The sequence below is a fragment of the uncultured Clostridium sp. genome, from assembly GCF_963515715.1.
In the GTDB taxonomy this organism is placed as follows: Bacteria; Bacillota; Clostridia; order Clostridiales; family Clostridiaceae; genus Clostridium_AW.
Map to the genome: position 1 here is coordinate 172,670 of NZ_CAUPZS010000001.1, position 115,343 is coordinate 288,012.

The window sequence follows — 115,343 nt, forward strand, 5'->3', positions numbered from 1 at the left end:
GCATTTGATAAAGGAAAATAAACTTAACATATATAACATAAAGGTATCGGAAATTACAAATCAATATATACAATATATAAATTCAATGAAGGAGATGGATTTAGAAATAACATCAGAATTTATATTGATGGCTGCTACTTTAATAAATATAAAGTCAAAGGAATTACTACCTAAGGAATTAAATGATGAAACTGCTATGACATTAGAAGAAAAGGATCAGGAAAGAGATCTATTGGAAAAATTAATTCAATATAAAAAATTTAAGGCATCTGCTGCTTTTTTAAGAGATAAAATGACTTCAGAGGAAGTTATGTTTACTAAAAAGCCTGAAGTTATTGAAGAAGAAAAGCCCTTAGAAGAGGAAAATATTTTTAAAAATATAACAATGTTAGATTTATATAATTTATATAATGAACTCATAAGGATATATGCAAATAAAATAAATATAGATCTTATACCAAAAGAAATACCTATAGATAAATATAAGATAGAAGATAAGATGCTTATAATTAAGGATTTTATTATGAGAAATAAAAGAACTACATTTAATGAAATAGCAAAAGGATGTAGTTGTAAAATAGAAGTTGTTGTGTCTTTCTTAGCTTTATTAGAACTAATAAGACTTAAAACTGTACAAGTAGTACAAGAGGGAAATTTTCTAGAAATAATTGTAGAAAGGAGCAATGATGATGAATAATGTAAATTTAAATCAAATGGATGTGGAAGGGAACTGTTATAAAAGTAGATATATTTCTGTAATTGAGTCTTTGCTGTTTGCTAGTGGTGAACCTTTAAAAATACGAGAATTAAGTAATATATTAGATTGCAGTTTGAATTTTACAAGAGAATTAATAAATAATATGAAAGAAAATTACGAGGCTTTAGACAGGGGAATAAGACTCTTAGAATTGGATGATAGCATTCAATTATGCACGAAGAAAGAAAATTCCTCTTTTCTCCAAAAGTTATTAAAAACCAATATTAGACAATCTTTATCGCAGGCAGCATTAGAGACTTTGGCAATAATTGCCTATAGACAACCTATAACTAGAATAGATATTGATGAAATAAGAGGAGTAAAAAGTGATAGAGCTATACAAACTTTAGCAGAAAAAAAACTAATAAAAGAATGTGGAAGATTAGATGTGCCAGGTAGACCAATACTTTATAGTACCACTGAAGAATTTTTGAAAAACTTTGGACTTCAAAGCTTAGAGCAAATGCCTAATTTAGAGGATGTATTGAATATGTATGAAGAAGAATAAGGTTACTCAAAAGAGTAGCCTTATTCTTCTTTTATATTTGAGGAGGAATTTTGTTCACATTTATTTTTACCCATATATTCTTGAAACATTTCTACTAACTGTGGAACAGTATCAATTATTCTATCATAAGAACTGTTGGAGTCAAGCGGAAGTAGTCTTGCACTATTATTTTTTAACACTAAAAAGGCCACTGGTTTTAAAGTAACTCCTGCTCCTGAACCTCCACCGAATGGATACTTTTGGTTTTCTTTTGAAAGACATTGATTGAATTCACTGCCTCCAGAAGCAAATCCAAAGGAAACTCTTGATATTGGTATTATAAAAGAGCCGTCTTTAGTTTCTACCGGATCTCCAACTATAGTATTAACATCTATCATGTTTTTTAAGTTTTCCATGGTGCTTTTCATTAAGTTTTCTATTGGATGATTATCCATATACAATACCTCCTTCTACATCTTTTGTTTTCTTATTGTAATTTTTCCTAAACAATATGTATATATAGATAATTTTAACTAAACTTACATAAATTATTCCTTTTAGCTCTAAATTTAAAAAAAATTTATTAAATTCAGGAGTTAAATTAAAATCTATATCTTTAGTTTTAAACATTGATGTAATTGAGTGTTCTATAAAAGAATAAATAGAATGTATTAAACCAAAGAATATTGCAGTTATTGCGGCATCATCTAAACCATATATTAAATTAGTTTGTAATTTTAAAACGGGCTTTAATTTATTGTTTTTTAAAGTAAGCCAAATTATTTTAATGTCACTTGAGGTGATTTTTTTTTGTTCTGTTATCCCTTTTAGCTCTTTTCCTTTTTCACCTAATTCTTTTGAATCCATTTTAATATTTTTACCGAATATCTTTATTTTTAGAATATTTAAATCATAAAATAAATAAAATTTTATAGGAATTGGGATAATAGTAATAATGCATATAGATATAATAAACACCAATAGTTTAAACATGTTAACTCCTCCATTTAATCCCTTATAATTATAACCACAAGAGTAGAAACTATACAAAGATTATGGAAGCATTTACATGGGTAATAAAATAATTGTGTGAAAAAATAATAAACAGAGGAAGAGGTGGTAAAATGGACAATAGATTTAAAAAATTTATTGTTTCCTTCAGTTTAATGTTCTTTTTTTTACTTTCGGTAAATTGGAATAATGTATATGCTTATAGCGCTGTAGAACCCAAAAATAAAAATTTAAAGATAAATTCCTTGGCATATATAGCATTAGACTGTAATTCTAGAATTGTTTTAGCAGAAAAAAATTCAGAGATAATAGTACCTATGGCAAGTACCACAAAAATTATTACTGCATTAATAGCTTTAGATTATGGAGATTTAGATAAAGAAGTTGAGATATCTTCCAGAGCAGCAGGCATAAGAGGATCTACAGTAGGTTATAGAAAGGGTGAGAAAATTACAATTAAAGAGCTTACCTATGGATTGATGCTAAGGTCAGGAAACGATGCTGCTATAGCCATAGCAGAGGGAATAAGTGGAACGGTGGAGGATTTTGCTAAGCTAATGAATGAATATGCATCCAAAATAGGGTTGATAGATACTCACTTTCATTCACCACATGGTTTAGATGATCCAGAACATTATTCAACAGCTTATGATTTAGCCATATTAACTTCGGAGAGCAAGAAACATCCTCTTTTTGATAAGATAGTTAGTGCAAAGGATGTAGATGGTAAGGAGCATGGATTTACAAGAAGTTACCATAATATAAATAAGATACTTTGGCAAATCCCTGAAGCGAATGGCGTAAAGACAGGATATACAGGAGGAGCTGGAAAATGTCTTGTAACCTCTGTAAAATTTGATAGTAGTGATGTAGTAATCGTAGTATTAAATTCGCCAGATAGGTGGAACGATACAGCCAAAATAAATAAGTATGTTAAGGATAACTATGAGTATAAAAAGTTTTACTCCAAGGGAGATAAAGTTGGTGTAGCACCACAAGAAAGAGGTAAAGTAAACTTAGTATGTGACGATGATATTGTAATACCAATAAGAAAGGATAAGGATTACTCAACAGTTATTAAAGTGCCCCAATATATAAAACATAATATATATAAAGGTGATAAAGTAGGAAGTATTTATATATTTGAAGGAGATAAATTAATCTATAAAAAACCACTGGAGTCAGATAAATATTATAAAGTTGGTTTAATTGATAGAATTATGATGAGAAATAAAAAATGAATTTTAAGCAGAGGGCTTTGACTTCTGCTTTTTATTATTTTATTGTATATTTATATTGTAGAGTAAAATTGTATAGTTATCTGTGGTTTTACGGCGGTGCTTATGGTATTTATGGTACTTTTTAGTGATATAATAAATATAACAAGTGCTATTTTAATACAAAGGACTCTATTAAAATAATACTTAAGAGTAGTAAAGGTTTTATCCATTTATTATTTAGAATTAATAAAGAATTAAAAAGTATATAAAAATATGGAGGTATATAAATTATGAAAAATCTCATTTTAGGTGGAGAAGAAATTATAATAGGTGATGGATCAATTAAGTACTTGAGCAGATTTAAAAATTTAAAAGTATTCATAGTAACAGGAGGTAGCTCCATGTTTAATAATGGAGCAATTTGTAAAATTCAAAGCATATTAGAGGACAACAATTGTAGTTGTTATGTTCATAGCGGAGTTAAAAGTGATCCTAATTTAGAAGATGTATTAATTGGACTAGAAAGAATGAAAGAATTTCATCCAGAGATATTAATAGCGGTAGGTGGAGGATCAGCTATGGATGCAGCAAAGGTAATGGCCTTATTATTTGAATATCCAGATATTGATTTAATGCAGATATCATCTATAAAACTTCCTGAAAAGAGAAAGAAGTTAAAAATGATATTTATTCCTTCCACATCTGGTACGGCAAGTGAAGTTACAAAGGCGGCTGTACTTACATTTAAAGAAAAAAACAGAAAAATTGGATTGAAGACCAATGCCTTTATTCCAGATGTGGCAATATTAGATGGAAACTTAACATTATCTATGCCAAAACATATAGTCGCTGAAACGGGAATGGATGCTTTGACTCATGCAGTAGAATGCTATATTAATAAGGGCTTAGATCCATTTACTGAAGTCATATCAAAAGGTGCAGTGGAAGGAATATTTAAAAATCTCCTTGAATCATATGAGGTTGGAAGCAAAGAGAGTCGTGAAAATATGCATTATTATCAATGTATGGCGGGGCTTGCCTTTGCTAATGTAGGATTAGGCATGGCACATGGTATATCTCATGCCATAGGAGCAGAATTTAACTTAAGTCATGGGTTAATAAATGCTATAGCATTACCTTATGTATTAAAATTCAATAGCAGAGATAAAATAGTCAATGATAAGTTAAATAAACTTGCTCAAATTATTATGAAAAAAGATTTTATAGAGGAAGTTGTGAGGTTAAATGAAAAATTGAGCATACCAAAATCATTTAAAGAAGCAGGAATTACAGAAGAAGATTTTAATAGTAAACTACAAATATTAGTAGATAATTCAATGGAAGGTTCTACAAAGGTAAATCCTGTGAAACCAACTAAAGAGGAGATGTACCAAATACTTAGTAATGTCTTTAATGGTGAACTGTAAAACTTAGGAGGATACATGAAACTTCAAAGAAAAATAATTTTATATATAACAGTAATATTATTTATGGTAATGACACTAACAGGATATCTCTCTTTTAAAGAAATGAAGAATTTAATTAAAGAAGAAAGATCGAAAGAGGTAATTAAACTTGCTCAAACTGTGGCAACAATAGATGTGGTTAAGGATAATTTAGGTAAGAAAAATGGGCATGCTCCAATACAATACTATGTGGAAAGATTGAGATTGAAAACTAATGTGCAATTTATAGTAGTTTTTGATATGAATGGTATGAGATATTCACACCCTTATGAAGAGAATATAGGTAAAACTTTCGTAGGTGGAGATGAAGTCTTAGTATTGTCAGCTGGTGAAAGCTATGTTTCAGAAGCTGTGGGAACACTAGGACCTTCATTAAGAGGATTTGCGCCTGTATATAAAGATGGTGTTCAAGTTGGAGCGGTATCAGTGGGTATACTAATAGGAAATATAAATGAAGAAATCTATCAAAAACTATCAAAATTCATACCTTTTTTGATACTTGGATTAGCCATTGGAATCCTTGGTGCGTCATTATTAGCTTACAGTATTAAGCAAAGTATATTTGGCTTAGAACCAGAGCAAATAGCTATTTTATTAGGCCAAAAACAGGCCATGTTAGAAAGTATAAAGGAAGGAATAATCGCTGTTGATACAAAGGGGAATATAACTAGTTATAATAATGCAGCATCGGAATTATTGTCATTAAACAAGGAGGACTTAGGTAAAAATATATTAAACTATATAAATGACCATTTCATATTAGAGGTATTAGATAAGAAGATATCTTTAAAGAATGTTGAAAATAGAATAAATAGTCATATAAATATTATATGTAATTATAATACGCTTATGGATTATAATAAAGAATTTTTAGGAGTAGTTATTAATTTTAGAGATTTAACAGAAGTGAAAGAACTAGCAGAGGAGTTAACTGGTATAAAAAAAATACTATGGTCCCTAAGAGCTCAAAATCATGAGTTTATGAACAAGTTGCATACAATTTCAGGATTAATACAGTTAGAAGAATACGATACAGCAGTTGAATATATTTCAGAGATTAGCAATAAAAGAAGTGAAATTAGTGAAATATTAAATGAAGATATTAACAACTCACACTTACAGGGGTTATTATTGTCAAAATATAATAAAGCAGAAGAGGAAAAAGTTCAGTTCATAATATCTGATAAATCAAAGTTGGATTTTTTGCCTGAAGAATTAAGTTCTGATGATCTGTCATCAATTGTAGGAAACCTAATAGATAATGCCATAGAATCAGTAAAAATAGATGGTAGTGGCATGGTTAAGCTTAATATATATAATGATGATAAATTTTTGAACATTATAGTGGAAGACAATGGACCAGGTATAGAGGAGAACATTAAAGAAAAAATATTTGATAGAGGCACTTCTACAAAAGAAGGTCAGAGAGGATATGGAATGTATATAGTTAAGAATATTGTTGACAGAACAAATGGGACAATAAGCTACTATAATTGTGATGGAGCTGGATTTATAGTAAAAATACCAATGAAGGGGAGTAGAGATAATGATAAAAGTAATGATAGTAGAAGATGATCCTATGGTTAGGGACATAAATGCTAAATTTCTAAAAAAAATTCAAGGATTTACTTTAAGTAAAGCAGTTGGAAGTTTAAGAGAAGCATATGATTATATTAATAAAGATAAACCAGATTTAATATTATTAGATATTTATATTCCTAGGGAAAATGGGTTGGATTTTCTCAAATATTTAAGAAGAACTGAAATATATTGTGATGTAATACTTATAACTGCAGATAAAAGTAAAAAATCCGTTAGAGAAGCTTTTATGTATGGAGCAGTAGATTATCTAATCAAACCTTTTACTTTCCAAAGATTTGAAGAAGCAATGAAAGGTTATAGAGAAAGATATGAGAAATTAAAAAGTACTGAATTAATAGAACAAAGTACTATTGATGAATTTATTAACAATGTTGCTCAAGAAGAAGAGGAAAAAGAATATAGTGATTCTATAGAAGATTTAGATAAAGGATTAAATAGATTTACCTATTCTAAAATATGGAATCATATAAATACAATAGGAGATAAATATTTTACGGCGGATGAAATCGCAGGAGATCTTGGCATGGCAAGAATTACCCTTAGAAGATATTTGGAATGCATGTCAAAAGAAAACAAGTTAAGTATTAAATTAGAATATGGAAAGGTAGGAAGACCTAAACACATGTACAAGATAAATTTGTAAATTTCAGAACAAAATGAACAAAAACATTAATATGTATAAAATATTGATATGTTATTAATTTAACAATATAATAATCATATCAAGGAACTAGAGAGGAGCATATTAATGAAGTTTAAGAAATTAATGTCATTAGTAACAGCAGCATTGATAACTACTACAGTATTAGCAGGATGTGGAAGTAGCAACCCTACAACATCCAATTCTGAAAAAACAGACATAGTAATTATAGGTGCAGGTGGAGCAGGACTGGCTGCAGCTGTTGAAGCTAAAAATGAAGGGGCAAATGTAATAGTTTTAGAAAAGATGCCAATAGTTGGAGGAAATACTCTTAGAGCTACTGGTGGTATAAATGCATCAGGAACTAAATTCCAAAAGGAAAAGAACATAAATGATACAACTGAGAAATTTTATAATGATACTATGAAGGGTGGATACGATAAAGGCGAGCCCGAATTGGTTAAATTGCTTACTGATAAATCAGCTGAAGCGGTAGAATGGTTAGCAGGTTTAGGAGCAGATTTAACTGATGTAGGAAGATTAGGAGGAGCTAGTGAAGATAGAGCTCATAGGCCTACAGGTGGTGGAGAAGTTGGCTCTGAAATAGTTAAAACTTTAAAGAGTACAGCTGAGGAAAAGAAAATAGATATAAGAACAATGAATAAAGCCACAGAGATTTTAAAAGATGATGAAGGTAATATAAAAGGAGTTAAAGCTTTAGACAAAGAAGGTAAGGAATATACAATAGATGCTAAAGCAGTTATAATAGCAACTGGTGGATTTGGCGGTAGTGAAGAAATGTTTGTTAAATACGATGAAAAATTAAAAGGATTTGGAAGTACAAACCATGCAGGAGCTACTGGGGATGGAATTTTAATGGCTGAAAAATTAGGCGCTCAACTTACTCAAATGGAAGAGATTCAAACTCATCCAACGGTAGTGCCTAAAAATGGATTTATGATAACAGAAGCTGTTAGAGGTAATGGTGCAATATTAGTAAATCGTGATGGAAAAAGATTTGTAAATGAAATTGGAACAAGAGACGTAGTATCTAAGGCGATTTTAGAGCAAAAAGAAAAAACAGCTTACTTATTATTCGATGATAATGTAAGAAAAAGTTTAAAAGCTATAGAAAAATATATTGAAATGGAATTAGTAGTTGTTGGAGATTCACCAGAGGATTTAGCTGAAAAATTGAATATTGACCCAGCAGCATTGAAGAAAACTGTTTCAGATTATAATGGATATGTAAATAGCAAGAAAGATACTGATTTTAGTAGACCAGACATGCCAATAGATTTTGGAGATGGAAAATATTATGCAATAGAAATTGAACCAGCAGTACATCATACTATGGGCGGATTGAAGATAAATACAAACACAGAAGTATTAGATGAATCAGGTAAAGCTATAAAAGGTTTATATGCAGCAGGAGAAGCAGTAGGAGGAATACACGGCGGAAACAGACTAGGAGGAAATGCTTTAGCAGATCTAATAGTTTTTGGAAGAATTGCTGGAAAAAATGCTACAATAATGGTAAAATAGTTTAAGTATATATATTAGGAGGTAACAACATGAAAAAAAGATTTTTAGCTGGAGTTATGATAGCAGCTTTAGGATTAACATTAGTAGCTTGTGGTGGCGGAAGCAAAACGGCTTTTAAAGATGGAGATTACAAGGCAACTGCAAAAGGTCATAATGGAGATTTAACTGTAGATGTAAAAGTTGCTGATGGCAAAATTGAGGATATTAAAGTTACTGATCACAAAGAAACTGAAGGAATATTTGATGGAGTTGAGGAAAATTTAATACCTGAAATAATTAAGAAACAGTCAACAGAAGTTGATGCTATATCAGGAGCAACTGTATCAAGTAAGGCAGTTATAGACGCTGTTAACAAAGCTTTAGAAGAAGCAAAATAGACAAGCATAGGGAACCAAAATAATTTGGTTCCTTTTTATTTTATAAAAATTTGGTATAATATATTTAGTAATAATTGATAAAATCTTAAGATAGGAGAGATATACATGGAAGAGCAGAAGAATATTTCAATGGAAGAATTCATGGATAGTATAGATAAATCTATGAAAAAAATTAAAAAAGGAGATATTGTTAAAGGCACAATAATATCATTAAATGATGACGAAGCATTGGTAAACATAGGATATATGTCAGATGGAATAATATCTAAAGATGAATTAAGTTTTCAAGGAGAGATAAGTCCAAAGGAAGCTTTAAAAGTAGGAGAAGAAATTCTTGTATACATATTAGAAATAAACGATGGAGAAGGAAATGTATTGCTCTCAAAGAAAAAAGCAGATGTAGTAAGCAATTGGAATGAGTTAGAAGAGCATTATAAAAATAGAGATATAATCACTGTTAAGGTTAAAGAAAGTGTAAAAGGTGGAGCAGTGGCTTATATAAAAGGAATTAGGGCTTTTATCCCATTATCACAACTTTCTATTGAATTTGTAAAAGATACATCTGCATTTATAGGAGAAGAATTAAAGGTTAGAATAATTGAATTTGATAGGGAAAAAGAGAGAGTTGTACTATCTGCCAAAGAAATTCAAATGGAAGAAAAGGAAGAAATTAAAGAAAAGCTTTGGAGTACATTAAAAGTTGGAGAAAGAAGAAAAGGAAAAGTAACAAAATTAATGAGATATGGGGCTTTTGTTGATTTAGGTGGAGTTGAAGGATTAATACATTTAAATGATTTATCATGGAAAAGGGTAAATAAACCAGAAGAAGTTGTGTCAGCAGATGATGAGGTAGAGGTATTTATAATTAGTGTTGATAAGAGCAAAAATAGGATTTCTTTAGCGCTAAAAGATGTAAAAGATGACCCATGGGAAAATATAAATTTTAAGATAGGGGATATTTTAGAAGGAAAGGTAGTTAGGGTGTTAGATTTTGGAGTTATTGTGGAACTGACTACTGGAATAGAAGGACTAGTTCATGTAAGTGAGATATCCGATGAAAGAGTACTTAAGCCTGAGGAAGTATTAAACATTGGCGACAAAGTTAAGGTGAAGATATTAGATATAGATAGAAAAGCACAAAGGATGTCTCTTAGCATTAAGAGTGCAAGCAATCCATATGAGGAAGAATTAAAACAGTATAATGATACTGAAGAAGGCTTTACTATTGGAGAGATGTTTAAGGATTTATTTAAATAAAATAATAAATCATAGGAAATGCAACTTAAAAGCTTTAAAAGTAAGTTTAGACTTACTTTTAAAGCTTTTATTTATTTTAAAGTATAAACTACTTTACAACAGAACATATGTTCTGTATAATTATAGTATAATTTTATTGTAGGGTGATGATATGGATATTAAGGAAAAGATTAGAATACTTTCAGATGCAGCAAAATATGATGTGTCCTGTTCTTCTAGTGGAGGCAATAGAAAAAATAAAAAGGACGGTCTAGGAAATGCTAACCCATCAGGAATATGTCATAGTTTTACTCAGGATGGGAGATGTATATCCTTATTGAAAATTCTTTTAACAAACTATTGTTGTTATGATTGCGCTTATTGCGTAAATAGAATTTCAAATGATATTGAGAGAACTGCTTTTACACCAGAAGAAATTGTAAATATTACACTGAACTTTTATAGGAGAAATTTTATAGAAGGATTATTTTTAAGTTCAGCCATATATAGGAATCCTAATTATACTATGGAACTATTATTAAAGGTTGCCTATTTATTGAGAAAAGTTTATAGATTCAATGGATATATACATATGAAGGCAATACCAGGAGCAGATGAAATATTAATAAAAAAACTAGGGGAATTAGTTGATAGGGTAAGTGTTAATATTGAATTGCCAAGTAATAATAGTTTAAAATTATTAGCACCTCAAAAGGAGATTAGTAGTATAATCAAGCCCATGTCCTTCATTAACAAACATATTCACAATAACAAGGAAGAAAAAATTAAGTATAAAAATTCTCCTAATTTTGTTCCAGCAGGACAGAGTACTCAACTTATTGTAGGAGCAACCAAAGAAAGTGACAAGGATATATTAAACCTTTCGGAAAATCTATATAATAAATATGATTTAAAGAGGGTTTATTATTCTGCATTCGTTCCAGTAACAAAAGACAATAGATTAATAACAATTAAGAACCCTCCATTATTGAGGGAACATAGGCTTTATCAGGCCGATTGGCTATTAAGGTTTTATGGATTTTCAGCAGGAGAAATTTTAGATGACAAAGCCCCAAACTTAAGTTTAGACTTTGATCCTAAAACTCAATGGGTTTAAATCACTTAGAGTTTTTTCCTGTAGAAATAAATAAAGCTTCCCCTAGAGATTTATTGAGGATACCAGGAGTTGGTGTTACATCAGTTAATAAAATTACTAAAATTAGAAAGGTTCACTCTATAGATTTTGATGATTTAAAGAAAATAGGTGTGGTGCTAAAAAGAGCTAAATATTTCATAACTTGCAAAGGTAAGTATTTTGGTGAGATTAAGTTTGATGAAGAAAGTATAAAAAATTATATATTGAATGGAACACCAAAGGATACTTATCATCAAATATCATTATTTGAGTTAGAAAAACATAGGATACTATTAGGGGATGTATGAGGTGATGAAATGGTAGTATATACTTATGATGGTAGTTTCCAAGGGCTTTTAACAGTTATTTATGAAGCTTATTATAATAGATATAAACCAGAAAAAATAATAAAAGAAAGAGATTATACATATAATTTTCTTTATCATATTATTAGAATTGAGAATAGTAAAGAAAAATACGAAAAGGTTTATGGAGCTATGAAAAGTAAATTAGCTAGTTCCTTTATAAATAATATATTTCTAATTTATATGTCAGAAGTGGAGGGGGCGGAAAATTTAATATTAGATTATACTAAATTAGCATTTAAAGTAGGCAAAGATATAGACATCCATTTACATAATCCAATAGTTAGTGATGTACATAATATAGTTAGAAAAGTTGAAATTGAAAAACATAGAATGTTGGGCTTTGTTAGATTTCAAAATTTAGGGAAGGAATTGTACTATAGTGCAATTGAGCCCGATTATAATATATTAGAACTGATAATGCCACATTTTAAAGAAAGATTTAAGTGTCAAGATTTTATTATACATGATGTAAAAAGAAATATTGGAGGAATATATTCTAAATTAAAAGGAGAATGGATTTTTTGCAATATAAATTTAGAAGACATTCCTCAAATAGGCAAAGATGATTTATATAATGAACTGTGGCAAGAATATTTTTTAAGCGTTTCTATTGAAGAAAGAACTAATTTAAAACTTCAAAAAAGAATGATGCCTAAAAGATATTGGAAGCATATAACGGAAGTCAACATTTAGGTAATTAAATTAAGAACATGGCCAGTATTGTGGTTATTACCAATCCAATAGCTACAGGTTTAAAATTACGTCGTGCTAATTCAAATGGATCAACATTGCATATAGCTGCTACAGGAATAAGAGCCCATGGGATTATGGTTCCACCTCCAACCCAAATACCAGCTACTTGGCCTAAAGCTGTTAAGGTTGCAGTACCTTTGCCTAAGGCAATACCAAATATTTTAGCCACTGATCCCGCTAAGGAAATTCCTGAGAATCCTGATCCATCAAGGCCAGTTATTATTCCAACGGTAGTTAGAGTAGTGGCACCTATTGGAGCATTTAATGGAACAGAGTTTGCAAGATATATTCCTAAGTCATTAACTAATCCTGTGGAACCATTAGGTAAAACATCGCCAAACACTTTAATAAATCCAGAGTCACCAAGATAAAAAAATGCAGCTATGGGTATAACGGGGCCGAAAACTTTAAATCCAAAGGTAAAGCCTTCTACAATATAGTTAATAACAAGAGAGGATGCATCTTTTTTTCTAACAAAAATGGTTATTAATATTAAAATAAATAGAGCGGTGCCTCCTATTAAAGCAGTAGCATCTCCACCTTGAAGATTTAATTTATACATGAGAAAAATATCAAAGGCAAACATTAGCATTATTGTCACAGCAAAGATTTTTTTTAGTTTTGGACTGATTAAGTTATAGAATTCAAGATCAGAATCATTAAGGGCGTAATCATTTTTATCTAAAGATAAACTTCCATTTTTCATATCTCTTTTTATCATAAAAAATGCAATCGAGGTGGTAACAATACCCATTACTACAACTAAAGGTATGGAAGCTGATAAAACCTCACCAACTGCAATACCAGCACCATCAGCCGTAAGATTTGGAGCCCCTTGAATTACAAAGTCTCCTGATAGAGCTATACCATGACCAAATAAATTCATAGCAACTGCAGCTCCAAGAGCAGGAAGTCCAGCTTTAATAGCTGCAGGAACCAACATAGCTCCTATTAAAGCTACAGCTGGTGAAGGCCAGAAAAATAAGGATATAATCATCATAAATATGCCTATTATCCAGTATGCTAATGTTGGGGTTCGCATCAGTTTAGTAAAAGGATGTACAATGGTTTCATTTATGCCAGTCTTATTTAGAATAACGCCCATCGCGGTAATTAAAGATATAATTAAAATAGTACCTAATAGTTCCGTTATTGCCAAAGCAAAGCTATTAAATACTCCGGTTATTGCAGCAGGTAAAGAGCTTGTAGCGAAGATACCTAATGTAAAAATACCTATAACACATAAAATAGTGATATCTTTTTTAAATACCATAAATAGAAATATAGCAATAATGAACAACAAATAAATATAGTGTAAGGAGTTTAAATTTATAGCCATAATTGAGCCTCCTATAATATAATATCTGATATTAAAAAATATGAAATTAACTTACAATGTGTTACAAATAATTTGTTATATGGAAAGGAAGTGGTAAAATAAATATAGAGTTCAAAATGGGGGGATAAATTTGGATAAGATAATATACACATTATTAATTGCATTGCTTGGGGGTTATATTGGGATTAAGGCTAAGATACCAGCAGGAGCTTTAGTTGGAGCTATGGTCTCCGTAGCTATTTATAATATATATACTGGAAAAGGAGATATACCATATAACTTTAAGTTGTTAAGCCAAATAGTGGTAGGCGGCATGATTGGGTTAAATTTCACCATGGATAGTGTGAAGCAATTAAAAAGTTTAATATTACCAGCAGTAATATTGGTATTAGGATTAACCGTATTTAGCCTTATATTAGGTTTTATAATACATAAGGTTACAGGTGTTGATTTAATAACCTCATTGTTTAGTAGTGCACCAGGAGGTATTACGGATATGACTTTAATTTCAGAAGCATATGGAGCAGATATATCTAAAGTTGCGTTATTACATTTAATGAGATTGGTTACTGTAATTACTGTAATGCCTATTGCTATAAAAATATTTTCTAGAATTGTAGTGAAAAAATAAAAGTGACTTAGAAATCTAAGTCACTTTTATTTTTTATATTATTATCAAATATATTTACTACATAGACGCAGTTTGCTTACTACTAGCATTACCATCAATTGTATCTACTATCATAGCTACAGCTTGGTCGCCTGTAACATTACATGCTGTTCCAAAGCTATCTTGAGCTATATATAAAGCTATCATTAAAGCCAACATGCCTTCATTAAATCCTAATATACTTTGTAAAACCCCTAAGGAAGCCATAACTGCTCCACCAGGTACCCCAGGAGCGGCAACTATTGATACTCCTAGCATAGCTACAAAACCAAAGAAACTATTAAATTCAACTGGCATATTGTTTAACATCATAACTGACATAGCGCATATTGATAATGTAATTGTACTTCCTGACATATGTGTAGTAGCACAAAGAGGAATAGCAAATTCTCTTATACCTTTAGAAATACCCATATTTTCAGCACATTTAACGTTTACAGGTATTGTGGCAGCTGATGATTGAGTTCCTAAAGCAGTAAGATATCCAGGTACTTGTAATTTTAAACAAGTAAATAAATTCTTTTTACTTATGCCTGTACCTATTGCAAATTGGAATACTATAATTGCTATATGTGCACAAATTACAATTATAAACACTTTGCCGAACACTGCAAATACAGCTGAAACTTGTCCGGTTTTAGTCATGTTAGCAAATATACCTAAAATATGCAATGGTAATAAAGGTATTATAATGTTTTCAATCACTTTTGTAATTATAGCTTGAAAATCAAAAGCTATTTTTTTAAGTGGCTCACTTTTAATTGCTGAAATACCTAGCCCTAAAACAAAAGCTAGAATTAAAGCTGTAGTTACGCTCATTATTGGAGGCATTTCCATTTTGAAGAATGGTGCCAAATCCTTACCAGCCTCACCGATTGCAGCAGTAGTGCTAGCAGTAATTATTTTTGGTAATAGTGTTTTTCCTAATAAATAGGCAAATAAACCTGAAATGAGTGTAAATCCATAAGAAATTCCAACAGTTATTCCAAGTAATTTTCCAGCATCAGTGCCTAGCTCAGCAATACCAGAGGTAACAAAGCCAAGAATTAACAATGGAATTATAAATCCAAGGAAGCTACCAAAAATTGAACTAAGAGTAACAAAAATACGGATAATTGCTTCTGGGAAGAATTTACCGAAAATTACACCTAAGGCAATACCGATTATAATTTTTGGAATCAAACCCAATTTAAATTGTTTGCTCATACATTTTCCCCCTATCAATATTAAATTTTTTGAATTTTAGAAAATCTTTGCTAACAAAATGAGTATATCATATTTAAAAAATGTCCGCAACATGCGAATTCAGTGGCTAAAACAGCATTCATCAAATAAATTAACATCTGATAAAAACTTCAACTTAAATATTAAAAGAAAATAAAATATACAAGAAAATAGAATTTAAAACTCCTTTAAATATATATTATTCGACTTTTATGGAGAAGAAGTTGTAGGTATAAGTGAAAAATTGTCAATAATATTTTTATTAAAAATATAAAAGAAAGCTGAAATATGTGAACTGTATCCAGAAATAGAGAGGGAATTGTCCGCTCAAAGAAAAAACTTAAATTACTATTTTTTAGTAACAAAATAGTAAATATAAAATAAATTAGTATTATAAGTTTAGCAATTGCCAGGAGGATTATTAATGAACTATGAGGTAAGAGACTGTATAGATGCAGGAAGTGAATACTGTCCTTGCCATTTAGCAGAAAGTGGAGAATGCCTTTTATGTTCGCAATTAAGAGGGAAAGATTTTTGTGATTGTATTAATTGGAAAGGAGTATGTATTTATCAAGAGTTTGTTTGGAATGGAGAAAAGGCTAAGGATGGAAGAGATGAAATTCAGTGTATTTTGCTAAATAAAAAATATATTTATGAAGATTTAGCTCTTTATACAATATCCGTTCCACATAAATTAGCTAAAGAATTAAATAGTCCCGGAGCTTTCGTATTTTTAAGAAAGCCAGATAGTGAATATTTCTTTTCCACTCCAATTTCTGTCATGGAAGTAAATATAGAAGAGAATAGAGTAGTTTTAGCTATTGAAGTTAAAGGGGTAAAAACTAAAAATCTGGATCTTTTAAAAGAAGGGGAGAAAATTTTATTAAAGGGCCCCTACTGGAATGGAGTATTAGGATTAAAAAATTTAGATAAAAGTAAAGATGGGACCGCTATTGTAATAAGTAGGGGTATAGGTCAAGCACCTATAGTACCAGTACTAAAAAAACTATATGCAAATAATAATAAAATATATGTATTAATTGATAGAGAACCTTATGAAAACATATTTATTGAAAAATATATTGAACAATATAACTGTGAAGTAATATACACTACAGTTATAAATGAAAAAGGAGAGATACCTTCTGAGTTTAAAAATATACTAATATCTATATTAAAGAATGAAAAGATTAATATAGTACATTCATCCGCAGCAGATATAGTTAATTATAATGTATTAAATTTAATAGGAGAGACTGTTGAATTTTCTTGCTGTAATAATGGTAAAATGTGCTGCGGAGAAGGAGTATGTGGAAGTTGTAGTGTAAAAAATAAGTATTTTAATATTGAGAGATCTTGTAAACTTCAAATAGATCCAAGAAATATTTTGGAGGGAAGAAAATTACTATGAAGGTTATTGTAATTGGTGGAGGATGGGCAGGATGTGCTGCAGCTATAGCAGCTCAAAAGGCTGGAGCAAAAGTTGTTTTATACGAAAAGACTGATATGTTAATTGGATTAGGTAACGTGGGAGGAATAATGAGAAACAATGGAAGATACACTGCGGCTGAAGAATTGATTAACTTAGGTGCAGGAGACTTAATCAATATAACAGATAGAAATACTAGACATAAAAATATAGAATTTCCAGGACATGGGCATGCCTGGCTGTACGATGTAAACAAAATAGAACCAGATGTAAGAAATCATTTAGCAAACTTGGGGATAGAGCTAAACTTTATGACCAGAGTTGTAGATGTAGAAAAGGATGGAAATAAGATAATAGGAATATATCTTTCAGATGGTACCTATGTAAAAGGCGATGTATTTATAGAAGCCACCGGATCCACAGGACCTATGGGTAATTGCTTAAGATATGGAAATGGATGCTCCATGTGTGTGCTTAGGTGTCCAGCATTTGGACCAAGGGTAAGTATTAGTGCTAGAGCAGGAGTGGAAGATCTTCAAGGTGAAAGAGAAGAAGATGTTTATGGAGCTTTTAGTGGTTCTTGTAAGCTTTGTAAAGAAAGCATAGGAGAAGAGCTATTAAAAGAAATTGAAGAGAAAGGATCCGTAGTATTAAAAGTACCGCCAGAAGATATAAATATTGATAAATTAAAACTTAAAGTATGCCAACAATATGCTTTAAGAGAGTTCGCAGAGAATATAGTACTCTTAGATACAGGCCATATAAAATTAATGACACCTTTTTATCCTTTAGATAAACTAAGAAAAATAAAAGGGCTAGAAAAAGCGAAGTACATTGATCCATATGCAGGAGGTAAAGCAAATTCCATAAGATATCTTTCAGTAGCACAAAGATCTGATGATATGAGAGTCAAAGGCTTAGATAATTTATTCTGTGCAGGTGAAAAATCAGGCTTGTTTGTAGGTCATACGGAAGCTATGTGCACTGGTTCTTTAGCAGGACACAATGCAGTAAGATACCATTTAGGAATGCCTTTATTAATCCTTCCAAAAGCTACTGCTATAGGAGATATAATATCTTATGCAAATAGTCAAATGGAAACAAAGGAAGGAAGAAGGAAAAGATACACCTTCGCAGGAGCTGAATATTTTAAGAGACTGAAAGAAATAGGACTGTATTCCATAGACAACGCAGACATAGCGAAAAGAATTGAAAAGTTAAATCTTACAGGAATAATGGCGGAGAAGCTAGTTTAAATTAAAGAACAAATAATAAAGTACAGATAGGGAAAATATAAGAAACCTCCTTTGTTAAACTCAAATTAGGTTCGCCAACCAAAATGAAAACAAAGGAGGTTATACAAACGAATACACAAAGTTTAGCACATAGTGAGTGGAATTGTAAGTATCTTGCAGTGAATTAGTATAAGAAGCATTGCATAGCATTTTTATGATATAATATGAATATTCTAGTAAACTAATTTATGGGAGTGAGTAATATGAGAATTAAAATACTTGATAAATTAGATCCCATTTATGAAATGTTTGGATTGATTTATATGAGTCATAACTATGAAGAAATTATTGATGCGGCAATACAAGAACTTAACAATGATGGAGTTAATGGAGAATTAATTATAAAGAAAAATTTTAAGATAATTGATAAATATATAAAAACTTTTGATAAATATAAGATTATTAATGAAAATGAAGTATTCTTTTTTGATGAAGATGATGCATCTATTTTTATGTTAATTGCCTTTGTTTTAATTAACAATGAAGATTTAATATATTCCTTAGATAATATAACAGATGAACAGTTTAAATCTATAATTTTAGATGTTTATAATGAGATATTTGAGGATGAAAAGACTATAGATTGTATTAGTACATTAAATAATATAATGGAGTTTTTGAAAGGACTAGATCTTAAAGAGAATACTAAATGGAAGTTAATGATTATTTTAAATGATCCTAAGAAGTATTATAAATCTCTAATTAAGATAATAGAAGATAATAGAAATGCATATAATGAAGCTTATAAAGTTATTGAGAAACCATTATCTAAATTGTTAAGTAATTATATTAAATATGTTAATTCAGATAAATGCGAGATATTAAATAATATTATAAAAAATAATGATAATGAGATTAGTGTAATTCCTACATTAGCATTTGGTGCTTCATTAGTTGAGTTTAAAAATACATATTTTATGGGAGTATTATATGAGCTTATATCCCAAGAGTGCATTAATTGCATGGGGATCAAGGGAGAACTTGTTTTAAAATTAAAAGCCTTAAGTGATAAAAGCAAATTAGAAATAATATCACTTTTAAAAGCTGGTCCTAAATATAGTTTGGAAATAGCTGAAGCTTTAAAGCTTACTCCAGCTACAGTTTCATATCATATGTCATCCTTAGTGGAATATAGCATGGTTGTTGTAGAAAAGAAACAAGGTAGGGTATACTACCATTTAAATAAAATTCAATTAAAAAATTTTATAGATGAACTTAATAGTATATTATTATAAAAAAATCTCTCAGTATAGCTGAGAGATTTTTTTATCAAAATAAATACATATCATAAATGCATCTAATTTATTTGACAAGTATCTAATTTTATAATATGATAAAAATATTAATTAGATAATCATCTAATTAATTATATGATTATCTAAATTGTGGTTATATTAATTTAAGTCAGGAGAATTATTATGAAAGAATGTATTAGAAAAAATAAACTGTTATTAGTATTAACGGTTATATTCAGCGTAGTATCATCAGTAGCTATGGTAGGACTATCATTATTTATTCAAATCACTATAGATTATGTTACTAGTAGAAACATGGTGGGGTTTAAAAGAATATTAATATATTCGGTAGGATATGGTATTCTTATAGGATTACTATATTTTATATATGATATTTTAAGTAAAATGTTCATTAGAAATTTATTGAAAATGCTAAGAAATAAATTGTTTTTTGGGATACTTAGAAGAAACTATAAGGATTTTAATTCAAAAAATACAGCTGATTATATTTCAGTATTAACAAATGATATGAAATTAATAGAAGAGAACTATGTTGTTCCATTACTTTTAATTCTTCAATATAGTGTTATGTTTGTGGTAACAGTTATTCTCTTACTATATCTAAGTCCGTTGGTTACATTAGGAATATTCATAAGCATGTTATTAATTTTTATAGTACCAAGTATATTTGGAAAAGCTTTAGAAAGTAAGCAATTAGAACTTTCAAACAGATTATCATTTTTTACTTCTAAAATTAAGGATATATTTTCTGGATACGACGTTATTAGGTCATATAATTTAAGAAACAATATAACTGAAGAGTTTCAAGAGGAGAATAATAATTTAGCTAATGCAAAATTCGAAGCTGATAAGATATTTGTGATAAATGAATCACTATCTCAAATGTTAGGACTGGGAACACAATTTGTAGCTATATTTTTATCAGGGTATTTAGTTATAAAAGGTAACTTAACCATGGGAATGCTTATTGCCATTGTTCAACTTTCAGGTACTTTCGTACATCCAGTAATAATGATAATGAGTAATGTTCCTAAGCTTAATAGTGTTAAACCTATAATTAAAAGAATTGATGAGTTTTCTACTTATAAGGATAATGATTTTATAGGTAAAGATAAACCTTATTTTAATAATGAATTGGAGGTATCAAATTTATCTTTTAATTATGGCAATGAAAGACCTGTTATTGATAATATAAGTTTAAGGATAGATAAAAACAAAAAATATGCAATAGTAGGGGAAAGTGGATGTGGTAAATCTACTCTAATAAAGCTAATGCTTGGATATTACTCTGATTTTAGCGGAAATATAAAATTTGATGGAAATAATATTAAGAATTTAAATATAGAACAGTTAAACGAAATGATTTCCATTATACATCAAAATGTATATATGTTTGATAAAACTATAAAAGATAATATATGTTTATATAAGGAATTCTCAGAGGAACAGATAAATAATGTTTTAAATTTAAGTGGTGCAAATAAATTTATAGGGGAGGAAACTAATGGGTTAAATTATTTAGTTGGTGAAAATGGTAGTAATCTTTCAGGGGGACAAAGGCAAAGAATTGCAATCGCTAGAGCACTAATTCAAAAAACACCAATACTTGTACTAGATGAAGGTACTTCAGCTATAGATATGCAAACAGCTTATGATATAGAAAGTAAGCTTTTAAATATAGAAAATCTAACACTAATTACAATTACTCATAAAATGAGTGAGGAATTATTAAGTTCATATGATGAGATAATATATATGGAAAATGGACATATAGTTGAAAGAGGAAGTCTCAAAGAGTTATTAGAAAAGAAAGATAAGTTCTTTAAGTTCTATACGGTATAAAGGAGTTAAGATTTAAAAGTTAAAAGTGAAGATTAATTGTAAAAGTTCCTATAGGAATTTTATCCATGTGCAAAACTTAAAAATGCTATGTAATGTGGCCTATGCATTTAAGCAAAATCTAGAAATTCTTAATTTATTTTAGAAAGATATCGTTAATATGCTGTACATGTTTGACCGAAGGGAGCTTGCCAGCATTAGGGAGTTTTATAAAATAAATTTTAGAAGTTCTTATTGAAGCGAGATAGCATAAGAAGCATTATAGAGCATTTTTTATTTGTTGCACATCTAAATTGATTTCTTAATTACAAATTTCTACTTTCTACAAAGATAATTTAGTTTCTCAAACAGAAAGCTAAACATATAGTGAAGCCGCTACGAAAAAAGTCGCTATTTCACTACATACTTAGCTCTTTTGTGTTTTACAAATAGATTTAATAGAGCTTAGATGAATAGATACATAATCTAAAAAACTATGAATCTAAACATCTAACTAAATTATTTTTCCAATATATTAAATCTCTTTAATATTATTTATCACCTTGGTAAAAATAATATTAAAAATAATAAAGGATTGAGTATGTAATGGAAGAAAAAATAATAAAATATCTCTTAATAATAAATTTAGGTTTTATAAGCTTAATTCTTTTTACAAAGGTGACTATTCTATATAAATTAATAAGAATTTTAATAAAGTCAGTTATTGCTCCTTTAATGATTTCTTTGTTTTTTTATTATTTAATTAGACCATTAAATGAAGTGTTTAAAAAGAAAGGACTAAAATCATCTGTAGCTTCAGTGCTTACTCTGACAATTTGGATATTTATTTTATCAGGAATCTTTTTTTATTTTAGCCAATCAATTATTCCTGAATTAAATGGATTAATAAATCAATTTAAAAACATTGGAGAAAAAAATAGTGATATTAATAAGAGGCTAGACCAAATTGGCAAATACATAGATATGAATAATATTTATAAAATCTTTATGGAATCTATGAATAAATATATAGAGAATATAATTCCAAATTTGCATAAGGGATTTAAATATGTCATGGATAGTTTTTCAAAATTTCTTTTAATAATGATTACAATTTTTTATTTGTTAAAGGATGGAGAAAAATTTAAAAATGGTTTTATAAATTTATTGCCTTATAAATATAAAAGTATTGCAAGTAATATACTAGAAGAAAGTCATGTAGTCTTATCCCAATATGTAATAGGGCAGAGTAAAGTAGCAATTTCTCTTGCTACAATGATATACATAGGATATAGAATAATACATATACCTAATGCATTATTATTTTCAGCACTCACATTTATCTTGGCATTTATCCCCTATATTGGATTCTTTATATCCATGATTATTCCTACAATAATTGCAATCTCAATTGGATTTAAAATGATTATAAAACTCGCGATTACTTTTATTGTAGTTCAAACTTTAAAAGGCAGAGTAGTAGTGCCAGCTATCATGGGTTATACTATGAAAATACACCCATTAACAGATATATTTTTAGTAATAGGAGCTGTTGCCTTTGGAGGGCCTTTAGCTGCTTTTGTTATAGTGCCTATCTATGCTATACTAAAAATACTTATAAACAATATTTATGATTATGTAATAAAAGAAAGACTTTCTAAATAGTTAGTTGTATGATATTGTATATTTGTATGCAAATTATGGAATAGGATGTGTATTGTATGAAGATTATTTGTTCTATTGGTCCGAAGGTTAATAATATAGATTCCATAGATAAACTCATAAAATCAGGTACAGATATTTTAAGATTTAATTTTTCTCATATAAATTATAAGGAGACTGAGACTTTAATTAACTACACACAAAAAAATTATAAAAATGTTTCTATACTTCAAGATTTAGCTGGTAATAAAATTAGAGTTAGTAGAAATTTTCACCATCAATATAAGGTGTTTCCTGGAGATATAGTATATTTTTGTAGCGAAAATGACTATAAGGAGACAAGAGATGGCATAGAAAATAGGATTTTTTATGTTCCAATTTCATTACAAAAGGATCTCTCATTAGTAAAATCCACAAAAACAATTTATATGAAAGACGGTACAATGGAATTTGAAGTTTTAGATAATAATAAAAGTGCCATTAAAACTGTTGTGAAAAGAGGCGGCATGATTAGAAAAGAAAAGGGAGTCAATGCTCCAGGTATGGATAGAAGATTTATGGGACTTACAGAGAAAGATAAGAAGGACATACTTTGGGGATTAAATAGAGGAGTAGATATAATATGCCTTTCATATGTGTGTTATGGTGAAAATATGAAAGAATTTAGGGACTTTGTAAATAAAAACTCCAATGGTAAAAAGGTTAAATTATGGGCAAAGGTAGAGAGCAAAGAGGGAATAGATAATTTTGAAGAGATATTGAATGAAAGTGATGCAGTAATGATAGGAAGGGGAGATTTAATTTCAGAGATAAATTATGAAGAAATTCCTATGGTTCAAGAAAATATAATAAAGCAAATAAAAAATAGTAATAAGAATATTATTATTGCTACTTACATATTAGATTCTATGAAAAGGAATATAAAACCCACTTTAAGTGAAATGAGTGACATTTATTATTTTGTTAAAAATGGTGTATATGCTGTTATGTTGGCGGGGGAAGTTTCAGTAGGGAGTAGGCCTATATTAACTGTATCTACAATGAAAAAATTAATAGAAACATATTCGAAATAATACTGCAGTAAAATCCTGCAGTTTATTATTTTTTTGAGTGAACTTTTTGGTGAATAGAACGTTAAAGGAGTGAGGAGTGATAAAATGAAAGGAATAGTAGTAGAAAACTTAACTAAAACTTATGATGGAATTTATAAAGCTATTGAGAATATTAGTTTTTCAATAGAACAAGGCTCTATTGTAGGGTTTTTAGGGCCCAATGGCTCTGGTAAAACCACAACTATAAGGATTTTAAATGGCATACTAGAACCTACTACAGGGGGAGCAAGAATATTAGGAAAAGATATAGTAAAAGAGGCCCATGAAATTCGTAAAATTTGTGGAGTAATGACTGAGACAGCTGCATGTTATGAAAATTTATCTGGTAAAGAAAATCTAATGTTTTTTGGAAAGTTACATGATCTACCTCATCTTGTTTTAAAGACTAGGGTAGAAGATATACTGAAAAAATTAGGATTATATGAGCATAAAGACAAAAAAGTAAAAGAATATAGTACAGGTATGAAAAAAAGAATAAGTTTAGCTATTGCTTTAATTAATAATCCTAAAATAGTTTTTCTAGATGAGCCAACCTCAGGTTTAGATCCTGAAACTGCTCAGAATGTAACGGAACTTATAAAGAATATGGTTTATGAAAGCGGTACTACTGTGTTTATGTGTACTCACCAATTAAGGTATGCAGAAGATATATGTGATACTTATGGATTTATTAACAAGGGAAAGATATTAGGCTTTGGAAAATTTAAAGAATTGGGAAAAGAGAAAGGGATAAAGGATAATTTAATAATAAGAGGGTATGATATTCCTAATAATTTGGGGTTTTTAGAAAAGAGCAGTGGCATATACAAAAAAGAAATAAGTTCAGAAGAAGAGATTCCTCAAATATTGACTAATGTGATTAATAAGGGTGGTAAGATTTATGAAGTTAAAAATTCAATATGTAGTTTAGAAGAATTATATTTTGCTTATACAAGGGGGGATAAGATTGAGTAATAAAGAGGTTGCTTTAATAAAGAAAGATATAAAAGAAGTTTTTTCATCAAAACAAATATACTTGCCCATGATAATTGTACCTATGATAATGGTTGTTATAATGCCTAGTATAATTTTAATAAGTGTTAATTTTTCTAAAGATACTTCTAGTCTTATAAAAGATATGAAAGGTTTGTTGGAGATTTTACCTCTAGGTTATGGAGAACTTTCTATAGAGCAAAGGATAATCAAAGCATCCATAGATTATATTTTTCCAGCTTTTTTTCTTTTAATACCAATTATGTGCTCAAGTATAATTGGAGCTAGTAGTTTTGTTGGAGAAAGGGAACATAAAACATTAGAGACTTTATTTTATACGCCTATGAGCTTAAAAGAATTGTTCAGGGGTAAAGTATTTGGAGTGTTTATACCGTCCTATTGTATAACTATACTCTCTTTTCTGGCATTTGGTATAGTGGTAAATTTGGGAGGTTGGAAATATTTCGGCAGAATTATTTTTCCTGATATGAAATGGACTATATTAATACTTTATTTAGTGCCTGCAATTACATTATTAGGGCTTACATTTACTGTTTTAGTTTCGGCTAAGTCTAAAACATTTCAAGAAGCACAACAAGTTAGTGGACTTATAGTATTGCCTATAATTTTATTAATAGTTGGTCAAATAACAGGTGTTTTTTTATTGACTAATACTATTTTGCTAATATTGGGGGCAATTATTTATATTATAGATTACATTTTATTTGATAAAATAACGAAAAGCTTCATATATGAGAAATTAGTATAAGCCTTTAGGTAGGTGATAGACTTGATAGAAGAGAAAATTTTAGTGAAATCAGCTAAAGATGGAGATAAGGAGGCTATGACTCTCTTAATAAATAATAATTATGATATATTAAAAGGATATGCAATAAAGCTTACTGGAAATATTGAAGAAGCAAAGGATATTGTACAAGAAACTTTGCTGAGAGCTATAATTAACATTGATAAATTTACTCCTAAGTATAAATTCTCTACTTGGCTTATCACCATTGCTACAAATCTATATAGAGATAAGTTAAGAAAAAATAAGAATATAGTATCTTTTGATGAGAAAATAGAAGCCACTACAAATAATTTAGAAAATAAAGCTTTAAACAATATTTTAATAAAGCAAGCCTTAGAAATATTACAAGAATTGCCTTATGAGAAAAGAACAACTTTTATTTTAAAGCATTACTATAATTTTACTTATGAGGAAATAGCGAACATTATGAAATGTCCCGTGGGTACAGTTAGATCTAGACTTCATAATTCAATAAAAACTTTGGTAAAAAAATGAAGGAAAGAGGGATAATAGATGAATGATAATAAAGACTTTGAAAAGATGAAGGAATTTATGGATATTTTAACAAATGACAATTTTGATATAAGTTTAAATGTAGAAGAGATAATGGAAAAAGGCATGGCGATTAAAGAAAAAAGAAATAGAATAAAAGATAATTTACTTTTTGTTTCCTTGGCATTTGCGCTTTTGTTAGGGGTATTCAGCTTAACTTTCATATGGGGAATAGAATTTATAATATATTCTCAAATAATCATAATGGTGTTAGCCCCTTTTATTGTACTACCTATAACTAAAAACCTTCTTCTAAAGGAGGACAGATTATGAAGCTAAATAAATTTCATGTAATTTTTGTATTTATAATAATCCCAATACTTCTACTACAGGGTTTATGGATATTTAATGACGCGAAAAAAAGAGGAGAGAGAGAGTATTGGCTTTGGGGATTGTTTGGAATATTAAATACACCAGGGAATTTAATTGTTTATCTTATAGTAACAAGAGCTATAATTGATAAATACGCGAAAAAATAGATTAAAAATAATGTTTCATTTCTCTCCACTCTCATAGTATATATAAAGAGAATTATTAGGAGTGGAGATTTATGTACAATCATTATAATTTAGTTGTAGGAGAAAACACATTAGTACCTATAGCTAATGGAAGAAGAGTAAGATATGTCAACTTAGATAATGCAGCTACCACTCCAGCTTTTAAAAATGTTGTTGAAGATTTATTAGATTTTCTACCATATTATTCTTCTATACACAGAGGAATGGGGTATAAGTCGCAAGTTTCAACTAAATTTTATGAAGATGGAAGAAAGGCTGTAGCTAAGTTTATAGGTGCAGATTTAAATAATTCATCAATTATATTTGTAAAGAATGCAACAGAAGGAATTAATAAGTTATCTAATATGTTATACAATAAATACAAAGACACTGTTATTTTATCTACAGAAATGGAACATCACTCAAATGATCTACCTTGGAGAAAATTTCAAGTGGAGTATGTTAAAGTGGACAGGTATGGTAAATTGTGTTTAGAGCATTTAGAAGAGAGCTTAAAAAAACATGGAGGAAAAGTCAGTCTTGTGGCAGTTACAGGTGCTTCTAATGTAACAGGATATAAAAATCAAATTCATACTATTGCTAAAATTGCTCATAGTTATGGTGCGAAGATTTTAGTAGATGGAGCCCAATTAGTTCCCCATGCTCCTGTAGATATTAAACATTTTGATTCTTCAGAGCATATAGATTACTTGGTATTTTCTGCGCATAAAATGTATGCTCCATTTGGTATAGGTGTTTTAATTGGACCTAGGGATGAGCTAGAGGATTTGCCACCAGATTATTCTGGAGGAGGAACTGTAGATGCTGTAACTCACGACTATGTAAGATGGCTTAAAACTCCTGAAAAGGATGAAGCAGGATCTCCTAATGTATTAGGAGTTGTAGCCCTCACATCTGCAATTAAAACTCTAAATAAATTAAATATGAAAAATATAGAGGAATATGAAAATAAATTACTAAAATACACGTTAAGCCGCATAGAGCGAGTACCACAAGTGAATTTATATTGTAAGAATTGCAATGAAAATGTATCTATAATAACCTTTAATGTGGAAGGAATGTATCATGAAGTTGTTTCGAAAATATTATCTAATGAGTTTGGAATAGGAGTTAGAAGTGGATGTTTTTGCGCACATCCTTATGTTCAAAGGTTGTTGAATATAAGTCCAGAAGAAGTTATTAGAATATCAAGAGAACATGGAAATAGACCTGGCATGGTAAGGGCCAGTTTGGGGGCTTATAATAATTTCGATGAAATAGATTATTTTATATATGCACTTAATAATATAGTAAAAAAGAAGAGTTTTTATTTAGAAAAATATAACAAATAAAAAAATAATAAAAATAGATGCTTAATTTAAGCATCTATTTTTACTACACTGTTGATAAATATATTTTGTCATCAGAGTTTTGATTATATCAAAATATCTCTTTTAGTAAATACAAAATGAGATATTGCATAGCAAACCGTTATCCAAATAAGTAAAATAGTTATTGCATACGGGGTGGTAATAGATGGATTTTGTAATCTTTGGGCCATAGTTCCATCAAAAATATTAGATATACTTCCATAACTTGTAAACAAGTAATGAGATCTTTTCATTACAGCAGGAATTACTTGGGACAAAATTGTAGCCATGATAACAGATATAATACCTAATGTCATGGAGGCCATGCTGCTTTTTAAAATAGAAGATACTAAGAATGCAAAAGCCGCGCAGGCAACTATAAATAGAGCTTGTATTAATAACATATTTAAAGTATATTGCCATAAAGGCACTATTTTACTACTATCGGCTAATTCCACAAAAGCAGGTTTACCAAGCATATCTAATTTACTATAGTCAAACTTATATAAGGTTCCAGTAATAACAGGAAAATTAGCACTACCAAAGCCAAGTAACAACCCTATGATTACAAAGAATATAAGTTCTGAGGAAACAATTAGTAATAGGGATGAAATAGTTACTGCTATAAACTTGGACAATAATACTTTACCACGAGATACAGGTTGTATTAATAAAAATTTTAGAGTTGGTGGTGTACATTCTCCAGATACTATATCAGAAACAAAAAGAATTACTCCAATAACCAATAACAAAGATCCTAATATATCATTTATTAATATTTTAAGAAAGTTAAATCCATTAAAAGCATATTCCTCCTGTGGATTTATATTATTATCATATAGATATTTTAATTTATTTAACTCTAATTGTTGATTAGATTTATCTGCGGATTTATCATTTGAATTTGATAATTCTTTTTCAATAGCTTCAATATTTGTCTTAAGTTCTCCCTTCCAATCTCTTTCTGTTTTACCGGATTTTATTAAACTTTCTAACTCTACAATTTCTTTTTCGATTTCTTTAATATTTAAGTCAATGTTTGCTTTCTCATCTTCAGGGGCATTATTTTTTTCGTGTAAAAGGGATTCTTTGTAGTTTTTATATGTTTCAATTTGGGCTTCAAGAGTATTCATTTTAATTCTTCGCTGTTCCGTTTTATATCCAGCAACAGATACTACCGCCATTAAAGCAATAAAAGCTATGTAAACTATTATAGTCTTTGGTCTTCTTATTAGTTTCCTTATTTCGTTATATATCAATGTAAGCATTAATTTTTCCCACCCTCCATTAGTTCCATGTATCTTTGTTCTAGTCCTTTATGTTTTTTATAAACCTCTTCTAATTCTATGCCAAAGGATATTAGCTCTTTAATTAATTTAGGTGCATGATTTGCATCTAAACTTACTACTAAATTATCCCCTTCTAACTCTATATCATGAACAAACTCTAAGTTTTTCAGCATTTTATTGCATTTGTCAATTTCTTTAGTAGCTATAATTAGTATTTCTTTAGAAGGCTTATCTCCAATTTCGTTAGTATTTTCTATAGATTGAATTATTCCTTTATTAATAAAAGCTACTCTGTGACACAATAATTGAATTTCACTTAGAATATGAGATGAAATAAAAAATGAAGTTTTTTTCTCACGGGAAATATTTTTTATTAAACTTCTAAATTCCAATATACCACTAGGGTCTAAACCGTTAGTAGGTTCATCTAATATAAGAAGTTTAGGTTCAGGTAATAGTGCAGCTCCAATACCTAATCTTTGTTTCATACCAAGAGAATATTTTTTTACTTTATCATCAATTCTATCATTTAAACCTACTATATCAATGATTTCATCTACTTTTTCCTTTGATATACCTCTTATTCTTGCAATTTGCATTAAATTTTCTCTACCAGTAAGATATCCATATAATTCTGGATTTTCTACTACAGCACCTATATGAGAAAGAGCATCTTCTCTTTCTTTAAATAAATCCTTCCCCATTATTTTTATGTGACCTTCATTAGGATGTATTAATCCTACTAGCATCCTTATAGTAGTAGTTTTACCTGCTCCATTTGGTCCTAAAAACCCAAAAATTTCTCCTTCCTTTACAGAAAAATTAACTCCTCTTATAATAGGCCTACTACCTAATCTTTTACATAGATTATCTACTTCAAGTACATTCATTAATTCAGTCCTCCTTAGAATATCATATTAATCAGTATGACCAACTAATATCATTCTAACATGGGTTTTTAAAGTTACCTTTAAGTATTCCTTAAAAAAATCTTAACAATTATAAAAAAAATATTTATTTTTGGTATTGACAATGAATTTAAATACTAATATAATAATTACAACAAGAAAACAAGAAAAAATGTAATAAAGCTTATCAAGAGAAGTGGAGGGACTGGCCCTGTGAAGCTCAGCAACCAGTATTATTTAATAATAATACAAGGTGCTAAATCCTGCGGTGTATACCGAAAGATGAGGAAAAGACTAGGTTTTTAGCCTGAGGATATCCTCAGGCTTTATTAATTGAATAAAAGCTTATCAAGAGAGGTGGAGGGACTGGCCCTATGAAACCCAGCAACCTGTAGAAATACGAGGTGCTAAATCCTGCGGTGATTACCGGAAGATGAGGATAAATAGGTTATAGACCTGAGGATATCCTCAGGTCTATTTTATTAATGCATAAGGAGGATTTAAATGATAGCAATACAAGGAGTAAGCAAAAATTATAACGATATTGCAGTATTAAAAGATGTAAACTTAGAAATAAACGAAGGTGAAATATTTGGAATAATAGGTAAAAGCGGAGCTGGTAAATCTACCTTATTAAGATGTTTAAATGGTTTAGAAGGATATACCGAAGGAAGTATACAAGTCATGGGAGAGGAAGTAAAAGAACTTACTTCTGATGGAATAAGAAAACTTAGAAAAGAGATGGGTATGATATTTCAAAACTTTAACTTGCTAAACACTTCAAACGTTTTTGATAACATAGCTCTACCTTTAAAACTCTGGAACAAGGATAAAAAATATATAAAAGAAAGAGTGACTCAGTTATTAAATTTAGTTGGATTGGAGGATAAAAAAAGTAGCTATCCAAGGGAGTTAAGCGGTGGTCAAAAACAGAGAGTTGCTATAGCCAGAGCATTAACCTTAGAGCCTAAAATATTACTTTGTGATGAAGCAACTTCTGCTCTAGATCCAGAAACTACTAAATCAATACTATCTTTATTAAAGGAGATAAATGAGAAGTTAAATATCACTGTAATTATAATAACTCATCAAATGGAGGTTATAAAAGAAATTTGCAATAGAGTAGCATTAATAGAAGATGGTGAAATAAAGACTTGCGGACTTGTAAAAGAGCTATTCTTAAAACCAGAAGGAGAGTTAAAGAGATTATTAGAAGGGGATGAATTACTTCCTAATCATGGAGTAAATATAAAAATATTTTTCCCAGGTGAAGTTAGCGAATCTTCAATAATAACCTCAATGGCTAGAGAATTAGATATAGACTTTTCCATAGTTTGGGGAAAACTTGAAAACTTTAGACAAGAAGTATTAGGAAGCTTAATAATAAATGTGAATAAAGAATATAAAGAGAAAATATTGAACTACTTAAGTAGTAAATCTATAGGATGGGAGGAGATGTAACATGTATAAAGAAATATTAATAACCGCCTTAAAAGAAACTATGTTTATGGTTGGATACTCCACTATGTTTGCTGTTATTATTGGATTCATCTTAGCAATAGTTCTTGTAGTTACTGATGACAAAGGATTAAAACCTAATAAATTTATTTTTAGCATTTTAGATTTATTAATAAATGTTTTAAGATCTTTCCCTTTTATTATATTAATGATAGCAATAATACCTTTAACTAAATTATTAGTTGGAAAAAGCATCGGTACACCTGCTGCAATAGTTCCATTGACAATAGGTGCAGCGCCTTTTGCAGCCAGAGTTTTAGAATCAGCATTAAAAGAAGTTGAGCCAGGCCTTATAGAAGCGGCGAAGTCCTTTGGAGCTACAAATACTCAAATATTGTTTAGGGTAATGGTAAAGGAAGCTTTTCCTTCTATAATAAGAGGAATAATATTAACCATAATAAACCTAATAGGTTATTCCGCCATGGCAGGGGCAGTAGGTGGAGGAGGACTAGGACATGTAGCTATAAGCTATGGATACAATAGATTTAACACAGAGATTATGATTTATACTGTCATAGTTTTGATTATTCTAGTTCAAATAATACAAAGTTTTGGTAATTTAGTTTATAGAAATTTAAATAAATAAAATTTTAATTCTTAAGGAGGATTTATAATGAAAAAAATTTCAGTTTTATTAGCAACAGCGTTATTGGCAGTAGGATTAGCTGGATGTTCTGGTGGGAAAAACGCAGAAAGTAACGAAGGAAAAACAGGTGGAAATGAAAGCAAAAAGGAAATAGTGGTAGGAGCAACTCCAGTTCCTCATACAGAAATATTAAAAGAAGCAGGTAAAATATTAGAAAAAGAAGGGTATACACTAAAGATTGTAGAATTTACAGATTACCAAATACCAAATACAGCTCTGGCTGAAAAAGATTTAGATGCAAACTTTTTTCAACACATTCCCTTTTTAGATAAAACAATAGCAGAAAAGAATTACGAATTGGATTATACTGCAAAAGTTCATATAGAGCCTATGGGGATTTATTCAAAAAAAATTAAGGATGTAAAAGAACTAAAAAATGGAGCGGAAATTGCTATTCCTAATGACCCAACTAATGGAGCAAGAGCTTTAAGGGTATTAGAAAATGCGGGCTTAATCAAGGTTAAAGAAGGGGAACTTGTAACAAAGGTAGATATTACAGAAAATAAAAAGAACTTAAAAATAACAGAACTAGATGCTGCACAACTTCCGAGAGTGATAGATGATATTGATGCCGCTGTAATAAATGCAAATTATGCTATCGAAGCTGACTTAAATCCAGCAAAAGATGCTATAGTAATAGAATCACTGGATTCACCTTATGCTAATGTGTTAGCGGTAAGGAAAGAAGATAAAGAAAAAGAACATATAAAAGCATTAACAAAAGCATTGACATCTCCAGAAGTAAAAAAATTTATTGAAGAAAAATACAATGGTAATATAGTTCCAGCCTTTTAAATAGAATTTAAAATCATAGGTAAAAAACAGTCCTAAATTTAGTAAGGGCTGTTTTTTTACATTATAGGTTTTCAAGGGGAATTTTTCGAAAAACTCTATAAATTGAATTATTCATACTTGTGTGGTAAAATTATCATAGTAAGACGTGGGTTTTATTCTAACAAAATCTAGGTTTTATTTTGATGTTTTGAATATAATGTAATTATAATATAGAAAGAAGGTGATAGTTATGGATATTGACCCTGGGCCCTATAGGTGTACGTTAAAGAACAGTAAAGGAAAATATGCCATAACGTCTAAAGGTATGGTGATGCATAGGAGCTGATGTAAATGAAATGGGAAATCGAAGAGATATTATCACTGATTTCTGAAAAAAAATACGCTGAGGTAAGGGAGAAAATAATTAATTTAAATCCGGTTCACATTGGAGAAATAATAGAAAATTTGGATTTATCTGAAGCCATATTAATTTTTAGAATGTTACCAAAAGATCTAGCTGTTGATGTATTTAATTATATAAATACAGAATTTCAAGAAAAGATCATATATTCAATTACAGATAAAGAAATAAAACACATAATTGATGAACTTTATTTTGACGATATGATAGATTTACTAGAAGAGATGCCTGCGAAGGTAGTAAAAAAAATATTGCAAAATTCTAATGTAGAAGAAAGAAAACTTATAAACGAATTTCTAAATTATCCTGAAAGTTCAGCGGGAAGCTTAATGACAATAGAGTATGTTGATTTAAAGAAGGATATGACTATAAGAGAAGCTATTGAACACATTAAATTTACTGGAATAAATAAGGAAACCATATATAATTGTTATGTTATTGATGGTCATAGAAAATTAGAGGGCATAGTGTCATTGAGAAAACTAATATTAAGCGATTATGACCTTAAAGTGGAAGAAGTAATGAATAAGGATGTAGTGTATGTAAATACACATCAAGATCAAGAATACGTAGCAAGTATATTTAAAAAATACGACATAATCGTTGTTCCTGTTGTGGATAAAGAAGATAGATTAACTGGTATTATAACTATTGATGATATAATTGATGTAATTGATCAAGAAAATACTGAAGACTTTCAAAAGATGGCTGCTATGGCTCCTTCAGAAGAGGCTTATCTAGAGACTGGAGTGTGGACTTTAGCAAAGAATAGGTTAACTTGGCTAATAATTCTTATGTTATCCGCAACTTTTACTGGAGGTATATTAAAAAAATTTGAAGATGTATTACAATCAGTTGTGGTATTAACCTTCTTTATACCTATGTTAATGGATACTGGTGGGAATTCAGGTTCTCAGTCAGCTACCCTTGTTATTAGAAGTTTAGCATTAGGAGAAATTGATGAAAAAGATACATTAAGAGTTGTAACTAAAGAACTAGGTGTAAGTTTAATTGTTGGTGTATTATTATCATTTGTTAATTTTCTTAGAATTTATTATTTACAAGGAACAGATTTAATGGTGTCCTTAACAGTGTGTATAACACTATTGTTTACTGTTGTTTTAGCTAAAATTGTAGGTGCGGTATTACCTATATTCGCTAAAAAATTAAAGGTTGACCCAGCTATAATGGCAAGTCCTCTAATAACTACCATTGTAGATGCGTGTGCTTTGATAGTATATTTTTCTGTAGCAAAGCTATTACTTAACATATAAGCATATAATTGTACAAGGAATAAGCAGAATTTTAAATTCAGCTTATTCCTATTGTGTTTAAAAGAGGAAAAGTAAATAATATTTCTTGTTTTTCTCCAACTGGAAATATAGGGGGGACTCCGTACAGCGAAAGAGTAAAATTTAATGAATAAAATCACTGCCAGTTATAAGGTTGTCATAAAGAGGGAATATTACCATGAATTCAATAGGAGAAATGGAAATAATAGTATTGAAAATTCACAATTCGTTCATAACTTTTTGATATATTTTTTTATAGCTTATGTTTTATATAAATAAACTATAAAAAAGCCTAATGTATATTTACAACGGAGGATATTAAATTGGGGTGAATCCTTATTTGGTAGGGTGCTCTCAACCCGAACCCGTCAACTAACTTCGTAGGCTATAGAGAGGAGATATTATGAATAATAAGTCTAAGGTTCATATTACCCTATTATTTGGAGTAGTATTTTTTATAGCGGTTATGGTAAAAAATACAGAAAAAGTAGGGGAGCAATATGGCTATGCTGAAAGTAAAGCTAATGAACAAATTGTAGTATTAAGCAACGACTCTGGGCAAGAAGAAAAAGTAGTAAATAATAGTGTTAAACAATCCTCACCATCTAGAGGAGGTTCAAGTGATCTTAATAAAGAAATAATGTCAAGAAGTTTAAGTGTGGAGAAATCTAATACAGCAGTTGAAGTTAGCAACTCAGTACAAACTGTAGATTGGTGGGATAAGGGAACATATGTTTTTTCTAGAGAAACCATCGCAGAGGTACAAGATGTGTCTACTGGAATAAAATTTAAAGTAAAAAGAACTATGGGTGATAATCATGCTGATGTAGAAACTTTGACAAAAGAGGATACAGATGCAGTGATAAAGATTTGGGGAGGATTTTCTTGGGAGAGAAGACCTGTTATATTAGATATAAATGGTGAAAGATATGCAGCGTCTATGAGCGCAATGCCGCATGCAGGTTTAGATTCCTATCCAGCTTATGAAACAGTAGATAATCGTTCAGGAGAATATGGTACAGGGCAAAACTTAGATGTAATAAAAGGTAACGGCATTGATGGACACATGGATATACATTTTTTGAATAGCACTAGACATAAAGATGGAAGAGTTGATCCACAACACCAAGATGCCATTTCTAAGGCAAGTGAAAGATAATAAGTAAAATTTTTCGTGAATACTTAAAATAATATTTAATAAAATTATAGAAAATATACTCTCATCCTTGCGTATTTGTGAGGATGAGAGTTTTTTTATTTTTATTAAATGAAATTTTAATAGAAAAAAACACAAATTTAATAGATGCAATTGTATTATAAGGATTTGTGTGATCAAATAATTATTAAAGTATATTTTAAATCCAAAGATTATATATTGCATCAAGTATTACCAATGTTTCCTTCGATTCCATAACATATAAATGCTCTATTGGGTAAAACTTATATTACAAAACAAAATAAAAAATTAAATTAGGAGGGAAACATTATGGCAAATTATTCATCAAACAGAGTATTAGTTCCAGAAGCTAAAAAAGGATTAAATCAGTTTAAAGCTGAGATAGCTACTGAATTAGGATTATCAAATTATGAAAGCATGGATAAAGGAAACTTAACTTCAAGACAAAATGGATCAGTAGGCGGAACAATGGTTAAAAGAATGATAGAAGCTTACGAAAGAAATCTATAAAAAGTAAGGGGCTAGCTTAGGCTAACCTCTTTTATTTTTTATACATCTGATATTTTTGCTATAACTCTAGCAGGAGCTCCATCTCCATTGTGAATTTTTAATGGAAATATGTAAATATCACATAATTTATTTTTTAAAAGCGATAAATTTTTTAAATTCTCAATAATAATTTTATTGTTTTTTAATAAAACCCTATGATTTTCAAATAATTTACTTTGATTGCTATCTACAGAAATAGTATCCATTCCTATTCCTTTAATAGGTAAATTGCTTAGGTAATTGCAAAGTTCTAAAGAAGGATACTTATAATTATTTAAATATTCATTAGTATTCCAGTATATTTCAGCACCTGTATAAAATAAAATATAGTCAACTTCACATTGATAATATTTACAAAAAATTTCCAAGGAAATAATTGTATCTTCGTAGCTTGAGAAATCCATTATAAAAGCTTTTCCAAAACAATTTTCTAGAGATAATCTATCGATAGTATTTCCATCATCAAAAATATGTTTAGGTGCATCTACATGGGTACAAGTATGAGTAGTAATAATTAATCTATTTACTTCAAAGCCATTTCTATCTATGGTAGATAAAGGGTATATGTGAGGAGTTTCTTCCTTTGAATATGATATTAAATTATCTTTAATAGGGTATGTCAAATCAATATAATTCATAAATCCTCCAATTTTAATTGTAAATTAGAATTTTTTAATATTATCATATAATATTTCTTAAACTTTAGCAAAAGGAGATAATAAAATGATGGTATCCTTTATATAAGATACCATCATTATGTTAATTTGATAATTTATATTTTTCTTCATATTTAGCCTTATTTAATAAAAATATAGCAGATGTAAACAATAAATTTCTTACTTCAACAATGATAACTTTTTTATGCAATTATATAGAGATTTTTAGGAAGTGAATTTTATTTGCTGGCCAAGTGTTATAATAAAAAATATTTAAAGCTTCAAAAGAATGATGGCTTACAAGAGGAATATTGCCACTAAACCCGGTTATTATTGCAGAATGAAATATTAAACCACTGCTGTCCTCATAAAATACAAGGTCACCTAAATCTAGTAAAGAAATATCGAAAACTTCTTTTCCTTTAGCACCGCTAAGATTACCTTCATCATTGACTTTTAAAAACCAATATAAAGAATGAGCTACAGCCCAAGGTATAGACCAAGTGTCATCCATTACATTTTCAGTATTCATGTTATTATACCACCAAGAGAGTTCTCTATTATAAATAAAAGGAGCGCCCCCAGCCCTTAAACACTGAGAAAGAAAGTTAGCACAATCTCCACCAGTATTGCTTAAAGAAAAATATCGATACTCAGGATTAGGATTTAAAGCATATTTTTTAGCATATTCAACAGCAGCAATTCTTGAATATGAGTTCGTCTTTTCAAAGGTTTTCATATATACTCCTATTAATTGTTTTAATATATTAATATGTAATAATTTTAATAATGTTAATCTCTAACCCAAAAATCCTCACAGCATATTATGTAGCATCACTTATTTTAAAAGGAGAATTACTGGGAAGATTGCTATAGGCTTTAGAATAGACGAAGCAGATCCTAAAATTACGGGGCTGTCGCACCAAGAAAATTATATACAATATATTGTGCTAGTTTTAAATTTATAAAACAATATATTGTAGAATTTACTTTTAGTGCGACAGCCCCAAGCCTTATGTTTTATCGCTCACAATATTTTATTGTTAAAGATATAACTCTGCTTATGAATCTTTTAGCGTCACAATAAGGTATTCCACACATTGTAAGTGCTCTAAATATTTCTGGATTATTTTTTTCTATTTTTCTCAATACATCATCGCAGTCACAATGTTTCCAGTGATCTTTGTGTTTTCTTGCAAATTCCAAATCATCAGTCTCATCCGTAATCAGGTCAGCATTTGCGGCTATATCTTCATTAGCTTCATCAGAAGTATACTCAGTTCTCGTATAATCCATTATATTCTCATCCATATCCGCGTAATTCATTAAGTCCATATCTTCCATCATATCAGCATCACTCATGTCCATATCCATATGTTGCATCATTGGCATTTGCTCCATATTCATAGGCTGCCTTCCCATCATCATAGTACAATATGATCTGTGCATACACATTTCACACATATTCATCATATAAGGATTCATAAATAACCTCCTAAAATCTCGAACTACAATAATATACTATTCAATATGTTTATTTATGACATAAATATAAGTTCTTTTCTATAATTTAATTTTGTGTCAAACTAAAACTTAGAACATACAATGTATTGAGACTAATAATATTATTTTGGAGGATTGAATGTATTATTGCTGTTCAAACTATGGAAATGATTTTACTAAAATGGATTTATGTAAATCCTTAGATTTAATAAAGGAAGCTGTACAAGATGAGAGAAATGATGAGTTAACCTATGATTATTTAATAAAAATGGCTCCAACAAAAGAAGAAAAAGAAATAATAATGTCTATAAGGAATGATGAGAGAAAACATAGAAAATGGTTTAAAGAAATTTATAAATGTTACACAGGAAAAGATATAGAAAGTACAGATGGAGAAAAGTTTGTTAGACCTAAATCATATGTAGAAGGAATTAGGCGTGCTTTATTTGGAGAATTAGGAGCAATGGAGAAATATAGGATTATAAGAATGGGCTTACCTAATAGATTTCAAAGAGATATACTTTTTGAAATTTTGACAGATGAAATGAAACATGCAACAAAATATAATTATATTTTAACAATAAATTTGTGCAAACAAGTTGAGCGTAAAAAAAAGAGTAAAGAGAATTGTTATAGAGGAGAAACTGTATTAAATCATAGTGGATATATAGATAGCATGAATGCTATAATGAAAAGAGCTATACAAGAAAAGGATATGGGATTAAACATAGAATATTTATTATCTAAATCTATAATTACGGGCATATTGGTAGGGGCCGGTGAAAACATAGAAGAAGCTCAAAGGCAAGTGGAAGAATGGATTGAAAATGAAGAAATAGGTTTATTTAATAAAAACTCCTAAATCATTAGGGGTTTTATTAATTGTTTAAAATTAAATTATAAAATAACTAATAAAATGCTTGCAATAATTTCTATAATAGTCTAATATTATATTATGAAAATTTTGTAAAGGAGGTCGTGCAAATGTTATTAATAAATTTGTTTAATAATGGGTATAATTTTATATTTAAAACACGACCTATGGATGCGTAAATTTTTATAATTAGTTAATTAAGCCATAGGGTTATGTAGCCTATGGCTTTTATATTATGTCTATATTGATTCGATGTGAAAGCTTAGGATATTCCTAGGCTTTTTTGTTTGCGAGGGGGTATAAAAATGAAGAAAAATATTGCGCTCTATTCTATAGCCATATTATGCGTAGCTATTGCAACATTTATTAGTACTTTAGAGCCTTTGGTTATTAAGATTACTATTGATAATATTATAGGCAATATACCTATAGAGAGTGGTAATAAAGTTAATTATTTTATTAATAAAATAGGGGGGATATCATATCTACAAAAAAATCTATGGATATGTGGTTTAACACTAGTAATTTTAACTTTGATCAGGGGAGTGTTTTTGTTTTATAGAGGGAAATGGTCTGCTAAAGCGTCAGAAAATATAGCAAAAGGGTTGAGAGATAAGTTATATGATCATATTCAACATCTACCTTATGACTATCATGTAAAAACAGAAGCAGGAGATCTTATACAAAGATGTACTTCAGACGTGGAAACTATAAGAAAATTTTTATCTAATCAATTGGTGGAAATGGGAAGGGGAATTTTTATATTGATATTTTCACTGATGGTGATGTTTTCATTAAATGTTAAGATGACCTTGGTAGCAATGAGTACAGTGCCAATAATTTTTGCCTTTTCATTAATATTTTTCTCTAAAATTAAGAACATATTTAATGAAGCAGATGAAGCAGAAGGGAAGATGACCACAGTACTTCAGGAAAATCTCTGGGGGGTTAGAGTAGTTAGAGCCTTTGGAAGAGAAAAATATGAAATTGATAAATTTGATGATGTAAATGAAAGATACCAAAGTATACTTTATAAACTATACAGTTTACTAGGTACCTATTGGAGTGTGTCCGACTTTTTATGTATGATTCAAATAGCTGCAGTTTTAATATTTGGAATATATTTCACTTTAATAGGAGATATAAGCTTAGGTACATTGGTAGTTTTCCTTAATTATGAAATAAGGCTATTGTGGCCAGTAAGACAACTCGGAAGAATTCTATCTGAAATGGGAAAAATGACTGTAGCTAAGAAAAGAATATATGAAATATTTAATGAAAAGGTAGAGGAAGATAAAGAAGGAGAAAAGAAACCTAAGATATTAGGAAATATAGAATTTAAAGATGTGCATTTTGAATATGACAAAGGTCAACCTATTTTGAATGGTATTTCGTTTAAAATAAATAAGGGTGAAAAAGTTGCTATAGTTGGACAAACGGGTTCAGGAAAATCATCTTTAATTCATCTCTTAGGAAGACTTTACGATTATAATGCTGGTTCTATAACAATTGATGGAGTAGAGTTAAGAGAAATAAACAAAAAATGGATTAGAAGTAACGTGGGTACAGTGCTTCAAGAACCTTATCTTTACTCAAGAAGCATTGAAGATAATATAAAGATTGCCAAGAAAGATGCTACTAAAGAAGAAGTAGTATCCAGTGCGAGGAATGCCTCTGTTCATGAGGTTATAGAAAGTTTTGAAAAAGGTTATGAAACTATGTTAGGAGAAAAGGGAGCTAACTTGTCAGGTGGACAAAGGCAGAGGATCGCTATAGCAAGAACATTGATTAAAGCTAGTCCAATACTTATATTTGATGATTCCTTAAGTGCTGTAGATACTGAGACAGACAGAAAAATTAAAGAAGCTTTAAAACAAAAAAGCAAAGGAGTAACTACAATAATAATATCCCATAGAATATCTTCAATTATGGATTCAGATAAAATAATAGTATTGGATAAAGGTAAAATTGCTCAAATGGGCAACCATGATGAGTTAATAAAGGTAGAAGGAATATACAAGAGAATATGGGATATTCAAAAGAGTATAGAAAATGAATGGAATGATACGATAGTAAGTTAATGAAATGGCGGTGAGGTAATGAGTGATAAATTAAGTTTTGGTCTATGGAGAAAATTGTTTAGATATATAATGGAATTCAAAGGAAGTTTAATAAAAATATCTTTGGTTATGATTGCGGTAGCAGGTATAGATGTATTGGTACCATATCTCAATAAATATGCAATAGATACTTTTGTTGAAAATAATAGTATGCTAGGACTGAAAAAATTCGCAGTAGTCTATTTAGTTATTATAATTATTCAAGCAATTAATATTAAAATATTTATAAATGTTGCAGGTAAAGTAGAAACAGGACTTGCCTACCATATAAGAAAAATATCTTTTGAGAAGCTTCAAAAATTATCATTATCCTACTATGATAAAACTTCAGTAGGGTGGATAATTTCTAGAGTTACTTCAGATGTTATGAGGCTAAGTGAAATAGTATCTTGGGGATTAATTGACATGGTATGGGCCTTGGTTATGATGTTTGGATTTGTAATAATTATGATGATTCATAATGTTAAGCTAACATTAATTACGTTAGGAGTAGTACCGCCACTTATAATTATTGGGATATACTTTCAAAGAAAAATATTAGATTCCTATAGGGATGTAAGAAAAATAAATTCTAAAATAACAGCAGATTTTAATGAATGTATAACAGGGGCAAAAACTACTAAAACATTGGTTACTGAATTAGATAATTTAGAGGAATTTAAAATTACTACAGGAAACATGAGAAGTTCTTCTTTAAGAGCAGCTATATTTTCCTCCTTGTTTTTGCCTATAGTATTGACTTTAGGGAGTATTGGAACAGGATTAGCTCTGTGGCATGGTGGTAAGGGAGTGCTTTTGGAAAAATTAAGTTATGGTACCTTGGTAATGTTTTTATCCTATTCAATACAGTTTTTTGAACCGATAACACAACTGGCTACTACTTTAGCAGAGCTTCAACATGCACAGGCATCAGCAGAAAGAGTAATATCTCTTATTGAGGAAAAAATAGAAATCCAGGATAGCCAAGGAGTAATAAATAAATATGGTGATATATTTAATCCTAAAAGTGAAAATTGGGAGCCTATCCATGGAGATATAACATTCAAAGATATAAGCTTTGCTTATAAGGATGGAGAAAAGGTTTTAGATAATTTTAATTTGCAAGTAGAAAAAGGGGAGAAGATAGCTTTAGTTGGTGAGACTGGTTCTGGGAAAAGCACTATTGTAAATTTACTCTGTAGATTCTATGAACCTACAGAGGGAGAAATATTAATAGATGGAGTTGATTATAGAGAAAGATCGATGTTATGGCTTCAATCAAACTTAGGATATGTATTACAAAGTCCTCATTTATTTAGCGGAACTATAAAGGATAATATAAAGTATGGAAAACTAAATGCTACGGATGAAGAGGTTATAAAAGCTGCTCAATTAGTAAATGCCAATGATTTTATCATGAGAATGGAGAAGGGATATGATACTGAAGTTGGTGAAGAAGGAAATAAGCTTTCTACAGGAGAAAAACAACTTATTTCTTTTGCTAGAGCAATTATATCAAATCCAGCATTATTTGTTTTAGATGAAGCAACATCATCCATTGACACTGAAAGCGAAAAGATAATTCAAGATGCTATTGATAAGGTTTTAAGGGGAAGAACTAGCTTTATAATAGCTCATAGATTATCAACTATAGTTTCTGCGGATAAAATATTAGTAATACAAAAGGGGGAAGTAATTGAAATGGGAAATCATGAAGAATTGATGAAAAATAGAGGTTATTATTATAATTTATATACCAATCAGTTTATTGAAGAAAAGGAGAATGAAATATTAAATTTTATAGAATAAGATATTGACAATAGGTTATTTTAATAATATAATCATAGTAAATATATAGGAATAAAGGAAAAAGAGGTGTAGAATATGAAAATATCGACTAAGGGCAGATATGGATTAAAAGCTATGATGGATATTGCCATATATACATCTTGTGAGAGCATAGCACTGAAAAGTATTTCTGAGAGACAAAATATATCTGAAAAATATTTAGAGCAAATTTTTTCAGCTCTTAGAAAAAATGGTTTAGTAATTAGTAAAAAAGGTGCTCAAGGAGGATATAGCCTAGCCCAGCATCCATCTAAAATAACTGTAGGGGATATATTAAGAGTGTTAGAAGGGGATTTAGATGTGGTGGATTGGGAAGAAAGTATGAAAGAAGATATTTTAGAAAAATGCATTTATGACAATATATGGAATAAACTTAATATTTCAATAGCTTCAATAGTTGATTCAATCACTTTAGAAGATTTAGTGGAGCACTATAATAAAAATAAAGGAATAGAATACATGTATTATATATAATAATACATGTAAATATTTTAAAGTAAAGCATACTATTCATATAGGAATAATAAATATATAATTTAAGGAGGATCATTATGAGAGTATATAATAATTTAACAGAACTTATAGGAAATACACCAATGTTGAGACTTGGCAAATTTGAAAAACAATATGGTGTTAAAGCAAATTTAATAGGTAAGGTTGAGTATTTTAACCCAGGAAGCAGTATTAAGGATAGAATAGCTTTTGCTATGATAGAAGAAGGAGAAAAACAAGGGCTTATAAAAAAAGATACAGTTATTATAGAACCTACTAGTGGAAATACAGGAATAGGTTTAGCATTAGTGGCAGCAGCAAAAGGATATAAAATAATACTAACTATGCCTGAATCTATGAGTATAGAAAGAAGAAAGTTATTAAAAGCATATGGAGCAGAATTAGTATTAACACCAGCTGCAGATGGCATGAAAGGTGCTATTGCAAAAGCAGAAGAGCTAGCAAAAGAAATACCAAATTCATTTATTCCTCAACAATTTGATAATTTAGCTAATCCATCTATTCATGAAAAGACTACTGCTGAAGAAATATTAAGAGATTTAGATGGAGAAGTAGATGTGCTTATTTCAGGAGTAGGAACTGGTGGAACTATAACAGGAATAGGAAGAGCATTAAAGAAGAAGAATCCAGATGTAAAAATCATCGCAGTGGAACCAGAGGATTCAGCAATTCTTTCTGGCGGTAAACCAGGGCCACATAAAATACAAGGTATAGGTGCAGGATTTATCCCATCAATATTAGATATATCTATAATCGATGAAATTATTAAAGTTTCAAATGAAGATTCCTTTAAAATTACTAAAGAAATAGTAACATTAGAAGGACTTCTAGTAGGTATATCTTCAGGAGCAGCATTACATGCAGCTAAAGAAGTTGGTATAAGAGAAGAGAATCAGGGAAAAAATATAGTAGTAATACTACCTGATACAGGTATGAGATATTTATCAACACCTGTATTTGACTAAATTAAAAAGGTGATTTAAAAATGAGTAAAATTATATATATGGATTATGCAGCTACTACTTTTATAAAAGATGGCGTATTAGAAGAAATGATGCCTTATTTAAAGGGGTTCTTTGGGAACCCCTCATCCCAATATTCCATAGGACTTAGAAGTAAAATGGCTATTGAAGGGGCTAGGGATAATATAAGTAATGCGATTAATTGTAAAAGTGACGAAATATTTTTTACTAGTGGAGCTACGGAGGCTGATAATTGGGCAATAAAAGGATTTGCCTATGCCAATAAAGATAAGGGCAATCATATTATTACTACAAAAGTTGAGCATGAAGCATTATTAAATACTTGTAGGTGTTTAGAAGAAGAAGGGTTTAAGATTACTTACTTATCTGTAGATAAAGAGGGTTTTGTTAATTTAGATCAGTTAGTAAACTCCATTACTAAAGATACAATATTAGTATCTATAATATATGGAAATAATGAAATTGGAACTATTCAAAGCATTAGAGAAATAGGAAGAATATGTAGTGAAAAAAATATAACTTTTCACAGTGATGCAGTGCAGGCTTTTGGGAAAGTTCCCATAGATGTAAGAGATTTGAACATAGATATGCTCTCGCTGTCCTCCCATAAAATATATGGTCCTAAAGGGGTAGGAGCTTTATATATTAAAAAGGGATTAAAGCTTCATAATATGCTTCATGGTGGAGGGCAAGAAAGAGGAAAAAGAGGAGGTACAGAAAATGTAGCTTCTATTGTTGGCTTTGGAAAAGCAGTTGAAATATCTATGAATGTAATGAAAGATGAAATGATGAGACTATCCTCTCTAAGGAATAAGATGATAGAAAAACTTTTAAAAATAGAAGGAGCTTTTCTAAACGGTACTGCAGGTGAGAGTAGATTAGCTAATAATATAAATATAGGTTTTAGTGGAGTTCATGGGGAGGATTTAGTATTTAATTTGGATAGGGAAGGTATATGTGTATCTAGTGGAAGCGCGTGTCAGGCCACTTCCATGGAACCTTCACATGTACTACTAGCTTTGGGACTTAGTAGAGAGTTATCAAAATCCTCTATAAGACTTACTATAGGCGAAAACACTACTGAAGAAGATGTAGATTATGTTTGTGAGCAAATAAATAATATAGTTAATAGAATTAGGATGGTGACGAAATGAAGAAAAGAGTAGTATTAGCCATGAGTGGAGGAGTTGATAGTTCTGTAGCAGCACATTTATTGTTAAAAGAAGGATATGAAGTTATAGGTGTTACAATGCAGATTTGGGATGAAGATAAAGAGTATGAGGAAAGAGAAGGTGGTTGCTGCTCATTATCATCTGTGAATGATGCAAGGAGAGTAGCTTATAAACTAGGAATACCATTTTATGTAATGAACTTTAAAGAAGAGTTTAAAGAAAAAATAATAACTAATTTTGTAGATGAATATTTAAAGGGAAGAACCCCTAATCCATGTATTGCTTGTAATAAACATATCAAATTTGAATCATTCTTAAAAAGAGCTTTAAACTTAGGGGCAGATTATATAGCTACAGGTCACTATGCTAAAATAGAAAAAGATAATGACAGATATGTAATAAAGAAGGGTATAGATTTGACAAAAGACCAAAGTTATGTGCTTTACAATTTTACACAATTTCAGTTAGAGCATACATTACTACCCTGCGGAGATTATACTAAGAAAGAAATTAGAGCTATAGGTAAGGAAATTGGATTATCTGTCCATGATAAAAAAGATAGTGAGGAAATATGTTTTATTCCAGATGATGATTACGGAAGATTTATAGAAAAACAAATTGGAGAAGAAATAAAAGAGGGTTATTTTAAGGATAAGCATGGTAATATATTAGGAAAGCATAAAGGTATAATTCATTACACCATAGGTCAAAGAAAAGGATTAGGTATTACACTTGGAAAGCCTATGTATGTAATGGACATAGATCCTAGAAATAATGAAGTTATACTAGGAGAAAATGAAGATTTATTTAGAAAGGGATTAATTGCTGAAGAAGTAAATTTAATAGCTTTCGATAAATTAGAAAAGCCTATGGAAGTTGAAATAAAAGTAAGATATTCTACTACATCAAATAAAGGTACAATATATCCAATTGAAGACGGAAAAGTAAAAGTTGAATTAATAAATCCCCAAAGAGCAATTACAAGAGGTCAATCTGTAGTGTTCTATCAAGAGGATATTTTAATTGGTGGGGGAATAATTAGTGAAATATTATAGTTTTTTAATTTGTAGTTTATATGTTTATATATAAACTACTTTTTTTATGTGGAATATTAAAAAAATTCTGCGTATTCAATATTTCATATAAATTCAATAAAAAATATAGACGGAGTTCAATGAAATTGATAATATTATATCATAGACAATAATGCAAAAGGAGGTAGAATATTATGAAATTTTGGCGAAAAGCATCTCTTTTTATATTTTGGATTATACTAAGTGAATCAATTACATTAGAAAGAGTGAGTATAGGTATTATATTATCCTATTTAGTAGTTAAATTTAATGAAGACTTAGATAGAGATTTAATGGAGAGAAATGGTAAAAAAGTCTCCTTGAATGTTAAAAAAATAACTATATTTTTTAAGTATTTAGGTACATTAATTTTAGAAATATTTAAATCTAATATACATGTGGCTAAAATAGTTTTAAGTCCTAAGATGAATATATCGCCCAATATATGTACAGTAGATACAAAGATACAATCGAATCTATTGAAAACGATTTTATCAAATTCAATTACGCTAACCCCAGGAACATTAACTCTGTTTATGGATGATGACAAATTAATTATCCACTGTCTTCAAGAGGAAAATATAAAAGATTTAAAGGAGTCCTCTTTTGAGAATATTCTTTTGAAAGCTGAGGAAATTATAAATGAATAAAATATTGATTTTTGCCGTTGTTTTTTTATCAATAACTATATTAGGATGCTTATACAGAGGGGTTAAAGGTCCTACTTCTGCAGATAGGCTTATTGCAATAAATGTGATAAGTACTAAAACAATAATTATCATAGCGTCTATTTCCTTTATACTTAAAGAAACATATTTTGTGGATGTAGCACTAGTATATGCTTTAATTAGTTTTATAGCTTCTGTAATAATAGCCCGTTATATAGAAAGTTTAGGAGGAAATAATGATGATTAAAATACTACTAGTATCAGCATTTACAGCGGGAGGCTTATTTTTCTTCATGGTAGGTACCTTGGGTATTCTGAGATTTCCTGATGTATTTACAAGAGTGCATAGCGCAGCAAAATGTGATACTTTAGGAGCTTTATTATGTTTAACTGGGTTAATAATTAATAGTGGATTTAGTTTTACAAGCTTAAAATTAATTTTAGTCCTTGGATTTATATGGATAACAAATCCTACTGCCACTCATTTAATAGGCAAGGCTGAATATTTAAGAATAAAGTCTATTGAGAGAAAGGATGGAGTAAAAAAGGATGAAAATCTTTAGTATTGTAATGTTATTATTTTTAATAGTATCTTCAATAATGGTTTCTTATGTAAAAGATCTTCTAGGAGCTATTATAGTTTTTATGGTTTATAGCTTAATTATGGCTATATTATGGCAGCAACTAAATGCTCCCGATTTAGCAATAACCGAGGCAGCCGTTGGAGCTGGTATTACTACAGTATTGTTTATTCTAACATTAAAGAGAATAAAGGGAGAAAAGAAATGAGAAAGATAAATGCAGTACTTGTTACTTTGGGGATAACCTTTATACTTCTTCTTGGAGTAATAGAATTACCACAGTTTGGAGCAGGTTCTCTACCCACTCATAATGAAGTTTCAAAATATTATATAGAAAATGCTATTAAAGACACAGGGGCTACTAACATAGTTACTGGAATAATACTAGACTATAGAGCATTTGATACTTTTGTTGAAGCCAGTGTTTTATTCACTTCGGCAATAACTGTATTAGTGGTTTTAAAAAAGAATAAAGAGTAAAAGGAGAGGTAAAATGAAGGATATTATACTAAGAGAAGTAACTAAAGCAATATTGCCTTTCATACACCTTTTTGGCCTTTATATAATTTTACATGGTCACTTAAGTCCAGGGGGAGGATTTGCTGGAGGAACGGTTTTAGGTGCAGGTTTTATACTTTATAGGATTGTGTTTGGAAAAGATAAAGCAAGAGAAAAATTTCAGTATAATAAATTAATAAAGATTATTTCCGTTGCATTAATTATGTATGGAACTATAAAAGGCTATAGTTTTATATCTGGAGGAAGTGATTTAGGTTGGCCAGGCCCACCTTTAGGAAAGGCAGGCAATATACTAAGTGGTGGATTTTTACTTCCTTTAAATATTATAGTAGGGGTAGTTGTATCTATAACTATGTATTTTTTATATAGCTTATTTGAAGAAGGTGAAATATAAAATGGAAAAGCTATTTATTAATTATTATGAGACTAGTTCAGTAATACTATTTGGAATAGGATTCGTAACATTGCTATTAAATAATAACCTAATAAAAAAGATTATTGGGCTAAACATTATGGATACATCAATTTTTCTTTTTTTTATAGCAAAAGGTTATATAGTCGGAAAAGAAGCACCAATCATAGTAGGGTCTTTTAAGGGAGTAGATAGATATATAAACCCAATTCCTACTTCTCTTATGCTTACAGGAATTGTAGTAGCTGTAAGTACTACGGCTTTTGCATTAGCATTAACTATAAAAGTTCATGAGAAATATGGAACAATAGAGTTAGATGAAATATTAAAAAAAGGAGATGAGTAGATTTGCCTATTGATAGCTTTCCGTTAGTTTCACTGCTATTACTATTTATTACGGCTACTATAATGCCAGTGATAAAAAAAGAAAAGATTTCTAAGGGTATTAGCCTTCTATCCTTTTTAGCATGCTTTCTAATGTATTTTGTTACATTAAATTATGTAATAAGAACAGGGGGATATTACTATAGAATAGGACATTTTCCTGCCCCTATAGGTATTGAATTTTATGTAGGTGTAGTTGAATGTATATTAGGTATGCTTTTTACCTTTGTGGCATCTATGGTAATATGGTATTCAATTTACAATATAAACTATGACATAAGCAAAGAAAAAACAAATCTATACTATCTTTTAATAAACATTTTAGTAGGTTCTCTTTTAGGGATAATTTTTTCAAATGATATATTTAATATTTTTGTATTTATTGAAATAGGTAACTTAGCTTCTTGTGGAATAGTAGTTATAAAGGATAAAAAAGAGAATATAAAAGCTGGAATTAAATACTTAATAATGAGCTGTTTAGGATCAGGCCTTGTGCTTATGGGGATTGCTTTTTTATATTCAATCACTGGGTATTTAAACATGACTTTTATCCATGAGAGCATGATAAAAAACTATAGCCAATATACTAGGATTATTACAATAACCTTAGGCTTATTTACTATAGGATTAGGTGTTAAGAGTGCTATGTTTCCATTACACACATGGCTTCCTGATGCTCATGCTAATGCGCCAACATCCTCCAGTGCTATACTATCATCACTGGTATTAAAAGGGTATGTATGGTTTTTGATAAAAATTATCTATAAGGTCTTTGGAAAAGAGATAATTAATAATCTCCCAATATTAAATATTATATTAATATTAGGATCTTTGGGAATGATTTTTGGATCAATATTTGCAATACGTCAAAAAAATATTAAAAAAGTAATTGCATATTCTACTGTAGCTCAAATGGGATATATATTTTTTGCCATAGGATTGGGTACGGAGCTCGGAATTACAATTGCTATATTTCATATTATAGGACATGCAGTAACTAAAGGAGCTTTATTTTTAAGTGCAGGTTCAATTATTCAAAGTACGGGATTAAAAGAATTAGAGGATTTAAAAGGTGTTGGCAAGGAGATGCCCTATACTTTGGGTGTGTTTTTTATTGCATCTTTATCCATGATAGGAATTCCTATATTGCCTGGCTTTGTTTCTAAATGGTATTTAGCCTTAGGAAGTATTGAAGCTAACAAAATTATATTAATAGGAGTAATACTATTAAGTAGCTTATTAAATGCAATATACTATTTTCCAATTGCTATAAATGGTTTTTTTGGTGAAGAAAATTTAAAAAATAAGGTATATAAAAGTAAAGAAAAACCCCTAAAAGAATTATTACCAATAATAATTTTGATTTTAAGTATGATATATATAGGAGTTAAATCTCAATCTATAATAGATTTAATTAAGACTGGTTTAGTGTAGGAGGAGCTATATTGAATAATATAATTGTTTTATTACCAATAATCTTTCCTTTTATAGCAGCTATTTTAATATGGTTGTGTAATTTTAACAGAAGAAAAAGAAATGTGTTTGTTTTTATAATTACTTCTTTAAATTTTATATTTGTTTATATAATTTTTAAGTATTTTAATAAAGAAAAAATACATTTATTTGTATTCAATGAATTCTTAGATATATATTTTAAAATAGATAAACTTACAATACTATTTGCTACATTGGTTTCAATTTTATGGATATTTACTACTATTTATGCTATGGAATATATGAAACATGAAGGAAAGGAAAATAGGTTTTTTTCATTTTTTTTAACTACTTTAGGAGTAACATTAGGAATAGCCTTTTCAGGTAACTTAATAACACTTTATTTATTTTATGAATTATTAACTTTAGCTACTTTCCCATTAGTAATACATTCCGATACAAAAGAAGCTTTAAATAGTGGAAGAAAATATTTAATCTACTCATTTGCAGGAGCAACCCTTGTACTTTTTGGAATGATTATTTTGTTTAATTTAACTAAAGACTTATCATTCTTGCCTAAAGGCATAATAAATAATTTATCTAATGAAAATATAAAGCTATATAATATAAGCTTTATAACTATGTTTCTAGGTTTTAGTGTTAAGGCAGCCCTAGTACCATTTCATTCATGGCTTCCACAAGCTATGGTAGCACCCACACCAGTAAGTTCGTTATTACATGCTGTGGCAGTAGTTAAATCAGGTGTTTTTGCTCTTGTTAGAACCGTTTATTATATATATGGAGCTGAATTTACAAGAAATAATGTAAGTACAAAATACTTAACCATGTTTATAATAATATCTATATTGATGGGATCATTTTTAGCCCTTCATCAAGAGAATCTTAAAAAAAGATTAGCATACTCTACCATAAGTCAATTGGGCTATATTTTGTTAGGAATAATTCTTGTAAATAGAAACGCCTTTGTAGGTGCAATGCTACATTTAATAAATCATGCGGTAATAAAAATCACCTTATTTTTCTGCGTAGGAGCAATTATGTACACTAGAGGAAAAACAGAAATAAGCCAAATAAAAGGTATTGGAAGAGAGATGCCAATAACATTATGGTGTTTTACCATATCATCTATATCTCTTATAGGAATACCACCTACAAATGGTTTTGTTTCTAAATGGTTTTTGGCTCAAGGAAGTTTGGGTGCTGGCAAAATTCTCTTCCCGGCTATATTACTATTTAGTGCACTGCTTACTTCAATGTACTTGCTGCCAATAATAACTGAGGCCTTTTTTAAAAGGGAGAAGGGCAATGCCCACATTACTAGTGAAGCTCCAAGAAAAATGCTTATCCCTATAATATGTATAACCACAATAACAGTAATTCTTGGACTATTCCCTAATCCAGTTCTTAGTTTTATACAGGAAATAGCAAAAGAGTTAATGTAAATATTAAATACAATAGAGAGGGAAGGTGAAATTTTGACTGGAGAAAATTCATTGTTATTTATAATTTTATTTCCGTTGATTTCAATATTTATTGCATATTTACTTGGTAGGATAAAAGAAAGTTATAGAGATATATTTAATATTTTTTCTACATTTATTATGTTTATATTTGTAAGTAGTCTGTATCCTAAAGTGTTTAAGGAGGACATGCATTTGTTAGTCCCCAATATTATGGGAACAGGACTTTATTTGAAGTTAAACGTTTTTAGATATATCTTTGTATGGTTAACAACTTTAATATGGTTTTTGGTTATAGTGTATTCTACTTCATATATGAAGTCATACAAGGATAAAAATAGATATTATTTATTTTTTATGTTAACATATTGGAGCACTTTGGGAATCTTTATTTCAGAGAATTTGTTGAATCTATTTACATTCTTTGAAATTATGTCATTAACATCGTACCCATTGATAATACATGAAGAAGAGGAATCCTCACATGAAGCTGGAGATACATATATAATTATGGCGGTAGCAGGAGGATTAGTTCTATTAATGGGGTTGTTTTTACTTTATGATTTTACTCAAACCCTCCTACTAGGAGAGCTTAAAATTGCTGTAAGTAAAATAGGAGATATAAAGTATTTAATTGCATCGTTAATTTTATTTGGATTTGGAGTTAAAGCTGGAGCTGTACCATTGCATATTTGGTTACCTAAGGCGCATCCCGCAGCACCGGCACCAGCCAGTGCTATACTATCAGGTATATTACTTAAAACGGGCATTTTTGGAATAATGATAACAACTGGATATATCTTTCCTGATGATTTTAATATTTCTTCTGTAATATTAGTCTTAGGTTTTACAACTATGTTTATTGGAGGACTGCTAGCACTATTTCAAAGAAATATAAAAAGGACGCTTGCATACAGTAGTATGAGTCAAATGGGGTATATACTTGTAGGTATAGGGCTTATGGGTATTCTAGGAGAGCATAAAGCCATAGCTTTTTATGGAACACTATACCATATAATAAATCATGTAATTTATAAAGTGCTTTTATTTTTAGCTGCTGGTGCAATATATATGTGTTTACATCAGTTAGATATTAATTCTATATTAGGATTTGGAAAGAATAAAAATCTATTTAAATATTTATTTTTAATTGCCCTATGTGGAATAATCGGAATGCCAGGATTTAATGGCTTTATAAGTAAGAACTTATTACACCATGCATTAGCAGAAGCTTTGCATATCTATGGAGGTATATGGTTAACATTAGGGGAATATATTTTTATAATTAGTAGCGGATTTACAACGGCATATATGTTAAAGCTATTTATTGCTATATTTATGGAGGGAGAAGACAAATACTCTAAGGACAAATATATAAGCAAAACTGCATTTATACCTATGCTAATCTTGGCTTTATTGATATTATTTATAGGAATAAAGCCTCAGTTTGTCATTAAAGTAATAGAAAAAGCCTCAATTTCTTTTGGTATTCATGGAAGAATTGCTACAGACTTTTATTCTATTGAAAATATTAAGTCTTCATTTGTTTCTATAGGGTTAGGTATACTAGTTTATATATTATTCATCAGAAAATATTTAAGAGTTGTATCAGATAAGGAAATCACTTATATAAATACTACTTTAAGCTGGTTTAGCATAGAAAAAAATATTTATATCCCTTTATTTAAATTTATATTCAGAATTTTAAGCTTTGTTTTAAAAGTATTTGATGAAGGCTTGATAAAACTTATATATTTAATCAATGATGGGATAGAAAAGGTTGGTAATGCAGAAATTAAATTTGGATATAACATGGATGGAAAGTTAAAAGAATTATTAAATAAGAAGTTTAGTTTAACAGGTTATAAACTAAGTAGCATAACTTATTCAATATATATTTTTGGTATTATGCTTTTAGTTATTCTAATAACCCTAATTTACTAATAATTGTTAGTAAATAAAAATAATTATTAAAAAGATAAGAGAAGGAGCTTAAGGTGGTAATAAATACTGATAGCTATCCTTCTCTATATTTTTATGCTAATATTTTAATGTTGAAATAATTTCTAAAAAGATATAAATTCAATATAGGTTGCAAAATAAGGTGGTGCTGACGTTGGAAGAAAAAGAGATTGTAGAAAAATTAAAAAAGGATCCTTATTACATTAAGTCACTAACTGATGTGACTGAAGATATGGCTTTAGTTGTAGTGAGGGAAAATGGAGCATTAATTCGATATATAAAAAATCCATCGGAAAATGTTATGTGGGAAGCGCTAAAGCAAAATCCATGGACTATTGAATATATTTATAACCCTAATGAAGATATGTGTTTATATGTAGTAGAAAAAGCGTGGAATTCTTTAAAATATATTAAAAATCCAAGTTATAATGTAATAAAAAAAGCTATAGAGTCAAAGGGATGGGCGATACAATTTGCTCAAAATCCAGATATAGAGCTTCAAAAGGTAGCGGTAGAAAAAGATTTTGATTCTATAAAGTTTATAAAAAATCCTTCTTGCCAAATACAAATGATTGCCGTTAAAAAGGACTGGTCTTCTATAAAATTTATAGACAATCCCTGTGAGGAGGCAGAGCTAGAAAGCATAAGAAATAATGAAGAGGCTATGAGGTATATTCATATAACAGATGAAAAAATTAATAAGTATATTAAGATAAATGTAAAAGTAGCAAAATATCTTCAAGAAGAGAAGTTAAAAGAACTAGAGTCAATTATAATAGAAGAAATAGCTAAAGAAGAGGTAGATGATCAATTCATGCTAGATTTCATAGAGTGCAATGCATTTAAATTTGATAAGGTTCGTTTTATTTACAAATATGGAAGTATGAAAGCTAAGACTGTTTTATTAGATTATAAATTAGGTATGTAAGGAGTGTAATATATGAATTTTAATGATGCTTTATTAACAGTAGATTTGGTAATTAAGAGCGGTGCTGTTCCATTAATTATAGGGGAGAGTGGTATAGGGAAAACTGCTTTAGTTAGAGAATTGAGTAAAAAGGAGAATTATTTTTTAGTTAATATTGATGGTAACCTGCTAAAAGAAGGCGAAATTGGAGGGCTACCTACAGTAGAGGAATATGAAAAAAATATAGCTGGCTTAGTTATGAAAGAAAAGAAAACTGTGTATGCAATTCATACTAAGTTACTACAAATAGAAAATGCTATAAAAGAACATCCAGAAAGAAAAGTATTGCTCTTTATAGATGAATTAAATAGATGTGAACATGCTGTTCAACAAGAATTAATGAACATTATACTAAATAGAGAGATAAATGGATACTTTCTTCCCGATGAAGTAGATGTAATAGCAGCTATGAATCCTTCTAATAAATACGATAACTTTTCCCAAAGTGATTATCAAGTAGTGGAAATGGATCCGGCACAAGAGGATAGATTTGTTTGGGTAGAACTTGAATCGGATGTAAAGACATGGATGCAATGGGGAATAAGTAAAGAAGGGAAAATACATGAAGATGTATTGCAGTTTATTGCAAGTTTTCCAGAATATTTGCATACTCCATATTCACAAGAAGCTATTAAGGCAACACCAAGAAGCTGGGAAAGAATATCAAAATCCTATAGTGTATATACAAGCTATAAGGAAAAATATCCATCAAAAATATTTTACAATGTGGTGAAAGGCAATGTAGGTGGTGCTATTGCACAAGATTTTATTAATTATCTACAGGAAAATACACACCCATTGATCTCTCCAGAGGAAATATTTGCACAGGAAGAATTAAGTGAAGAGCTTATAGGAAGAGTAAAGGGAGAAAGTCATTCAAGACTTTATTTATCTTCAAAAAATGCTTTAACTCATTTAAAGGATTTGAAATATAGGGATAGGGAAGTTAAAATATTTTCTAAGTTTCTTCAATTATATCCTGCAGATTTAAAAATGGGTATTATGCAAGAAATAAAGTTTAATTTTAAGGATACTTTATATAAAGAATTTATGGGAAATGAAATTTTTGTTGAAGGATATTTTTCTCTATATAATGAATTAGAAGATTAGAGGGATGAAATATGAAAGAAAGTAAATTTGATTTATTAAGAAAAGAGTTGTTAAAAGAAGTTTATTTATGGGAGGGGGAAGCTAATCCTAGCCCTAAATTTATAAATGATTTTAATAAACTATTAGAATTATGTACATTTTCTCTTATGAGGGGAGAGGATAATTTCTTTGCTCTTTTTATAATTCAAATGAAAAGAAGATTAGATTTTAGCATAGCTTCTCCTCTAGGTACAACAGCATCCCTATCACATTTTATTCTTCATATAAATCCTGTAATATTCTTAGAATGTACATTAGAAGAGATGAAGGCACTAATTAAACATGAAGTATATCACATAATGTTTGGACATATAGTAAGAGGAAAAGAATTGAGAAAAAAATACAATGATTTTGTAGTTAATGCAGCTTTGGATATTTCTATAAATCAATATATAAAAAATTTACCCTCTTGGTCATATACTATTGAAATGATTAACTGGTCATTTAAAGCAAGTTTAGAATATGAAAAAAATGCAGAGTATTATGCTGAGGAATTAAATAAGGCTATGGATAAACTAAGTGGAGATAAGGGGCCTGAAATTTTAGAAAAAAAGGATGAAAGGGATAAATCTGAGATGCAATATTCAAAAGAACATGATATCTGGAAAACTCACGATATCTGGACTGAGAATAAAGATGATTATAATTTTGAAGAAATAAAAGAGTTAACAAGAAAAACAGCAAATAATGCTAACAAAGGTAAGATTCCTAATGCTATTGAAAAGGCTTTAAAAAATCTTAATGAAAAGCCTGAGATATCTTGGAGCGCCTATCTTAAAAAAATAATGGGTGCTCTTCCGGTGGGATATAAGAAGACTATAACAAGGAAAAATAGAAGACAACCGGATAGGCTGGATTTAAGGGGAAGGCTATCCAATCATGTAATACAAATATTGGTTGCCATAGATATCAGTGGAAGTGTCACAGATGAAGAGATTAAAAAGATAATGATAGAGATATTTTCCATTGTAAAAAATCACCCTTGTGAAATTACTGTTATAGAATGTGATGATAGAATAAGGAGAATATATAAAGTTAAAGACTTAAGAGACATAAAGGAAAAAGTAGATACAAGAGGAGGCACTTCTTATTCACCAGTATTTCAGTATATTTATGATAAAAAATTAAGAAATCATCTTCTTATTTATTTTACAGATGGACTGGGAGAAATGGAGTTAAAAGTCAAGCCTATAAATTTCAAAACTTTATGGGTACTTACAGGTAAAGAAGATAATCTTTCTTTGATAAATCCTTATGGAGAGATTAAGAAGCTATCAAATAAAAAAACAATGCAAAATGATGTCACTATTGCATTAGATGAAATGAAGGAAATAATTAAGGACTGGGCTTGTGCAGCTAATCAATATATTTAGGAGTTTCTTCTAGACTTCTTATATTATTTGGTGTAAGATGTGGACAAATAAAGATTATTAATATATGAAATAGATATATTGAGGTTACATGTATGAGGGAAATATAAAAGTATTTTATTATAAATTTATAATATATTTAAGGAGGATTAAGCTTGGAGAATTATTTTAGTAAGGGAAGCTTGAAAAATATTTTTTTCATTATACTTGGTACATTTTTCTCTTCTGTGGGTATTAACCTATTTATTGCCAATGCAAATTTGTTAAGTGGTGGAGTTTCTGGTATTTCACTGATTTTAGAATATCTACTTAAAATACCTTCTGGATATTTTGTTTTTGCATTTAATATACCTTTATTTGTTTTAAGCTATAGAAAAATGGATAGGCGCTTTACTATTTATTCAATAATTGGAGCTACTTCACTATCTATTATTTTAATACTAACCGTTCCTATGAGAGGTTTTATTAAAATTAATGATCCTTTACTATTATGTATTTATGGTGGAATTTTAAATGGTTTAGGAGTTGGAATGGGATTTAGTAACAACGGTTCTGGTGGGGGACTTGATATAGTAGCGGCAGTAATTAAAAAGAAACATGAGAACTTCGATATAGGGAATATAAGTTTTGCTGTTAACTGTGTAATAGTTACCGTAGGAGCCTTTATATTTAGTATTGAGAGTGCATTATACACTTTGGTATCTATGTATATTACGTCCTTTGTAATTGATAAGGTAATTAAAGGATTTAACAGAGACAAACTGATTTTGATTATAACTGAAAAAGAAGAAGAAGTTAGTGATTGGATATTGAGAAACTTAGGAAGAGGAGTTACCTTTCTTTATGGAGAAGGGGCATATACTAAAAATAAAAGAAAGATATTGTATTGTGTGGTTCCATTAGCTGAGATTCCAAAGATTAAAAATATTACAAAGGAAATAGATAATAATGCATTTATATCTATTTTGGACGTATCTGAAGTAGAAGGAAAAGGATTTAAAAAGAGAGCAAAATAGGAAATAGGCAGAAATACTGCCTATTTTTTTATTCTATAGTAATATTCTTTTGTATCTTCAGTTATGGCTTCAAATTCATATCCCGAATCTTTATAGTACTCTATTATTTTTGGAAGAGCTTTTACGGTATTTTTATTGTTAAAATTACAATGCATAAGTAATATTAATCGAGAATAGTTTTTACTATATTTTTGAGCATTAGATACTAATTGATCAACTTTCAAGTTTGGATCTACTCCATCGCAAATATTCACATTCCAATCATATATTTTAAAATTATTTTGGTGTAATTTTTCTAAAAGTCCTGTACTTAAATGCTTGGAACTTCCTCCAGGAAACCTTATTATATTAGAGGTATGGCCTGTAATTTCTTTAACTTTTTTTTGCGTATCTAACATCTCTTGGATGAAAATATCATCGCTTTTATATATCTTATTAAAATTATGAGAGTAAGTATGAAGACCTATACTATGACCTTCATCATAAATTCTTTTAAGTATATCTTCTTTTCCTTCTATTTCTTTACCTACAACAAAAAAGGTAGCTTTAACGTCATGATCCTTTAATACATCTAATAAATTATTTGTAACCACATAAGTAGGACCATCATCGAAGGTTAAGTATACTGGCTTATTTACATATTTATCTTTATCCCCATCTTTATAATTAAATCCTAAGATTAGTATAGATAAGCTAAATAAAATTATAGTAAAATATAATTTTTTATATTTCATAGTATCATCTCTTTCATAATTATCGTATGTGTATTAAGTGAAAATAAACATTTTTATCTCCCCAGCCTAAATCCCAAGGCACATGATATCTATCTGTGGTATGAGAATTTATAAGTGGGTATCCATGGGAATCAAAAGCTGTTACTACAGCAAAATGATCAATATCATTTCCTAATGCGTAACACACAAGATCTCCGGGCTCTAGTTTTCCAACAGCTCCGCAAGGGAATTTTTCATCAGGAACAATTAATTTTTCGAAAGTTCCTTTTTTAATCAAAGCCCCCTTACCACTATAGATTAAATAATTTTTAAAGGCATCTGCGTTTACCCATGCTTTGCTACCTTCACTACCGCCAAACTTGTTATAAGCACAGTACCAAGTACCATCAGATTTTAATTCTCCTGCTTCTTTATCGCCGAGAACTTGAGAAACATAATTTGTGCAATCTCCTCCAATACCATTAAAGTCTTTGTATTTTTTATTGTATTTATAATCTGTACCTTCCTCTAAAGAAGCTCCTGAATACTTATCTGCATATTCTACTGCTTTTTTTCTATTATATTTTTTAGAGGTATCGTAATCTATTACTTTAGGACAATTGGGAAGAGAATATACTTTCTCACCTGATAAGTCCATTTCTACTGGATCACCAGTATAGGCTTTCAAAGCATCGCCAAAGCAATCTGTATACCAATCTGTGCGGATAACCCATTTATCATCTTTATTTATTATATGCACGTTATGCCGTAAACCTACAGCAAAATTATTAGTTATAGGTGTCTGATCATCTTTATATACATAACTAAACTTACATATTTCCTTTAAAGACAATTTAACACCACTGTCAGTTTTAGTAACTTTATTTAAGATTACTTTGGAGTTTATATCAGTAAAGACTATGCCCCTTTGATGGCCCCAATGTCTTAAGTATTTTACTCTTCTAACTTCATTTTCTAAAGCCCATTTTCCATATTTTTGAGAAGTATCGAAATATTGAGGCAGTGAACTTAAGTCTCCATTAATAAAAACTTCAGAACGTTTATTATAAATATTTTCTATGAGTTGAAGGTACCCTTCATTTTCTGAGTCACATTTTCCATAAGCCCATTTTTCATATTCTTGAAAATTATCCGAGTATTGAGGTAGTGAACTCAAATTCCCATTAATAGAAACTTCAGAGCGTTTATTATAAATATTTTTTATGGATTGAAGGTACTCTTCTTTGTCAATTTTATCATTACTATAATTAAAGGCTACTAGTAAGGAAAATAATAATAACAGTGAAGAGGGTAAAATTATTTTTAAATATTTTTTCATTAAAATTAGCCCACCTCCAAAAAAATTTAAGCTTAAACCTAAAAATAGTATTTCCCAAATTACATATAATTAAAAAGGGAATTTTTATAGCTATTTACTTAAAATTGGTTGTATTATAAAAAAATATAAATATACATTATTGATAGTAATAATTTGGTGTAATAAATAAAATGAAAGTAAGAGAAGTAATTGAAGATATAATGATACTATCAATACCAGTAATGGGGGAAATGATAGTATATAATTTTGCAAATTCTTTTGAATTAATTATGATAGGAAGATTTGGTGGCAATGAGTATGTCAGTGCTATTACATTATGCAATGAATTAATAGATAGTGTTTATAGTATATTTATCACATCAGGCCTATGTATTGCTATAACTTCCTATATTGCTAGAAGTTTTGGAAAAAAAGATAAAAGATCAATAATGGACTATTCCTTTATAGGGGTATTTTTGGGAGCAATATTATCTATAGCACTATGTTTATTATTAAATAAAAGTGGTAGCAAGATTTTATCATTAATGAATGCAGAAGGAAAGGTAATGGATTTGGGAATATCCTATATAAAAATAATAAGCTTAACTCTTATTCCAGGAATATTTGTGCATACTATAAATGCTATATTAAGAGGAATAGGAGATACAATTACGCCATTTATTACTTCATTAGTCATATGCTTTTTTAAAATAAGTTTTTATTTATTGCTTGTAGTAGGGGCCTTTCCAGTCCCAGTTGGAATTAAGGGTCCAGCTTTAGCTACACTGATATCACAGATAGCAGGAGTTTTTTTTATAATAAAGCATTTAAGGAAAAATGGATATATTAAAATTTTTAATAAAAAAATTAGATTATATAAAATTTTTGGTTTTTTAAGAGGAGGACTATCTTGCATATTTGAAGAAGGAGCATATAGTATAAGCAGATTAATCTGTACTGGAATGATTTTATCTCTAGGATCAAAAGCTTTTGCAGCAAATCAAATTGCGAACACAATAGAAGCTGCATCTTTTATGCTTAGTATAAGCTTAGGAGTAGCTATAACAACCATTGTAGGTATAAAGGTAGGAGAGGGAAATATTTTAATGGGCAAAAAATATACTTACTATTCATGCGTATTTGCAATAATAATTAGCTTAATATTTTCAGTGATATTTTTTCTGTTTCCCTTTGAACTATCAAAAGTATTTATTAATAAGGAAGAAGTGGAGGTGATTTACTATACTGGAATGTGTCTTTTAATAGGAGCTATAGAGCAGCCTTTTATAGCAATTTCCAGTGTGTTTTCTGGCGCTTTAAAGGGATTAGGAGATGTTAAAACTCCTTTTATTATTTCTACTTTTACTGCATGGTTTATAAGAATGCCATTAATGTATTATTTTATTTATATTTGTAAAAAACCAGTGACATATGTCTGGTGGATAACTTCATTACAATGGGGTGTAGATGGTATCTTAATGTATTTTGGTTTTAAGAGAAAAGCAAATATGATACAATGATAATGTATTAAGAATAGAGGTGGTGTAAAATCGTGAAAATTGGTAGCGTAGATGTTGCTAAAGCTGCAATAGAAATGGCGATATCCTCAAGGGAGGAAGAAAAAACATTAGAAGAGAATTTTAAAAATAAAGGGATAAGTACTGTAGCTGTAGATATAGGTGGAAATATTAATGCATCTATTCCAAAGATAGTAGAAAGAGCCTTAGTAGCTTCAAAAAGATGTGGAGTTATAAAAGATTGTCATGTGCATGATGGGGCGGTAGCTGGTGCTACTAGGGAGGCTATTTTACAGATATTAAGTAAAGCCAGTGGTTTAAATGTTGGTGGAAAAATAGGAATATCAAGAGCTGGAGAGCATTTAAGCGTTTGTATCTTTATGAGTATAGGTTTGCTTCATTTAAATGAAGTGGTTATTGGAATAGGTCATCGATCTATACCAGATATTTAATTTACATATTACTAGGCTACATTTAAATAATTGATAGTACAATTAAATTAGAGCTGGGAAATCCCAGCTTTTATTATTATAAAAGAATATTATTAAAGGGAAGTCATATATTGACATAAAAGCCATAGAGAAATATAATTTACCTATATCCCTTTTATTGGAACAATCTGATGAAAGAGAATAGATTTAAAATAAATTTAAATAATTAGCCTAATTGTGAGGAAAGTTCTAAACAAGAGGGGAGTGTGGTGCCTATAATATATAATTAATTTTGGTAACATAAATCTTCTAGTTTAACTAGGAGTTTTTTATTTTGAGGAGGTTTTACAATGGATAAAAGAGTTGGAGTAGTGGGGATCGTAATTGAAAATTTTGAGAGTTCGGCTAAAGTAAATGAAATATTGCATAACTATGCTCATATAATTGTTGGACGCATGGGTATACCTTATAGAGAAAGAGATATTAGTGTAATCTCCTTAATTGTGGATGGTACTTCAGATGAAATCAGTGCATTAACAGGAAAGTTGGGTAATATATCAGGAATAAATGTAAAATCGGCCATAACTAAAAAATGATGGGGGGATGTATATATGAAGGACTCTAAAAAATTAGTTAGAACTGCTTTATTATTAGCAATTTCCATAGGTGTTCAAGCGTTAGGTAGAAGTTATCCTCAAATTAGCCAAATCTTTGTAGGTTCCATAGTAAATGCAGCATTGATTATTTCTGTATTTAGCAGTGGAATTTACTGGGCTGTTTTATTGGGAGCTTTAACTCCCATGCTAGCTTGGATAATCGGACAACTTCCTGGACCTATGGGGCCATTTGTACCTTTTATAATCATAGGTAACGCAATATTTACCATTTCATTTGGATTGTTAAAAGGAAATAAAGACATAAGTAATTATATATTTTTACTAATTTCAGCAGTATTAAAATTTTTATTTTTATCTCTATCTGCAAAAAAATTAATTTATTTATTTAATTTAGGATTACCAGAAAAAGTTGCTGAAAAACTTGGAATTATGATGGGCGTACCTCAACTTATAACTGCTTTAATTGGGGGTTTTTTAGGAATTTTAATAGTGAAAATATTAATTAAAAATAAGGCAATATAAATGGTAAGAGGCTTCCCTTTTAAGGAGAGCCTCTATTATTATTAAACTAACATCTATTAAAAATCAATGCTAAAGCAATTAACGGCAATATACCATTGTTGCATCCACCAAAGAAATTGCCTCCTCCAAAGCTATTACAGCACCTAGGGCTACAACTACTACAGTTATCACAACAGTCACATTTCCTCCTGCAGCATTCGCGTTCACAACAATGTCTACGTTTGTGTCCCATAATCAACCCTCCTTTTTATTAATATGTTAATGAAAATAGGGAGAGTCTATATTTCTAATATATTCAAATACTGTAATTCGGTGAATTAATATTTTTTTATCAAAGATTAGTTTACATAATATAAATTATGTATATTCAACAAAATGTAAACTTAATCTTTATTGTATAATTTAGTAAATTAATGTAGTATAATAAATTATAGTTGTTAGAAAATATTTCGATAAAATATAAAAGGATGTGAAATTATGAATAGATTTTTTAATTATGATATCTTAGAAGAAGTTAAGGAGAGGTGGTCACCTAGAGCTTTTAAAAAAGAAAGTTTATCAAAAGAGGATTTGCTTCCACTAATAGAAGCTGCTAGATATGCTCCATCTTGTTTTAATGAACAACCATGGAAATTCTTATTAATGTATAAGGATGAACACTTAAATATGACAAGAAGTATATTAGTAGATAGCAATAGATTATGGGCAGATAAGGCTCCGGCTTTTATACTTATATTAAGTAAGAACACTTTTAACCTTGATGGAAGAGAAAACTATTGGAGTAAATTTGATGCAGGAACTGCATGGGGATATTTATCATTAGAAGCCCAAAGAAGAGGTTTAATCACTCATGCAATGGGAGGTTTCAAAAAAGATTTAGCGAGAGAAACCTTAAATATACCAGAAGAATATGACATATTAGCTGTGGTTGCAGTTGGGCATTTAGGTGATAAAATTACTCTACCAACAGAAGATTTTATAAGTAGGGAAGAACCAGGAACAAGAAAACCTTTAGAGGAAGTATATGCAGAAGGTAAATTTTAAACTTAATTTATTGTGGAGGATTAACGATGTTTGGCAAGTTTAGTAGATGGAATAAGGAAATTGAAAAATTAGTAGTTAGTTATGAAAAAAATGATATTAATACAGTGGAGAATATAGTTAAAAACAATGATAATAAAACAATAAAATTTATTGGAGATATAACAGGCACTTGCAGAAGAGTATCTACAAACTTTAATAAACTAATTAAAGGATTATTAAAGACAACAACAGAAGCTAGTTCATTTAAAATTGAACTCACTCACTCAGTTGAAAATTTAGAGAAACATTCTGTGAAACTTAATGATTCTTCTGAAAATCTATTGGCGGCTATTGAAGAAACAAATGCTAGCATGAATCAAATAAATGATTCTATAACAGAGAATTCAAATGAAATAACAAATTTAGTAAATCAAACTGATATAATTACAAAAGAGTTAGACAATAATAATTTAGTTTTAGAAGAAATTCTTCAAGTTAATAGTACACTAAATGAAAACTCAAAAACTATGGAGTTCAATTTGGATAAACTTATGAGTGAAGTTACAAATATGAAAGAAATAGTAACTGGTATAGATAGTATAGCAGCACAAACAAATCTATTAGCTCTTAATGCTAGCATAGAAGCTGCTAGAGCAGGGGAAAGTGGTAGAGGATTTGTTATTGTTGCAGAAGAGGTAAGAAAGCTTGCTGAGGATACTAAAAACCAGTTGAAATTTATGCAAGGTTTGATGAAGGATATAGAAGAGGCTTCTATAGTAAGTAACAAAAGTGTTAAGTATACTATTGATTACATAGGAAAGATGGATGACAAAGTTAAAATAGTAGCTTCATCTTTCGAAAAAAGCAAAGACTCCATTGAAAGCATGGTATCTAGTATGCATGTACTTTCTGCAAGTTCGGAAGAAATAAATGCCTCTACAGAAGAAATAACGGCCACTATGGATTCGATAATTGACGATACAACTAGTTTAACAGAAGTGTCAGATTACATTAAAAATGAATCCTTAAATATAGATAATCTTACTGGCTCATTAGATGATATTGAAGAAGAAATAAACAAATTAGCTATATTAGGTGGCACAATTACTAAGGAAAAAATCTTTAAGTTCCCTAATAAGGAATTTATAATAGCTATAGAATCAGCCATAGAGACCCATAAAAAATGGCTCCGGAAGTTAAATGATATGGTAGATAGCATGGAAGTGCAGCCTCTTCAAACAAATGGCCATAAATGCGGGTTTGGACATTTTTACTATGCTGTAACACCATCACATAGTAATATAAAAAAAATATGGGATAGCATTGGAGAAGTTCATTTAAACTTTCATAACAGTGGAGATAAAACCATAGGTTATATTAAAGATGGGAATAAAACTTTAGCTGAGAAGAGCTATTATGAAGCTGAAGAACTATCCAAAAAAATTCTATCTATGTTTAATGAAGTAGAAAGTATATCGAAGACTTTAGATAATAACGGAGAAAATATATTTTAGTATAATAAAAAAATAAAAAATGGTTACACTTTATCATAAGGGGGACTTTACATTAAAGTAAAGTTTCCCTTTTATTATGGTGAAGTTGGAAGTGATTTAATGAAAGATTTATTTTATTATTTAACCGCTATAACACAAATAACTGTCTTTTTAATAGCTTCATATTATTTTATAATTTCATTATTTGGACTGTTTTCAAGAGTTAATGAAAATAAAACATATAACAACCCAACAAAAAAATTTGCTATGGTAGTAGCAGCTCATAATGAAGAGCTAGTGATAGAAAATACTATCGAGAGTTTAAAATCTCTTAATTATCCAAAAGATTTATACGATATATTTATAATTGCTGATAATTGTACGGATAACACCGCTAATATTTCAGCATCTTTAGGAGTAAAGGTATTTGAAAGAAAAAATAATAAAAAAAGAGGCAAAGGGTATGCTTTAGAATGGATGTTTAATAAGATCTTTGCTATGGAAAATGATTACGATGGTATATGTATATTCGATGCAGATAACTTAGTTTCAAAAAATTTTTTACTTGAAATGGATAATAAATTAGGTCAAGGATATAAGGTGATTCAAGGATATATTGATAGTAAAAATCCATATGATTCTTGGATAACACAATCTTATTCCATATCATTTTGGAATGCCAATAGGCTATTTCAATTAGGCAGAAAGAATTTAAAACTATCAAATCAAATAGGTGGAACGGGTTTTTGTGTACATACAAAAATTTTAAAGGAGCTAGGATGGGGATCTACTTGTCTTACTGAGGATTTGGAATTTACTTGTAAATTAGTAATGAATAATTATAAGGTAGGGTGGGCACACAGTGCCATAGTATATGATGAAAAACCGTTAACTTTAAAGCAATCATGGAAACAAAGAAAGAGATGGATGCAAGGCTTTGCAGATGTTTCTTCTAGGTTTTTTTTAAAATTAATGCGTAAAGCATATAAAGAAAAAGATATTATTGCATTAGATTGCGCACTTTATACTATACAACCATTTGTAATATTATTGTTTGGATTTTCTACCGCTCTTACATTCTTAACTAGTTTTTTGCCTTACAATAATAATTTTTTTACAATGAGTTTTATACTATCACCTATTATAATACAAATTATCGCTATTTTTCAATTGGCTCTTAACCCTTTAATAATGGTTATCGAGAAAAAAATTTCAAAATTTATGTTTTCAATTTTTATATTTTATTTTTTTAGTATAACTACATATTCATATATTTTTAATATTAATAACACCCTTATAAACAAAATAATTTTCAGCTTATTACTATCCATTGCCATATTGTTTCTTTTATATATGGTGAATGGGAAGCAATATTTAAAACTTTTTATCAGATATCTTATGTATAATATTTATGTTTTTACTTGGATTCCTATAACAATCCAAGGTATAATATATAAAAAAGATAAAGAATGGAGTCATACAAAGCATACAAGAAAAATTAGAATAGGGGAAGTAGAGTAAAGCATATGTATGATTCATCATATGCTTTCTATATTGTATAATGTTTATATGAACATATTATAAGGGGATGATGGTAGTGAACACATTTCTGATTGGATTAATCGGTTGTATATTAGCTGGGATGGCTACTGCTTTAGGAGCTATACCAATATTTTTTGTAAAAGAAATATCTCATAAACATTTAGATGGATTATTAGGATTTGCGGCAGGGGTAATGCTTGCAGCTACATGCTTTAGTTTAATTATTCCTTCAATAGAATATGGAGGAGGAGGACTGAATGCTGTAATGCTTACCTCAGCAGGAATATTGTCGGGAGGGATAATGCTAGATTTTATAGACAGATATGCTCCTCATGAGCATATTTTATTTAGAGGTAAAAAAGAAGGGGTAAGCTCTTCTTTATCTAAGGTCTGGCTATTTATAATTGCAATAACAATTCATAACTTTCCCGAAGGATTAGCAGTTGGAGTTGGTTTTGGGAGTGGAAATATATATGATGGAATCTCATTAGCATTAGGTATAGGACTTCAAAATATACCAGAGGGAATGGCTGTGGCACTAGCATTGAAGAGAGAAAATTACTCGAATAGCAAAGCTTTTTATATAGCTTTACTTACTGGATTAGTTGAACCTATCGGGGGAATAATAGGAATGTTGATGATTAAAATATCAAAACCTATATTGCCATTTATATTAGCATTAGCAGCAGGGGCAATGTTATTTGTAATCAGTGATGAAATAATACCTGAAACTCATGAACATGGGTTTGAAAGAATAGCTACCTATGGATTATTATTTGGATTTGTAATAATGATGATATTAGATGTAACGTTAGGATAAAGGAAAAGGAGAGCAGACTTATGGAGGAAAGACTACAAAAGTTTATGGCTAGGTGTGGAGTAGCTTCTAGAAGAAAGAGTGAAGAAATAATTTTAAAAGGTAAAGTAAAAGTAAATGGAAGAATAATTAATGAATTAGGTTATAAAGTAAGTGACAAAGATACAGTAGAAGTAGAAGGATTGGTAATAAAGCCTGAGGAAAGAAAAGTTTATATATTATTAAATAAACCTGAGGGGTATGTATGTACTGTAAAAGATGAAAAAGGAAGAAAAACTGTATTAGATTTGGTAAAAGTAGATGAAAGAATATATCCTATTGGAAGGCTAGATTATGATACCTCAGGTTTATTGTTACTTACTAATGACGGAGAAGTTTATAACAATATTATGCATCCAAGGGTTGAGAAAAAAAAGACTTATATCGCCTTTATTAAGGGAATACCTACTAGAGAAGAGATAGAAAAATTTAAAGATGGATTAGATATAGGAGGATATATAACCGCTCCTGCAAAAATAGAAATTGTTTCTATTGATAGTGGAAATGCAAAAGTATCAATTATTATACATGAGGGTAAAAATAGGCAAATAAGAAGAATGTGTGAAAAAATAAATCATCCTGTAATAAAACTTAAAAGAATTTCTATAGGTAAAATAGAGTTAGGAAATCTAAATAAAGGGGAATGGAGATTCTTAAATGAAGAGGAATTAGACTATTTGAAGAATATTGAATAAGTTTTATTAATTGGTAAAGATATATTTTATGCAATAGGAATAGTATAATAAATTGAAAGAATTATTGATAATTTCGTCAATAGATGGTAAAATGAAATAAATATTGCATTTCTTAGGGGATATGAAGAAAGGATTGGATGTTTATGGAAGATAATAAACAAGATTTGATGCGAACAATTCAAACAAAGTTTCCTAGATTAAGTAAAGGACAAAAACTAATAGCAGAATATATTTTAAAGCATTATGATAAAGCAGCATTTATGACTGCTGCAAAGTTAGGAACAAGTGTCGGTGTAAGTGAATCTACTGTAGTAAGATTTGCTAATGAATTAGGGTTTAGTGGTTATCCTAAGTTACAGAAAGCACTTCAGGAATTGATAAAAAACAAACTGACAACGGTGCAAAGAATTGAATTATCTAATGATTTTATAAATCAAGAAAGTGCTCTTAAGAGTGTGCTTAAATCTGATATGGAAAATATCAGAGCTACATTAGAAAAAATTAATCATGTAACCTTCGATGAGGTAGTAAATAGTATTTTCAAAGCTAGAAAAATATATATTGTAGGACTTAGAAGTTCAACTGCTATAGCAGAGTTTTTAGGATATTATTTAAATTTAATACTTGATAATGTAAAGGTAACTGGATATGGAGTAAGTGATATATTTGAACATATGTTAAATATATCTGAAGAGGACTTAGTTATTGGAATAGGATTTCCTAGATATGCAGCAAGAACTATAGAAGCTTTGGATTATGCTAAAAATAAAGGAGCAGATGTTGTTGCTATAACTGATAGCTTATTATCACCTTTAGCAGCAAGAGCCGATTATACATTAATTGCACAAAGCAATATGGCTTCCTTTGTGGATTCATTAGTAGCACCATTAAGTGTTATAAATGCATTGATTATTGCTGTAGGATTAAGGGAAAAAGAAAAGATATCTTCTACATTTACTGAGTTAGAAAAGATTTGGGAAGATTATGAAGTATATTCCTATAGGGAAAATAGAGTTGATTAAACGAACCATAGGGTTCGTTTTATTCATTATGGCTCCAAAAAAAGGAGGAGAAAGTGTGGCAAAAGTAATTGTAATTGGCGGGGGACCTGCAGGTATGATGGCAGCTATTCAAGCTGCGAATAAACATGAAGTTATTTTAGTTGAAAAAAATGAAAAGCTAGGTAAAAAATTATTTATTACGGGTAAAGGGAGATGTAATGTAACTAACGGGAAAGATATTAGTGATTTTTTTGAATATATTCCTGGAAACCCAGAATTTCTATATAGTTCCCTTTACACATATACTAATGTTGATGTTATGAATTTTTTTGAAAGCTTAGGAGTAAAGCTTAAAGTAGAACGAGGAGAAAGGGTTTTCCCAGAATCAGATAAATCCTCAGATATAATAAAGGCATTAGAAAAAGAACTTAATAAAAAAGGAGTAAAGGTACTGAAGAATGAGGATGTTGATGATATATTAACTAAGAATAATTTAGTTATAGGTATTAAGACTAAAAACTTAAATATTATAAAAGGAGATTATTTTATTTTAGCTACTGGTGGTGTGTCTTATCCACAAACAGGTTCTACAGGGAAAGGCCATGAACTGGCTAAAAATATTGGACATAAAATTACTCCTTTAAAACCTTCTTTAGCGCCTATAGAAACATGTGAAGAATGGACAAAAGATCTTCAAGGGCTTTCTTTAAAAAATGTAGAGTTAACATTGAAAAATTCTAAGGGAAAGAAAGTTTTTAATGAATTTGGAGAAATGTTATTTACCCATTTTGGAATATCTGGACCTATAGTTTTAAGTGGTAGTAGGTTTATAGGTGAAAAAGAAAAGTTTAAAGCAATGATTAATCTTAAACCCGCATTAACTAATGAAGAATTAGATAAAAGAATACAAAAGGACTTTCTAAAATATATAAATAAGGATTTTAAAAATTCACTAGAGGATTTGTTTCCAAGCAAACTAATTCCTGTAATTATTAGACTTTCTGAAATACCTGAAAATAAAAAGGTAAACTCAATAACAAAAGAAGAAAGAAAAAGACTTGTGGACATTATTCAAAATCTAACTTTAACAGTAAAGGGACTAAGACCTATTGCAGAGGCTATTGTAACAGCAGGTGGAGTGGATGTTAAAGAAGTAGATCCATCTACGATGAAATCAAAGTTAATAAATAACTTGTACTTTGCCGGTGAGCTTTTGGACGTAGATGCCTACACAGGGGGGTACAATATTCAAATAGCCTTCTCCACAGGATATATTGCAGGAAGTAAGGTGGGTGAAGAATAATGTTTAGTATAAGAGGAGCCACTACTATAAAGGAAAATACTGTAGAAGAGATTAAAGTCTCATCCTTAGAATTGTTTAAGGAGATAATTGAAAAAAATAATATAAAGCTAGACCATATAATTTCAATTTTTATATCTTGTACAAAAGATGTGACAAAAGACTATCCTGGAAAATTTATAAGAGAACATTATGGTTTAAATAATGTTTCATTGATGCATTTTAATGAAATGCAAGTAGATAATTCTTTACCACTATGTATAAGATTTCTTATATTAGTAGATGGAGATAATAATAATATTAATTATATATATTTAAAAGAAGCAAAAAAACTTAGGGCAGATCTATTTAATCATAATTAATAGAGGATTTTAATATTATTTATAGAATATACTTTTATGAAATATCTAAAAGGCAGAAAGGAAGTTTAATATTGAATATAGCAATTGCAGTGGATGGTCCTGCAGGTGCAGGAAAGAGTACTATAGCAAAAATACTATCAAAGAAATTTAATTTGAACTATATAGATACTGGAGCTATGTATAGAGGGGTAACATTACTCGCAAAGAGAAATGGTATTTCAGTTGATGATGTGGAATCACTTTGTAGCTTAATAAAATCTTCACAGTTTTATTTCTTTAAAGATAGGTTAATTATAGATGAGGAAGACGTCAGTGATGAAATAAGAAATCCTGATATAAGTAATAATGTTTCTTTTTATGCTGCTGTTCCTGAAGTTAGGGAACTACTAGTTGAAATTCAAAAGAATATATCAAAAAAATATGATGTGATTATGGATGGCAGGGACATTGGAACCGTAGTTTTACCACAGGCTAATGTAAAATTTTATGTTACAGCTTCTCCAGAGATTAGAGCAAAGAGAAGGTATAAAGAGCTGATACGTAAAAGGCTAGATGTGAAATATGATGATATATTACAAGAGATAATAAAAAGAGATTATATTGACTCCAATAGAAAGATAAACCCATTAAGAAAAGCTGAAGGCGCTATTGAGATAGATACATCTAATTTTAATATTGAGGAAGTAATTGAAAAAATGACATGTTACATACAAAATTCAATCGATATAGTAGGTGATTAATTTGAATATAATTCTTTCTGAGAATTCAGGATTTTGTTATGGCGTCAAAAGAGCCGTAGATATGGCATTAGACATAAAAAAGGAATATAATAAACCGATTTACACTTTAGGACCGCTAATACACAATGGCGATGTAGTAAGTTATTTAAAAGAAAAAGGTATATATCCTATAGAGTTAGAGGATATAAAAGATTTAAAAGAAGGAGACGTAGTGATTATACGCTCTCATGGGATATCTATAGAGGTTCTTAACAAATTACATGACAAAAAGTTAGTAGTAATTGATGCTACTTGTACTTATGTGTCCAATATACAAAAGAAAGTTGAAAAATATTATAAGAAAGGCTATAAGATACTAATAGTTGGGGATAGCTCTCATCCAGAGGTAATTGGAATAAATGGTTGGTGCAATAATACAGCAATAATTTCAAAGGATGGAAGTGATTTAAAAGATCTACCTAAAAAAATTTGTGTTGTATCACAGACTACAGAAAAAAACGAGCATTGGGAAAAGGTTTTAAGTATAATTGTTAAACAATGCAAAGAAATATTAGCATTTAATACTATATGTAGTGCAACTAGTATTAGGCAAATGGCAGCAGGCAATCTCTCAAAAACAGTAGATAATATGATAGTAATAGGAGGGAAAAATAGTTCTAATACTACTAAATTATATGAGATTTGTAAAAATAATTGTGTAAATACTATACATGTTGAAAATGCAGGAGAAATACCTGATAATTTTATAAATAATAATTCTACAATAGGTGTTACAGCTGGCGCGTCCACACCTGATTGGATAATAAAGGAGGCTATTAATAAAATGAATGGAGAAAATTTAATGCAAACCAATGAACAATTAGAATTCATGGAAAAAAACAATGCTCAAATACATGTTGGTCAAATATTAGAAGGTGAAATAATCCACGTCAATCCCAAAGAAGCCTTTGTAAATATAGGCTATAAATCCGATGCACTGCTTCCATTAAATGAAGTTACAAAGGAAGAGAATGCTGATTTAACAAGCATATTAAAGAGTGGAGAAAAAATTACAGGAAAGATAATTAAATTGGGTTCTGAAAATTATTCTCCAATAGTTTCTTTGATAGAATTAAACAGAGATAATGCATATAAAGAAGTAAAAGAAGCTTTTAGTAGCAATGATATTATTAAAGGAAAAGTAAGAGAAGTAGTAAAAGGTGGGTTAATATTACTATATAAAGACATTATAAGAGTTTTCTTGCCAGCTTCCCATGTAGAATTAAACCACGTTGAAGATTTAAATTCTTATGTGGACAAAGAATTAAGCGTTAAAATATTAGAGTTTGAAGAAAAGAGGAATAATACAAGAATAGTAGCTTCGAGAAGAGAAATATTAAAAGAAATACAGGAAAAGAGAATAGAGGAGACATGGAATTCATTAGAAAAAGATACAGTAGTTGATGGAGAAGTAAAAAGATTAACTGACTTTGGAGCCTTTGTAGAAATTGGAGGGGTAGATGGGCTGTTACATATAACAGAAATGTCTTGGGGAAGAATATCATCTCCATCCAAAATGCTTAAAGTTGGAGATAAGCTTAAAGTATATATTTTAGATGCAGATAAAGAAAGCAAAAAACTGGCTTTAAGTTTAAAAAAATTAAAGGAAGATCCATGGAGTAGTGCAGATGTAAAGTATCCAATAGGTTCAATAGTACTTGGCAAAATAGTTCGTTTTGCCTCATTTGGAGCCTTTGTTGAGCTAGAACCAGGTATAGATGGCTTAGTTCATATATCACAGATAAGCCATAAAAGAGTTGAAAAAGCAGAAGATGTGCTTAAGATAGGTGAAAATATAAAGGCAAAAATTTTAGATTTAGACAAAGAAAATAAAAAAATTGGTTTAAGTATTAAAGAAGTCAATAATATATAAAATCAAAGAAGATATTTAGATAAATGCGTATATTATAAAAATTATATACGCATTTATTTTTAATAAATTATATTGATATAATAAAATCTACTAATTTAAAGTATATAGCTATATAAGACCTCGAAATATTACCTTTTTATTTTAGGTAATATTTCCCCCCATTGTTAATATAATATATAAGATAATAATTGGAGGGAAATTATGGGGGATAGGAAATTAGTTCAATATGTAGATGATCTAACTGGCCATGAAATAAAAACTGTAAATAAAATAATGGAAAATTATAATTTAGATATTAAAGATATAGAAAAAGCAAGAAGTACCTATAAAATATGTACAAATAAAGGTATGGTTTGTTTAAAGAAAATTAGACGAAGTAAAAGAAAAGCTATAAATTGTAATATTTTAGTTCAAGAGTTAGACAAACATGGGTTTCCGTATACTGCTAAATTTTATAGAACCAAAGACAATTATCTCTTTGAAAAATATAAAAAATCTTTCTATTATGTTACTGAATGGATAGATGGAGAGGAATGTGATTTAAACGATATACATGAGGCTTGTAATTGTATAAAACTTCTTGCCAAGTTTCATATTGCTTCTTCAAAGATTGAGACTAAAAAATTAAAAATTAAGAATAAGCTTAAGAATTGGCCTAAAATATTCAATAAAAGTCTTAGTGACTTAGAAAGTTATAAAGATATAATTGAGAGAAAAAAATCAAAAAACGAATTTGATATAGTCTATAGGAATTATATTGATAGGTTTTATAATAGAGGATTAGCGGCTCTTCATTTCCTAAATGCTTCAGATTACTATATGTTATCTAAAAAATCCAGTGAAAACAAAACAATTTGTCATGATGGTTTTTACTACCAAAATATAATTGAAAAAGATGATGAATATTACTTTATTGATTTAGATAGTATTATAATAGACTTGCATATAAATGATTTAGGAAAGTTAATTAGGAGATTAATGTTCAAGAAATCCTATGCCTGGGATTTTGACAAAGCAAAACAATTAATTGAAGCTTATAGTGAGGTTAACAAGCTTTCAAAAGGAGAAGTAGAGGCTATGTTAGCTATGATAGCTTTTCCACATAAATATTGGAAATTAGGTAGAAAGCGTTATATAAAAAAGAAAGGGTGGAGTGAAGCCAAATATATGAATAAACTTAACAAATTAATAAAGTCAGACGAACTGCAACAAAAGTTTTTGGAAGATTATATAAACTATGTAAATAGTTATGATGAATGCTAATTGACTATAATATTTTTACCAATTATACTAATAAGTATAGAGTAATGCAAGATGAGGAAGGTTTATGTGTGTATACGAAATATTGACTAAAAAAAATATAATTTATTTTCAAGTTTTGAACAGTTTAAGATTAAATTTTAATAAATATAATGAAGATTTTTTTTATCCCTATAATGCTAAGAATATAATAGGTAAGATTCAATTAAGAAAAAATGTGTGTATGTTAAAAAAAAATAATAAATACATTGGATATATATGGAACACTAGAGAGGGCAACTCTCTTTACTATATAAATAGCATAAATTTAATTGAAGAAGAATGTAATGTGTCTAATATTATTACATTATTAAGGATTTTTAGTGCCAATGATAAAGTTTATTTAATGTGTAGCGATAATGGACATAACGTAAAATTACTAGAAAAAGTAGGATTTAAAAAGAAGAGTGGAACTCTAAAAATGGAGCGTGACTTAACATTTTATAGAAAGTCATTCTTACCTAAAGAGGTCCGATTTAAAGTATTTCAACGTGGAAAAGATGAAGAGATAAGATGTTTTATCCAAAATGAAGTTTTTAAGAATCAATCTAGAAAACCACTTACAGTAAAAGATATAGTATATGATCAATATCAAGAGTATTATTTTCCAGAGGGCGCAATCTTTATTATGGTAAATGGAGTTTATATAGGATATGGACAAATTATAATTTATAATTCCACACCTTTGATTGTAAATGTTGGAATATTAAAGGAGTATAGACATAAGGGTTATGGAGAAATTTTAATAAATTATTTATTAGATATAATAGCAGATTATAAATTTACAAAAGCAGTGATAAAAGTTGACTGGAACAATGAAACAGCTTTTAACTTATATAGAAAATGTGGATTTGAAGTTATAGAAGAAGACTACAAAATGGAAGTAATCATATAAAAAAGATAGACTATTATGTAAATGTCTATCTTTTCTATATTAATCAAATATTGTTTTATATTTTTCTAAGGCTTTTCTTAATATTTCTATAGATTCTTTTAAGTCTTCTCTATCAATACAATATGAAAGTCTAACTTCATCGAGGCCTAAACCTTCAGTGGCGTAGAAACCTGCTGCTGGGGTAATCATTATGGTTTTATTATTAAGATTAAAATCTGTTAATAACCATTTTGTAAAATGATCTGCATCTTTAACAGGGAGTTTCGCTATTATATAAAATGCTCCAGAGGGCTTTTCGCAACTAACTCCAGGTATGCTTATAAGTCCTTCATACAATACATCTCTTCTTTTTTCATATTCTTTATTTACATCAATTAAATATTGTGGAGTAACATCGATTAAACTAGCCGCTCCTATTTGATCTATACTTGAAACACTTAATCTAGTTTGGCTAAGCTTCATAAATTCATTGGATACCATTCTATTTTTACAAACTAGCATCCCTATTCTAGCTCCACATGCACTATACCTCTTTGAAATACTATCTACTAAGATTACTCTATCTGATACATCCTCCATATACATAAAGGAAGTAAACTTTTCAGTGCCATATACAAACTCCCTATAAACCTCATCTACTATAATAAATAAGTCTTTTTCCTTTGCTATATCGCATAATAATCTAACTTCTTCTTCGGTATAAACAACTCCAGTAGGATTTCCGGGATTGCATATTAACATAGCTTTTGTTTTAGGGGTAATGTTTTTAAGTATGTCTTCTTTATTTTTAAGGTGAAATCCATCTTCTCTATATGTTCTAAAGGATTTAATAGTTACACCAGCCATTTTAGCCATATTATTGTAGTTTGTATAGTATGGCTCAGGTAATATTATTTCGTCTCCATAGTCACAAATTGTCAACAATGCAAACAAGAGACCTTCGCTGGCACCATGAGTAATGAGTATATCATCCTTGTCTAAGTGTATATCAATTGATTTATAATACTTCATGAAGCTATAAATAAGTTCTTTAATTCCCTGTGAATTTTCATATTTTAAAGTTTTTTCTTTAAAGTTATTTATTGCATGGAAAAATTCTTCAGGTGTCTTTATGTCAGGTTGACCAATATTTAAATGATGTACCTTTATACCTTTTTCTTTAGCTTCATCAGCAAAAGGTATAAATTTACGTATTTCAGAAAATTTCATGTTATCTATTCTTTTTGATATATTCATAAATATTCAACTCCCTATCCCTAATTATAATACTTCAATTATATAATATTTTAATATTTATTAGAAAATATTGAAAGAGCCACTTGATAATAAAAATATATATATTGTGGTTTATATATATATTATAATGGCAAAATAGAATTAAATATATACAATTATAATGTATAATATAGTATAATGATGAATGTTAAACTATAATTAAGTATGAGGTGAGCAATATGGAAAAGGAAAAAGGTTTATTTTATATAGAGACTTGGGGATGCCAGATGAATGAAGAAGATTCAGAAAAGCTATCTGGTATGTTAAGAAATATAGGGTATTCAAATACTGACGATAGAGAAAAAGCAAATATAATAATTTTTAATACTTGTTGTGTTAGAGAAAATGCTGAATTAAAGGTTTATGGTAACCTTGGAGCATTAAAAAAGCTGAAGAAAGAAAATCCTGATTTAATTATTGCTGTATGTGGTTGTATGATGCAACAAGAAGGTATGGCAGAAGGAATAATTAAGAAGTTTCCTTTTGTAGATATAATATTTGGAACACATAACTCACATAAGTTTCCAGAGTATTTAAATAGAACAAAACAAGAAGGTAAATCAATAATTGAAATATGGAATAAAGAAGAAGGTGTTGTAGAAGGCCTTCCAATTGATAGAAAAAGTGATGTAAAGGCTTTTGTTACAATTATGTATGGTTGCAATAATTTTTGTACTTATTGTATAGTTCCATATGTAAGAGGAAGAGAAAGAAGTAGAAAGCCTGAAGATATAGAAGAAGAAATTAAAAGTCTAATAAAAGAAGGTTATAAGGAAATTACTTTGTTAGGCCAAAATGTAAACTCCTATGGTAAAGATTTAGTTCCATTATTAAGCTTTAGCCAATTATTAAGGAGATTAAATGAAATAGAAGGTATAGAAAGAATTAGATTTATGACATCTCATCCAAAGGATTTGACTGATGATGTTATAGATGCTATTAGTGAATGTGATAAGTTATGTGAGCACATACACTTACCTGTCCAATCTGGCTCAACAAGAATCTTAAAGAAAATGAATAGATCCTATGATAGAGAACAATACTTAGAATTAGTTAAAAAAATAAAAGAAAGAATTCCAGGTGTAGCTCTATCTACAGATATAATAGTTGGTTTCCCTGGAGAAACTGAAGAGGATTTTGAAGAGACACTATCCTTAATTAAAGAAGTTGAATATGATACTGCATTTACATTTATTTATTCTAAGAGAAAAGGTACACCTGCAGATGAAATGGAAGAACAGATATCAGACGATGCAAAGCATGAAAGGTTTAATAGATTAATTGAGACTGTAAATAAAATATTTGAGAAAAAAAATAAAGAGTATGAAGGTAGAGTTGTTGAAATCCTAGTAGAAGGAGAAAGTAAAACTAGTGATGACAGATTGAGAGGAAGAACTAGAACCAGTAAACTAGTTAACTTTTATGGAGATAAGAGTAATATAGGTAAACTTATTAAAGTTAAAATAGTAAAATCTAACTCTTTTTCATTGACTGGAGAAGAAATATAAAAAAAGCTCTTTAAAGAGCTTTTTTTATAAATTTAAAGGAGGATGAGTAATTTGGCATTAACTCCAATGATGCAACAATATTTAGAAATTAAGGAAAAATGTAAAGATAGTATTTTGTTTTTTAGACTTGGCGACTTCTACGAAATGTTCTTTGAAGATGCTAAAACTGCATCCAGGGAATTGGAGTTGGTATTAACAGGTAGGGATTGTGGATTAGAAGAGAGAGCACCCATGTGTGGAATTCCCTATCATTCAGCAGATTCATATATAAGTAGATTAATTAGCAAAGGCTACAAGGTAGCTATATGTGAGCAGTTAGAGGATCCATCTCAAGCAAAAGGGATTGTTAAAAGAGACATAATCAAAATAGTAACTCCTGGAACATATACGGATCCTTCATTCTTAGATGAAAATAAAAACAATTATATAATGAGTTTTTATGTGGAAAATGATCATGTAGGCATATGTTTTTGTGACATTTCTACTGGCGAATTTTATGGTACAGAACATATGTTTAGTGAAAACATTATTATTGATGAAATATCAAAGTATAATCCTAGTGAAGTGGTGATTTCCGAAGATAGTACGAATGAAATTATTGAAAGCATTAGAAATAGATTTAATATGGTGTTTACAAAGGTTAATGAAGATTACTTTGAAGATGAAAATTTATTAGATAATCAGTTTGAAGATTTTACAAAGACTAACTATAATTTATCTCTTATTAAAGCTGGTAATTGTCTTTTGAAATACATATTCGAAACTCAAAAAACTTCGCTATCGAATATAGATAAATTTCAATATTATAGCATAGTTGATTTTTTATCCATAGATATAAACTCAAAGAGAAATCTTGAGTTAACAGAAACTCTTAGGGATAAATCAAAGAAAGGATCCCTATTATGGGTATTGGATAAAACTAGTACCGCTATGGGAGGAAGACAAATTAGAAAATGGTTAGAGCAACCACTTGTAAGCAAAGAGAAAATTGAGGGAAGGTTAAATAGCGTAGAAGAGTTATTAAATAATATCTCTCTTCATGAGGACATTAAATTAGCTTTAAAAGATATATATGATATAGAAAGAATAGTAGGGAAAATATCCTCTAAAAACGTAAATGCAAAAGAGCTTATCTCTTTGAAAAATTCTTTAGAAAAAATTCCTGGAATTAAAAAGCTTTTAATGAATTTTAACACTCCTTTCTTAAAAAATATGTGGGAAAACTTAGATGAATTATACGATATATACGACTTGCTTCAAAAAGCTATAACGGACAGTCCATCTTTATCCTTAAAAGAAGGAAATATAATTAAGGACGGATATGATGAAGAGGTTGATAGTTTAAGAAAAGCAAAGGCTCATGGCAAAGAGTGGATAGCACAATTAGAAAATAAGGAAAAAGAAATAACAGGAATTAAATCTTTAAAAGTTGGTTACAATAAAGTATTTGGGTATTATATCGAAGTGACAAAAACTAACTTGGCTTCTGTGCCTGAGGATAGATATATAAGGAAACAGACTCTGGCAAACTGTGAAAGATATATAACACCAGAACTTAAAGAGATGGAAGATAAAATATTACATGCAGAAGATAAACTTATTTCCTTAGAGTATAATTTGTTTGTAAGCATAAGAGACAACATAGAAAAAGAAGTGGAGAGAATGAAGAAGTCTGCGCATATTATTTCCACAATAGATTGTTTAAGTTCTCTTGCTACAGTAGCTTTAGAGAATAATTATTGTAAGCCTACAATAATTAGCGGTGATGAAATTAAAATAGTTGAAGGTAGACACCCGGTTATAGAAAAAATGATACCAATAGGAACCTTTGTATCTAATGATACAGTTATAAATACAAAAGAGGATTCATTATTACTTATAACTGGTCCTAATATGGCTGGAAAATCAACTTACATGAGACAAGTTGCTTTAATAAGCATAATGGCACAAGTGGGGAGCTTTGTACCAGCAAGAGAAGTAAACATTTCTTTATGCGATAAAATCTTTACAAGAATAGGTGCTTCAGATGATTTGGCCTCTGGTAAGAGTACTTTTATGGTTGAAATGTGGGAAGTTTCTAATATACTGAATAATGCCACTAACAAAAGTTTAATACTACTTGATGAAGTAGGAAGAGGAACTAGTACTTTTGATGGACTTAGCATAGCTTGGGCTGTAATTGAGTATATCTGCAAGAGTGTAAATTTAAAATGCAAAACTCTTTTTGCCACCCATTATCATGAATTAACCCAATTAGAAGGTAAAGTAACGGGAGTAAAAAACTATTCTGTTTCAGTAAAAGAAGTAGGCAAAGAAATAGTTTTCTTAAGAAAGATCATAAGAGGTGGAGCGGATCAATCTTACGGTATAGAAGTTGCTAAACTTGCAGGATTACCTGAAGATGTAATCAATAGAGCTAAGGATATATTGAGTTCTATAGAAAAAGATAAAAGTATGGATTTAAAAATAGAAAATATAGATAATAAAGATAATAAAGATGTAAATAATGAAGATGGAAGCAAAGAGGTGGCATTGGACAGCATACAATTAGATTTTACTCATGTTCAAAAGGAGAATTTAATTAAAGAGATAGCAACAATGGATATTATTAATATAACTCCTATGGAAGGTTTTAATAAGTTATATGAATTAATAAAAAAGGCCAAATCCATTTAAAAGGTGGGGATTATTTTGAAGAGGATAAATATTTTGGATCAGGATACATTTAATAAAATAGCTGCTGGTGAAGTGGTAGAAAGACCTTTTTCTGTAGTAAAAGAACTTGTTGAAAATAGCATTGACGCAAATTCTAAAAATATAACCATAGAAATTGAAGAGGGTGGTTTGAAACTTATAAGAATCACCGATGATGGCCATGGTATATATCCTGAAGATATAGAAAAAGCTTTTATTCCCCATGCTACAAGTAAAATTTCAAATATTGAAGATATTTTTACTTTACAAACTATGGGTTTTAGGGGGGAGGCTTTAGCAAGTATTACATCCGTATCTAAAACTTTGCTAAAGAGTAGAGTTGAAGATTTTAGTTACGGTAAAGAGATATCTTTAGAAGGGGGAATGGTTGTATCTAATAAAGAAACGGGGATGAATGTGGGAACTACTATTGAAGTAGAAGATTTGTTCTATAATGTACCAGCCAGGCTTAAGTTTATGAAATCAGTATCTAGAGAAGGAGCATTAATATCAGATATAGTGCAAAGATTAGCTCTTGCAAACCCCCATATAGGATTTAAACTTTATAATAACAATAAAATGGTAGTAAATACATATGGAGACGGCAATATGGTCAATGTTATAAGGGCTATATACGGCAAAAATGTAGCTGATAATATAAGTTACTTTGAATATCATGGAGATATTTTATCTGTATACGGATATATAGGTAATGAAAGTATAAGTAGAGGAAGTAGGAACAATCAAAGCATATTTGTAAATAAAAGATATATAAAAAGCAAATCCATCACAACTGCTGTAGAAAATGCATTTAAATCATTTTTAACGGTAAATAAATTCCCTTTTTTTATTTTGTTTTTAGATATATATGCTGAATATGTGGACGTTAATGTTCATCCAACTAAAACAGAAGTAAAGTTTAGAGATGACAGAGAGATATTTTCTACAGTTTTTAAAACAGTTCATCAATCCCTAAAGGAAAGTTTAAAAGATACATTTAATATTGAGACAGATAATATTCAAACAGATAATGTAGATAAAATAGAGGAAGTTAGTTATAGGTATAAAGATAATAATGAAAATGGAATTGTAAAGGAAAATGAAAATATACTTACAAGATATGAAGAGTATAAGTATGAGGCTCCTATAGTTGAAAAGATTCAACTACCTATAGATTTAAATAAAAAAGAAATCGTGATGAATGAGGATATTTCAACATTCAGCTCAACATTTGGCAGTAAAGTAGAAGAGAATAAAGATTTTAATGAAATGTCTTTCGATAAAACGCCTAATAAAACCTCAGAAGCGGTGGTTACAGTTATAAGGGAAGCTAAATTTCCCAAACTTAAAATTATTGGTCAATTTAATTCTTCGTATATATTGGCTCAGTGTTTAGAGGATTTGTTTATTATAGATCAACATGCTGCTCATGAAAAGATTATTTTTGAAAAGTATAAGTTTAATATTTCCAATGCTACTGTAAAGTCGCAATTATTGTTATCACCTGTGGTGTTGGAATTAACCCCTGAAGATTTTACTTGTTATGAGGAGAATAAGGATTTATTTGATAGAGTTGGATTTAATATTGAAGTTTTTGGAGATAATACTATAAATATTAAAGAGGTACCATTTATTCTAGGAAAGCCTGAAATAAATAGCTTGTTTATGGATATAATTGATAATATAAAGAACTTGGGAAGTGGAGAAACTGTAGAAGTAAAATATAATTCCATAGCTAGCCTTGCTTGTAAAGCAGCGGTAAAAGCAAAAGACAAATTATCTTTTGAGGAAATGGAGTGGTTATTAGAAGATTTAAGATATATAGAAGAACCTTTTACATGCCCCCATGGTAGACCAACTATTATTAAAATTACATTAAATGAGTTAGAAAAGAGATTCAAAAGAATACAATAGTAGGGGAGGTATACTATGAGAGATTTATTAGTGCTAACGGGTCCTACTGCAGTTGGAAAAACTAACATCTCTATACAATTGGCAAAAAAACTTAATGGTGAAATAATTTCAGCTGATTCCATGCAAATATATAAGTATATGGATATTGGCTCTGCCAAGATAACTGAAGACGAAATGGATGGAATCAAACATCACTTAATAGATGTGGTTGAACCAAAAGAAAGTTTCAATGCTTCACAATTTAAGGGTCATGCGAAAGTAGCTATAGATAATATATATGGTAAAAATAAGTTACCTATGCTAGTTGGTGGTACTGGACTATATATAAATTCTGTCATATATGATTATAATTTTACAGAAGCTATAACTGATGAAGCCTATAGGGAATACTTACAAGGCTTAGCGGAAGAGAGAGGTAAAGAATACGTACATAGCTTATTAAAGGATATAGATCCTCATTCCTATAGTAATATTCATTATAATAATCTTAAGAGGGTTATTAGAGCTTTGGAAGTATATAAAATAACAGGAAAGAGCATAAGTGAATATTCAAAAGAAGAGGAAGAGATCGAAGAGAAAAGCCTTTATAATTTGCACTATTTTATTTTAACTATGGATAGAGAAAAGCTATATAGTAGAATTGATGAAAGAGTAGATATCATGTTTAATCAAGGGCTTATTGATGAGGTTGAAAAGTTAAGGAATATGGGCTGTACTGAGTCTATGCAGTCTATGCAGGGCATTGGATATAAAGAGATACTTTATTATCTTAATGGTAAAATTTCTTTAGATGAAGCCATTTATTTAATAAAAAAGAGCAGTAGAAATTATGCTAAAAGACAATTAACATGGTTTAGAAGGGCAGAAAATGCAATTTGGATTAATAAAGAGGATTTTAATTCTGATGAAGAGATAATAAAATATATTGTAAATAGCTATTTAAAATGATAAAACTTAGAGGATTTTGGCATACTTTATAGAATATTTATAATAATCATTTAATGGAGGGTGATACATATGAGTAAAGCAGTTAATAACCTACAGGATATATTTTTAAATGGAGCTAGAAAAAGCAGAAACGAAGTTATAATATATTTAACTAATGGATACCAGATAAAAGGATTTGTAAAAGGATTTGATTCTTTTACAATTGTATTAGATTGTAACGGTAAGCAAATGTTGGTCTATAAGCATGCAGTATCTACTATTACTCCTAGTAGACCAATATTATTTAATACTTCTCAAGAAGAATAGGCAAATAAATTTTGCCTATTCTTTTTTTATGTGATAATATATTTAAGTAATTAATGTTAATCGGAGGGTTCTAATAAAATGTTTGATTTAACAAAAGAACAGCTTAAAAAGCTATATAATATCGGAGAAAATGTTATTGATTTATATGAGAAAGCTATTGATGATGTAGAAGTTGAATTTAAAAATTATCACAAAATTAGAGAGTACAATCAATTAAAAGTTCTCAATGCTTTACAAGAGGAGAGAATAAGTGATTCTCATTTTACAAATTCCACTGGATATGGATACGGAGATGTAGGTAGGGATTCATTAGATAAAGTATATGCTAGAGTATTTAATTGTGAAAGTGCATTAGTAAGACCTCATTTTGTAAGCGGTACTCATGCTATAGGTACTGCGCTATTTGGGAATCTAAGGCCAGGAGACACCATGTTTGCGGTAACAGGGTCGCCATATGACACTCTTCATAGCATAATTGGCTTAACAGGGGAGAAGAACACAGGTTCTTTAAAAGACTATGGGATAAACTATAAACAAATAGAGCTTAAGGATGGAAAAGTAGATTTTAATTCAATGGAAGAAATACTAAAAGAAGATAGAAGTATAAAGTTGGTACATATACAGAGATCCACAGGTTATGGCTGGAGAAATTCAATGTTGGTATGTGAAATAAAGGATGTAATAGAGAAGGTAAAAAGCATACGAGAAGATGTAATATGCTTTGTAGACAATTGTTATGGAGAATTTACAGACACTTTAGAACCTACTGATGTTGGTGCAGACCTTATGGCAGGGTCTTTGATTAAAAATATAGGGGGAGGAATTGCTCCTACTGGAGGATATATTGTAGGGAAGAATGAGTATGTTGAAATGGCATCTTATAGGCTTACTACACCAGGTTTAGGAGGGGAGTGCGGCTCTACCTTTGGTGTAATGAGATTATTATTCCAAGGCTTATTTCTTGCGCCCCACGTATCAATAGAAGCGGTTAAAGGTGCAATATTATGCTCTAGAATAATGGAACTAGCTGGCTTTGAAGTATTACCTAAATATAATGAAAAGAGAAGTGATATAATTCAAGCGGTTAAGTTTAATGATAAAGAAAAATTAATAAAGTTTTGTAAAGGCATACAGGCAGGTTCACCAATAGATTCTTTTGTGCAATGTGAGCCGTGGGAAATGCCTGGTTATGAAGATCAAGTAATTATGGCTGCAGGTGCATTTGTTCAAGGATCATCGATAGAGCTATCTGCAGATGCCCCAATAAGAGATCCTTATATAGCATATCTTCAAGGGGGATTAACTTTTGATCATGCTAAAATAGGTGTTCTTATAGCATTAAATAAAATAATCAATGAATAAAAAAAGGTGACCCTCAGGGTCACCTTCACTAATACTTTAATACTTTCTAAACAATCCTACAATTTTTCCAATGATTTTGCAGTCTTTAACTAATATAGGTTGCATATCTTTATTTTCAGGTTGTAATCGTATGTATCCATCTTCTTTATAAAATCTCTTTACTGTAGCTTCATTCTCTATTAAAGCTACAATTATTTCTCCATTATCAGCAGAATTTGATTTTTCAATAATAACCCAATCTTCATCCATAATTCCAGCATCAATCATGCTTTGCCCTTGGATTTTTAGCATGAATAGGTCTTTGTTGCTATTTATAAAGTTTGCAGGTAACGCAAAGGTATCTTCGATGTTTTCTACAGCGAGTATTGGCTGTCCTGCGGCAACGGTGCCTACAATTGGTATATTAAGCATTTCCTTTTTGTTCATATTATCATGCACTAGTTCTATGGCTCTTGGTTTGGTGGGATCTCTTCTAAGTAAGCCCTTATTTTCCAATCTTTTTAGATGGCCATGAACGGTGGAGGTTGATTTTAAACCTACGGCATTACAAATTTCACGAACAGAAGGGGGATATCCTTTTTCACGTACCTGGTCTTTTATAAAATTATATATTTCCCTTTGCTTATCCGGTTTTGTCATAAGAACACCTCACAATCTATCATAAATGAATTATATCATATATATTATTAAATATCAAACTTATGTTCTCATATGCTAGTTGAAATTAGCATTATCTTTTGATATAATTGCATAATGTAAAATATTATAAAAGAGGAGATTATTAAAAATGCCAAATAAATGCTGTATATTTAACAACGCTAACCAATGCGATGAGTGTGGAGAGTGTTATGCTTGCGATTTAGATAGTAATAAGAAATGCAATAGCTGCGGAAAGTGTTTAGATGAATCAAAGGATATGAGAAGTGTTAAAATCGACGAAATTATTGAAGAGGATCTTGAAGATGGATTAGAAGATGAATTTATTAATTCTGATTATAACTATGAAGCTAAGAGAATAGACGATGAACATATGGAAGATTTAGAAGAAATAGAATTTATTGATGACGTAGATGGGTTAAATGAAATTCTAGAGGATGAAATAAAAAGGGAAGAATATACTTATGAAGAGTTCCCAGGATTGATAAGAATAAAAAGAAAAAAATAAGAGGGGAAATCCTCTTATTTTTTTATTCTTTCGAATACTCTTCGCTTAGTGGATTGGATTTAACTGCTTCTCTTAATCTTTCGTTATCCACGTGTGTATATATTTGAGTGGTGGAAACATTTTCGTGACCTAATATTTGTTGCAAACTTCTAATATCAACATTTCCGTATTTGTACATTAAAGTAGCAGCTGTATGCCTAAGTTTATGAGGAGTGTAATTTTCATTCAGTAATCCGGCTTTTTCAACATACTTTTTTACTAACATTTCAACAGAACGCTTATTAATTCTCGTGTAGTTTTTACTTAGAAAGAGGGCGTCTTTATCTTTGATTTTATCAGCATCTTTATTTCGAACATTTAAGTAATCTTCGATGGCTTTTATACATGCGTTGTTTAGATAAATAGTTCTCTCTTTATCTCCCTTACCAACTACGGTTAAAGTATCACCTTTGATTTTAGGGATATCAATGCCGCATAATTCTGATAGTCTCAAGCCACAATTTAAAAATAGGGTGATGATACAATAATCTCTTTCTCTATATTTACCTGTAATTGCATTTAATAATTTCTTACTTTCATCCAATGTGAGATAGATTGGATTTCTTTTATTGATTTTAGGTGATTCCAAATCTAGTGCTGGATTTTCTTCAAGTATTTTTGCTTTCCCATTGAGATATTTGAAAAAAGATCTCAATGTAGCTACTTTTCTAGCTCTAGCATAACTACCATTATCTCTATAATTTTCTGCAAAGGATAAAAATGCATATAAATCTGGCAGTCTCACCTCTCTGATAAAATCATCATCAACATCGTTAATTTTGATTAAATCAAACTCGATGTCATCGGATACCGTACCTCTATATAATTTTAAAAATCTAAAGAACATTGTTAAGTCAATTTTATAACCATTTATAGTGTTGACAGATTTTCCTTTTATGGTACCTAAATAGTTTAAAAAATCATTAACTTGCCTTGGTAGAAATGGATCATAAATACTTTTTAACTTATATTTCATATAAACCTCCTTAAAAATACACGCAACTTCGCTAAATGTATATTTAGCGAATATAATATTCCACAAATAGGGGTGAAAATCCTTCTTTTTAGCAAGTTTATTATAATGTTTTTATATAAAAATATAAATTTCTACTTTTCATATATCTAGTAAAAATACATTCGAAGAATTTTAAAATTTATTTTGTTGCTAAAAATCGAAATATATGCTATAAATGATTTAATGTAGAATAATGGAGCATAATAATAAGATTCTATATAACAGGTCAAATCTCCTCCCCTATATCTAATTCTATATCAATTGAGAATAAGTATCAGATAGCAGGGTAATTTCCATTAACTGTATCTATATACATAATATATTAGTTAGTACAGAGTTGATGGAAGTAGATGTATTAATATACCAATTAATGTAATTAACAGCTGTTAATATTAAAGTGGATAAGTATTGATTTATTAAATTTACACATTATGGGAATAACTATGTGAATAATCTCCTTTATCTGCAAATTGTATAGTGAATTTAAAAATAAGGATACTGTTATCTAAGAAAATCTGATAACAAAAAACAAAAGGGATTTTGCTATGCAAAATCCCTTCAACTATTCTTCATTCTTAGATTTTGGTTTTAACTCTTAGAGCATTCCTTTATACTCCATGGCAACCGCTAATTTATTTATAGCGTGCATATAGGCAGCTTTTCTCATAGGTACGTTATGCTCTTCTTTTAATTTCCACACTTCATTGAAAGCTTTAACTAAAGTTTCTTCTTCTTTATTTTTAACATCTTCTTCTGACCAGTAGTATCCATATAGATTCTGTACCCATTCAAAATATGAAACTACAACTCCACCGCTATTGGCTAGAATATCAGGAGTTACTAATATGCCTTTTTTGAATAATTTATGATCAGCTTCAGGTGTTACTGGTCCATTTCCACCTTCGCAGATAACTTTAGCTTTTATTAAATCAACATTATCTAATGTGATTGAATTTTCTAGAGCTGCTGGAACTAATATATCTACATTTAAGCCCCAAAATTCATTTATATTTAATTCTTTAGTATGAGGTAAATTTATTAAGGTTCCATTTTCTTCGAAATATTTGAAGGCTTCCTCAATATTTATTCCTTCTTCATTATATATTGCATAAGCACCCTTTTCTCTGCTCCATTCAGCTATGCTAACTATTTTAGCGCCTAATCTTTCTATGTTTAAAGCTGAATAGCTTCCTACATTTCCGAAACCTTGTATAGCTACCTTTGTTCCTTTTATATCCATATTTAATTTCTTTAATGCTTCTCTAGCTGTTATGGCAACCCCTAATCCAGTCGCTTCTGTTCTTCCCTTTGATCCTCCAATTTCTAATGGTTTACCAGTAAAAGTACCACAAGCATTATATCCAACTAATTTGTTGTATTCATCTACCATCCAAGCCATTATCTGGCCGTTAGTATTAACATCAGGTGCTGGAATATCAACCTTTTCTCCTATCAATTTATAAATACCCTTAATATATCCTCTGCTTAGTCTCTCAAGTTCACCCTTTGATAGAGTTTTAGGGTCAACTATAATTCCTCCCTTTCCTCCACCATAAGGTATTCCTGTTATAGCGCATTTGAATGTCATCCAAGTTGATAATGCTTTAACTTCATCAAGATTTACTGCTGTATGAAATCTTATTCCCCCTTTTGTCGGACCTAGGGAATCATTATGCTGAGATCTGAAGCCTTTAAACATTTTTATAGAACCATCATCCATTTTTACAGGTATATTTACTTCTATAACTCTCATAGGCTCCCTAAGAAGTTCGTATACATTTTCGCTTAGTCCTAAACTTTTACAAGATTCCTTTATCACTGTTTGAACATTTTCAAAAGGATTTAAGTTTTCCTTTGCCATTTTCATCTACCTCCAGATTTTAAAAAAATGTTGTGTCTATTAGCATATACTAAATTTGTTTAATATAAATATTCGATATTATTATACAAAATTCCTTTTAAAAATACAAAAAAATATAAAAAATTATAGAAACATTATAAATTTATATAAAAGTCATAGAAAAATATAAAGATTTATACATTAATAGATGCTTTCATTCCGAGAATATCTTTATTTTCTTCTAATAATGGATTTACTACTTCGTTGATAAAATCTACTACTTGATTTGGTGCCCTACCTATAAACTTATTTCCATCAATTAAGCTTATGATCTCTTCTTCAGTTAAATTAAAACTATCATCTTCAATAATTCTCTTAATTAAATCATTATCTAATCCATCCACTTTTACTCTTTTTGCAGATTCCATAGAATGTTCTCTTATTTTTTCATGCAAATCTTGTCTGTCTCCACCCTTTTTTACCGCTTCCATCAATATGTTTTCAGTGGCCATAAAGGGTAGTTCCTTTTCAATATGTGATTTTATAACTTTACCATAAACCACTAAGTTGCTACAAACATTCAAGTATAGATTTAATACACCATCTAGAGCCAAAAAAGCTTCAGGTATTGCTATTCTTTTATTTGCAGAATCATCAAGGGTTCTTTCAAACCATTGAGTAGATGCTGTAATAGCAGGATTAAGAGAGTTTACTATTATATACCTTGATAAAGCACCAATTCTTTCGCATCTCATAGGATTTCTTTTATAAGCCATTGCAGAAGAACCAACTTGTTTTTCTTCAAAGGGTTCTTCTATCTCTTTCATGCTTTGTAAAAGTCTTATATCATTACTAAATTTATAGGAACTTTGAGCTATCTGAGATAGTATATCTAATATATATGAATCAACTTTTCTTGGGTAGGTTTGGCCTGTTACGTAAAAGGGTTTATCAAACCCTATTTTTTCTGTTACCATAAAATCTAATTTCTTAACTTTATCCTCATCTCCATCAAAAAGTTCCATAAAACTAGCCTGGGTTCCCGTAGTTCCCTTCACACCTCTAAATTTTAATGAGTTTATAATAAAGTTAAGATGCTCTACATCCATTATCAAATCTTGAATCCAAAGACTTGCTCTTTTACCTACAGTGGTGAGCTGTGCTGGTTGGAGATGAGTGAAACCTAATGTTGGTAGATCTTTATATTTTAAAGCAAATTTAGAAAGTTCAAAGATTATATTTATAATTTTTTTCTTTATTATAATTAAGGCTTCTTTCATTATTATTAAATCTGTATTATCTCCTACAAAGCAACTTGTAGCTCCTAGATGGATTATTCCTTTTGCCTTTGGACACTGTACCCCATATGCATAAACATGACTCATTACATCATGTCTTATTTCCTTTTCTTTTTCCTCTGCTATATCATAGTTTATATTATCCATATTAGCTTTTAGCTCTTCTAGTTGTTCATCAGTTATATTTAAACCTAACTCTTTTTCACATTCTGCAAGGATATACCATAATTTTCTCCAAGTTTTAAACTTCTTTTCTTCTGAAAATATGTAACTCATTTCTTTTGAGGCATATCTTTTGCTTAATGGACTATTATAGTATGACTCTTTCATAACAAAACCTCCTAGCGTACATAATACATAATTAAATCATATTCATTCTTATCCTATGATTTAATTATATTTTTTTTGAGATTAAAGTTCGCTTTAAATAGGGTTCTATATTTATTTAAGTACTAATATAATCTAATAGGAAGATTATTATATAATATGGGGAGGAAATTATGTACAAGTTTAATTTATTTGACAAAATAGCCTTGGTGCTAGTACTAATTGGTGCACTTAATTGGGGATTTTTAGGCCTATTTAATTTAAATTTAGTTAGTGCCATATTTGGAGAACCTGCTAACTTCTTATCAAGAATAATATATATACTTGTTGGAGTTTCAGGAGTGTACTTATTATTATTGCTTTTTAAGATGAAAAAATACTCAAAATCATAACATAAATAAAAGGCTCATAAAGAGCCTTTTATTATTCCAATGATTCAATTAATCTAGATACTTCTTCTAATGCTAATACTTCATCATCTCCAGAAGCAGAAAGAGTTATTTTTCCGCCTTTTGTTACTGCTAATGATAAAACACCAATTAAACTTTTGATGTTAGCACTCTTACCATTAAACTCCATAAATATATCTGATTTAAAAGATGATGCTTTTTTAACTAATAATGTTGCTGGTCTCGCATGTAAACCAGTAGAACTATTTACTATTAACTCTCTACTAACCAACTTATATCACTCCTAATAACTTATGTTAATATTTACGACTTTATTATAATTTTATTATAGCATCATTTAAGTATATTTTAAACCTGTAGTTTATTTATAAACTCCTCTAATCTATCTAAACCAACTGTAATGTTATCCATTGAAGTTGCATAGGATATTCTTATATAATTATCTAAACCAAATGCCATACCTGGAATAGTAGCTACCTTACCTATGATTAATAATTTCTCACAAAAATCTAAAGAGCCATTTATTTTTTCTCCCTCAATATATTTTCCAATTAATTTTGATATGTCTATAAAGGCATAAAAGGCCCCTTTGGGTGGAATTAAGTCTAATCCATTGATTTGTCCGATTCTTGTTACCACGTAATCTCTTCTTTTTTTGAATTCCCCTATCATATTATACAGCGGAGTTTGATCCCCTTTTAAAGCTTCTAAAGAAGCATATTGAGCTATTGAGTTTGGGTTTGAAGTCATGTGACTTTGTATATTATTCATTATTTTTATTATTTTTTCATTACCAGCAGCGTATCCTATTCTCCAACCAGTCATTGCATAGGATTTAGACATACCATTTATAACTATTGTCCTATCAAAGGCATCTTGATTTAGACTGGCAATACTTATATGATTATCTTCGTCATATATGAGCTTCTCATATATTTCATCTGATATAATAATTAAATCATGCTCTTTTGAGAAATTAGCAAGTTCTATTAATTCATCTTTGGTATAGACGCTTCCAGTAGGATTATTAGGGCTATTTATAATAATAGCTTTTGTTTTATTGGTGATAACTTTTTTTAGATTATCTATAGTATACTTATAACCACTAGTTTTTTCACCTTCTACAAAAACAGGAATACCATCAGCTAGTTTAATTAATTCAGGATAGCTAACCCAATAAGGTGTTGGAACTAGAACCTCGTCATCGGGATTTAATATAGCGAGAAATAAATTAGCCAATGCTTGCTTAGCACCAGTGGATATTATAATTTGAGATTTACTATACATTAAACCATTTTCTATATTAAATTTTTCTATAATGGCTTCCTTTAATTCATCAATACCTGAAACAGGTGTATATTTAGTAAGGCCATTTTTCATAGCTTCTATTGCTGCATTCTGTATATTTTCTGGAGTATTGAAATCTGGTTCTCCTGCTCCGAATCCTATAATATCAATGCCATTGGCTTTCATTTCTTTAGCCCTTGCAGTAATTGCCAGTGTAATGGAAGAAGATATACCTTCTCCTTTTCTAGATAATATCATGATAGCACCTCCGTAAATAAATAAATATAATTAAATAATACATAAAATTTATAAAAAATGCAATTTTATTTTTGGGTATAATTCATTTTATTATATTTATCCTCTAAATATAATAAAAAACCCAGGAAAAATAGAAATTTTCATCCTGGGTTTATTGCATATTTTATTTAGCTTCTAGATACAAAAATTACTCCAACTATTATAAATAATATACCTATTACCCTTAGATAAGTTATATTTTCCTTAAATATAAAATATGAGAAAAATAGAACTATCACATATCCTAAGCTTACCATTGGATAGGCATAGCTTAATTCAACTTTACTTAATACTTTAATCCAAATAAGAAAGCTTACTCCGTAGGATATAATTCCCACCATTAAAGGAACATTTTTTAATATGTTTACAAAAGTGTACATAATTTTATCTAAAGAAAAATTTATATCTAATTTACTTGCTCCTAGTTTTACTAGCACTTGACCTAAAGAACTCAATAAAACTGATACAAGTATTTGCCATATCATAAATTAGAACCTCTTTTTAGTATATAAAATAATTTTTTGTAAAAATATATAGACAAATAGGTCATAGTAAAAATTAAAGGGAAGGAATATCTTGGTTGTCCTTCTGTAAGAAAATATACACAAGTTATCATGTAAAACAATACTAGTGAGTATAAAATAAACTTATCAATTAAATGAATATTTCTAGTGAAAATACAATATAGTACATATATACTATATATTAAAATAAATAAAATACCTGGATAAAATATTAATGCTTTGATAGCACTAGAAAAAATAAATATATAATATTTGGCGCTATCTGATAAAACACTATCGTATGTAGTATAATATGAATCGCCAGCACCGGCATAAGTAACTTTCAATCTAAGTAACCCTAAATTTATGAAATCTTTAGGATGGGATTTTATCCATTCTTTAGCAGCACTGTTCAACATTTTATTTTTTCTAGTCATATCTGAATTTATATATTCTTCCGTTTTAACTATAGAGTTTTCTACATCTTCTGCAGGCATCCATGAACCATGATTATTTTGTGAGTTATTATTTATATATAGTACTATCCCTCCATTATTTGAAACCCAAGTAAGTTCTCCAGTTAATTTGCTGTTTCTATAGATCCAAGGAGACAATAGTATAATTGAGGCTATAAATATTGTAATAGCTTTTTTAAATGAATCAATAAACTTACCTGTAGAAATTAAGTTTACTACAAATATTAAAAAGGCATATAATATGTAAAATGGTTTTACCATAGTGTTTAAGGCTGTAAATATACCTAAAATTAAGTATTTGCCTTTAAAGTCTAATAGATATATATAAGTACACCATAAAATTAAATTAGTAAATAATATTTCGGTTCCAACCAATATGTTATAGTAAATATTTAAAGGAAAAAATACAAAGATAGTGAATATGATTTTTTTAGTTTTTTCTTCTATAGATAATCTTCCTAGAATTTTGTATACTAGAAAATAATTTATACAGGTTAATATTAAATTAAATATTTGTGCATTTCTTACACTTGCCCCAAATAATTTAAATATTCCTCCTAAGATTATAGGATACCCAACGGAAGTATAAGTATCTCCCCAAGGCTTACCTTGAGAAATTTCAATAGCTAAATTGTAATAATATTCAAAGTCGGAAAATGGAGTTGCTTTAATAAAAACACACCATAAACCACTTAATAAAATTCCTATAAATGATATTTTTAAAAAATATAATTTATCCTCCTTAGTGTTAGTACTGGTATAATATAAATTTTCTAACATTCATAATCCTCCATTATAGTTTAAAATAAATTATTATTAATACACTTATAATCCAAAGTAAAATGTTTATTAAGAAAGGAATATCCTTTGTAAAAATATCCTCAGGTTTACCACCTAAATTTTTAGTAATCATTAAATATTGATATCTAAATATACCATAAAGGACAAATGGAATCGTAAGCATCATACTTTGGCGCTGTACTGAACTAAAAGTGTATAGGCAATAAGCAATTAGTGTTGAAGGTGTCACTATAGTAAGCATATTATCTATTAGCTCTACAGAGTATTCTTCAAGGATCTTTCTATGGCTGCCACTATCATCTTTCAATGTAAGTATTTCGCTCTTTCTTTTATTTAAAGCTAGAAATAATGACAGTAAGATAGTACATAATAAGAGCCAAGGGGATATAGGTATTTGGGTTGAAACACTACCAGCTTCAACTCTAAGCACGAATCCTAGGGTAATGGACATAACATCTATTATTACCACGTTTTTAAGCTTAAATGAATAGAAAATATTCAATAATAAATAACCTATTAAAATGCTTAGTAAGCTTAAATTATTATAAGATAATAATATTACAAGTACTAATAAAATTATAGCTAATATAATAGCATTCACTTTTGATATTTTACCACTAGCTAAAGGTCTGTATTTCTTCTGAGGATGCAATCTATCTTTTTCAATATCTACTAAATCATTAATTATATAAACAGTGGAAGATATTAAACAAAATAATATAAAGGTTTTAAGAGTAATTAAGAGCAAATCTATTTTAATAAAGCTACCAGAAAAAATTAAAGCTGCGAAGACAAAACTATTTTTTATCCATTGTTTAGGTCGCATTAAGGTTATTAAAGATTTTAAGTTCAAGTCTATTCCTCCTTTGTAAATGGTCACAACTACTAATTTACCATATATTCTAGGAAAATAAAAGGACTTGATTACTCAAGTCCTGAAAAAACATATTTATCTAGGTTGTACAATTAATTTTATAGCTGTTCTTTCTTCCCCATCAATTTCTATATCAGTAAATGCTGGTATACATACTAAATCAATACCACTTGGTGCTACAAATCCTCTTGCTATTGCTACGGATTTAATAGCTTGATTTAAGGCTCCAGCGCCAATAGCTTGAATTTCAGCGCCACCCTTTTCTCTTAAAACTCCTGCTAATGCACCTGCCACCTTGTTTGGACTTGATTTTGCTGAAACTTTTAATACTTCCATAATAAACCTCCTACTATACTTTAATTTTTAACTTTAATTATTATTGGTATTATTTATAATATTCTACACAATATGAAAAAATCCTTTTATTTTTGTAAAATTTCTAATTTTTACAAAATAAAAGGATTTACTTTACAAATTATTATCATTTAATTACTTTGCATATTCAATAGCACGAGTCTCTCTTATAACATTTATTTTAATTTGGCCAGGATATTCTAGTTCGCTTTCAATTCTCTTCACTATATTTCTTGCCATTTCGATTGACTCAGTATCATCAATTTCTTCTGGTTTAACTATTATTCTTATTTCTCTACCCGCTTGAATGGCATATGACTTTTCTACGCCTTCATATGAATTTGCAATTTCCTCTAGTTTCTCTAATCTCTTAATGTATGCTTCTAAGGTTTCCCTTCTCGCACCTGGTCTTGCAGCTGATATAGCGTCTGCTGCTTGAACTAGTATGCCTTCTAGAGATTGGAATTCTACATCACCATGGTGTGCAGCTATTGCATTCACTACGATTGCAGATTCATGATATTTTTTAGCCACTTCTGCACCTATTAGAGCGTGAGGACCTTCTATTTCATGATCTACAGCCTTTCCTATGTCGTGAAGTAAACCTGCCCTTTTAGCTAGTGTTGGGTCAATTCCTAATTCGGATGCCATCAATCCAGCTAAATAAGCAACTTCAATAGAGTGCTTTAATATATTTTGACCATAACTTGTTCTGTATTTTAATCTACCTAACAATCTTATTAATTCACTATGAAGTCCATGTACACCTGTTTCAAAGGTTGCCTGTTCCCCTTCTTCCCTAATGTCATTGTCAACTTCCTTCTTAGCCTTTTCAACCATCTCTTCTATTCTTGCTGGGTGAATACGGCCATCCATAATCAATTTTTCTAAAGCAATTCTAGCTACTTCGCGTCGAATAGGATCAAATCCTGAAAGTATAACTGCCTCCGGTGTATCGTCAATAATTAAATCAACGCCGGTTAGAGTTTCTAGGGTTCTGATATTTCTACCTTCCCTACCTATTATACGCCCTTTCATTTCATCATTTGGAAGACTTACTACATGAACAGTGGTTTCAGCCACATGGTCAGCAGCACATCTTTGAATAGCGTATGTAATTATTTCTCTTGCCTTTTTATCAGCTTCTTCTTTAGCTTTCGCCTCAACTTCTTTTATAATCATAGCAGATTCATGTTTAATTTCTTTACTTACTTCTTCTAAAAGTATTTCTTTAGCTTGAGCAGAAGTTAGACCTGATAATCTTTCTAATTCTTCTCTTTGTTTAGTATACAAATCTTGTATATTGGATTCTAATTCACTAAGTTCTTGCTGCTTTTTATTTAAGCTGTCATCTTTCTTTTCAATCATGTCAGTTTTTTTATCGAGCAGCTCTTCCCTTTGAATTAATCTTCTTTCTAATCTTTGTATTTCATTTCTTCTATCTCTGGATTCTCTTTCTAAATCATTTCTCAATCTATGAGATTCTTCTTTAGCTTCTAAAATAGCTTCTTTCTTTTTAGATTCGGCAGATTTTTCTGCATCTTCTAATAATTTTTTAGCTTCTTCTTCAGCCTTAGATATTTTTGCGGCTGATACGTTTTTTCTTATATAATAATCAACATATACAGCAATAAAAGCAATAACAGCTATTATTATAATAAAAATATATTGTGAATCTTTCACATGAACACCTCCTTTGCTTTACTTGTTACATTATCTATTGTCCCTAAATACAAAAGCATAGAAAGGTGTCATATTATTCAAATGGATGTTTTCGCTAAACCAGATTTTGTCTTTATTTTATATTAATTTTAACATTATGTCAAGTTTAATATGCTTGCTATAACATGATTAGGTTGATATTTTATTTATCTTTTTCAACTTTATTTTTAGGCGTTTCTTTATCAGAAGCAACCTCTTCTGTTTTAGTAAGAGGTAATTCATATTTTTGTCTTATGGAGTTTTCAATCTCAAATAAAATTTGAGGATTCTCTTTTAAATATTGCTTTGCATTTTCTCTTCCTTGGCCTAGTCTTATATCTTTATAGGAGAACCAAGCACCACTTTTTTGTACAAATTCTTCCTTAACTCCTAAATCTAAAACATCTCCAGTTTTTGAAATTCCTTCGTTGTACATTATATCAAATTCTGCTTGCTTGAAAGGAGGGGCTACTTTATTTTTAGTAATCTTAACCCTTGTTCTATTACCCAATATATCTTCTCCTTGCTTTATTGAATCTATCCTTCTTACATCCAATCTAACACTAGAATAGAATTTTAAAGCTCTGCCACCAGGGGTTGTTTCAGGATTTCCAAACATTACACCAACTTTTTCCCTTAATTGATTAATAAATATAGCAACACATTTTGATTTATTTATGGACCCTGCAAGTTTTCTCAATGCTTGTGACATTAATCTTGCCTGCAAACCTATATGTGAATCTCCCATTTCACCTTCTATTTCTGCTTTAGGAACTAAAGCTGCAACAGAGTCTACAACAATTACATCAACTGCATTTGATCTAACTAAGGCCTCTGCGATTTCTAAAGCCTGTTCTCCAGTATCAGGTTGGGAAACTATTAAGTTGTCGATATCCACTCCTAGTCTTTTGGCATATGAAGGATCTAAGGCATGTTCAGCATCTACAAAAGCAGCAGCTCCACCAGCCTTTTGAGCTTCAGCTAATATATGCAATGCTACAGTAGTTTTACCAGAGGATTCAGGTCCATAGATTTCAATAATTCTACCTCTTGGTACTCCACCTATACCTAGAGCAATATCCATTCCTAAACATCCTGTTGATACAGCATCTAAATTTAATATGCTATGTTCTCCTAATTTCATTATAGAGCCTTTACCAAATTGTTTTTCAATCTGCCCCATGGCAGCTTCTATCGCTTTTAATTTTTCATTATTCATAATATCCCTTAAAGGGCTCACCATCCTTTCTCAATTCGAACGTTTGTTCTTAATTATTATTATACAATACATTCTAATAAGGGTCAACTTATAAATAAAGTTCCTATTACTAGGAACTTATTATTAGAATTATTACCAACTTTTAACTTTTTAAACCATAAAAGCCTATCTATCAGGATTTATAGCCTCCTTATTTTTTATGAAGTAATCTATCCCTGAAACTATAGTTATAACTATAGCTATCCCCATAGTTATTGTTACTAATATATCAAAATATTTAGTAGATATATTTAATATATTAATAGCGTCAAAGAAATCCTTGTTTAATGGAAGTAATGATATTATAATCGCTACAATTTGTGCTACTGTCTTAGCTTTTCCCCATGGGCTAGCCGCTATAACTATTCCCTCAGCTGCAGCCACCGCTCTTAATCCTGTTACTGCAAATTCTCTAGCTATAATGATCATAGCTACCCAAGTAGAAAGTACTTGAAATTCTACCAAAGAAATTAATGCAGCAGTAACTAGTAACTTATCTGCTAAAGGATCCATAAACTTTCCAAACCTAGTTACTTGATTTCTACTTCTTGCTATGTATCCATCCAACTTATCTGTTAGTGCAGCCAATATAAAAATAGTTGTAGCTATAGTTTTGCCATAGGGAATACCATTAACGGCAATGAAAATGAGAAATATAGGAATCAAAAATATTCTTATTATAGTAAGTTTATTTGCAAGATTCATGGCATACAACTCCTACCAAATCATATTCTAGGCTATCTATTATTTTTACATTTATAATTTCACCTATATTAAATATTTTATCACATTTAAAATAAATTGCACCATCTATTTGAGGAGTCATTTCATAATTTCTGCCAATATAAGATTCTCCATCAAAGCCATCTACTATAACAGTGAAAATATTTCCAATCTTGCTATTATTGGTATTCATAGAAATTTCTTTTTGAATAGCCATTATTTCATTACGTCTAGCTTCTTTAATTTCCTCAGAAATTTGACCCGCCATATGAGCTGCCGGAGTGTCTTCTTCCTGTGAGTATTTAAATACTCCTAAATTATTAAATTTAATATCCTTTACAAGTTCTATTAACTCTTCAAAATCTTCTTGAGTTTCTCCAGGGAATCCAACTATAAGTGATGTTCTTAAACATATATTAGGTACTTTATTTTTAAGGGAAGTAATAGTAGTAAGTATATCTTCTTTTCGTCCTCTTCTTCCCATAGATTTTAGTATATTATTACTTATGTGCTGAATAGGTATATCTAGGTATTTGCAAACTTTATCATTTTCAGCTATTGTTTTAATTAAATCCTCTTCTATTTCCTCAGGATAACAATATAAAACTCTAATCCATTTCAAATCATTTATTTTAGATAGCTCATTTATAAGGTCGCTTAACATTTTTTTACCATATAAGTCAATGCCATATCTTGTGGTGTCTTGTGCTACTAATATTATTTCTTTAGTTCCATTTTGCACTAAAATCTTTGCTTCATCTATTATAGCTTCCATTTTTCTGCTTCTGTACTTACCTCTTATCTTAGGTATAATGCAATAAGTACAATGATTACTACAACCTTCAGCTATTCTTAAATATGCATAATGGCCAGGAGTGGAAAGAGTTCTATCCCCTTCATTTATAACATCATCACTATAGTTGCAAGAGGTTTCCTTATCGCTTTTTTCTAAATAATTGCTTATATATTGGTCTAACTTATCATAATCATTAACACCAACCATAATATCAATCTCAGGAAGCAACTCTTGAAGTTCTTTTCCGTATCTTTGACTTAAACAGCCAGTTACTACTAAAGCTTTACAATTACCCTCTTTAAAATTAGACATTTCTAATATGGTGTCAATAGACTCTTGCTTTGATTCTTCTATAAACCCACAAGTATTAACTATAAGTATGTCTGCTTCTTTTGGGTTATTTGTAAGAGTATTGTTTTTTAATAACCTATTTATAAATATTTCTGAATCGATTCTGTTTTTATCGCATCCTAAACTAATTACACCAAACTTCAATTTTTTCATTCATGTTCCTCCTTATTCTACATCATCTTTAGTTATTAAAACTTGTCTTGGCTTACTACCATCTTTACCAGATATAACGCCTCTTTCTTCTAATTGTTCTATTATTCTAGCTGCTCTATTATATCCTATTCTTAGCTTTCTTTGCAATAAGGAAGTAGATGCTTGTTCCATTTCGAGAACAATTTTTATAGCTTCTTCTAAGAGTTCGTCTCTATCTTCTTCATTTATTTCTGTAGATGTATTAATTTGATCAATTATACTATCTTCATACTCAGCGGGTCCTTGCTCGTTTTTAATGCAATCAACAACTCTTGATACCTCTTCTTCAGAAATAAATGCTCCTTGAACTCTTATAGGTTTAGCTTCACCTGTAGGGTAGAAAAGCATGTCTCCTTTTCCTAATAACTTTTCTGCACCAGACATATCTAAAATTGTTCGTGAATCGATCTGGCTAGAAACAGCAAAGGATATTCTTGAAGGAATATTAGCTTTTATAACCCCAGTAATTACATCTACAGATGGCCTTTGAGTAGCGATTACAAGATGCATACCAGCCGCTCTAGCCATCTGTGCTAGCCTTCCTATGTAATCCTCAATATCGTTTGGACATACCATCATCAAATCCGCTAATTCATCAATTATTATTACTATAAGAGGCAATTTTTCAGTTATTTTACCTTTTTCATAGAGGTCATTATACCCTTCCAGATTTCTAACATGATTTTCAGCAAATATCTTATATCTTCTAGTCATCTCAGTTACAGCCCAATTTAAAGCTCCAGCAGCTTTTTTAGGGTCAGTAACTACTGGTATTAGAAGATGAGGAATACCATTATAAACATTTAGCTCAACTACTTTAGGGTCTACCATTAATAATTTTACATTCTCAGGAGAATACTTATATAATAAGCTTATTATCAATGTATTAATACATACACTCTTACCAGACCCGGTAGCTCCAGCAATCAATAAGTGAGGCATTTTAGCTAAATCCCATACTATACTATTGCCTCCAATGTCTTTACCTAAGGCAAAAGCTAAATTTTTATTAAAATTAGTATATTGTTCAGATTCAATAACTTCCCTTAAGAAAACAGGATTTAAATCTTTATTAGGTACCTCTATACCAACAGCTGACTTTCCAGGTATTGGTGCCTCTATCCTTACGCCTGAAGCCGCTAAGCCTAAAGAAATATCATCTGAAAGATTTACAATTTTACTTACTTTAATTCCTGGGCTTGGTTGAAGTTCAAATCTTGTAACAGATGGTCCTTTAGTAACTTGAATGACCTTAGCTTCTACACCAAAGCTAGAAAGAGTTTCTTCTAATTTAGTTGCATTATGTAATAGTTCTTTTTTATCTCCCTTATTCATTTTAATTGATATATTCTGATTTAATAAATTTAATGGAGGATAATTGTATTCTATAGGAGTGCTTACCTTACTGATTCCTTTTTCTAATTCTTCACTAATGTTGTTATTTTCTTCTTGGTTTGTTTCCTCTTCTTTATCTATTTTATCTATTGAAGAGTCTTCAATGTTACTGGATTTAATAAAATCTATTATTTTTATTCTATTATTTTTCTTTATATCTTCTTCTTTGCTGCTATCATATGCTAATAATTCTTTAGTTTCTATTTCTAATTCTAATTCGTCTTTAATAATTTCCTTATCTTTCTTTTTTACTTCTAGTAGTTTAGATTTTATTCTATCTACAATATAAGATAAAGTAACGTTACTAATTAGCACAAAAGAAATAGCATACAAGGATATAAAAATTATAAAAGAACCCATTCTCCCAAAAAGTTTATACAGCGGTAGGCTGATTAAGTATACAATAATCCCTCCATGAAGTATTGACTGAGAGTTATATATATTTGCAATTCCTTCAGTAACACTTAAGCTAGTATTGGTTAAACTCATATCTGCCATTTGTATACACATTAACGTGTTTATTATAAAAAGTACTATTCCATAAAACTTATTTGTGAATTTAATTTTTCTCTTATTAAGAATATAACAGGAGCCTATAAATATTATTATAAATGGGAAAATATAAGAGCCCAATCCAAACATTCCAATTAATAATTTCTTGGCGATTTTTCCTATATATCCTGAGTCTTTGGGGGAAAACACACTGACCAATGCAAGTATTCCTATGGTTATTAGTACGATTCCTTTTATATCATTGTCAAAGCTATCTTTTTTCTTTTTCTTTTTCCTCCCCAATGTATCCACCTCCTAAATTAATAGTTATTCTATAAACTATTTTAATTATCCTTTAATGGCTTGTCCATAGATATTAAATAAATAAACCATAGGTTGAGTTACCTATGGCTGCTTTGTACTCTTTTCCTTTATTAGTATGTCTAACTTATCTAAGGCATCCCTTAAACCGCCAACTTGATTTATGAGGCCACACTCTACCGCTTGTTCTCCTATGAGTATAGTTCCCATATCATTTAACAAATTATCAGTCATAACCATGATTTTCCTTAAATAATCTCGTTCAATTTTTGAAGTTCTTACAATAAAGTCTGTAATTCTCTCCTGCATTTTATCGAAATACTCAAAGGTCTGAGGTACTCCTATAATTAATCCATTCATTCTAATAGGATGAACTATCATTGTTGCAGAAGGAGAGATAAAAGAATAGTTTGCTGAAGTAGCTAAGGGCACACCTATAGAATGACCTCCACCAACCACTAAAGATACCGTTGGTTTACTCAAGGTATTGATCATTTCGGCAATAGCTAAACCAGCTTCTACATCTCCGCCTACAGTATTTAGGATTATTAATACTCCCTCAATTTCGTCATTCATTTCTATAGAAACTAATTGAGGAATTAAGTGTTCATATTTTGTACTCTTTGTTTGAGCTGGAAGAACCATATGTCCCTCGATTTGACCAATTATAGGTAATATATGAATCTTATCATCTTGTTTAGGTATATTAATTGTACCTAACTCTTTAATATTATTTAATTCCTTATTATCTCTTTGCTCATCTTGCTCTCTTTGTTCATCATTCATATTCTTCCCTCCTAGCACAATGTTATTTTGTGCATAAGAAAAAAGAATATACCTAATTTAAATTATTGATGACCTAAATTGAAACCTTTGTGAAGAGCATTTATAGCTTTTTCTGTATATTGACTTTCTACTAAACACCAAATAGTAGTATGAGAGTCGGCAGTTTGAAGTACTTTAATATTTTCTAAGCTTAAGCATTTTAAGATTTTTGCCATTACTCCAGGTATACCTCTCATTCTACTTCCAATAATAGCTATTTTACTACAATCCTTTATATAAGAATATTGTAAATTTAAATTCTTCATTATACCGTTGAATTTATCAAAGTCACTACCATCTATTGTAAATATATTATCCTCTGGGAAAACATTTATTAAATCTATACTTATTGAAGCTTTAGCTAATATATTTAGGAAGTCATGGTAATGAACGTTATTTTCATTATCCTTGAGAGTTACTTTTATTTGCACTCTGCTACTTATATGAGTTATTCCAGTTATTATATTATTTAAATTTAAATCACCAATGTTATTAATTATAGTACCTTGGCAATTGCTAAGTGTATTCTTAATTATCAGTGGGATATTACCCTTCATTGCTATTTCTATAGCCCTTGGGTGTATAACCTTTGCACCTTGGTCTGAAAATTGAAATACTTCATTGTAACTTATTTCTTTTATTAAAGAGGCATCAGATACGATTCGTGGATCTGCGGTCATTATTCCATCTACGTCTGTATATATCTCTACGCCTTCAGCCTTTAGAGCCACACCTAAAAGTGATGCTGTAACATCACTTCCACCTCTTCCTAAAGTAGTTATAAATCCTTTTTCGTTGACACCTTGAAAGCCAGCTATAATTGGCACTTTACCCTCTTCTAATGCTTGTAATATTTTACTTGGATCTAAGTTTATCATTGAAGCACTATTATAACTATCATCAGTTATTATACCAGCCTGTCCTCCTGTCATAGGAATGGCATCTACCCCTTTGTCCAGTAATTCATCTGCCATAACTACTGTGCTTATAATTTCACCACAGGCCATGAGTAAATCAATAGAGAGTTTATTTCTATCCTTTAGTCTATTACTTGTCAGTGAAAGTAAAGTATCTGTAGCATAAGGCTCTCCTTTTCTTCCCATAGCGGAAACAACCACTACTGGTAGAAATCCTTCTTCTTTGGCTTTTATTATTTTGTTTATTACCATTAATCTTCTTTCATGAGTAGAAACAGAGGTTCCACCGAATTTTTGAACAATGATTTTCATATTATCCCTCCCAATTTAAATTCGGGTTTTTTTAAGAGATCTTTCATCAACATCTATTATTATAGTCCTAGAGCCAATTTTTTTCACGTACTCCCATGGCACTTCAATAAAATCACTTTTGTTAAAAAAGCTTAACTTTGCATTGGGCTCTGATAAAATTAGTAGTTTTAGATTTCCCTCTTCATCAATAATAATATCGTTATTTCCTAAATAATCGTATTTTTCACCATCATTTATGTTTATTATCTCATATCTTTCCATGTCGCTGTATAATTTAATATCATCATCCATAATTAAAACCTCCTTAATATATTTCATAGAATAATATGAAATATATTAAGGGTTTATTACTATTATATTAAGGAAGACGGTTTATTGTTAAAAGGAAACATGTCTTTTTCAATAATATTTTCCATTATATCCAAGTCAACATTTTCTCCTACATAAGCTGAATTTAAAATTCCTTTTTTAAAAGTTGTTTCCATTACATCATGTATTTTTTCTTTATTTATATTATCAATTTTATTGAGTATAACTTTAGGCTCATTAATTCTATCTAAAAATAGAACAGATTTACCGTTATTAAACATTCTGCTACTAGTGCTTTCAAGTCCTAAAATATAACTTCCTTTTAACTGTTCTCTACCCTTTACAATTCTTTCATCAGAAATATCTCTCTTAGTAAACTTAAATAATTCTTCTTTTATAAGGCTTACAACCTCTACTGAATATTTGGGATTAAGTCCCGTGTAAATACTAACCACTCCAGTATTATTAAAAGCACTTATGTATGAGTATATAGAATAGCACCTACCCATTTCTTCACGTATCTTTTGAAACAATATAGAAGAAGCTCCTCCGCCTAAAAGATTATTTAAAAATAATAATGGATAAAGATCATCACTTCCTAAAGGCAAACCATTAAGTCCTAAACTAATGTGTAGCTGTTCAATCTTTTTTTCTTTAAATAAGTGACTATTTAGTATTTTAGGAGATGAACAAGTAGATAATTTTTTATCTTTGAAATTCCAATTACCGAAATAACACTCCACTAATTTTATAATGTCTTTTTCATCAAACTTTCCTGCTATTGATAATACACAATTTTTAGGTATATATCTAGATTCGATATAATCCATTATTATTTCTCTTGTAAAGGAATTTACAGTTTTTACGCTTCCTAAGATAGGAAATGCAATTGAATCTTCCCCCCACATAGCTTCACTATGTAAGTCTAGCAATACATCCTCTGGTGAGTCTTCATTCATATTTATTTCTTCAATTATTACACCTTTTTCTTTTTCTATTTCCTCTTCATCAAATTTACTATTAAAAAGCATATCTGAAAGTACATCTAATGCCAAATCCAAATGGGAATCTAGTATTTTTGCATAATAGCAAGTAGACTCCTTGGCGGTAAAGGCATTAATTTGTCCTCCTACATCTTCTATAGATTCAGCGATTTCTTTTGCACTTCTTTTTTCAGTTCCTTTAAATAGCATGTGTTCAATAAAGTGAGAAATTCCATTGTTTTGTTTATCCTCATTACGTGAACCATTCTTTACCCATAAACCAACACTTACTGAATTAACATAGTCAATTTTTTCTAATACTACTTTTAAGCCATTACTGATTTCAATAATATCGTACATTATATTCCTCCAGCATTGTTATATTATGTTAAAAAATAAAAAGGCGCAAAGCCCTTCTATTTTCTAACTATTGTTTTTTGCTGTCATCATCTTCTACGTCTTTTTCGTCTTTTTCGTGGTTTTCGTCGTTTTCTTCTTTTTTAATAGCATCTCTTCTAGATAAATTAACTCTGCCGTGTTCATCTATTTCCGTTACCTTAACTAAGATTTCATCACCAACAGATACCACATCTTCTACTTTATTAACTCTTGTAAAATCAAGTTTTGATATATGAACTAAACCTTCTTTACCAGGCAGTATTTCTACAAAAGCTCCAAAGTTAGTTGTTCTAGTAACTTTTCCTAGATATATTTCACCAACTTCTACTTCCTTTGTTAAATCATATATCATCTTAAGAGCTCTATCTGCTCCTACACTATCATCAGACATTACATATATTGTACCATCTTCTTTTATGTCAATTTTAACTCCAGTTTCAGCTATAATTTTATTTATAGTTTTACCGCCTGAACCTATAACATCTCTTATTTTTTCTGGATCAATTGTCATAGTATAGACTCTTGGAGCATAAGGTGACAATTCTTTTCTAGCTTCAGGTATACATTCTTTTATTTTTCCTAAAATGTGTAGACGAGCTTTTTTTGCTTCTTCTAATGTTACTTTTATACAATTATTTGATAAACCTTCAATCTTTGTATCTACTTGAATTGCAGTAATACCCTTTTCAGTACCTGCAACCTTAAAGTCCATATCACCAAAGAAATCTTCAATTCCTTGAATATCTGTTAATATTTCTTCTTCTGATAAATCTTCGCTAGTTACAAGTCCCATTGCTATTCCAGCAGCTGGTCTTTTTATAGGGACTCCTGCATCAAGAAGAGCTAATGTACTACCGCATACACTTGCTTGAGAAGTAGAGCCATTTGAACTCAATACTTCAGAAACTAATCTAATTGTATATGGGAATTCTTCTTCTGAAGGCATTAGCGGTTCTAAAGCTTTCTCTGCTAGAGCACCATGACCGATTTCTCTTCTTCCTGGCCCTCTTAGTGGTCTAACTTCACCAACACTATAGGAAGGGAAGTTATAGTGATGCATATATCTTTTAAATTCTTCATCACCTAATCCATCTAAAATTTGAGCATCTCCTAATGGACCAATTGTAGCTACAGTCATAACTTGAGTTAGTCCTCTTGTGAAAAGACCTGTACCATGAGTTCTTGGTAGAAGTGCTACTTCACAGTCAATATTTCTTATTTGATTGAATGCTCTTTCGTCTGGTCTTCTTTTCTCTCTTAAAATCATATTTCTAACTATTTCTTTTTGAAGAGTATATACTACTTCACCGATATCTTTAAGATTTTCAGCGTATTTTTCACTGAAATGTTCGTTTATAGCTTCCTTAACTTTATCGATAGTAGCATTTCTTTGATCTTTATCTGTTATGTACATAGCGTCTTTTATCATTGAGTAAGAAAATTCTCTTACTTCTTTTTCTAGGGTTTCATCTACCTTATAAAGTACAGGAGCAATCTTTTCTTTACCGAATTCAGCCATAGCCTTTTCTTGGAATGATACAATTTTTTGACATTCCTCAAAGGCAAACATTATAGCATCATACATTACTTCCTCGTCAATTTCATAAGAACCAGCTTCAATCATAGTTATCCTATCTTTTGTAGCACAAACAGTTAAATTTAAATCACTTTCTTCTCTCTCTTTAAGAGTTGGATTTAATATGAATTTTCCATCAATTAAGCCCACAGAAACAGTGGCTACTGGTTTATCATATGGGATACTTGAAAGGCATAATGCTAAAGAAGCTCCATTCATTGCCAATATATCTGGTTGATTATCCTGTTCTACAGATAAAACAGTACAAACTATCTGTACATCATTTCTGTAGCCATCTGGAAATAATGGTCTCAATGGTCTATCGATAGCTCTTGCATGAAGAATTGCCTTTTCAGAAGGTCTTCCTTCTCTTTTGATAAACCCTCCTGGTATTTTTCCTACGGAGTACAATCTTTCTTCGTACTCTACGCTAAGAGGAAAGAAATCTATCCCCTCTCTTGGTTGTTTTGATGCATTTGCATTTATTAATACTACTGTCTCGCCATAACTTACTAATATAGCACAATCTGAAAGTGCTCCAACTTTTCCAAATTCAACCTTTAGAGTTCTTCCAGCAACAGTAGTTTCAAGAATATGACTCATAGTTTACCTCCCTTCAAAGTATACACTATTATTATCCTGATATTTATATTATTTTATACAGTATAATGTAATAACTTGAATCAAAATAATAGAGCGGTCTAAGCCGCTCTAAATATTAACTATTTTCTTAATCCCAATTCTTTAATAATTGAACGATATCTTTCGATATCTTTCTTCATTAAGTAATTTAAAAGACCTCTTCTTTTACCAACCATCATTAAAAGACCTCTTCTTGAGTGGAAGTCTTTCTTATGAGTTTTTAAATGATCATTTAAATGATTAATTCTTTCTGTTAAAAGAGCTATCTGAACTTCTGGTGAGCCAGTATCTCCTTCGTGTCTAGCATGAGTTTTTAATAATTCTTCTTTTCTTGCCTTATCCATTTATATGCACCTCCAATTGTTATATCCCCTTAATCCACGAATGTAGCCGGCATACAACAAACATAGATTAAGGTTCACAAAAGTAATTATAACAAAGAACACTATAGTTGTAAATTACTTTTTATAATTAATTCTAAATTTTGCTTAATTACGTATTTTTTATCTTCACTTATTCTATGAGTTAATTCTTCCAATGAATTAAATTTTTTTTCATCTCTTATTCTATGGATAAAATGAATTCTTATATCTTTACCGTATATTTCTTTATTAAAATCGATAATGTGAGTTTCTATACTAAGCTTACCATCTTCCACTGTAGGATTATAACCCACATTAGTTATCCCTTTATAAAAATCGCCCTCATATTCTACTAAGGTAAAGTATACACCTCCCCTTGGTATAATATAACCCTTATCATAGCTTAAATTAACTGTTGGAAAACCTAGGACTCTCCCTAGTTGTTTTCCTTTGATTACAATACCTGATATAGAATATGGTCTTGTTAACATTACCTTAGCTTTTACCATGTCTCCGTTATCAGAGATAATATGTCGTATATGAGAGCTAGATACTATTTCTTTTTTATATTTAATTGGCCTTACAACATAAAGTTGAAATTTATATTTTTTACTTAATTCCTCTAAAAATTCAACGTCTCCTAGGTTTTTATATCCAAATCTATAATTAAAGCCTACTATAATGCCCTTAGCATTAAATTCACTTACAATGTTATATATAAATTCCTCAGGACACATTTTCATAAACTTTTCATCAAAGTTTACTAAATTTAAGTAGTCTAGTCCCATTTTGTCTAATACTTTTTTCTTTTGGTTTATATCCATCAAAAGTTTTGGAACTAAATCTTTATTTATGGTTGATAAAGGATGGTTTTTAAAAGTATATACCATACTTTTACCACCATTTTTCTTAGCTAATTCTATCGCTTTATTTATAAGCTTACTATGACCTAAATGTAAACCGTCAAAGCTACCTAGAGCTATATAAGTATTCCATTTAAACCTCTTAAGCATATTATCTTCTATAATATCCATAGTTATTACCCCTATACAAGCAATTTCAAGATTTTAAATCCTTCGTCACTTCTTCTACCTAGACCTATAAATTTATTGCCAGAATAAACTCTTAAGATAACATCTTTTTCAATGCTTCCCATTATCCTTTTATCCTTTATAAGAACTCCATTTACTAGTAATTTTTCATAAACTTCTTCTATAGTAATACTTTCATATTTACTTAGTGCTTCATCTATAGGTACAAGATATTCATTTATATTTTCACTATTTAAATTATCTATATGTAGAGCATCTTTAATATTAAAAATGCTAGTTTTAACTCTTTCTAACTCCCACATGGAAGCCCCTACGCCTAGTTTTTCACCAATATCATAGCAAAGGCTTCGTATATAAGTGCCTTTTGAGCAATGTACTTGAAAGGTTACGTAAGGTAAATCTATATTTAATATATCAATAGAATATATGTTAATTTTTCTAGCTTTTCTTTCTACCTCTATCCCTTCTCTAGCCAATTGATAAAGTCTTTTACCATTGACTTTTAATGCAGAGTACATGGGAGGAACTTGCTCTATACTTCCTTGAAAAGATTTAATACACTCTTCTACAATTTTTGATTCCAAGTTTACAGTCTCTTCTTTTAATATTTTACCTTCTTTATCATAGGTATCCGTAACTACTCCAAGTTTTAAAGTGCTTTTATAAATTTTACTTTCATTCATTATGTAATCTACAATTTTTGTAGCATTTCCTAAACAAATAGGGAGTACACCGGAAGCCATTGGATCCAGTGTACCTGTATGACCAACTTTTTTAGTATTTGCGGCTCTTTTGACCATTCTAACCACATCAAAAGATGTTATACCAGAAGGCTTAAATATATTTAAAATTCCATTCATTATATCAACTCATTTTCTGCTAATTCTATTAATATATTTTTTACTTCTCTTAATGATTTATTTCTAATGGAGGCACCAGCTGCTCTTATGTGGCCTCCACCTCCTAAGGTTTCTGCAATCTTTCTAACATCAACTTTTGATTTAGACCTTAGGCTTATTTTTATTTCATTTTCTTTTTCTTTTAGGAGAATAGTAATCTCAACAGGTTTAATACCATTTCCGAAAGAAACTATATCTGAGGTATCTGTGTCAGGATCTATGTTAAGTTTTGTAAACATATCTTTTGTAACTGTCATTACACATATCTGGTCATTTATAAGTTCCATTCTATCAAATACCATACCATATAGTTTGAATCTATCAAAATCCTTACTATCAAATACAAGTCTATGTATACTACTAAAATCAATACCAGTATTTATTAAATTTCCTGAAATAGAGTGAGTTACTGAGGTGGTATTTGAGTATCTAAAAGATCCTGTATCTGTTAATATGGATGTATATAAACAAGTTGCAATATCCCTATCTATTTCTACACTGAAATCTTTAAGCATTTGATAAACTATTTCTCCCATACATGCAGAATTAGTGTCTACATAATTCAAATGGCCATAAAGTTCATTTGATACGTGGTGATCAATATTAATTATTGTATATTCTTTGCTGCCTAATTCAATGTCACCATTAATTCTCCCTGTATTTCCACAGTCTAAAACAATTACGCAATCTGTACCTTCTAAAACCTTTCCAGTAGACTCTATAACTTCATTGCTACAAGGTAGAAAGATAAAGTTATCAGGAATACCTTCTTTGCAGAGAATGTAAGCAGATTTATTTAACTTTCTAAGTCCTTGTAAAAGACCAAGAGAACTCCCTAAGGAGTCCCCATCAGGAGAAGTATGGAAGCTTATAGCAATTTTTTTACTCTCTTTAATGATTTTTAAAATATCATTCATTATCATCATGTTCTCTCTCCTTTATATGAGCTAATATAGCATCAATATGCATACCATGCTCGATGGAGTTATCTAATTCAAAAAGTATCTCTGGAGTATATCTTAAGTTAATTCTATGACCTACTTCTCTTCTAATAAAACCGCTAGAATTTT

112 protein-coding genes, 1 pseudogene and 3 riboswitches (2 of these 116 running past the window's edge) are annotated in these 115,343 nt (G+C 29.7%); of the genes and pseudogenes, 75 read left to right on the forward strand and 38 right to left on the reverse strand.

Annotated elements, in window-relative coordinates; translation table 11 throughout:
• Nucleotides 1–697: the 3' portion of a segregation/condensation protein A gene (locus RYO54_RS01035; RefSeq protein ID WP_315114663.1), read on the forward strand. 53 nt of this gene lie to the left of the window's left edge; only the last 697 of its 750 coding nucleotides appear in the window; its start codon lies beyond the left edge, outside the window; its stop codon occupies nt 695–697.
• Complete coding sequence (gene scpB, locus RYO54_RS01040; protein WP_315114665.1) at nt 690–1,265, forward strand: SMC-Scp complex subunit ScpB; 576 nt, start codon at nt 690–692, stop codon at nt 1,263–1,265. The genes RYO54_RS01035 and scpB overlap by 8 nt, the downstream gene beginning before the upstream one ends.
• A 20-nt stretch (nt 1,266–1,285) precedes the next feature.
• Here the strand turns inward: scpB and ytfJ are convergent, their stop codons facing one another.
• Nucleotides 1,286–1,699, reverse strand: coding sequence for a GerW family sporulation protein (ytfJ, locus tag RYO54_RS01045; RefSeq protein WP_315114667.1), 414 nt, complete (start codon nt 1,697–1,699; stop codon nt 1,286–1,288).
• Complete coding sequence (locus RYO54_RS01050; protein WP_315114669.1) at nt 1,692–2,237, reverse strand: DUF2953 domain-containing protein; 546 nt, start codon at nt 2,235–2,237, stop codon at nt 1,692–1,694. The genes ytfJ and RYO54_RS01050 overlap by 8 nt, the downstream gene beginning before the upstream one ends.
• A gap of 131 nt (nt 2,238–2,368) precedes the next feature.
• Between RYO54_RS01050 and RYO54_RS01055 the strand changes: the two genes are divergently transcribed.
• The 9 genes and pseudogenes from RYO54_RS01055 (at nt 2,369) to RYO54_RS01095 (ending at nt 12,537) form a co-directional block, all read left to right on the forward strand.
• A complete protein-coding gene (locus RYO54_RS01055; protein ID WP_315114671.1) occupies nt 2,369–3,496 on the forward strand; it encodes a D-alanyl-D-alanine carboxypeptidase family protein in 1,128 nt (375 codons plus the stop codon).
• 269 nt (nt 3,497–3,765) lie between these two features.
• A complete protein-coding gene (locus tag RYO54_RS01060; RefSeq protein ID WP_315114673.1) occupies nt 3,766–4,902 on the forward strand; it encodes an iron-containing alcohol dehydrogenase in 1,137 nt (378 codons plus the stop codon).
• 15 nt (nt 4,903–4,917) lie between these two features.
• A complete protein-coding gene (locus RYO54_RS01065; protein ID WP_315114675.1) occupies nt 4,918–6,516 on the forward strand; it encodes a sensor histidine kinase in 1,599 nt (532 codons plus the stop codon).
• On the forward strand, nt 6,488–7,186 hold the full coding sequence (locus tag RYO54_RS01070; protein ID WP_315114677.1) for a response regulator: 699 nt from the start codon (nt 6,488–6,490) through the stop codon (nt 7,184–7,186). Before RYO54_RS01065 ends, RYO54_RS01070 begins: the two co-directional genes overlap by 29 nt.
• A gap of 105 nt (nt 7,187–7,291) precedes the next feature.
• Nucleotides 7,292–8,728 (forward strand): flavocytochrome c, encoded by a 1,437-nt coding sequence (locus RYO54_RS01075; RefSeq protein WP_315114679.1) that lies wholly within the window; start codon nt 7,292–7,294, stop codon nt 8,726–8,728.
• A 29-nt stretch (nt 8,729–8,757) separates the two neighbouring features.
• On the forward strand, nt 8,758–9,105 hold the full coding sequence (locus tag RYO54_RS01080; protein ID WP_315114680.1) for an FMN-binding protein: 348 nt from the start codon (nt 8,758–8,760) through the stop codon (nt 9,103–9,105).
• Between the two features lie 105 nt (nt 9,106–9,210).
• The gene (gene rpsA / locus RYO54_RS01085) at nt 9,211–10,362 is read left to right on the forward strand and encodes a 30S ribosomal protein S1 (protein ID WP_315114681.1); all 1,152 of its coding nucleotides are present in this window, start codon (nt 9,211–9,213) and stop codon (nt 10,360–10,362) included.
• Nucleotides 10,363–10,513: 151 nt separating this feature from the next.
• Nucleotides 10,514–11,784 (forward strand): annotated as a pseudogene (locus RYO54_RS01090) (putative DNA modification/repair radical SAM protein).
• A gap of 9 nt (nt 11,785–11,793) precedes the next feature.
• Nucleotides 11,794–12,537, forward strand: a complete 744-nt coding sequence (locus tag RYO54_RS01095) for a TIGR03915 family putative DNA repair protein (RefSeq protein ID WP_315114682.1) — start codon at nt 11,794–11,796, stop codon at nt 12,535–12,537.
• 4 nt (nt 12,538–12,541) lie between these two features.
• Here RYO54_RS01095 and RYO54_RS01100 read toward each other — a convergent pair whose 3' ends face one another.
• A complete protein-coding gene (locus RYO54_RS01100) occupies nt 12,542–13,936 on the reverse strand; it encodes a hypothetical protein (RefSeq protein ID WP_315114683.1) in 1,395 nt (464 codons plus the stop codon).
• Between the two features lie 130 nt (nt 13,937–14,066).
• On the opposite strand from RYO54_RS01100, the gene RYO54_RS01105 reads away from it, so the two are divergent.
• Entirely contained in the window at nt 14,067–14,567 is a 501-nt protein-coding gene (locus tag RYO54_RS01105; protein ID WP_315114684.1) for an AbrB family transcriptional regulator, read from the forward strand.
• A 57-nt stretch (nt 14,568–14,624) separates the two neighbouring features.
• Here RYO54_RS01105 and RYO54_RS01110 read toward each other — a convergent pair whose 3' ends face one another.
• Nucleotides 14,625–15,812: a dicarboxylate/amino acid:cation symporter gene (locus tag RYO54_RS01110; RefSeq protein WP_315114686.1), complete on the reverse strand. Its 1,188-nt coding sequence runs from the start codon at nt 15,810–15,812 to the stop codon at nt 14,625–14,627.
• Between the two features lie 442 nt (nt 15,813–16,254).
• On the opposite strand from RYO54_RS01110, the gene RYO54_RS01115 reads away from it, so the two are divergent.
• From RYO54_RS01115 to RYO54_RS01170, 12 genes are all read left to right on the forward strand, one after another.
• Entirely contained in the window at nt 16,255–17,241 is a 987-nt protein-coding gene (locus RYO54_RS01115) for a sulfide/dihydroorotate dehydrogenase-like FAD/NAD-binding protein (RefSeq protein ID WP_315114688.1), read from the forward strand.
• Entirely contained in the window at nt 17,238–18,515 is a 1,278-nt protein-coding gene (locus RYO54_RS01120) for an FAD-dependent oxidoreductase (protein WP_315114690.1), read from the forward strand. The genes RYO54_RS01115 and RYO54_RS01120 overlap by 4 nt, the downstream gene beginning before the upstream one ends.
• Nucleotides 18,516–18,757: 242 nt before the next feature.
• Nucleotides 18,758–19,789 carry a winged helix-turn-helix domain-containing protein gene (locus RYO54_RS01125; protein ID WP_315114692.1) on the forward strand — a complete coding sequence of 344 codons (1,032 nt, stop codon included), beginning with the start codon at nt 18,758–18,760 and terminating at the stop codon, nt 19,787–19,789.
• A 183-nt stretch (nt 19,790–19,972) separates the two neighbouring features.
• A complete protein-coding gene (locus tag RYO54_RS01130) occupies nt 19,973–21,652 on the forward strand; it encodes an ABC transporter ATP-binding protein (RefSeq protein ID WP_315114694.1) in 1,680 nt (559 codons plus the stop codon).
• A gap of 582 nt (nt 21,653–22,234) precedes the next feature.
• Entirely contained in the window at nt 22,235–23,293 is a 1,059-nt protein-coding gene (locus tag RYO54_RS01135; RefSeq protein ID WP_315114696.1) for an AI-2E family transporter, read from the forward strand.
• 56 nt (nt 23,294–23,349) lie between these two features.
• Nucleotides 23,350–24,363, forward strand: a complete 1,014-nt coding sequence (locus tag RYO54_RS01140) for a pyruvate kinase (RefSeq protein WP_315114698.1) — start codon at nt 23,350–23,352, stop codon at nt 24,361–24,363.
• Between the two features lie 84 nt (nt 24,364–24,447).
• A complete protein-coding gene (locus RYO54_RS01145; protein WP_315114699.1) occupies nt 24,448–25,356 on the forward strand; it encodes an ABC transporter ATP-binding protein in 909 nt (302 codons plus the stop codon).
• Nucleotides 25,349–26,143: an ABC transporter permease subunit gene (locus RYO54_RS01150; RefSeq protein WP_315114702.1), complete on the forward strand. Its 795-nt coding sequence runs from the start codon at nt 25,349–25,351 to the stop codon at nt 26,141–26,143. The genes RYO54_RS01145 and RYO54_RS01150 overlap by 8 nt, the downstream gene beginning before the upstream one ends.
• 12 nt (nt 26,144–26,155) lie before the next feature.
• The gene (sigY, locus tag RYO54_RS01155; RefSeq protein ID WP_315114704.1) at nt 26,156–26,677 is read left to right on the forward strand and encodes an RNA polymerase sigma factor SigY; all 522 of its coding nucleotides are present in this window, start codon (nt 26,156–26,158) and stop codon (nt 26,675–26,677) included.
• 18 nt (nt 26,678–26,695) lie between these two features.
• Nucleotides 26,696–27,007, forward strand: a complete 312-nt coding sequence (locus RYO54_RS01160; protein WP_315114705.1) for a hypothetical protein — start codon at nt 26,696–26,698, stop codon at nt 27,005–27,007.
• On the forward strand, nt 27,004–27,213 hold the full coding sequence (locus RYO54_RS01165; protein WP_315114707.1) for a hypothetical protein: 210 nt from the start codon (nt 27,004–27,006) through the stop codon (nt 27,211–27,213). The genes RYO54_RS01160 and RYO54_RS01165 overlap by 4 nt, the downstream gene beginning before the upstream one ends.
• Before the next feature lie 71 nt (nt 27,214–27,284).
• The gene (locus RYO54_RS01170) at nt 27,285–28,583 is read left to right on the forward strand and encodes an aminotransferase class V-fold PLP-dependent enzyme (protein WP_315114709.1); all 1,299 of its coding nucleotides are present in this window, start codon (nt 27,285–27,287) and stop codon (nt 28,581–28,583) included.
• An 83-nt stretch (nt 28,584–28,666) separates the two neighbouring features.
• On the opposite strand, the gene RYO54_RS01175 is transcribed toward RYO54_RS01170, so the two are convergent.
• Both RYO54_RS01175 and RYO54_RS01180 read right to left on the reverse strand, forming a co-directional pair.
• Entirely contained in the window at nt 28,667–29,869 is a 1,203-nt protein-coding gene (locus tag RYO54_RS01175) for an ABC transporter permease subunit (protein ID WP_315114712.1), read from the reverse strand.
• On the reverse strand, nt 29,869–30,780 hold the full coding sequence (locus tag RYO54_RS01180) for an ABC transporter ATP-binding protein (RefSeq protein WP_315114714.1): 912 nt from the start codon (nt 30,778–30,780) through the stop codon (nt 29,869–29,871). Before RYO54_RS01180 ends, RYO54_RS01175 begins: the two co-directional genes overlap by 1 nt.
• Before the next feature lie 199 nt (nt 30,781–30,979).
• A riboswitch (SAM riboswitch) is annotated at nt 30,980–31,087 on the forward strand.
• Nucleotides 31,088–31,140: 53 nt separating this feature from the next.
• Nucleotides 31,141–31,238, forward strand: a riboswitch (SAM riboswitch).
• Nucleotides 31,239–31,302: 64 nt separating this feature from the next.
• Here RYO54_RS01180 and RYO54_RS01185 point away from each other — a divergent pair.
• From RYO54_RS01185 to RYO54_RS01210, 6 genes are all read left to right on the forward strand, one after another.
• Nucleotides 31,303–32,259 (forward strand): methionine ABC transporter ATP-binding protein, encoded by a 957-nt coding sequence (locus RYO54_RS01185; protein ID WP_315114718.1) that lies wholly within the window; start codon nt 31,303–31,305, stop codon nt 32,257–32,259.
• Between the two features lies 1 nt (nt 32,260).
• The gene (locus RYO54_RS01190) at nt 32,261–32,902 is read left to right on the forward strand and encodes a methionine ABC transporter permease (protein ID WP_315114720.1); all 642 of its coding nucleotides are present in this window, start codon (nt 32,261–32,263) and stop codon (nt 32,900–32,902) included.
• 27 nt (nt 32,903–32,929) lie between these two features.
• Nucleotides 32,930–33,757 (forward strand): MetQ/NlpA family ABC transporter substrate-binding protein, encoded by an 828-nt coding sequence (locus tag RYO54_RS01195; RefSeq protein WP_315114722.1) that lies wholly within the window; start codon nt 32,930–32,932, stop codon nt 33,755–33,757.
• Between the two features lie 330 nt (nt 33,758–34,087).
• Entirely contained in the window at nt 34,088–35,431 is a 1,344-nt protein-coding gene (gene mgtE, locus RYO54_RS01200; protein WP_315114724.1) for a magnesium transporter, read from the forward strand.
• Between the two features lie 297 nt (nt 35,432–35,728).
• Nucleotides 35,729–35,851: riboswitch (cyclic di-AMP (ydaO/yuaA leader) on the forward strand.
• A gap of 1 nt (nt 35,852) precedes the next feature.
• Nucleotides 35,853–36,608 carry a hypothetical protein gene (locus tag RYO54_RS01205; RefSeq protein WP_315114726.1) on the forward strand — a complete coding sequence of 252 codons (756 nt, stop codon included), beginning with the start codon at nt 35,853–35,855 and terminating at the stop codon, nt 36,606–36,608.
• A gap of 327 nt (nt 36,609–36,935) precedes the next feature.
• Nucleotides 36,936–37,136, forward strand: a complete 201-nt coding sequence (locus tag RYO54_RS01210; RefSeq protein ID WP_315114729.1) for an alpha/beta-type small acid-soluble spore protein — start codon at nt 36,936–36,938, stop codon at nt 37,134–37,136.
• A gap of 38 nt (nt 37,137–37,174) precedes the next feature.
• On the opposite strand, the gene RYO54_RS01215 is transcribed toward RYO54_RS01210, so the two are convergent.
• From RYO54_RS01215 to RYO54_RS01225, 3 genes are all read right to left on the reverse strand, one after another.
• Complete coding sequence (locus tag RYO54_RS01215) at nt 37,175–37,813, reverse strand: cyclase family protein (RefSeq protein ID WP_315114731.1); 639 nt, start codon at nt 37,811–37,813, stop codon at nt 37,175–37,177.
• A 229-nt stretch (nt 37,814–38,042) separates the two neighbouring features.
• Nucleotides 38,043–38,570: an amidase domain-containing protein gene (locus tag RYO54_RS01220; RefSeq protein WP_315114733.1), complete on the reverse strand. Its 528-nt coding sequence runs from the start codon at nt 38,568–38,570 to the stop codon at nt 38,043–38,045.
• Between the two features lie 281 nt (nt 38,571–38,851).
• Nucleotides 38,852–39,316: a hypothetical protein gene (locus tag RYO54_RS01225; protein ID WP_315114735.1), complete on the reverse strand. Its 465-nt coding sequence runs from the start codon at nt 39,314–39,316 to the stop codon at nt 38,852–38,854.
• A 157-nt stretch (nt 39,317–39,473) separates the two neighbouring features.
• Between RYO54_RS01225 and RYO54_RS01230 the strand changes: the two genes are divergently transcribed.
• The 21 genes from RYO54_RS01230 to RYO54_RS01330 all read left to right on the forward strand — a co-directional run bounded on the left by RYO54_RS01230 (nt 39,474) and on the right by RYO54_RS01330 (nt 59,839).
• Nucleotides 39,474–40,196 carry a ferritin-like domain-containing protein gene (locus tag RYO54_RS01230; protein ID WP_315114737.1) on the forward strand — a complete coding sequence of 241 codons (723 nt, stop codon included), beginning with the start codon at nt 39,474–39,476 and terminating at the stop codon, nt 40,194–40,196.
• A gap of 317 nt (nt 40,197–40,513) precedes the next feature.
• A complete protein-coding gene (locus RYO54_RS01235; protein WP_315114739.1) occupies nt 40,514–42,289 on the forward strand; it encodes an ABC transporter ATP-binding protein in 1,776 nt (591 codons plus the stop codon).
• An 18-nt stretch (nt 42,290–42,307) separates the two neighbouring features.
• A complete protein-coding gene (locus RYO54_RS01240; RefSeq protein WP_315114740.1) occupies nt 42,308–44,116 on the forward strand; it encodes an ABC transporter ATP-binding protein in 1,809 nt (602 codons plus the stop codon).
• A 75-nt stretch (nt 44,117–44,191) separates the two neighbouring features.
• Nucleotides 44,192–44,629: an Rrf2 family transcriptional regulator gene (locus tag RYO54_RS01245; protein ID WP_315114741.1), complete on the forward strand. Its 438-nt coding sequence runs from the start codon at nt 44,192–44,194 to the stop codon at nt 44,627–44,629.
• Between the two features lie 77 nt (nt 44,630–44,706).
• Nucleotides 44,707–45,633: a cysteine synthase A gene (gene cysK, locus RYO54_RS01250; RefSeq protein ID WP_399548858.1), complete on the forward strand. Its 927-nt coding sequence runs from the start codon at nt 44,707–44,709 to the stop codon at nt 45,631–45,633.
• 20 nt (nt 45,634–45,653) lie between these two features.
• The gene (gene nifS / locus RYO54_RS01255; protein WP_315114744.1) at nt 45,654–46,805 is read left to right on the forward strand and encodes a cysteine desulfurase NifS; all 1,152 of its coding nucleotides are present in this window, start codon (nt 45,654–45,656) and stop codon (nt 46,803–46,805) included.
• Nucleotides 46,802–47,878, forward strand: coding sequence for a tRNA 2-thiouridine(34) synthase MnmA (mnmA, locus tag RYO54_RS01260; protein WP_315114746.1), 1,077 nt, complete (start codon nt 46,802–46,804; stop codon nt 47,876–47,878). The genes nifS and mnmA overlap by 4 nt, the downstream gene beginning before the upstream one ends.
• 173 nt (nt 47,879–48,051) lie before the next feature.
• Nucleotides 48,052–48,546, forward strand: a complete 495-nt coding sequence (locus tag RYO54_RS01265) for a Na+/H+ antiporter subunit E (protein ID WP_315114747.1) — start codon at nt 48,052–48,054, stop codon at nt 48,544–48,546.
• A complete protein-coding gene (locus RYO54_RS01270) occupies nt 48,539–48,811 on the forward strand; it encodes a monovalent cation/H+ antiporter complex subunit F (protein ID WP_315114748.1) in 273 nt (90 codons plus the stop codon). Before RYO54_RS01265 ends, RYO54_RS01270 begins: the two co-directional genes overlap by 8 nt.
• Entirely contained in the window at nt 48,804–49,127 is a 324-nt protein-coding gene (gene mnhG / locus RYO54_RS01275; RefSeq protein WP_315114749.1) for a monovalent cation/H(+) antiporter subunit G, read from the forward strand. Before RYO54_RS01270 ends, mnhG begins: the two co-directional genes overlap by 8 nt.
• Complete coding sequence (locus tag RYO54_RS01280; RefSeq protein WP_315114751.1) at nt 49,114–49,353, forward strand: hydrogenase subunit MbhD domain-containing protein; 240 nt, start codon at nt 49,114–49,116, stop codon at nt 49,351–49,353. The genes mnhG and RYO54_RS01280 overlap by 14 nt, the downstream gene beginning before the upstream one ends.
• On the forward strand, nt 49,350–49,625 hold the full coding sequence (gene mbhE, locus RYO54_RS01285; RefSeq protein ID WP_315114752.1) for a hydrogen gas-evolving membrane-bound hydrogenase subunit E: 276 nt from the start codon (nt 49,350–49,352) through the stop codon (nt 49,623–49,625). Before RYO54_RS01280 ends, mbhE begins: the two co-directional genes overlap by 4 nt.
• Before the next feature lie 13 nt (nt 49,626–49,638).
• A complete protein-coding gene (locus tag RYO54_RS01290; RefSeq protein WP_315114753.1) occupies nt 49,639–50,058 on the forward strand; it encodes an MnhB domain-containing protein in 420 nt (139 codons plus the stop codon).
• Between the two features lies 1 nt (nt 50,059).
• Nucleotides 50,060–50,422, forward strand: a complete 363-nt coding sequence (locus RYO54_RS01295) for a cation:proton antiporter subunit C (protein WP_315114755.1) — start codon at nt 50,060–50,062, stop codon at nt 50,420–50,422.
• 2 nt (nt 50,423–50,424) lie between these two features.
• The gene (locus RYO54_RS01300; RefSeq protein ID WP_315114757.1) at nt 50,425–51,894 is read left to right on the forward strand and encodes a proton-conducting transporter membrane subunit; all 1,470 of its coding nucleotides are present in this window, start codon (nt 50,425–50,427) and stop codon (nt 51,892–51,894) included.
• An 11-nt stretch (nt 51,895–51,905) separates the two neighbouring features.
• Nucleotides 51,906–53,357 (forward strand): monovalent cation/H+ antiporter subunit D family protein, encoded by a 1,452-nt coding sequence (locus RYO54_RS01305; protein ID WP_315114758.1) that lies wholly within the window; start codon nt 51,906–51,908, stop codon nt 53,355–53,357.
• A 213-nt stretch (nt 53,358–53,570) separates the two neighbouring features.
• A complete protein-coding gene (locus RYO54_RS01310) occupies nt 53,571–55,319 on the forward strand; it encodes a complex I subunit 5 family protein (RefSeq protein ID WP_315114760.1) in 1,749 nt (582 codons plus the stop codon).
• 163 nt (nt 55,320–55,482) lie between these two features.
• Nucleotides 55,483–56,265, forward strand: a complete 783-nt coding sequence (locus RYO54_RS01315) for a hypothetical protein (RefSeq protein ID WP_315115058.1) — start codon at nt 55,483–55,485, stop codon at nt 56,263–56,265.
• Nucleotides 56,266–56,277: 12 nt separating this feature from the next.
• Entirely contained in the window at nt 56,278–57,414 is a 1,137-nt protein-coding gene (locus tag RYO54_RS01320; RefSeq protein WP_315114762.1) for an AAA family ATPase, read from the forward strand.
• An 11-nt stretch (nt 57,415–57,425) separates the two neighbouring features.
• The gene (locus tag RYO54_RS01325; protein ID WP_315114764.1) at nt 57,426–58,826 is read left to right on the forward strand and encodes a VWA-like domain-containing protein; all 1,401 of its coding nucleotides are present in this window, start codon (nt 57,426–57,428) and stop codon (nt 58,824–58,826) included.
• Between the two features lie 152 nt (nt 58,827–58,978).
• On the forward strand, nt 58,979–59,839 hold the full coding sequence (locus tag RYO54_RS01330; protein ID WP_315114766.1) for a YitT family protein: 861 nt from the start codon (nt 58,979–58,981) through the stop codon (nt 59,837–59,839).
• A gap of 20 nt (nt 59,840–59,859) precedes the next feature.
• Here RYO54_RS01330 and RYO54_RS01335 read toward each other — a convergent pair whose 3' ends face one another.
• Nucleotides 59,860–60,573, reverse strand: coding sequence for a polysaccharide deacetylase family protein (locus tag RYO54_RS01335; protein WP_315114768.1), 714 nt, complete (start codon nt 60,571–60,573; stop codon nt 59,860–59,862).
• Between the two features lie 19 nt (nt 60,574–60,592).
• A complete protein-coding gene (locus RYO54_RS01340; protein WP_315114770.1) occupies nt 60,593–61,891 on the reverse strand; it encodes an amidase domain-containing protein in 1,299 nt (432 codons plus the stop codon).
• A 170-nt stretch (nt 61,892–62,061) separates the two neighbouring features.
• Here RYO54_RS01340 and RYO54_RS01345 point away from each other — a divergent pair, with 170 nt between their 5' ends.
• The 4 genes from RYO54_RS01345 (at nt 62,062) to RYO54_RS01360 (ending at nt 64,957) form a co-directional block, all read left to right on the forward strand.
• The gene (locus tag RYO54_RS01345; protein ID WP_315114772.1) at nt 62,062–63,390 is read left to right on the forward strand and encodes an MATE family efflux transporter; all 1,329 of its coding nucleotides are present in this window, start codon (nt 62,062–62,064) and stop codon (nt 63,388–63,390) included.
• Between the two features lie 32 nt (nt 63,391–63,422).
• Complete coding sequence (locus tag RYO54_RS01350) at nt 63,423–63,839, forward strand: HutP family protein (RefSeq protein ID WP_315114773.1); 417 nt, start codon at nt 63,423–63,425, stop codon at nt 63,837–63,839.
• A gap of 329 nt (nt 63,840–64,168) precedes the next feature.
• Complete coding sequence (locus RYO54_RS01355) at nt 64,169–64,414, forward strand: TM1266 family iron-only hydrogenase system putative regulator (protein ID WP_315114776.1); 246 nt, start codon at nt 64,169–64,171, stop codon at nt 64,412–64,414.
• A 15-nt stretch (nt 64,415–64,429) separates the two neighbouring features.
• The gene (locus tag RYO54_RS01360; RefSeq protein WP_315114777.1) at nt 64,430–64,957 is read left to right on the forward strand and encodes an ECF transporter S component; all 528 of its coding nucleotides are present in this window, start codon (nt 64,430–64,432) and stop codon (nt 64,955–64,957) included.
• Between the two features lie 78 nt (nt 64,958–65,035).
• On the opposite strand, the gene RYO54_RS01365 is transcribed toward RYO54_RS01360, so the two are convergent.
• Complete coding sequence (locus RYO54_RS01365) at nt 65,036–65,164, reverse strand: hypothetical protein (RefSeq protein ID WP_315114778.1); 129 nt, start codon at nt 65,162–65,164, stop codon at nt 65,036–65,038.
• A 270-nt stretch (nt 65,165–65,434) separates the two neighbouring features.
• Here RYO54_RS01365 and RYO54_RS01370 point away from each other — a divergent pair, with 270 nt between their 5' ends.
• The 12 genes from RYO54_RS01370 (at nt 65,435) to RYO54_RS01425 (ending at nt 78,075) form a co-directional block, all read left to right on the forward strand.
• A complete protein-coding gene (locus RYO54_RS01370) occupies nt 65,435–66,001 on the forward strand; it encodes a nitroreductase family protein (RefSeq protein WP_315114779.1) in 567 nt (188 codons plus the stop codon).
• A 26-nt stretch (nt 66,002–66,027) separates the two neighbouring features.
• The gene (locus tag RYO54_RS01375) at nt 66,028–67,494 is read left to right on the forward strand and encodes a methyl-accepting chemotaxis protein (protein ID WP_315114780.1); all 1,467 of its coding nucleotides are present in this window, start codon (nt 66,028–66,030) and stop codon (nt 67,492–67,494) included.
• A gap of 99 nt (nt 67,495–67,593) precedes the next feature.
• A complete protein-coding gene (locus tag RYO54_RS01380; RefSeq protein ID WP_315114782.1) occupies nt 67,594–68,994 on the forward strand; it encodes a glycosyltransferase family 2 protein in 1,401 nt (466 codons plus the stop codon).
• A gap of 67 nt (nt 68,995–69,061) precedes the next feature.
• A complete protein-coding gene (locus RYO54_RS01385) occupies nt 69,062–69,835 on the forward strand; it encodes a ZIP family metal transporter (protein ID WP_399548866.1) in 774 nt (257 codons plus the stop codon).
• A 20-nt stretch (nt 69,836–69,855) separates the two neighbouring features.
• Entirely contained in the window at nt 69,856–70,566 is a 711-nt protein-coding gene (locus RYO54_RS01390) for a pseudouridine synthase (RefSeq protein WP_315114786.1), read from the forward strand.
• Nucleotides 70,567–70,709: 143 nt separating this feature from the next.
• Nucleotides 70,710–71,588 (forward strand): MurR/RpiR family transcriptional regulator, encoded by an 879-nt coding sequence (locus RYO54_RS01395; protein ID WP_315114787.1) that lies wholly within the window; start codon nt 70,710–70,712, stop codon nt 71,586–71,588.
• A 55-nt stretch (nt 71,589–71,643) separates the two neighbouring features.
• Nucleotides 71,644–72,870 (forward strand): NAD(P)/FAD-dependent oxidoreductase, encoded by a 1,227-nt coding sequence (locus RYO54_RS01400; protein ID WP_315114788.1) that lies wholly within the window; start codon nt 71,644–71,646, stop codon nt 72,868–72,870.
• The gene (aroH, locus tag RYO54_RS01405; protein WP_315114790.1) at nt 72,870–73,229 is read left to right on the forward strand and encodes a chorismate mutase; all 360 of its coding nucleotides are present in this window, start codon (nt 72,870–72,872) and stop codon (nt 73,227–73,229) included. The genes RYO54_RS01400 and aroH overlap by 1 nt, the downstream gene beginning before the upstream one ends.
• Nucleotides 73,230–73,300: 71 nt before the next feature.
• A complete protein-coding gene (gene cmk / locus RYO54_RS01410; RefSeq protein ID WP_315114792.1) occupies nt 73,301–73,969 on the forward strand; it encodes a (d)CMP kinase in 669 nt (222 codons plus the stop codon).
• Nucleotide 73,970: 1 nt separating this feature from the next.
• Nucleotides 73,971–75,881, forward strand: a complete 1,911-nt coding sequence (locus RYO54_RS01415; protein WP_315114794.1) for a bifunctional 4-hydroxy-3-methylbut-2-enyl diphosphate reductase/30S ribosomal protein S1 — start codon at nt 73,971–73,973, stop codon at nt 75,879–75,881.
• 201 nt (nt 75,882–76,082) lie between these two features.
• Nucleotides 76,083–77,144 (forward strand): CotS family spore coat protein, encoded by a 1,062-nt coding sequence (locus RYO54_RS01420; RefSeq protein WP_315114795.1) that lies wholly within the window; start codon nt 76,083–76,085, stop codon nt 77,142–77,144.
• A 64-nt stretch (nt 77,145–77,208) separates the two neighbouring features.
• A complete protein-coding gene (locus RYO54_RS01425) occupies nt 77,209–78,075 on the forward strand; it encodes a GNAT family N-acetyltransferase (RefSeq protein WP_315114796.1) in 867 nt (288 codons plus the stop codon).
• Between the two features lie 39 nt (nt 78,076–78,114).
• On the opposite strand, the gene RYO54_RS01430 is transcribed toward RYO54_RS01425, so the two are convergent.
• Nucleotides 78,115–79,311: a pyridoxal phosphate-dependent aminotransferase gene (locus RYO54_RS01430; RefSeq protein ID WP_315114798.1), complete on the reverse strand. Its 1,197-nt coding sequence runs from the start codon at nt 79,309–79,311 to the stop codon at nt 78,115–78,117.
• 218 nt (nt 79,312–79,529) lie between these two features.
• Here RYO54_RS01430 and miaB point away from each other — a divergent pair, with 218 nt between their 5' ends.
• The 6 genes from miaB to RYO54_RS01460 all read left to right on the forward strand — a co-directional run bounded on the left by miaB (nt 79,530) and on the right by RYO54_RS01460 (nt 88,082).
• Nucleotides 79,530–80,858: a tRNA (N6-isopentenyl adenosine(37)-C2)-methylthiotransferase MiaB gene (gene miaB, locus RYO54_RS01435; protein ID WP_315114800.1), complete on the forward strand. Its 1,329-nt coding sequence runs from the start codon at nt 79,530–79,532 to the stop codon at nt 80,856–80,858.
• Nucleotides 80,859–80,909: 51 nt separating this feature from the next.
• Nucleotides 80,910–83,534: a DNA mismatch repair protein MutS gene (gene mutS, locus RYO54_RS01440; RefSeq protein WP_315114802.1), complete on the forward strand. Its 2,625-nt coding sequence runs from the start codon at nt 80,910–80,912 to the stop codon at nt 83,532–83,534.
• A gap of 15 nt (nt 83,535–83,549) precedes the next feature.
• Nucleotides 83,550–85,466, forward strand: coding sequence for a DNA mismatch repair endonuclease MutL (gene mutL / locus RYO54_RS01445; protein WP_315114804.1), 1,917 nt, complete (start codon nt 83,550–83,552; stop codon nt 85,464–85,466).
• A 15-nt stretch (nt 85,467–85,481) separates the two neighbouring features.
• On the forward strand, nt 85,482–86,414 hold the full coding sequence (gene miaA / locus RYO54_RS01450; protein ID WP_315114806.1) for a tRNA (adenosine(37)-N6)-dimethylallyltransferase MiaA: 933 nt from the start codon (nt 85,482–85,484) through the stop codon (nt 86,412–86,414).
• Between the two features lie 69 nt (nt 86,415–86,483).
• The gene (gene hfq / locus RYO54_RS01455; protein WP_315114808.1) at nt 86,484–86,720 is read left to right on the forward strand and encodes an RNA chaperone Hfq; all 237 of its coding nucleotides are present in this window, start codon (nt 86,484–86,486) and stop codon (nt 86,718–86,720) included.
• A 78-nt stretch (nt 86,721–86,798) separates the two neighbouring features.
• Nucleotides 86,799–88,082 (forward strand): methionine gamma-lyase family protein, encoded by a 1,284-nt coding sequence (locus RYO54_RS01460; protein ID WP_315114810.1) that lies wholly within the window; start codon nt 86,799–86,801, stop codon nt 88,080–88,082.
• Nucleotides 88,083–88,118: 36 nt separating this feature from the next.
• Here the strand turns inward: RYO54_RS01460 and lexA are convergent, their stop codons facing one another.
• Nucleotides 88,119–88,721, reverse strand: a complete 603-nt coding sequence (gene lexA / locus RYO54_RS01465) for a transcriptional repressor LexA (RefSeq protein WP_315114811.1) — start codon at nt 88,719–88,721, stop codon at nt 88,119–88,121.
• A 148-nt stretch (nt 88,722–88,869) separates the two neighbouring features.
• Between lexA and RYO54_RS01470 the strand changes: the two genes are divergently transcribed.
• Nucleotides 88,870–89,247: a hypothetical protein gene (locus RYO54_RS01470; protein WP_315114813.1), complete on the forward strand. Its 378-nt coding sequence runs from the start codon at nt 88,870–88,872 to the stop codon at nt 89,245–89,247.
• Nucleotides 89,248–89,269: 22 nt separating this feature from the next.
• Here RYO54_RS01470 and RYO54_RS01475 read toward each other — a convergent pair whose 3' ends face one another.
• From RYO54_RS01475 to purB, 3 genes are all read right to left on the reverse strand, one after another.
• A complete protein-coding gene (locus tag RYO54_RS01475; protein WP_315115060.1) occupies nt 89,270–90,262 on the reverse strand; it encodes a tyrosine recombinase XerC in 993 nt (330 codons plus the stop codon).
• 634 nt (nt 90,263–90,896) lie between these two features.
• Nucleotides 90,897–92,162 (reverse strand): Glu/Leu/Phe/Val dehydrogenase, encoded by a 1,266-nt coding sequence (locus tag RYO54_RS01480; protein ID WP_315114815.1) that lies wholly within the window; start codon nt 92,160–92,162, stop codon nt 90,897–90,899.
• Between the two features lie 173 nt (nt 92,163–92,335).
• On the reverse strand, nt 92,336–93,769 hold the full coding sequence (gene purB / locus RYO54_RS01485; protein WP_315114817.1) for an adenylosuccinate lyase: 1,434 nt from the start codon (nt 93,767–93,769) through the stop codon (nt 92,336–92,338).
• Nucleotides 93,770–93,939: 170 nt separating this feature from the next.
• Here purB and RYO54_RS01490 point away from each other — a divergent pair, with 170 nt between their 5' ends.
• Nucleotides 93,940–94,158: a DUF378 domain-containing protein gene (locus RYO54_RS01490; RefSeq protein WP_315114819.1), complete on the forward strand. Its 219-nt coding sequence runs from the start codon at nt 93,940–93,942 to the stop codon at nt 94,156–94,158.
• Between the two features lie 31 nt (nt 94,159–94,189).
• Here RYO54_RS01490 and RYO54_RS01495 read toward each other — a convergent pair whose 3' ends face one another.
• The 21 genes from RYO54_RS01495 to rbfA all read right to left on the reverse strand — a co-directional run.
• Nucleotides 94,190–94,447 carry an HPr family phosphocarrier protein gene (locus tag RYO54_RS01495; RefSeq protein ID WP_315114821.1) on the reverse strand — a complete coding sequence of 86 codons (258 nt, stop codon included), beginning with the start codon at nt 94,445–94,447 and terminating at the stop codon, nt 94,190–94,192.
• 77 nt (nt 94,448–94,524) lie between these two features.
• Complete coding sequence (locus RYO54_RS01500; RefSeq protein WP_315114823.1) at nt 94,525–95,721, reverse strand: pyridoxal phosphate-dependent aminotransferase; 1,197 nt, start codon at nt 95,719–95,721, stop codon at nt 94,525–94,527.
• 167 nt (nt 95,722–95,888) lie between these two features.
• The gene (locus RYO54_RS01505; RefSeq protein WP_315114825.1) at nt 95,889–96,245 is read right to left on the reverse strand and encodes an EamA family transporter; all 357 of its coding nucleotides are present in this window, start codon (nt 96,243–96,245) and stop codon (nt 95,889–95,891) included.
• Nucleotides 96,242–97,519 (reverse strand): glycosyltransferase family 39 protein, encoded by a 1,278-nt coding sequence (locus tag RYO54_RS01510; RefSeq protein WP_315114826.1) that lies wholly within the window; start codon nt 97,517–97,519, stop codon nt 96,242–96,244. The genes RYO54_RS01505 and RYO54_RS01510 overlap by 4 nt, the downstream gene beginning before the upstream one ends.
• Before the next feature lie 13 nt (nt 97,520–97,532).
• Nucleotides 97,533–98,366, reverse strand: a complete 834-nt coding sequence (locus RYO54_RS01515) for a decaprenyl-phosphate phosphoribosyltransferase (RefSeq protein WP_399548903.1) — start codon at nt 98,364–98,366, stop codon at nt 97,533–97,535.
• A 123-nt stretch (nt 98,367–98,489) separates the two neighbouring features.
• Complete coding sequence (locus tag RYO54_RS01520; protein WP_027623485.1) at nt 98,490–98,750, reverse strand: stage V sporulation protein S; 261 nt, start codon at nt 98,748–98,750, stop codon at nt 98,490–98,492.
• 153 nt (nt 98,751–98,903) lie between these two features.
• The gene (gene rny, locus RYO54_RS01525) at nt 98,904–100,433 is read right to left on the reverse strand and encodes a ribonuclease Y (protein ID WP_399548905.1); all 1,530 of its coding nucleotides are present in this window, start codon (nt 100,431–100,433) and stop codon (nt 98,904–98,906) included.
• Between the two features lie 199 nt (nt 100,434–100,632).
• Nucleotides 100,633–101,688 carry a recombinase RecA gene (gene recA / locus RYO54_RS01530; RefSeq protein ID WP_315114837.1) on the reverse strand — a complete coding sequence of 352 codons (1,056 nt, stop codon included), beginning with the start codon at nt 101,686–101,688 and terminating at the stop codon, nt 100,633–100,635.
• Nucleotides 101,689–101,853: 165 nt separating this feature from the next.
• Nucleotides 101,854–102,432 (reverse strand): CDP-diacylglycerol--glycerol-3-phosphate 3-phosphatidyltransferase, encoded by a 579-nt coding sequence (pgsA, locus tag RYO54_RS01535; RefSeq protein ID WP_315114838.1) that lies wholly within the window; start codon nt 102,430–102,432, stop codon nt 101,854–101,856.
• Nucleotides 102,416–103,750, reverse strand: a complete 1,335-nt coding sequence (rimO, locus tag RYO54_RS01540; protein ID WP_315114841.1) for a 30S ribosomal protein S12 methylthiotransferase RimO — start codon at nt 103,748–103,750, stop codon at nt 102,416–102,418. Before rimO ends, pgsA begins: the two co-directional genes overlap by 17 nt.
• A 12-nt stretch (nt 103,751–103,762) precedes the next feature.
• Nucleotides 103,763–105,979: a DNA translocase FtsK 4TM domain-containing protein gene (locus RYO54_RS01545; RefSeq protein ID WP_315114843.1), complete on the reverse strand. Its 2,217-nt coding sequence runs from the start codon at nt 105,977–105,979 to the stop codon at nt 103,763–103,765.
• 102 nt (nt 105,980–106,081) lie between these two features.
• The gene (locus RYO54_RS01550) at nt 106,082–106,783 is read right to left on the reverse strand and encodes an ATP-dependent Clp protease proteolytic subunit (RefSeq protein ID WP_315114844.1); all 702 of its coding nucleotides are present in this window, start codon (nt 106,781–106,783) and stop codon (nt 106,082–106,084) included.
• Nucleotides 106,784–106,845: 62 nt separating this feature from the next.
• Complete coding sequence (gene dapG / locus RYO54_RS01555; RefSeq protein WP_315114845.1) at nt 106,846–108,051, reverse strand: aspartate kinase; 1,206 nt, start codon at nt 108,049–108,051, stop codon at nt 106,846–106,848.
• 15 nt (nt 108,052–108,066) lie between these two features.
• On the reverse strand, nt 108,067–108,342 hold the full coding sequence (locus RYO54_RS01560; protein WP_315114846.1) for a YlmC/YmxH family sporulation protein: 276 nt from the start codon (nt 108,340–108,342) through the stop codon (nt 108,067–108,069).
• 62 nt (nt 108,343–108,404) lie between these two features.
• Complete coding sequence (locus tag RYO54_RS01565) at nt 108,405–109,703, reverse strand: pitrilysin family protein (RefSeq protein WP_315114848.1); 1,299 nt, start codon at nt 109,701–109,703, stop codon at nt 108,405–108,407.
• A gap of 67 nt (nt 109,704–109,770) precedes the next feature.
• On the reverse strand, nt 109,771–111,921 hold the full coding sequence (locus tag RYO54_RS01570; protein WP_315114850.1) for a polyribonucleotide nucleotidyltransferase: 2,151 nt from the start codon (nt 111,919–111,921) through the stop codon (nt 109,771–109,773).
• A gap of 119 nt (nt 111,922–112,040) precedes the next feature.
• Nucleotides 112,041–112,304: a 30S ribosomal protein S15 gene (gene rpsO / locus RYO54_RS01575; protein WP_315114852.1), complete on the reverse strand. Its 264-nt coding sequence runs from the start codon at nt 112,302–112,304 to the stop codon at nt 112,041–112,043.
• A gap of 101 nt (nt 112,305–112,405) precedes the next feature.
• Nucleotides 112,406–113,356 carry a bifunctional riboflavin kinase/FAD synthetase gene (locus RYO54_RS01580; protein ID WP_315114854.1) on the reverse strand — a complete coding sequence of 317 codons (951 nt, stop codon included), beginning with the start codon at nt 113,354–113,356 and terminating at the stop codon, nt 112,406–112,408.
• An 11-nt stretch (nt 113,357–113,367) separates the two neighbouring features.
• Nucleotides 113,368–114,234 (reverse strand): tRNA pseudouridine(55) synthase TruB, encoded by an 867-nt coding sequence (gene truB, locus RYO54_RS01585; protein WP_315114856.1) that lies wholly within the window; start codon nt 114,232–114,234, stop codon nt 113,368–113,370.
• Complete coding sequence (locus RYO54_RS01590; protein WP_315115062.1) at nt 114,234–115,196, reverse strand: bifunctional oligoribonuclease/PAP phosphatase NrnA; 963 nt, start codon at nt 115,194–115,196, stop codon at nt 114,234–114,236. The genes truB and RYO54_RS01590 overlap by 1 nt, the downstream gene beginning before the upstream one ends.
• Nucleotides 115,183–115,343, reverse strand: the end of a protein-coding gene (rbfA, locus tag RYO54_RS01595) for a 30S ribosome-binding factor RbfA (protein ID WP_315114858.1). The gene runs 205 nt beyond the window's last position; 161 of the gene's 366 nt are visible here — the last part of the coding sequence; its start codon lies beyond the right edge, outside the window; its stop codon occupies nt 115,183–115,185. Before rbfA ends, RYO54_RS01590 begins: the two co-directional genes overlap by 14 nt.

Bases quoted from the DNA above. Each gene is read 5' to 3' on its own strand.
- RYO54_RS01185 (WP_315114718.1), top strand. From the start codon at position 31,303: ATGATAGCAATACAAGGAGTAAGCAAAAATTATAACGATATTGCAGTA.
- RYO54_RS01355 (WP_315114776.1), top strand. From the start codon at position 64,169: ATGGATAAAAGAGTTGGAGTAGTGGGGATCGTAATTGAAAATTTTGAG.
- RYO54_RS01570 (WP_315114850.1), bottom strand. From the start codon at position 111,921: ATGAGTCATATTCTTGAAACTACTGTTGCTGGAAGAACTCTAAAGGTT.
- pgsA (WP_315114838.1), bottom strand. From the start codon at position 102,432: ATGAATCTTGCAAATAAACTTACTATAATAAGAATATTTTTGATTCCT.
- mnmA (WP_315114746.1), top strand. From the start codon at position 46,802: ATGAAGAAAAGAGTAGTATTAGCCATGAGTGGAGGAGTTGATAGTTCT.
- RYO54_RS01120 (WP_315114690.1), top strand. From the start codon at position 17,238: ATGAAGGTTATTGTAATTGGTGGAGGATGGGCAGGATGTGCTGCAGCT.
- dapG (WP_315114845.1), bottom strand. From the start codon at position 108,051: ATGAAAATCATTGTTCAAAAATTCGGTGGAACCTCTGTTTCTACTCAT.
- lexA (WP_315114811.1), bottom strand. From the start codon at position 88,721: ATGACAAAACCGGATAAGCAAAGGGAAATATATAATTTTATAAAAGAC.
- RYO54_RS01550 (WP_315114844.1), bottom strand. From the start codon at position 106,783: ATGAATGATGAACAAAGAGAGCAAGATGAGCAAAGAGATAATAAGGAA.
- RYO54_RS01380 (WP_315114782.1), top strand. From the start codon at position 67,594: ATGAAAGATTTATTTTATTATTTAACCGCTATAACACAAATAACTGTC.
- RYO54_RS01295 (WP_315114755.1), top strand. From the start codon at position 50,060: ATGGAAAAGCTATTTATTAATTATTATGAGACTAGTTCAGTAATACTA.
- RYO54_RS01370 (WP_315114779.1), top strand. From the start codon at position 65,435: ATGAATAGATTTTTTAATTATGATATCTTAGAAGAAGTTAAGGAGAGG.
- RYO54_RS01480 (WP_315114815.1), bottom strand. From the start codon at position 92,162: ATGGCAAAGGAAAACTTAAATCCTTTTGAAAATGTTCAAACAGTGATA.
- RYO54_RS01590 (WP_315115062.1), bottom strand. From the start codon at position 115,196: ATGATAATGAATGATATTTTAAAAATCATTAAAGAGAGTAAAAAAATT.
- RYO54_RS01095 (WP_315114682.1), top strand. From the start codon at position 11,794: ATGGTAGTATATACTTATGATGGTAGTTTCCAAGGGCTTTTAACAGTT.
- purB (WP_315114817.1), bottom strand. From the start codon at position 93,769: ATGAAAGAGTCATACTATAATAGTCCATTAAGCAAAAGATATGCCTCA.
- RYO54_RS01080 (WP_315114680.1), top strand. From the start codon at position 8,758: ATGAAAAAAAGATTTTTAGCTGGAGTTATGATAGCAGCTTTAGGATTA.
- cysK (WP_399548858.1), top strand. From the start codon at position 44,707: ATGAGAGTATATAATAATTTAACAGAACTTATAGGAAATACACCAATG.
- RYO54_RS01420 (WP_315114795.1), top strand. From the start codon at position 76,083: ATGGGGGATAGGAAATTAGTTCAATATGTAGATGATCTAACTGGCCAT.
- RYO54_RS01210 (WP_315114729.1), top strand. From the start codon at position 36,936: ATGGCAAATTATTCATCAAACAGAGTATTAGTTCCAGAAGCTAAAAAA.
- RYO54_RS01165 (WP_315114707.1), top strand. From the start codon at position 27,004: ATGAAGCTAAATAAATTTCATGTAATTTTTGTATTTATAATAATCCCA.
- RYO54_RS01190 (WP_315114720.1), top strand. From the start codon at position 32,261: ATGTATAAAGAAATATTAATAACCGCCTTAAAAGAAACTATGTTTATG.
- RYO54_RS01375 (WP_315114780.1), top strand. From the start codon at position 66,028: ATGTTTGGCAAGTTTAGTAGATGGAATAAGGAAATTGAAAAATTAGTA.
- RYO54_RS01565 (WP_315114848.1), bottom strand. From the start codon at position 109,703: ATGTACGATATTATTGAAATCAGTAATGGCTTAAAAGTAGTATTAGAA.
- RYO54_RS01390 (WP_315114786.1), top strand. From the start codon at position 69,856: ATGGAGGAAAGACTACAAAAGTTTATGGCTAGGTGTGGAGTAGCTTCT.
- RYO54_RS01510 (WP_315114826.1), bottom strand. From the start codon at position 97,519: ATGTTAGAAAATTTATATTATACCAGTACTAACACTAAGGAGGATAAA.
- RYO54_RS01240 (WP_315114740.1), top strand. From the start codon at position 42,308: ATGAGTGATAAATTAAGTTTTGGTCTATGGAGAAAATTGTTTAGATAT.
- RYO54_RS01580 (WP_315114854.1), bottom strand. From the start codon at position 113,356: ATGGATATTATAGAAGATAATATGCTTAAGAGGTTTAAATGGAATACT.
- RYO54_RS01290 (WP_315114753.1), top strand. From the start codon at position 49,639: ATGAAGGATATTATACTAAGAGAAGTAACTAAAGCAATATTGCCTTTC.
- RYO54_RS01325 (WP_315114764.1), top strand. From the start codon at position 57,426: ATGAAAGAAAGTAAATTTGATTTATTAAGAAAAGAGTTGTTAAAAGAA.
- scpB (WP_315114665.1), top strand. From the start codon at position 690: ATGAATAATGTAAATTTAAATCAAATGGATGTGGAAGGGAACTGTTAT.
- RYO54_RS01515 (WP_399548903.1), bottom strand. From the start codon at position 98,366: ATGCGACCTAAACAATGGATAAAAAATAGTTTTGTCTTCGCAGCTTTA.
- RYO54_RS01490 (WP_315114819.1), top strand. From the start codon at position 93,940: ATGTACAAGTTTAATTTATTTGACAAAATAGCCTTGGTGCTAGTACTA.
- RYO54_RS01230 (WP_315114737.1), top strand. From the start codon at position 39,474: ATGTATTATTGCTGTTCAAACTATGGAAATGATTTTACTAAAATGGAT.
- RYO54_RS01430 (WP_315114798.1), bottom strand. From the start codon at position 79,311: ATGAATATATCAAAAAGAATAGATAACATGAAATTTTCTGAAATACGT.
- RYO54_RS01065 (WP_315114675.1), top strand. From the start codon at position 4,918: ATGAAACTTCAAAGAAAAATAATTTTATATATAACAGTAATATTATTT.
- rimO (WP_315114841.1), bottom strand. From the start codon at position 103,750: ATGAAAAAATTGAAGTTTGGTGTAATTAGTTTAGGATGCGATAAAAAC.
- RYO54_RS01340 (WP_315114770.1), bottom strand. From the start codon at position 61,891: ATGAAAAAATATTTAAAAATAATTTTACCCTCTTCACTGTTATTATTA.
- miaB (WP_315114800.1), top strand. From the start codon at position 79,530: ATGGAAAAGGAAAAAGGTTTATTTTATATAGAGACTTGGGGATGCCAG.
- RYO54_RS01500 (WP_315114823.1), bottom strand. From the start codon at position 95,721: ATGATATTATCTAGAAAAGGAGAAGGTATATCTTCTTCCATTACACTG.
- RYO54_RS01180 (WP_315114714.1), bottom strand. From the start codon at position 30,780: ATGAATGTACTTGAAGTAGATAATCTATGTAAAAGATTAGGTAGTAGG.
- RYO54_RS01195 (WP_315114722.1), top strand. From the start codon at position 32,930: ATGAAAAAAATTTCAGTTTTATTAGCAACAGCGTTATTGGCAGTAGGA.
- mbhE (WP_315114752.1), top strand. From the start codon at position 49,350: ATGAGAAAGATAAATGCAGTACTTGTTACTTTGGGGATAACCTTTATA.
- RYO54_RS01395 (WP_315114787.1), top strand. From the start codon at position 70,710: ATGGAAGATAATAAACAAGATTTGATGCGAACAATTCAAACAAAGTTT.
- RYO54_RS01220 (WP_315114733.1), bottom strand. From the start codon at position 38,570: ATGAAAACCTTTGAAAAGACGAACTCATATTCAAGAATTGCTGCTGTT.
- hfq (WP_315114808.1), top strand. From the start codon at position 86,484: ATGAGTAAAGCAGTTAATAACCTACAGGATATATTTTTAAATGGAGCT.
- RYO54_RS01050 (WP_315114669.1), bottom strand. From the start codon at position 2,237: ATGTTTAAACTATTGGTGTTTATTATATCTATATGCATTATTACTATT.
- RYO54_RS01100 (WP_315114683.1), bottom strand. From the start codon at position 13,936: ATGGCTATAAATTTAAACTCCTTACACTATATTTATTTGTTGTTCATT.
- nifS (WP_315114744.1), top strand. From the start codon at position 45,654: ATGAGTAAAATTATATATATGGATTATGCAGCTACTACTTTTATAAAA.
- RYO54_RS01205 (WP_315114726.1), top strand. From the start codon at position 35,853: ATGAATAATAAGTCTAAGGTTCATATTACCCTATTATTTGGAGTAGTA.
- recA (WP_315114837.1), bottom strand. From the start codon at position 101,688: ATGAATAATGAAAAATTAAAAGCGATAGAAGCTGCCATGGGGCAGATT.
- RYO54_RS01335 (WP_315114768.1), bottom strand. From the start codon at position 60,573: ATGAAATATAAAAAATTATATTTTACTATAATTTTATTTAGCTTATCT.
- RYO54_RS01270 (WP_315114748.1), top strand. From the start codon at position 48,539: ATGAATAAAATATTGATTTTTGCCGTTGTTTTTTTATCAATAACTATA.
- RYO54_RS01470 (WP_315114813.1), top strand. From the start codon at position 88,870: ATGCCAAATAAATGCTGTATATTTAACAACGCTAACCAATGCGATGAG.
- RYO54_RS01520 (WP_027623485.1), bottom strand. From the start codon at position 98,750: ATGGAAGTATTAAAAGTTTCAGCAAAATCAAGTCCAAACAAGGTGGCA.
- RYO54_RS01170 (WP_315114709.1), top strand. From the start codon at position 27,285: ATGTACAATCATTATAATTTAGTTGTAGGAGAAAACACATTAGTACCT.
- rpsO (WP_315114852.1), bottom strand. From the start codon at position 112,304: ATGGATAAGGCAAGAAAAGAAGAATTATTAAAAACTCATGCTAGACAC.
- RYO54_RS01125 (WP_315114692.1), top strand. From the start codon at position 18,758: ATGAGAATTAAAATACTTGATAAATTAGATCCCATTTATGAAATGTTT.
- RYO54_RS01175 (WP_315114712.1), bottom strand. From the start codon at position 29,869: ATGCTTACATTGATATATAACGAAATAAGGAAACTAATAAGAAGACCA.
- truB (WP_315114856.1), bottom strand. From the start codon at position 114,234: ATGAATGGAATTTTAAATATATTTAAGCCTTCTGGTATAACATCTTTT.
- rpsA (WP_315114681.1), top strand. From the start codon at position 9,211: ATGGAAGAGCAGAAGAATATTTCAATGGAAGAATTCATGGATAGTATA.
- RYO54_RS01225 (WP_315114735.1), bottom strand. From the start codon at position 39,316: ATGAATCCTTATATGATGAATATGTGTGAAATGTGTATGCACAGATCA.
- RYO54_RS01215 (WP_315114731.1), bottom strand. From the start codon at position 37,813: ATGAATTATATTGATTTGACATACCCTATTAAAGATAATTTAATATCA.
- RYO54_RS01505 (WP_315114825.1), bottom strand. From the start codon at position 96,245: ATGATATGGCAAATACTTGTATCAGTTTTATTGAGTTCTTTAGGTCAA.
- RYO54_RS01060 (WP_315114673.1), top strand. From the start codon at position 3,766: ATGAAAAATCTCATTTTAGGTGGAGAAGAAATTATAATAGGTGATGGA.
- RYO54_RS01135 (WP_315114696.1), top strand. From the start codon at position 22,235: ATGGAAGAAAAAATAATAAAATATCTCTTAATAATAAATTTAGGTTTT.
- RYO54_RS01425 (WP_315114796.1), top strand. From the start codon at position 77,209: ATGTGTGTATACGAAATATTGACTAAAAAAAATATAATTTATTTTCAA.
- RYO54_RS01235 (WP_315114739.1), top strand. From the start codon at position 40,514: ATGAAGAAAAATATTGCGCTCTATTCTATAGCCATATTATGCGTAGCT.
- RYO54_RS01145 (WP_315114699.1), top strand. From the start codon at position 24,448: ATGAAAGGAATAGTAGTAGAAAACTTAACTAAAACTTATGATGGAATT.
- RYO54_RS01280 (WP_315114751.1), top strand. From the start codon at position 49,114: ATGAAAATCTTTAGTATTGTAATGTTATTATTTTTAATAGTATCTTCA.
- RYO54_RS01130 (WP_315114694.1), top strand. From the start codon at position 19,973: ATGAAAGAATGTATTAGAAAAAATAAACTGTTATTAGTATTAACGGTT.
- RYO54_RS01070 (WP_315114677.1), top strand. From the start codon at position 6,488: ATGATAAAAGTAATGATAGTAGAAGATGATCCTATGGTTAGGGACATA.
- miaA (WP_315114806.1), top strand. From the start codon at position 85,482: ATGAGAGATTTATTAGTGCTAACGGGTCCTACTGCAGTTGGAAAAACT.
- RYO54_RS01385 (WP_399548866.1), top strand. From the start codon at position 69,062: ATGATGGTAGTGAACACATTTCTGATTGGATTAATCGGTTGTATATTA.
- RYO54_RS01075 (WP_315114679.1), top strand. From the start codon at position 7,292: ATGAAGTTTAAGAAATTAATGTCATTAGTAACAGCAGCATTGATAACT.
- RYO54_RS01475 (WP_315115060.1), bottom strand. From the start codon at position 90,262: ATGAAATATAAGTTAAAAAGTATTTATGATCCATTTCTACCAAGGCAA.
- ytfJ (WP_315114667.1), bottom strand. From the start codon at position 1,699: ATGGATAATCATCCAATAGAAAACTTAATGAAAAGCACCATGGAAAAC.
- aroH (WP_315114790.1), top strand. From the start codon at position 72,870: ATGTTTAGTATAAGAGGAGCCACTACTATAAAGGAAAATACTGTAGAA.
- RYO54_RS01115 (WP_315114688.1), top strand. From the start codon at position 16,255: ATGAACTATGAGGTAAGAGACTGTATAGATGCAGGAAGTGAATACTGT.
- RYO54_RS01560 (WP_315114846.1), bottom strand. From the start codon at position 108,342: ATGGATGATGATATTAAATTATACAGCGACATGGAAAGATATGAGATA.
- RYO54_RS01345 (WP_315114772.1), top strand. From the start codon at position 62,062: ATGAAAGTAAGAGAAGTAATTGAAGATATAATGATACTATCAATACCA.
- RYO54_RS01160 (WP_315114705.1), top strand. From the start codon at position 26,696: ATGAATGATAATAAAGACTTTGAAAAGATGAAGGAATTTATGGATATT.
- RYO54_RS01460 (WP_315114810.1), top strand. From the start codon at position 86,799: ATGTTTGATTTAACAAAAGAACAGCTTAAAAAGCTATATAATATCGGA.
- RYO54_RS01245 (WP_315114741.1), top strand. From the start codon at position 44,192: ATGAAAATATCGACTAAGGGCAGATATGGATTAAAAGCTATGATGGAT.
- mgtE (WP_315114724.1), top strand. From the start codon at position 34,088: ATGAAATGGGAAATCGAAGAGATATTATCACTGATTTCTGAAAAAAAA.
- RYO54_RS01140 (WP_315114698.1), top strand. From the start codon at position 23,350: ATGAAGATTATTTGTTCTATTGGTCCGAAGGTTAATAATATAGATTCC.
- RYO54_RS01360 (WP_315114777.1), top strand. From the start codon at position 64,430: ATGAAGGACTCTAAAAAATTAGTTAGAACTGCTTTATTATTAGCAATT.
- RYO54_RS01110 (WP_315114686.1), bottom strand. From the start codon at position 15,812: ATGAGCAAACAATTTAAATTGGGTTTGATTCCAAAAATTATAATCGGT.
- mnhG (WP_315114749.1), top strand. From the start codon at position 48,804: ATGATTAAAATACTACTAGTATCAGCATTTACAGCGGGAGGCTTATTT.
- RYO54_RS01055 (WP_315114671.1), top strand. From the start codon at position 2,369: ATGGACAATAGATTTAAAAAATTTATTGTTTCCTTCAGTTTAATGTTC.
- RYO54_RS01265 (WP_315114747.1), top strand. From the start codon at position 48,052: ATGAAATTTTGGCGAAAAGCATCTCTTTTTATATTTTGGATTATACTA.
- RYO54_RS01320 (WP_315114762.1), top strand. From the start codon at position 56,278: ATGAATTTTAATGATGCTTTATTAACAGTAGATTTGGTAATTAAGAGC.